The following is a 115,343-nucleotide window of genomic DNA, read 5'->3' on the forward strand; positions in this document are numbered from 1 at the left end:
CTGGTTGAAATCAGCCATGTGAGCTGATCGCCATGACCGAAAAGAACAATCTCTGTCACACCGCTTGCTCCCCTCCCAGCCCGGTCCATTGACCGGGCTTTGTTTTTTTATCTAGAGTGCCCAGCCTTACCGTCACAGAAGCCCACCCCATGCTGCCGCGCGCCGAACAGAAGCTACAGACCCGCCAGGCCCTGCTGGACGCCGCCTGCCAGCTCATGGAGAGCGGCCGTGGCTTTGGCAGCGTCAGCCTGCGCGAAGTGGCCAAGGTGGCAGGCATCGTACCCACCGGCTTCTATCGGCACTTTCCCGACATGGATGCCCTGGGCCTGGCACTGGTAGCCGAAGTCGACACCACGTTCCGCCAGACCATCCGCCTGGTGCGGCATAACGAATTCGAACTTGGTGGCATCACCGATGCTTCCGTGCGCATCTTCCTCGACGTGGTCTCCGCCCACCGCGCGCAGTTCCTGTTCCTCGCCCGCGAGCAGTACGGTGGTTCCCAACCCGTACGCCAGGCCATCGCCCGCCTGCGCCAGGACATCAGCGACGACCTGGCCACCGACCTTGCGCGGATGAAGCGCTGGCAGCACCTGGACAATGCCGCACTGGCGGTGATGGCCGACCTGGTGGTGAAGACCGTGTTCGCCACCCTGCCGGAATTGATCGACAGCCCGGAACCGGGTTATCCACAGGTGCTCAGCGCCCAGGAAAAGATCACCCAGCAGCTGCGCTTCATCTTCGTCGGCGCGCGCCACTGGCAAGGGCTGGGCAACCCGCAACCCTAGTTCTGCTACCATGGCGCCCTGCCCGAAAGCGACGAGCGCCGACATGCCCAACCCCCGCCCTACCCTGCCCGAACTGGCCCGCTTCAACCAGCACTTCGCCGAACGCATCGTGCCGCTGTGGCAAGGCCCGGGCTGGAATGCCGACATGGCCCTGCCCTACGAAGCCCTGGACGCCCAGCACCGTCCGTTGCCGGTGCAGCGCTACCGGGCCATGGCCTGTGCACGTCAGCTTTACCTGTTCAGCAGCCGTATCGAGCAACCGGGCGCAGCCGAGCGGGCGGCGGCACTGTTCCGTTCGTTGCAGAAGCACTTCCACGATGCCGAACACGGCGGCTGGTTCTACAGCATTGATGCCCAGGGCAAGCCACTGGACCGGCGCAAGGACCTCTACACCCATGCATTCATCGTCTTTGCTTGCGCGCACTACTGGGGCAAGGTCGGCGAAGGCTTGGTTGAAGCCACCCTCAATGCTGCCCTGGAAGTGCTCGACGAGCAGTTCGCTCGGGATGATGGCCTGTATGAGGCCAGCCTCGGCGAAGGCTGGACCGACCTCGGCAGTGGCCCATTGCAAAACCCGCAAATGCACCTGGCCGAGGCCTTCCTGCAGGTGCTGGCAGTGCGCGAAGACGAGCACGTGCAACAATCGCTGCTGCAGTTGTGCACAGCCCTGCAAGCGCATTTCATCGAACCCCAGCATGGGCTGATGCTGGAAAAACCACGGGGCGCTGTGGATAACTGGTTCGAGCCCGGCCACCAGTTCGAATGGTTCTACCTGCTGGAGACCTCGCCGCTGCTGCGAGGGACGCCACTGCACGCCTCCATCGAGCGGGCCTTCGGCTATGCCGAACTTTGCGGGGTCAACAATGCGGCAGTGCTGGCCATGCTCGACGTGGAAGGCAACGTGCTCGATGCGACCCAGCGGATCTGGGCGCAGGCGGAATACCTGCGGGCGCTAGTTTTGCGCCCGGGGAATGAGGCGAAGCTGCTGGTCCAGTTGAAGGCGATGGAACAGCAGTTTCTGCATACCGGTGGCTGGTATGAATGCCGGGATGGTGAAGGAGCCGTGAGCCGGCATGACATGCCGTCGACTACACCCTATCACCTGGCGACTTGCCTGGAAGGCTTGCAGCGCCTGACGTGACGCATTCGCGGGGCAAGCCCGCTCCTACATGAATTACGCGATCCTTGTAGGAGCGGGCTTGCCCCGCGAAAGGGCCCTCGGATCAGTCCCTGGTGGAGCGGTCGATCGACAGCCCCGCGAAGTCCTGGCGCACCGGCATCAGCTCAAGGCTGTTGATGTTGATATGCGCCGGCTGGTTGAGGATCCAGAAGATCGTCTCGGCAATGTCCTGTGGCTGGATCGGCTCGGCGCCTGCGTATGTTGCGTCGTACTTGGCCTGGTCACCGCTGTTGCGCACCAGCGAGAATTCGCTCTCGCACAGGCCCGGCTCGATGTTGCTCACCCGCACGCCGGTGCCGCGCAGGTCGCAGCGCAGGCTCAGCGAGAACTGGCCGACGAAGGCCTTGGTGCCGCCATACACGTTACTGCCCGGGTACGGGTAATTGCCCGCCACGGAACCGACGTTGAGGATCGACGCGCCGCGACCATGGGCGATCAGGCGTGGCAGCAACAGATGGGTGGTGTACATCAGGCCCTTGATGTTGGTGTCGACCATGGTGTCCCAGTCGTCCAGGCTGCAGTTCTGCGCCGCATCCACACCCAGCGCCAGGCCGGCGTTGTTGACCAGGCCGCGCAACTTGTCGAAACCGGCCGGCAGGCTCGCGATGGCCTGCTCCATGGCCTTGCGATCACGCACGTCGACAGCCAGGCCGTGCACTTCGGTCTTGGCCGACAGTTCGGCGCACAGGGCATCCAGACGTTCCTTGCGACGGCCGGTGAGCACCAGCTTCCAGCCGGCCTCTGCAAAACGGCGGGCAGTGGCCTCGCCAAAGCCGGAAGTGGCGCCAGTGATGAATACGGTGGACGTCATGCTCTGTTCCTCACGGTAGATGGTCATGGCAGGTTCGCAGCATGCCCGTGCCGAACGCCGTCAGCAAGCCAATCGGGCCGCTGTTCATTTTTTGTACATGTTCCGCAAACCCTTGCCACAGAGGGGCCGGCGCCAGCTATGCGCATGTTATCCACAAAGCTTTCCCCACGGATTGGGGGCAACTTGTCCACTGTGCGGAACCCTTTCAGCGTATCGCGGTCACTGGATATCTTTTCGGTGATGGCGCAACGCTTTCAAGCATGCCGTCTACAGCGGTCTGTCCAAGGCTTTCCCACAGACTTATCCACAGGCTTTGAAGCGTTCATTGCAAGGTATGGACTGTGCAGAAAAAGCCTGTGAAACCAGGCAGGAAGGGCAACTGATCAAATTATGATCAGAGCCTTGCAGGCCTTGCAAATAAAGGGATAGAGCGAGGTGCCACCATGTTTTCCACAGGCGGTTCCACATTAATCGTGGAAAAGATTCAACCTGTGGAAACAAGAGCTTGCGAGGGGATTGTCGAGTGGCTCGAGAAAGATATGCGACAAGTTGTCCACATTTTAGATGGGGCTGCATTGCAGCCCCGACTTGAACTCAATGCCCGCCGAGGTACGCGTTGCGCACCTCTTCATTGACCAAAAGCTCCTGCCCCGTCCCGCTCATGCGGATCTGCCCATTGACCATCACATACGCCCGGTCCGACAACTTCAGCGCATGGTTGGCGTTCTGCTCTACCAGGAAGATGGTCATCCCGGTCTTGGCCAGTTCACGCAGGGTCGCGAAGATCTGCTTGACCACGATCGGCGCCAGCCCAAGCGACGGCTCGTCCAGCAGCAACAGCTTTGGCCGGCTCATCAGCGCCCGGGCAATGGCCAGCATTTGCTGCTCGCCGCCGGACATGGTCATCGCCCGCTGGTTGCGCCGCTCCTTCAGGCGCGGGAACAGTTCGAACATGCGCTGCATGTCTTCAGCGGCGTACTTGTCGCCGATGGGGATGGTGCCCATCATCAGGTTCTCCTCGACGGTCATGTCGGGGAACACCCGGCGCCCTTCCGGCGACTGGGCGATGCCGTTGGAGGCGATGTAGTGCGACGACTTGCGGGTGATGTCGGTGCCCCGGTAAACGATATGCCCGGACGCCGCCCGCGGCTGGCCGAAGATCGACATCAGCAGGGTCGACTTGCCGGCGCCGTTGGCACCGATCAGGCTCACCGTCTCGCCTTCGTTGATGTGCATCGACACCTTCTTCAGGGCCTGGATCGGCCCGTAGAACACGTCCAGTTCCTTCAGTTCGAGAATGGGTGCACTCATACCAGTTCCTCTTCGTCGGCACCCAGGTAGGCGGCGATCACCGTCGGGTTGTGGCGGATTTCCTGCGGGGCGCCTTCGGCAATCACGTTGCCGTGGTCGAGCACAACGATATGGTCGGAAATGCTCATGACCATGCCCATGTCGTGTTCGATCAGCACCACGGTGATGTCGTGCTCGTCACGCAGCACACGGATCATGCGGCTCAAGGCTTCGGTCTCCTGCGGGTTGAGGCCGGCAGCCGGCTCGTCCAGGCAGATGATCTTCGGCCGTGTGCACATGGCCCGGGCGATTTCCAGGCGGCGCTGCTGGCCGTATGACAGCTCACCGGCCAGGCGGTTGGCGCAGTCGACCAGGTCGACCACTTCCAGCCAGTAGAACGCATGGTCCAGGGCGTCGCTCTCGGCCTTGCGGTAGGCCTTGGTGTTGAGTACCCCGGCCAGCAGGTTGCGGTTGACCCACATGTGCTGGGCCACCAGCAGGTTTTCCACCACCGACATTTCCTTGAACAGGCGAATGTTCTGGAAGGTCCGCGCCAGGCCGGCGCGGTTGACCAGGTGGGTACCGCCGAACATCTTGTAGTACAGGCGGTTGGCAAAGCGCGCAGGCGACACGAAATCCGCCGCCTGGAAGCGCTCGCCAAGCAGCTCGATGACATTGGTGTGGCTACCGCGCGCGTTCAGCTCGATGCGCCCGCCGCTGGCCTTGTAGAAGCCGGTCAGGCAGTTGAACACGGTGGTCTTGCCGGCACCGTTGGGGCCGATCAGGGCGAAGATCTGGTTGCGCTTGACCTTCAGGCTGACGTCGCTGAGCGCCTTGATGCCGCCGAACTGCATCATCAGGTTGTCGACCGAGAGAATGATTTCGTCGCTCATGGCGCTACTCCTTTACGCGGGGTCACACCGGTGCGGCTGATGCGGATCAGCCCACGCGGTCGCCAGATCATCATCAGCACCATCAGGACGCCAAACAGCAACACGCGGTACTCAGAGAAGCTGCGCAGCAGCTCCGGCGCGACGGTCAGCACGAACGCCGCGATCACCACGCCGACGGTCGACCCCATGCCACCGAGCACGACGATGGCGAGGATCAACGCGGACTCGAAGAAGGTGAACGACGACGGGTTGACGAAGCCCTGGTAAGTGGCGAAGAACACCCCGGCAAGGCCCGCAGTGGAAGCACCGAGGGTGAAAGCCGAGAGCTTCACCAGCACGTGGTTCAGGCCCATCGACCGGCAGGCGATTTCATCTTCGCGCAGCGCTTCCCAAGCGCGGCCGACCGGCATGCGGGTCAGCCGGTGCTTGATGTACAGCACCGCCAGCACGACCAGGAACAGCACGGTGTAGATGAATACGAACTTGAGGTTGGCGTTGTAGTCGATGCCGAGGAACTCGTGGATCGGCACACCCCCGTCCTTGGCCCTGCGGCCGAATTCCAGACCGAAGAAGGTCGGCGACGGCGCCGGCATACCGTTCGGGCCGCCGGTGAAGGACAGCCAGTTGTTCAGCACCAGGCGGATGATCTCGCCAAAGCCCAAGGTCACGATCGCCAGGTAGTCACCGTGCATTCGTAAAACCGGGAAGCCAAGGATGCACCCCGCCAGCGCTGCGGCGATGGCCGCCAGCGGCAGCACGCTCCAGAAGCCCAGGCCCAGATACTGGTAACCCAGCGCCAGGCCATAGGCACCAATGGCGTAGAACGCCACATAGCCCAGGTCGAGCAAGCCGGCCAGGCCGACCACGATGTTCAGGCCCAGGCCCAGCAGCACGTAGATCAGGCCAAGGATGACCACGGTCAGCAGGTACTTGTTGGCAAATACCGGGAAGATGATGGCGATCACCACCAGCGCCGGGATGATGTAGCGCAACCGCGACTTGTAGTCCGGCGAATTGACGTGCACACCCGAGCCGCCGCTGTCGAAGCCTTCGAGCATGCGCCGCCCGGCGGCGGTCTGCACAAACAGGCTGAGCAGGAAGCGCCCGAGCATCACTCCGCCAACCAGCCACGCCACCCGGCGTGGTTCGGCGTTGAAGGTGTAGCCGTCGAGCACCACGCCGACGATCGGGCCGAAGACAATGAGCGCCAGCAGGCCGGCGACGATGGTCTCCAGCAGGCTGCGTTTGATATCGAAACCTTTGGTTTCAGAGGCAGAGGCAATCTTGGCAATCGACATGTTCACACCTTAGCCACGAGCGGGCGACCCAGCAGGCCTTGTGGGCGGAAGATAAGGATCATCACCAGCAGCGAGAAGCTGAACACGTCCTTGTAGTCGGAGTTGATCAGGCCAGAGAACAGCGACTCGGAAATCCCCAGGATGATCCCGCCGAGCATGGCGCCTGGCAGCGAACCGATGCCGCCCAGTACCGCGGCGGTGAACGCCTTGATACCGATGATGAAGCCGGCGTAGAAGTCGAAGGTGCCGTAGTTCAGGGTGATCAACACGCCGGCCAGCGCGGCCATCACCGCACCGATGACGAATACGTAGGAAATTACCCGGTCGGTGTTGATACCGAGGATCGACGCCATCTTGCGGTCTTGCTGGGTGGCGCGGCACATGCGGCCGAGCTTGGTGTACTTGATCACGTAGGTGAGCAGGCCCATGCCGACGAACGCTGCCACCAGGATGAAGATCTTGGTGTAGGTCAGTTGTACGAAGCCGGTGCCGACGTCAATGCGCATGGCACCTTCGAGCAGGGTCGGCACGCCTTGCTGGCGGGCGCCCTGGCTGATCTGTGCGTAGTTCTGCAGGATCAGGGAGATGCCGATGGCACTGATCAGCGGTGCCAGGCGGGTGGAGTTGCGCAGAGGTTTGTAGGCGATGCGCTCGATGGTGAAGCCATACACGCCCGTGACGACGATGGTGAACAACAGTGTGCCCAGCATCAGCAGGGGGAACGACTCGATACCGAAGTAAGCCAGCAATGCCAGGCTGATCGCCGCCAGGTAAGCGGAAATCATGTACACCTCGCCGTGCGCGAAGTTGATCATGCCGATGATGCCATAGACCATTGTGTAGCCGATGGCGATCAGGCCATAGACCGACCCGAGGGTCAGGCCGTTGACCAGTTGCTGCAGGAAAATACCATCCATAACGCAATCTCACCTGAGCGAGACGACACCAGTGCTGACGACCACAAGCCACGGATGAAGCGGGCCTGGCGGCGCAGAACCGTGCACGTCTCCGAATAAGGACCGCAGGGGCAATGGCCCGGACGGGCGTCCGGGCCAGGTGCCGTTATTATTTTTGTTTTTCCAGCTGGTGGTACTTGCCGTCCTTGTCCCACTGGTAGACCACGTAGTCAGAGACGGTCAGGTCGCCCTTCTGGTCCCACTTCTTCTCGCCCATGACGGTCTTGACCGGGTTGGCTTTGAGCCACTTGGCAGCGTCTTCGCCCTTGTTCGACTTGGAACCGTTGAACGCGGCAGCCAGGGCCTGCAGCGAGGCATAGGCGTACAGGGTGTAGCCTTCCGGTTCGGTACCGGCCTTGCGGAACTCTTCCACCACCGCCTTGCTGTCTGGCAGCAGGCGCGGGTCGGCGCCGAAGGTCATGTAGACGCCATCGACGTACTGCGCGCCGCCGGCGGTGGCCACCAGTTCGTCGGTGACGATGCCGTCATCGGACATGAACTTGACGTCCTTCAGGCCCTGCTCGCGCAGCTGGCGTACCAGCGGGCCGGCTTCCGGGTGCAGGCCACCGAAGTAGACAACGTCGGCACCGGCGGCACGGATCTTGGTGACCACGGCGCTGAAGTCTTTCTCGCCACGGGTCAGGCCTTCATACAGCACCGGCTTGACGCCTCGCTTCTCCAGCTGTGCCTTGGTCGCATCGGCCAGGCCTTGGCCGTAGGTGTCCTTGTCGTGCAGCACCGCTACTTTCTTGCCTTTGAGCACGTCGACGATGTAGTCGCCGGCGACGATACCCTGCTGGTCATCACGGCCGCACATGCGGAACATGGCGGAAAGACCACGCTCGGTAACCTGTGGGTTTGTGGAGCCCGGGGTAATGGCGATCACACCGGCTTCGTCATACACCTCGGAGGCCGGGATGGTGTTGGAGGAGCAGAAGTGCCCGACCACGCCGATCACCTTGTCCTGGTCGACCAGGCGGTTGGCCACGGCCACGGCCTGCTTCGGCTCGCAGGCGTCATCACCTTTCACCAGGACGATTTTCTCGCCGTTCACGCCGCCAGCAGCGTTGATCTTGTCGGCCGCTGCCTGCGCACCTTTCATGTACTGCTCGCCAAACGCTGCGTTGGCCCCGGTCATGGGGCCAGCGACGCCGATCTTGACGTCGGCCTGAACATACGAAGAAACACCCAGTGCCGTAGCTACGGCCAGAGCCAGGAAACCTTTCTTGTAAAACGTCTGCGACATGAGGTGGTGCTCCTAGAGTTTTTTTTGGTTGGCACTACAACTTCTCAGCCCTGTGCTCAGAGCAAGGGCCGTGCCATCGGTTTTGTCTTCCGGGCAAACACACTGTAAAGGTCGACCCCAGGCGACCGACGGCCTTTTCTTTATTGAGCGTGCAACCGTCTGCCACGCGGCAGGCGCCACCACACGTACAGACAAGGAGCAACCGCTGAGTGCCATCATTGCAACCCTGGCAAGTGTTTACGTGCAACCACCCTGTAACAGTGGACGTCACCGAAGTGCACACCGCTGGTGCGCGACTGCTACAGGTGGCACTGTTTCAAGGCTAGCTGGTGCACGGAAAAAGCCACTTGTTTTGGCTGTTAAGTCCCCTTTCGCGGGCTCGCCCGCTCCCACAGAGGCCGGCGCAGACACAACAAGATCGAAAAGGCTGGCACAATGTCCACCATTCGCCGTTTCCGGAGCCCCCTTTGATGAGCGAGAGCGCATTCGCCGAGCGCATCGTGCACAACCTGCTCGACACCGACTTCTACAAGCTCACCATGATGCAGGGCGTGCTACACAACTACCCAGACGCCGATGTCGAATGGGAATTCCGCTGCCGCAACGGCGAGGACCTGCGCCCCTACCTTGGCGAGATTCGCCATCAGCTGGAACTGCTCAGCGACCTCACCCTGGATGATGGCCAGCCGGCCTTCCTTGAACGCATCAGCTTCCTCAAGCCCGACTTCCTGCGCTTTCTGCGCCTGTTCCGCTTCAACCTGCGTTATGTGCGCATCGGCATCGAGAACGACCAGCTGTTCCTGCGCCTGAAAGGCCCCTGGCTGCACGTGATCTTGTTCGAAGTGCCGCTGCTGGCCATCATCAGCGAAGTGCGCAACCGCCACCTGCACCCACGCATGCGCCTGGCCGATGCCCGGGATCAGCTGTACCGCAAGTTCGACTGGCTGCGCGCCCACGCCAGCGACGACGAACTGGCCGACCTGCAGGTCGCCGATTTCGGCACCCGCCGGCGTTTTTCCAGCCGCGTGCAGGAGGACGTGGTAAAGGTGCTGCGCGACGACTTCCCGGGCCGCTTCGTCGGCACCAGCAACGTCGACCTGGCATGGAAACTGGATATCAAGCCCCTGGGCACGATGGCCCACGAGTGGATCATGGCCCACCAGCAACTCGGCCCGCGCCTGATCGACAGCCAGATCGCCGCGCTGGACTGCTGGGTCCGCGAGTACCGCGGCCTGCTCGGCATTGCCCTGACCGACTGCATCACCATGGATGCCTTCCTCAACGATTTCGACTTGTACTTCGCCAAGCTGTTCGACGGCCTGCGCCATGACTCGGGCGAGCCGGTGACCTGGGCGGAGAAGGCCATCGCCCATTACCAGAAGCTGGGTATCGACCCGATGACCAAGACCCTGGTGTTCTCCGATGGTCTCAACTTGACCCGCTCGCTGGAAATCTTCCGTGCCCTGCGCGGTCGCATCAACGTCAGTTTCGGTATTGGCACCAACCTCACGTGTGACATCCCGGGTGTGGCGCCAATGAACATCGTGCTTAAAATGACCGACTGCAACGGCTCGCCAGTGGCGAAGATCTCGGACGAAGCCGCCAAGACCCAGTGCCGCGACGAGAACTTCGTCGCCTACATGCGTCACGTATTCAAAGTCCCCAGCAAGGAGTAACCCATGCAAGCGGTTCAGCAAGAGATTGCCCAGGCGCTGAAGGTCCAGCCGCCATTCGCCGACGCCGCTGCGCTCGAGGCCGAAGTGGCCCGGCGCGTGGCGTTCGTCAAGGACTGCCTGGCCAATGCCCGGCTCAAGACCCTGGTACTGGGCATCAGCGGCGGCGTCGATTCGCTGACCGCCGCCCTGCTCGCCCAGCGTGCCATCAACGAGCTGCGTGCCGAAACCGGCGACAAGGCCTACACCTTCATCGCCGTGCGCCTGCCGTACCAGGTTCAGCATGACGAGCACGACGCGCAGGCCTGCCTGGAAGTGATCAAGCCCGATGAAGTGCACACCGTCGACATCGCCCCGGCTGTGCGCGCATTGGCAGCGGAAGTGGCGGAGTTGAAGAACGGCTCGCCGACCCTGGTGGACTTTGTGGTCGGCAACGTCAAGGCGCGTACCCGCATGGTTGCCCAGTACACCATCGCCGGTGCTCGCGCGGGCCTGGTGATCGGCACCGACCACGCCGCCGAGGCAGTGATGGGCTTCTTTACCAAGTTCGGAGATGGCGCTTGCGACCTGGCGCCGCTGAGCGGGCTGGTGAAAAACCAGGTACGGGCGATTGCGCGCAGCTTTGGTGCACCGGAGTCACTGGTGGAGAAAGTGCCGACTGCGGACCTGGAAGACCTGGAACCCGGCAAGCCGGACGAGGCGTCCCATGGCGTGACTTACCAGCAGATCGATGCCTTCCTGCATGGGTTGCCGGTGGATCAGCAGGCGTTCGACATCATCGTCGCCACCTACCGCAAGACCCAGCACAAGCGCGAACTGCCGTTCGCCCCGTGAAAACGACCGGGGCCGCTAAGCGGCCCCGGTTTTCACTGCATGCTTACTTGAGCGTGACAGTGCCTTTCATCATCGAGATGTGGCCTGGGAACGAGCAGAAGAAGCCGTACTTCTGATCAGCTGCCAGCTTGGATACATCGAACGTCAGCTTGTCTGTCTCGCCGGCACCAATGATCTTGGTGTGGGCGATGACGCGCTCATCTCCGTCCTTCAGGTAGTTCTTCTCAATCCCTGCAGCCAGGCCGTCGGTTGCGATCGGCTGCATGTCAGCTTCTTTGCTGATGACCACGTTGTGGCCCATGACGTTCTTCGGCAGGCTGCCGGAGTGGGTCAGGTTGACGGTGAATTCCTTGCAGCTCTTGTCGACGACGATGTCCTTGGTGTTGAAGGACATCTGATCGGTCGAGTCGACAGTAACCGAACATTCGGCTGCGAAGACAGAGGCGCTGGCGAGGGTCAGCAGGGATACCGCTACAGCTTTCGCAAACATCATGAATCTCCTTGGCAGGGTTTTATCAATTGCGAGACTGCCTGAAACCGTTCAGCCCCCTGCTGATATGGGTCAAGGGGGTGTCAAGTGGCCAGCCAATAGAATTGTTCAATGGATTGTATACAACCAATCTAAGGGCACATCATGCCCTTTTACTAGACGATGGGACAACCCTCTCATTCAGGAGCAATCGAAATGTCCCTCGCAAGTTTCATGAACAGCCTGCTTGCCGCCTACGCCCACGGCGCCACGGGTGCCAGCTGCGAATTCGCCCGACCGGAGTGAAACCGACATTGGAGACGTCAGACTATTCGCTTTACCCTGTCAGCGATATGACTGGAGAAACGCGATGTCTGTACGTTCCGTTTGTGTGTTCTGTGGCGCCAGTATCGGCGCCAACCCTGCCTACCGTGAAGCGGCCATCGCGCTTGGCCAGGCCATTGCCCGCCGCGGCCTGACCCTGGTCTACGGCGGTGGCGCAGTCGGCCTGATGGGCACCGTCGCTGATGCGGCGATGGCTGCCGGTGGCGAAGTGATCGGGATCATCCCGCAAAGCCTGATGAACGCCGAGATTGGCCACAAGGGTCTGAGCCGACTGGAGGTGGTCGATGGCATGCACGCGCGCAAGGCGCGCATGGCCGAACTGAGCGACGCCTTCATCGCCCTGCCGGGTGGCCTGGGTACGCTGGAAGAGGTGTTCGAGGTGTGGACCTGGGGGCAATTGGGCTATCACGCCAAGCCGCTGGGGCTGCTCGATGTGAATGGTTTTTACGAGAAGCTGGGCGGGTTCCTCGACCATATCGTCGAAGAAGGCTTCGTGCGGCCGCAGCATCGGGCCATGTTGCTGCTGGCGCAGCAGGCGGATGAGTTGCTGGACGGGATGGAGCAGTTCGAGTCGCCGGTGTTGCCTAAGTGGGTCGACAAGCAGCCTGATTGAAGGCTGAAATCCTGGGACCGCTGGGCGGTCCTTTCGCGACACAAGGCCGCTCCTACAGGAGAATGCATTTCCCTGTAGGAGCGGCCTTGTGTCGCGAAAGGGCTGCAAAGCAGCCCCAAAATGGATCAATCAACGCGGGATGACTGGCTGGCGCGGCTTCTTGCCCTTGCCACCACCACCCTTGGCGGCTTCCTTGCGCTCCTTGGCCGCCTGCTGGTTGCGGGCGAACGCTTCGGCCTTGGCCTTCTCGCGCTTGTCCCACGGTTTGCTGCCATCGCTGGCACGCGGCGGCAGGCCGGTGTGCTGGGTGAGGATCTTCTGATCCTTGCCCACCTTGTGGCTGCCGGCCGGGGTCGAGTTCTTCCGGCGTGCGCTCTGGTAGCTGTCGCTCTGCGGCTGGTGCAGCGGGATCAGCTGATGCTTGCCCGGCCCGATCAGGTCGGCGCGGCCCATGCGCTCCAGTGCCTCGCGCAGCATCGGCCAGCCTTTCGGGTCGTGGTAGCGCAGGAACGCCTTGTGCAGGCGGCGCTGCTCCTCGCTCTTGACGATCTCCACCCCTTCGCTCTTGTACGTGACCTTGCGCAGCGGGTTCTTGCCCGAGTGGTACATGGCCGTGGCCGACGCCATCGGCGACGGGTAGAACGCCTGCACCTGGTCGGCGCGGAAGCCGTTGCCCTTGAGCCACAGGGCCAGGTTCATCATGTCTTCGTCGGTGGTGCCCGGGTGCGCGGCGATGAAGTACGGGATCAGGTACTGCTCCTTGCCCGCCTCTTTCGAGAACTTCTCGAACATGCGCTTGAAGCGGTCGTAGGTGCCGATACCCGGCTTCATCATCTTGTCCAGCGGGCCACGCTCGGTGTGCTCCGGGGCAATCTTCAGGTAGCCGCCAACGTGGTGGGTGACCAGTTCCTTGACGTACTCCGGCGATTCCACCGCCAGGTCGTAACGCAGGCCCGAGGCGATCAGAATCTTCTTCACACCTGGCAGGGCACGGGCCTTGCGGTACAACTCGATCAACGAGCTGTGGTCGGTGTTGAGGTTCTCGCAGATGCCGGGGAACACGCACGACGGCTTGCGGCAGTGCTTCTCGATGTCATGGCTCTTGCAGGCGATGCGGTACATGTTGGCGGTCGGGCCACCAAGGTCGGAGACCACGCCGGTGAAGCCCGGCACCTTGTCACGCATCTCTTCGATCTCGTGCAGGATCGATTCGTGGGAGCGGTTCTGGATGATGCGGCCTTCGTGCTCGGTGATCGAGCAGAAGGTGCAGCCGCCGAAGCAGCCACGCATGATGTTCACCGAGAAACGGATCATCTCGTAGGCCGGGATGCGTTCCTTGCCATAGGCCGGGTGTGGAATACGCGCGTAGGGCATGCCGAACACGTAGTCCATTTCCTCGGTGCTCATGGGAATGGGTGGCGGGTTGAACCACACATCCACTTCGCCATGCTTTTGCACCAGGGCGCGGGCGTTGCCCGGGTTGGTCTCCAGGTGCAGCACGCGGTTGGCGTGGGCGTAGAGAACCGGGTCATTGCGCACTTTCTCGAACGATGGCAGGCGGATCACCGATTTTTCCCGGGTCACGCTCGGGCTGTCGAGGATCTGCACCACTTTGGCTTCGTTCGGGTCTTCCTGGTCGCCCTTGGCCTGCTCGATGGCACAGGCCTGGGTGTCCTGGGTGTTCACGTACGGGTTGATGATCTTGTCGACGCGGCCCGGGCGGTCGATACGGGTGGAGTCGATCTCGTACCAGCCTTGCGGCGTGTCACGGCGCACGAACGCGGTGCCGCGTACGTCGGTGATCTGCTCGATGCTTTCGCCCTGCGACAGACGCTGGGCGACTTCGACGATGGCGCGCTCGGCGTTGCCGTACAGCAGGATATCGGCGCTGGCGTCGATCAGGATCGAATGGCGGACCTTGTCCTGCCAGTAGTCGTAATGCGCGATACGGCGCAGCGAAGCCTCGATGCCGCCGAGCACGATCGGCACATGCTTATAGGCTTCCTTGCAGCGCTGGCTGTACACCAGGCTGGCACGGTCCGGGCGCTTGCCCGCCAGGCCACCCGGGGTATAGGCATCGTCGGAACGGATCTTCTTGTCCGCCGTGTAGCGGTTGATCATCGAGTCCATGTTGCCGGCCGCGACGCCAAAGAACAGGTTCGGCTCGCCGAGCTTCATGAAGTCGTCTTTGGACTGCCAGTTCGGCTGAGCGATGATGCCCACGCGGAAGCCCTGGGCTTCCAGCAGGCGGCCGATGATGGCCATACCGAACGACGCGTGGTCGACGTAGGCATCCCCGGTCACGATGATGATGTCGCAGGAATCCCAGCCGAGCTGATCCATCTCCTCCCTGCTCATCGGCAGGAATGGTGCTGGCCCGAAGCATTCGGCCCAGTACTTGGGATAGTCGTAGAGTGGTTTGGCTGCTTGCATGTCAGTGACCGGTTCTGGTGTGCAGGGAAATCGCGGGCGCGGAATATAGCACAAATTTTGACCAAATCCGACGGTGGTTGTCGGATTCATGGGATGCCTGCTTGGCGATCAGGCCGGTGGCTTACTCATCGTCGTCGAAGTTGTACATGCCCGGTGCGAGGTTCTCGAAGCGGGTGTACTTGCCGATGAACGCCAGGCGCACGAAGCCGATGGGGCCGTTACGCTGCTTGCCGATGATGATTTCCGCCACGCCCTTGTGTTCGGTCTCCGGGTGGTACACCTCATCCCGGTATACGAACATGATCACGTCGGCGTCCTGCTCGATTGCACCGGATTCACGCAAGTCGGAGTTGACCGGGCGCTTGTTCGGCCGCTGCTCCAGGGACCGGTTCAGCTGCGACAGGGCGATGACCGGGCAGTTGAATTCCTTGGCCAGGGCCTTGAGGGAACGGGAGATCTCGGAAATCTCGTTGGTCCGGTTGTCACCGGCCGAGCCCGGAATCTGCATCAACTGCAGGTAGTCGACCATGATCATGCCGATCTCGCCGTGCTCACGGGCCAGGCGGCGGGTACGCGCGCGCATTTCCGACGGGCTGATGCCGGCGGTATCGTCAATGAACAGCTTGCGGTCGTTGAGCAGGTTGACTGCCGAGGTCAGGCGAGGCCAGTCGTCATCGTCCAGCTGGCCCGAACGGACCTTGGTCTGGTCGATGCGGCCCAGCGACGAGAGCATACGCATGATCAGCGATTCGCCTGGCATCTCGAGGGAGAACACGAGCACCGCCTTTTCGCTGCGCAGTACGGCGTTTTCCACCAGGTTCATGGCGAAGGTGGTCTTACCCATCGACGGACGGCCGGCGACGATGATCAGGTCGGCTGCCTGCAGGCCGCTGGTCTTCTCGTCGAGGTCGGTGTAACCGGTAGAGATACCGGTGATATCGCTGTCGGAGTTGAACAGCGTGTCGATACGGTCAATGGCCATGGTCAACAGGTCGTTGACACCCACCGGACCACCGGTTTTCGGACGCGCCTCGGCGATCTGGAAGATTTGCCGCTCAGCATCGTCGAGGATCTCGGCAGCGTTGCGCCCTTGCGGGTTGAAGGCGTTGTCGGCGATGTCGGTACTGATGCTGATGAGCTGGCGCAGCGTTGCCCGCTCGCGAATGATCGCGGCGTAGGCCTTGATGTTGGCCACCGACGGGGTGTTCTTGGCCAGTTCGGCCAGGTACGCCAGGCCGCCGATCTGCGACGACAGGCCTTCCTTGTCCAGCTGCTCGTGCAGGGTTACCACGTCGAATGGCTGGTTGGCGTCGGCCAACTTGTGCACGGCACGGAAGATCAAGCGGTGGTCATGCCGGTAGAAGTCGCCATCGGACACCTGGTCCAGCACCCGCTCCCAGGCATTGTTGTCCAGCATCAGGCCACCGAGCACAGCCTGTTCGGCCTCGATGGAATGCGGCGGCACCTTCAGGGCAGCGGTTTGCAGGTCGAGTTGTTCGGAGTTGGTGATCTCGTTCATGGCCACGAAAGAATTCTGGAGGATGAAAAAGACAAAGGGCACGGCCTGAATGAACAGGACCGTGCCCGATGTTAACCGGCTATCCCGAAAGGGACCACCGGTCAGCGCAGCTTAGGCAGCTACGACGACCACACGTACGGTGGCTTCAACGTCGCTGTGCAGGTGCACGGCTACGTCGTATTCGCCAACCTGACGGATGGTGCCGTTCGGCAGACGAACTTCAGCCTTGGCCACTTCAACGCCGGAGGCGGTCAGGGCGTCAGCGATGTCGTGGGTGCCGATCGAACCGAACAGCTTGCCTTCGTCGCCAGCGGTGGCAGTGATGGTCACTTCCAGCTCGGCCAGTTGGGCAGCGCGGCTTTCAGCCGACGATTTACGGTCAGCTGCTGCTTTTTCCAGCTCGGCGCGACGCTCTTCGAACGCAGCCAGGTTGGCGGCGTTGGCAACGGTGGCCTTGCCGAATGGCAGCAGGAAGTTACGGCCGTAACCAGCCTTAACTTTTACTTTGTCGCCCAGGTTGCCCAGGTTAGCGACTTTTTCCAGCAGGATCAGTTCCATTTGGTAAAACCTCTTAACTTTTAACCTTCACCGTTCGCGGAGTCTTTCCCCGGAGGGGACTTGCGACCGCGAAAATCAATCAGGCTGTCGACAATGGCCAGGACCATCAGCAACGGGTAGATCAGCTGCATGATCAGCGGCAACGTCACGTACATGCCCACCAGCCAGAAACCGGCCAGTCGCCCCTGTGCCACCAGCCCGTGCATCAAGGCGATGCCGGCCAGCACCAGAACCAGGCTCGACGCCGATGCCAGGATGATGAACTGCGACCCGATAAACGGAGCCACCACCATCACTGCCACCAAGACCGCCATGGTCTGTTTCGGCAACTTCAGCGCGCGAAATTCGCGGGCGAAGCCTCCAGGGTTGTACAACGCTGCCTGCCAATAACGCGCCAGCACCAAGGCCAACACGCTGAACAATTGCACCGTCACTGCTGTGGAAGCGACCAGCACAGGGCGGATCAGCTCACCGGAGAGCACCGGCTCGCCTTCGATTTTCGGCATGGCTTCGGCAAACGCCTTGGCCAGCACATCGAAGGTTTGCGCAAGCGCCATGTCGAGCACGAGGCTGAAAACCACGGCGAACACGGCACTGGCGACCAGCACACGGCTCCAGGGATGCTCGGCGCGCAACAGCGCAGCCAGGCCCAGGGCACCGGCAATCACCAGAAAGGTGATCGGATCGCCCATGAACCACACGGCCAGCCCGGCCAGCAGGCCGCCGGCGATGACCGTTGAAGCATCCTTGAACCCACGCCGCAGCAGCACAAGGCTGCCGGCAGCGGCACTCAACCAGAACAGCAGCGGCAGTACCGCGCTGATGACCACCACCAGGGTGGCCTGCACACGACCGCGCATGATGAAACTTGCTAACGCTCGCATGCTAATCCCTTACTGCTTGTCGACGACCCGGTCTCAGCGGCCGTGGCTGTCGGTGTAGGGCAGCAGGGCCAGGAAGCGGGCGCGCTTGATAGCGGTAGCCAGCTGACGCTGATAACGAGCTTTGGTACCGGTGATACGGCTTGGAACGATCTTGCCGGTTTCGGATACGTAAGCTTTCAGGGTGTTGAGATCTTTGAAGTCGATCTCTTTCACGTCTTCAGCAGTGAAGCGGCAGAATTTACGACGACGGAAGAAACGTGCCATTTAATAGGCTCCTCTAAAGGTCCGTGGATTACTCGTCAGCGTTATCGCTGGAGTCGCTGTCATTGCTGTCGTCGCCGTCGGCGGATTCAGCATGCTCAGGACGCTCACGACGCTCACGGCGCTCGCTGCGGTTTTCTTCAGCCTTCAGCATCTCGGACTGGCCAGTTACGGCTTCGTCGCGACGGATGACGAGGTTACGGATAACGGCATCGTTGTAGCGGAAGTTGTCTTCCAGCTCGGCCAGGGCCTTGCCGGTGCACTCAACGTTCAGCATCACGTAGTGAGCCTTGTGAACATTGTTGATTGCGTAGGCCAGTTGACGACGGCCCCAGTCTTCCAGGCGGTGGATCTTGCCGCCATCTTCTTCGATCAGCTTGGTGTAACGCTCAACCATGCCGCCGACTTGCTCGCTCTGGTCCGGGTGAACCAGGAAGATGATTTCGTAATGACGCATGAATGCTCCTTACGGGTTAGTAGTCTGCCAGCGAATCTGGTCAGACAAGGAGTGAATGACACTGTATGTCTTGCACGGAGGGGAGGCACATATGCGCCTGCCAGCTCGGCAAGGGGCGCAATTGTAGAGAAGGCGGGGCGCACAAGCAAGGTAATTGGTGATTATTTGAACAGCCTGAAACATATTCAGAAAGTGTCAGACTCCCTTCGCGGGCACGCCCGCTCCCACGGGAAACCTGCAAGGCCAAAGGCAGCAGTAAACCTGTGGGAGCGGGCGTGCCCGCGAAGGGGCCGGTACAGGCTGAAGGTCAGCGCTTGGCCTGGCGCTGACGCACGGCCTCGAACAGGCACACGCCCGTCGCCACCGACACGTTCAGACTGCTGACGCTACCGCTCATCGGCAGTTTCACCAGGAAATCGCAATGTTCGCGGGTCAGTCGGCGCATCCCCTTGCCTTCCGCGCCCATGATCATCACCAGCGGGCCGGTCAGGTCCTGCTGGTAGATCTCCTGCTCGGCCTCACCCGCGGTGCCCACCACCCACAGGCCCCGCTGCTGCAACTTCTCCAGCGTGCGCGCCAGGTTGGTCACGGCCACCAGCGGAATCACCTCCGCCGCGCCGCAGGCCACCTTGCGCACTACCGGCGTCAGGGTCGCCGACTTGTCCTTGGGCACGATCACCGCCGTGGCACCGGCCGCATCGGCGGTGCGCAGGCAGGCGCCAAGGTTGTGCGGGTCGGTCACGCCGTCCAGCACCAGGATCAGTGGCGGTGTTTCGCTGCGCTCAAGCAGTTCCTCGAGCATCAACTCGCCCCACACCTGGCTCGGGCTGACCTCGGCGACCACGCCTTGGTGCACGCCTTCGACCCAGGCATCCAGCTCACGGCGCTCGGCCTGGCCGACCGGCACGCGGTTTTCCGCAGCCAGTTCCAGCAACGCTTGAATGCGCGGCTCGCTGCGCCCTTCCGACAGCCAGATCTGCTTGACCCGCTTCGGATGGTGCTGCAGCAATGCCTGCACGGCGTGCACGCCGTAGATCTTTTCCAGCTGACTCATGACTTGCTCTTGCTCTTGCGTGGCGCACCGGACTTCGGCGGGCCTTTACGGTGCTTGGTCGGCTTGCCGGACGGCTTGCCGCCCTTCTCCGACTTGCTGCTGGCATGGCCGCCGGTACGCGCCTCGCTCATCAGCGCCTTTTTCATTTCGCGGCTTTTGCGCACTTCGGCGTTGCGCTGCACGGCGTCTTTCGGGAAGTACGCTTCGGCAGTTTCGCTCTTGCGGCTGCGCGGCTTCGGCGTGGCCTTGGCCTCGACCGCTGGCTCGGCCTTCTCTGCCTTACCGGCCGCTGGCGCGGCAGCACCACGGCCCTTGCGACCGATCGGCGCGCTGAGCTGCTGCTCGGAGACTTCGAAGTCGATCTTGCGCTCGTCGAGGTCGACGCGCATGACCTTGACCTCGATGGTGTCACCCAGGCGGAAGCTGCGCCCGGTACGCTCGCCCGACAGGCGGTGGTGCACCGGGTCGAAGTGGTAATAGTCGCCCGGCAGCGCACTGACGTGCACCAGGCCTTCCACGTAGATATCGGTCAGTTCGACGAACAGGCCGAAACCGGTGACCGCCGTGATTACGCCCGGGAAGGTCTCGCCCACGCGGTCCTTCATGAACTCGCACTTGAGCCAGTTGACTACGTCACGGGTGGCTTCGTCGGCGCGGCGCTCGGTCATCGAGCACTGCTCGCCGAGCTGGTCGAGGGCATTCACGTCATACGGGTAGATACGCGCCTTGGGGATGCTCATGGCGCCGGCACGCTTGACGTGCGGGGTATCGACCTTGGAACGGATGACGCTGCGGATGGCGCGGTGCACCAGCAGGTCCGGGTAACGGCGGATCGGCGAGGTGAAGTGGGTATACGCCTCGTAGTTCAAGCCGAAGTGGCCATTATTGTCAGTGCTGTACACCGCCTGGCTCAGCGAACGCAGCATCACGGTCTGGATCAGGTGGAAGTCCGGGCGCCCGGCGATGCTCGCCAGCAGGGCCTGGTAGTCCTTCGGCGAAGGGTCCTTGCCCTTGTGCAGGGTCAGGCCCAGCTCGCCGAGGAAGGCGCGCAGTTTTTCCAGGCGCTCCGGCGGCGGGCCGTCGTGCACGCGGTACAGGGCTGGCACTTCGTGCTTCTGCAGGAACGCTGCGGTGGCGACGTTGGCCGCCAGCATGCATTCTTCGATCAGCTTGTGGGCATCGTTGCGCACGGTCGGGCGAATTTCGGCGATCTTGCGCTCTTCACCGAAGATGATGCGGGTTTCCTGGGTCTCGAAATCGATGGCACCCCGGGCATGACGGGCGTCCAGCAGAACCTTGTACAGGTTATACAGGTTCTTCAGGTCCGGCACGACCGCCTTGTACTCCTCGCGTAGCGCCTTGCCCTCACGGGTGCGGGCATGTTCGAGCATGCTGCTGACCTTGTTGTAGGTCAGGCGGGCGTGGGAGTGAATGACGCCTTCGTAGAACTGGTAGTCGACCATCTGGCCGGCTTTGTTCATGGTCATTTCGCAGACCATGGCCAGGCGATCGACATGCGGGTTCAGCGAGCACAGGCCGTTGGACAGCTCCTCGGGGAGCATCGGCACCACGCGCTCGGGGAAGTACACCGAGTTGCCGCGCTGCTGGGCTTCGTTATCCAGGGCCGAGCCCAGGCGTACGTAACTGGAAACGTCGGCGATCGCCACATACAGGCGCCAGCCGCCGGAGAACATGCGCAGCTTGCCCAGTGGTTCGCAATAGACGGCGTCATCGAAGTCGCGGGCATCCTCGCCGTCGATGGTGACGAACGGCAGGTGGCGCAGGTCGATGCGCTTCTCTTTGTCCTTCTCTTCGACTTCGGAGCGGAACTTGCGCGCTTCCTTGACAACGTCATTGGGCCAGACATGTGGAATGTCGTAGCTGCGCAGGGCAACGTCGATTTCCATGCCCGGGGCCATGTAGTTGCCGATCACCTCGACCACATCACCTTGCGGCTGGAAGCGCGGGGTAGGCCAGTGGGTGATCTTGATCTCGACGAACTGGCCGATCTTGGCGCCACCGTTACGCCCTGCGGTCACCAGCACTTCCTGCTGGATCTTCGGGTTATCCGGGGTCACGTAGCCGATGCCGCCCTCTTCAAAGTAGCGGCCAACGACGCTTTCATGGGCGCGGGAGATGACCTCGACGATCACGCCCTCACGGCGGCCACGGCGGTCGGTGCCGGATACGCGCGCCAGCGCGCGGTCGCCATCGAAGGCCAGGCGCATCTGCGACGGGCCGAGGAACAGGTCATCGCTACCATCATCAGGGATGAGGAAGCCGAAGCCATCGCGATGACCGGAGATACGGCCACAGATCAGGTCGAGCTTGTCCACCGGGGCATAAGTGCCGCGCCGGGTATAGATAAGCTGACCATCGCGCTCCATGGCACGCAGGCGACGGCGCAGGGCTTCGATCTGGTCTTCTTCATACAGACCAAACTCTTTCGCCAGCTCCTCGCGCGCAGCGGGTTCGCCACGGTCGGCAAGGCGCTGCAGGATCAGCTCACGGCTGGGAATGGGGTTGTCGTATTTTTCCGCTTCGCGAGCGGCCTCGGGATCGAGGGATTGCCAATCGGCCATCAGAAGGGGTTCACCTTGGGGTATATAGATATGAATTCTGGCATGTGTGTATTGAAACCGGAAATGTCAGCCTTGGACAGCCCCCGCTGCTGTGTATAGAGAGGGGCAATAGGCCTTCGGAATCAACAAGTTGAATTTTTTGAATTTTTTTTTGCTTGGGGGGTTTACAGCCCCCCGGGCCGTCCGTATAGTGCGCACCACAACGACGGACAAGCCCGAAGTTGTAGTAGAGATGAGCGGCGCTGTAAAGCATCTTTTATCTCGAATGTGTGCCCAGGTGGCGGAATTGGTAGACGCGCTGGTTTCAGGTATCAGTGACCGCAAGGTCGTGGAAGTTCGAGTCTTCTCCTGGGCACCAAATATTTTCAAGTAACAGATGACCAAGGATCTGTTATTACTGTGTGAAAGCGAACGATAGTCGCCTTCTGCAGATGATGTAAAGCTTTGCCCAGGTGGCGGAATTGGTAGACGCGCTGGTTTCAGGTATCAGTGACCGCAAGGTCGTGGAAGTTCGAGTCTTCTCCTGGGCACCATACAAAAACCCACTAGCTTGCTAGTGGGTTTTTTCTTGCCTGCGATTTTTGCATCCCCCCTTCTCCCCTCGCAGCCCCGGCATTGCACGTTAGTCTGCCGATGAATTTCTCGTCACCCGGCCACTTGAGAAACGATTTCGTTTACCATTGTTTCCGAATATGTAGCCGTAAGCGAGGAAGTACCCGCATGACGATCCGCCCGCAACCGCTGATGCGTACACTGGCTGCCGCAGTTCTGAGCCTGGTGATCGGCGCTCCGGCCGCCCTGGCAGACGAACCGATCACGCTGACCATGTACAACGGCCAGCACAAGGAAATCGGCGAAGCCATCGCCAAGGCCTACGAGGCCAAGACCGGTATTCACATCAATATCCGCAAAGGCAGCAGCAACCAGCTGGCCAGCCAGATCATCGAGGAAGGCGACCGCTCGCCGGCCGACATCATCTATACCGAAGAATCGCCGCCGCTGAACAACCTGGGCGAGCTGGGCCTGCTGGCCAAGATCGACGACGCCACGCTGAATATGCTGCCCAAGGAATACGTCGGCGCCAACGGAACCTGGATGGGCGTGACCGCCCGTACCCGCGTGGTGGTGTACAACCCGAAGAAAATCGACGAGAAAGACCTGCCCACCACCGTGATGGATTTCTCCGGCCCTGAATGGGACGGCCGTGTCGGCTACGTGCCCACCAGCGGCGCCTTCCAGGAACAGGCCGTGGCCATCCTGAAGATGCACGGGCGTGAGGCCACCGAAGAATGGCTGACCGGCCTGAAAGCCTTCGGCAAGACCTACACCAACAACATGGTCGCCCTCAAGGCCGTGGAAAAAGGCGAAGTCGCCGCGGTGCTGGTCAACAACTACTACTGGTATGCCCTGGAGCGCGAGCGCGGCAAGCTCGACTCCAAGCTCTACTACCTGGCCGACGGCGACGCCGGCAACCTGGTGACCATCTCCGGCGCTGCCGCAGTCAAGGCCAGCAAGCATCCGAAGGAAGCCCAGGCCCTGCTCAACTGGATGGCCAGCGAAGAAGGCCAGCGCGTGATCACCCAGACCACCGCCGAGTACCCACTGCACAAAGGCATGGTCTCCGACCGCGGCCTGAAGCCGTTCGAAGAGCTGCGCCCGCCGAAGATCTCGCCAGCCGACCTGGGTAATGCCGAGGAAGCAATCGAGCTTGAACGCGAGGTCGGCCTGCTCTGATGACCGCCGCCCTGTCTACGCCTGCGCAGGTACGCTTCGTACCGCGCCGCAAGCGCCCCTCTATCTGGGTGCTGCTGCCTGTGCTGTTCCTGGTGGCGATGAGCTTGCTGCCGTTGCTGTACGTCGCGATGAAAGCCTGGGAAGCCGGCTGGCGCGAAGCCCTGCACCTACTCTGGCGCCCGTTCGTCTGGGGCCTGATGCGCAACACGCTGATGCTGATGGCCGGGGTGACGCTGGCGTGCATGGTGGTCGGCATGGCCCTGGCCTGGCTGCTCGAGCGCAGCAACCTGCCCGGCCGCCGGCTGTGGGGCGTGGTGCTGTGCTTGCCGTTCGCCGTACCGTCGTTCGTCAGCAGCTTCACCTGGGTATCACTGAGCTCGGACTTCGAAGGCCTGGGCGGGGCGATCCTGGTCATGGCACTGTCCAAGTACCCACTGGTGTTTCTGCCGGTGGCGGCGACGCTGCGCAACCTCGACACATCGCTTGAAGAGTCGGCACGCACCCTGGGCTACAGCCGCTGGGGCGTGTTCCGCAAGATCACTCTGCCGCTGCTGTGGCCATCGATGCTGGGCGGCGCACTGCTGATCGCCCTGCACATGCTGGTCGAGTTTGGCGCGCTGTCGATCCTCGGCCTGCAGACCTTCACCACGGCGATCTACCAGCAGTTTGAACTGGAATTCAGCAACGCCAACGCCGCCATGTTGTCAGCGGTGCTGTTGGCGATGTGCCTGATCATGCTCTGGCTGGAAATGCGCGTACGCGGCAAGGCCCGGCATGTGCGTATCGGCCAGGGCGTGGCACGTCGCGGGCAGCCGGTGCGACTGCGTGGCTGGATGCCGTTGGCGCAACTGTTCTGCCTGGGCCTGGCGATTCTCGGCAGCGGTATTCCGCTGGCGATGCTGGGTTACTGGTTGAGTGTGGGTTCGTCGGCCGCCTTCCCGGTGGCGGCGATCAGCAAAGCCCTGCTGACTTCGCTGTCGGTGTCGCTGGGTGGCGCAGGGTTCTGCGTATTGCTGGCATTGCCAGTCAGTTTCCTGGTGGTGCGCTACAAAGGCCGCCTGGCACTGTGGGCCGAACGCTTGCCGTACCTGCTGCACGCCCTGCCCGGCCTGGTGATCGCTCTGTCACTGGTAGTGTTCTCGCTGCACTACGTGCCGGCGCTGTACCAGACCACCGCACTGTTGCTGCTGGCTTATGCGCTGCTGTTCCTGCCCTTGGCCCAGGCGCCGGTACGCACTGCGTTGAACAAAGCTTCGCCGACCCTCGAAGAAGCGGCCCGCACCCTCGGTGCCAGCAGCTTCGCAGCGTTCTGTCGGGTGACCCTGCCGATCATCTTCCCGGCCATGGCGGCGGCCTTTGCCTTGGTGTTCCTTGATGCCATGAAGGAACTCACCGCCACCCTGCTGCTCAGCCCGACTGGCATGACAACCCTGGCCACCGAGGTCTGGGCGCACACGGCCAACGTCGAGTTTGCGGCGGCGGCGCCTTATGCGGCGTTGTTGATTGTGGTTTCGGGGCTGCCGGTTTATCTGTTGACTACGCGAATGTATTTGAACAAGGCTTGATCGCTTGCCCAGGCCGCCATGCGGCCTAGGCATTACGCCATTTGAACAAATCATTTCAACGCTTGAAACGATGGCCCTGCAGGTTGCCCAACATCCGCCGCACGATCACCCCATGAACCCTTCCGACCGGCACCATGTACAAACGGCCGAAGGTGTTGAAACATTTTACCGATGTGGTCACTTTCAACTGCGGGGCGCTGCACTCCCCTGTCGACACATCCATGCAGACCATCACGGCAAGGTGCGTATCACGCGACGTCAACACCAGTTGCTGGTCGCTGATGGCCTCGACGGTGAAAAAGTCCAAGCGCTCGCCAACAGCTGGCACATGCGCTGGATCGCGGCGAGTGAAGCCGTTGATATCGGCGACATTGAAACGGCGTGAGATGAAGTCGCGAACGCGGAAGGCCCTGGCCAGCCAGCCGGGGACGTCCGAGGTCATGGCGCAGTAAGCTTGCAGCGCGGTCATCGGGACAGTGAGCTGTACGCTGTCACTGTGCAGGAAATTCAGGTCGGCCTGGGCGGCGACCAGTTGGGCGGACATGAGCAACTCCGTTTGTCATGTGTCGCCGACAGCATAGCAACATGACTCGCTGTAGGAGCGGCCTTGTGTCGCGAAAGGGCTGCGCAGCAGCCCCGGGATTTCTGCTTTAACGCTGAACTTGCCGGGGCCGCTATGCGGCCCTTTCGCGACACAAGGCCGCTCCTACAAGGGACCGCGCAAGCTTCAGGCCCGGAACTGACCGAGACTGGCGCGCAGCTGGGCCGCCAAGTCATCCAGCACCTTGCTGCTGGCCGTGGTCTGCATCACTACCTCGGCCGAACGCTCGGCCTGGGCATGGATATTCTCCACCCGCCCCCTCACCGCCTGTGCGCCATGGGCCTGTTGCTCGGCAGCGCGAGTAGCCAGCCCGATAGCCGCATGTACCTGCTCCACAGCGGCCTGCACAGACTGCTGGCGACGCTCGTTGTCCCGCAACACCAGCAGCCCTTCATTGGCCTTGAGGCCGGCCTGGCCGATGGTCGCCACCGCTTCCTTGGCGCCTTTCTGCAGCGCGGCAATATGCGCCTGAATGTCACCGGTGGAACTTTGCGTCTTGCTCGCCAATGCCCGTACCTCGTCCGCCACCACAGCAAAGCCACGGCCGGTTTCGCCAGCGCGTGCAGCTTCGATTGCGGCGTTGAGGGCCAACAGGTTGGTCTGCTCGGCAATGCCGTGGATGACCGTCAGCACGACTTCGATTTGCTCGCTTTGCTTGGCCAGGCGCTCGATAACCTGTGAGCCGGTTTCGACCTGGCCCGCAAGGTTCTCGATCAGGCTCGCCAGTTGCGTCGAGGAGCGGCTGTTCTCATCGGTTGCCTGACGAATATCCACCACCTGCTGCAACGCCGCCTGCATGGCATTGCTTTCGGCCTGGGCCTCGTCAGCCATGCTTGACAGGTCGCGCAGGCTGGCGGCCACTTCGTCACGTTGCAACGCCGCTGCGGCATCGGCTCCGGCATTGCGCTGGGCCATGGTGCCGATCTCGACGCCGGTACGCTGAGCTACTTCACCGGCCTCTCGGACGATGGGCTGCAGCTTGTCGACGAAGCGGTTGACTGCCGAGGCCATGTCGCCAATCTCATCCCGGCTGTCGAGGGTCACGCGCTTGGTCAGGTCGCCTTCGCCAGCAGCCAGGTCGTTGAGCGCGGCGATCAGCAGGCGCAGCTTGCTCAGCACGCGCCGGCCCAGCACTACGGCCACTACCAGCAGCACACCCAGGCCAACCACAACCAGGCCCAGGCCGATCCGCCAGCGCAGCTCGCCAGCCGCATCACGCACGGTCTGTGCGGTATTGGCCTGCATGGCAGCAGCACTGGCCTGCGCGGTTTGCAGGCGCTCGCGCAGGGCCTTGCCACTGTCGGCGGCCGCCGCACCCAAGCTATCGCCGACCAGCTGCTCGCCACTGGCAATCAGGGCATTGAAGCGCTGATCAAGGGCCTTGAGCTGCTGATCCACACCGGCCGTGGAAACCCCCATCAGGACTTTGCCGATCTCGGCACCATTGGGGTTGATCGACGCTTCGACGAAATACACCGATGGATCGCGGCGCGCGGCGTCGAGCACCTTGTCCAGCGCCCGCTCGCCCTGCCCCTTCTCGATCAGCGCCTGGTTGATGGGGTTCTGCCGGTTCAAGTAACGGGTCAGGTGCTGGCCTTGGGCATCGTCATAAATCACGAACAGTACGTTGGGGTTGCGCTGGGCGCGGCGGGCGAAGTCGGAGAGCATCGGCACGTCGTTATCCCAGATCGCTCGCGGGGCGACCGAGGCCAGCAGCTCGGCCATGTCGTTGGCCGAATCCTTGAGGTTTTTCTCCAGGGTGGCGCGCAGTTGCTGCTGTTCATCCTGCAGCCGCGTGGAAAGGCCCGCACTCAGCCGCTGGCGGGTGCTGCTGGAAAGGCTCTCGAGGCCCCCGCGCACGTCCTGCCCGGCCTGCTCCAGCTCGCTGGCGAGCTGGCGGCTGTCTTTACCCAGGCGCTCACCCAGGTCAGCCTCCAAGGCCGTCACGGTGCTACGGGTCAGCGCAACAGCAACCAGCACCTGCACCAAAAGGGCGATACCAAGGGCAACAAATACAGGCCGCAAGAGGCGGCTTCGTAACAGTGAAAGGATGGCAGACACGGTGTAACCCTCGTGTTTACTGGCGCCACTATTTTGATGGCATCTACAGAAACTTCTTACAGCAAGGGTTATGCCGTACACAGCAGGGATAAGCGCCAAGGTCTAGCAATGCCACCCGGTCGCGCCACAAATGAAAACGCCGCGATCCTTTTCAGGACCGCGGCGTCAGATCAGCCTGGAGGGCAGATCAGGCGAACGGATGACGCAGGACGATGGTCTCGTTGCGGTCCGGGCCGGTCGAAATGATGTCGATCGGCGCGCCTACCAGCTCTTCGATGCGCTTGATGTAGTCACGCGCAGCTTGCGGCAGCTCTTCCAGGGTTTTCACGCCCAGGGTCGACTCGCTCCAGCCTGGCATCTCTTCGTACACCGGCTCCAGGCCGATGTAGCTGTCGGCATCGGAAGGGGCGTCGATGACGGCACCGTTCTCGTTCTTGTAGCCAACACAGATGTTGATGGTTTCCAGGCCGTCCAGCACGTCCAGCTTGGTCAGGCAGATGCCCGAGATGCTGTTGACGTCGATGGCGCGACGCAGGATGACGGCATCGAACCAACCGCAGCGACGGGCACGCCCGGTGGTCGAACCGAACTCGTGGCCACGCTTGGCCAGGGTGGCGCCGGTCTCGTCGAACAGTTCGGTCGGGAATGGACCGGAACCCACGCGAGTGGTGTAGGCCTTGGTGATGCCCAGGATGTAGTCCAGGTACATCGGGCCAACGCCGGAGCCGGTGGAAATGCCGCCAGCGGTGGTGTTGGAGCTGGTGACGTACGGGTAGGTACCGTGGTCGATGTCCAGCAGCGAACCCTGGGCACCCTCGAACATGATGTCCTTGCCGGCGCGGCGCAGGTTGTGCAGCTCGGCGGTGACGTCGAGCATCATCGGCTTGAGCTGCTCGGCGTAGGCCATGCACTCGTCCAGAGTCTGCTGGAAGTCGATGGCCGGCTCTTTGTAGTAGTTCACCAGCTGGAAGTTGTGGTAATCCAGCAGCTCACCCAGCTTGGCAGCGAAACGCTCGCGGTGGAACAGGTCGCCAACGCGCAGGCCGCGGCGCGCGACCTTGTCTTCGTAGGCTGGGCCGATGCCACGGCCGGTGGTGCCGATCTTGGCTTCACCACGGGCTTTTTCACGGGCCTGGTCGAGGGCCACGTGGTACGACAGGATCAGCGGCGCAGCCGGGGAGATGCGCAGGCGCTCGCGCACCGGTACGCCCTTCTCTTCCAGCTTGGTGATTTCACGCATCAGGGCGTCCGGCGCAACAACTACGCCGTTGCCGATCAGACACTGTACGCCTTCACGCAGGATGCCCGAGGGAATCAGGTGCAGAACGGTTTTTTCACCGTTGATCACCAGGGTGTGGCCCGCGTTGTGGCCACCTTGGTAGCGCACTACGGCGGCAGCATGTTCGGTCAGCAGATCGACGATCTTGCCTTTGCCCTCATCACCCCACTGGGTGCCCAGGACGACGACATTCTTACCCATTACATTGGTCCTCATTCACGCAAACTTGGTTGCCGGCCTTTGCCGACGCAGAAACTCACTGGGCCAGCGGCAGAACCTGCCAGCGCCCGTCTTGCTGAATCAATTGCCGATCACAATCCGCCTCGAGAGCAGCACTCAACGGCTGGCCAGGCAGAGCCTGGACCACACGCTGGCCCTCGTTGCGCAACTGGCAGACCTGCTGCCAGAGGGCCGCGTCGCCACTGTCCGGCATCCAGATGCCGCCAGCTGGCAATACGACCTCCGCTCGCCCCAGTGTGACCAGGGTCTTCAAATCCGTGGAGAAACCGGTGGCCGGGCGTGCCCGGCCAAAGTCGGCGCCGATGTCGTCATAGCGTCCGCCTTGGGCGATCGATTGACCTTCGCCCGGGACGAACACGGCGAACACCACGCCGGTGTGGTAGTTGTAGCCGCGTAATTCGCCGAGATCGAAGTACAGCGGCAGGCCCGGGAAGCGCGACGCCAGGCGATCGGCGATCGCCAGCAGGTCGTCGAGCGCTGCCAGTACGCTGGCCGGGGCACGGCCCAGTCGCACACGGGCTTCGGCCAGTACTTCACGGCCACCGCACAGTTCGACCAAGGCGCGCAGCATGTTGCCCAGGTCCTTCGGCAGGTCGGCGGTCAGTGCTTGCACTTCATCGACCGACTTGCGCTGCAGGGCGTCGAACAGCTGCTGCTCGACCGCACCCGACAGGCCGGCGGCACGGGCCAGGCCGCGGTAGATACCGACGTGGCCGAGGTCCATGTGCACATCCGGCACATCAGTCAGTTGCAGCGTGGCGAGCATCAGGCTGATGACCTCGACGTCGCTGCTCGGGCTGGCATCGCCGTACAGCTCGGCACCCAGCTGAATCGGGCTGCGCGAGGTGGACAGGGCTCGCGGCTGGGCGTGCAGCACGCTGCCGGCGTAGCACAGGCGGCTTGGACCTTCACGGCGCAAGGTATGGGCGTCGATGCGCGCCACTTGCGGGGTGAAGTCGGCGCGGAAGCCCATCAGGCGGCCCGACTGCGGGTCGACCACCTTGAAGGTGCGCTGATCCAGGTCCTGGCCGGCGCCGGTGAGCAGCGACTCCAGGTACTCGATATGCGGGGTGACGACCAGCTCGTAGCCCCAACTCTGGAACAGGTCCAACACCTGACGGCGCGCGATCTCGATACGCGCAGCCTCAGGTGGCAGTACTTCCTCGATGCCATCTGGCAGCAGCCAGCGGTCTACCGTTGCCATTACGCCTTTTCCCCTCTGGTCCGGGCGGCTTGCCAGCAGGCGAGCCGTCAGTAAAGCCGGTATCGCGCACAGCAGCGGGCAGCACTGATCCCAGCGCAGCCACCGTACCCGATACCCTCAAATTGCCTTGCGACCTGACCAAACCGTCAACTGGCGCTTTGCCAATCAACCTTGCAGACGCAAAAAAGCCGGGAAATTTCCCGGCTGCCTCATCATACACCCCTTTTCATTCAGGATGCACCCCGCCTGGTGTTTTAGCTGCCAGGCGGGGCGCCGCTGCATGAAAATCAGGGCCTGAGCATCACGGTTTGCTCTTGTCCAGGAAACGGAAGAATTCGTTCTTCGCGTCCAGGACCAGCACGTCGCTCTTGCTCGAGAAGCTGTCGCGGTACGCCTGGAGGCTACGGTAGAACGCGTAGAAATCGGCGTCCTGAGTGTAGGCCTTGGCGTAGATAGCGGCCGACTGGGCGTCGCCATCACCGCGGGTCTCTTCCGCTTCGCGGTAGGCTTCGGCCAGCAGTACACGGCGCTGACGGTCGGCATCGGCGCGAATACCTTCGGCCAATTCGTTACCTTTTGCGCGGTGCTCGCGGGCTTCACGCTCACGCTCGGTGCTCATGCGATCGAACACGCTGCGGTTGACTTCCTTCGGCAGGTCGATGGCCTTGACGCGCACGTCGATGACCTCGATACCCAGCTCCTTGCTGGCCATGCGGTTAAGCGATGCGGTGATGTCAGCCATCAGCGCGTCACGTTCACCGGAAACCACCTCGTGCAGGGTACGTTTACCGAACTGGTCACGCAGGCCGCTTTCCAAGCGACGCGACAGACGCTCGTCGGCGATCTGCTTCATGCCGGAAGTGGCGGTGTAGAAGCGCTCGGCATCCTTGACGCGCCACTTGGCGTAGGCGTCGACCATCACCGCTTTCTTCTCCAGGGTCAGGAACCGCTGGGTCGGGGCGTCGAGGGTCATCAGCCGTGCGTCGAACTTGCGTACCTGGTTCACGTACGGAATCTTCACGTGCAGGCCTGGCTGGACATCCGCCTGGACCACCTTACCGAAGCGCAGCAGTACTGCACGCTCGGTCTGGGACACGATGTAGAAGCTGTTCCAGGCCACAATGGCCAGGACCACGGCGGCGATCAGGGCGATCAGCGATCGGTTGCTCATCAGCGGCTCTCCCTAGTACGCAGTGGCGGCTGTTGCTGTTGCAGGTCCTGCGCCGCACGCGTGGCCGCATCGTTGACCGACGGGCTGACGCTGTTGCTTGGCGCGGCCGCGTTGCGGCTGCCTTCTACCATCTTGTCCAGCGGCAGGTAGAGCAGGTTGTTCTGCCCGTCCTTGGCCGTGACCAGGACTTTGCTGGTATTGCTGTAGACCTCTTGCATGGTTTCCAGGTACAGGCGCTGACGGGTCACGTCGGGAGCCTTGCGGTACTCGGCTACCAATTTGGTAAAGCGATCGGCCTCACCCTTGGCGCGGGCGATGACTTCGTCGCGGTAACCGTTGGCGTCCTCGATGATGCGCTGGGCCTGACCACGGGCTTCCGGCACCACGCCATTGGCGTAGGACTCGGCCTGGTTGCGGGCACGTTGCTCGTCTTCGCGGGCGCGGATCACGTCGTCGAAGGCTTCCTGCACTTCACGCGGGGCTGCCGCGCTCTGTACGTTGACCTGGGTGACGGTGATACCGGTGCGGTAGTTGTCGAGGAAGCGCTGCAGGCGTTCGCGGATATCCACGGCCATCTGCTCACGGCCCTCGGTCAGCACCTGGTCCATCGAGGTGGAACCCACCACGTGGCGCAGGGCGCTGTCGGTCGCATGCTGCAGGCTGACCTCAGGCTGGTCGACGTTGAGCACGAAATCCTGGAGGTTGCTGATCTTGTACTGGACGGTCAGCGGCACCTCGACGATGTTCTCGTCCTCGGTGAGCATCTGCCCCTGCTTGGTGTAGGCACGCTCGCGCGTGACGTTTTCCATGTACTTGCGATCGATTGGCGGGAAGTAGATGTTCAGGCCGGGACCGACCGTCTCATAGTACTTGCCGAAGCGCAGCACCACGGCCTGCTCCTGCTCGTCGACCACGTACACGGCGCTGTACAGCCAGATAGCCGCCAGCACTGCCAGGCCGATGCCCAGCAGACCGTAGCCGCCACCCTTGCCGACATTGCGGTCACCGCCGCCACGTTTCTTGCCACTGCCGAACATGCCGTTCAGGCTGTCCTGCAGCTTGCGGAAGGCCTCGTCCAGATCTGGCGGACCCTTCTTGTCGCCACCACCGCCGCCACCGCGACGGCCGCCCCAGGGATCCTGATTGTTCGAGTTGCCACCCGGCTCGTTCCAAGCCATAGCGCTCTCCATCTGATAAAGCAAAGACGCGCCCACGGCGCGCCGTCCAATGCTACAGAATGCCTGCCACTGCTGCCCGACGACCTCGCCGGGCATTTATTGCAAAGTGTGTTGCTCGACAAACACTTGCGGCTCCATGCCTTCACGACTGACCAGGCGATTCAACTCGACCCTGGGCAGGCGAACACTCAGCAGGCTGCGCCCTTCTTCGTCATGCTCTTCACTCCGCACGGCCCCCAAGGCAAAGAATTGCGCGCGCAAACGGGCAAAACGCTGCTCCAGACACAGGGTACCGACAAACAGATCATCCCCCAGCAACTCGGCAATCGCCTGGCCGACCAGCTCCAGGCCACGTCCATCTCGTGCCGATACCCAGACCCGCTGCGGTTTGCCATCGGCATCGCGCTGGATCTGCGGCTCGACATCTTCAAGCAGGTCGAGTTTGTTATAGACCTCAAGGATCGGCAAGCCTTCGGCACCGATCTCACCCAACACGGCCAGCACTTGTTCGATCTGTTCCATGCGCTCTGGCTCATGGGCGTCGATCACATGCAGCAGCAAGTCCGAGTTGCTCGACTCTTCGAGCGTAGCCCGAAATGCCTCGACCAGCTTGTGCGGCAGGTGGCGAATGAAGCCCACGGTATCGGCCAGCACGATCGGACCGAGGTCGGCCAGTTCGAGCCGGCGCAAAGTCGGGTCGAGCGTGGCGAACAGCTGATCGGCCGCGTACACCTCGGATTCGGTCAGGGCATTGAACAGTGTGGACTTGCCGGCGTTGGTATAACCCACCAGCGACACCGAAGGAATGTCCGCGCGCTTGCGGCCACGGCGGGCCTGCTCGCGCTGGCTGCGCACTTTTTCCAGGCGCCCCTTGATCTGGCGGATACGAACCCGCAACAGGCGGCGGTCGGTTTCCAGCTGGGTCTCACCCGGGCCACGCAGGCCGATACCACCCTTTTGCCGCTCAAGGTGGGTCCAGCCGCGCACCAGCCGCGTGCTCATGTGGTCGAGCTGGGCCAGTTCGACCTGCAGCTTGCCTTCATGGGTACGCGCCCGTTGGGCGAAGATGTCGAGGATCAGCCCGGTACGGTCAAGCACACGACACTCGAAGACACGCTCGAGGTTGCGTTCCTGACTGGGCGTGAGGGTGTGATTGAAAATCACCAGGTCTACCTGTTCGGCTTTGACCAGGTCGCGCAATTCCTCGACCTTGCCGCTGCCAATCAGGTATTTGGCCGTAGGCTGATGCCTGGCTACCGTGGCCAACGAGACGATGTCGGCACCTGCCGACAGTGCCAGTTCCTGAAACTCCTGCGGGTCTTCGCGCGCCTCAGGGTTCTGACCTTCCAAGTGAACGAGCAACGCCCGCTCACCACCACCGTGGCGCTCAAAGAACAATGCAGGCTCCTATCAGGCGTTGCCTGGCTCGCTGTCGCCGTGCTCGCCGTCGGTCGGGCTTGGCAGGCGCACCGGACGGGCCGGAACGACGGTCGAAATGGCGTGCTTGTAGACCATCTGGCTGACAGTGTTCTTCAGCAGCACCACGAACTGGTCGAAAGATTCGATCGAGCCCTGCAGCTTGATCCCGTTGACCAGATAGATCGATACCGGGACCTTTTCCTTTCTCAGTTGATTCAAGTAAGGGTCTTGTAGCGAATGCCCTTTTGACATATGCCGCACTCCTGTAAGGATAAATAAATAGAAAATCAGAAAAATTGATAAGTCAGGCCGCCCCTTCGCAAGAATAGACGGCAATCAGCAGGGACTCAGCTCAATATGGAGACGGCCCCAAGGTATTTCAAGGTGCGGGACAGATTGTCGCAGGCCAGGCTGTCAAGCCAGTGCACGTCAGGCCAACCACGCAACCAGGTGAACTGCCGCTTGGCCAGCTGTCGAGTGGCAATGATACCGCGTTCTCGCATCTCATTCTCAGTCAGCTTGCCGTCGAGGTAGTCCCAGACTTGTCGATACCCCACTGCCCGTATAGACGGCAGTCCGGCGTGCAAGTCACTTCTGGCTCGCAGCGATCGGACCTCGTCGACGAAGCCCTGTTCCAGCATCTGCGAAAATCGTAACGCAATTCGCTTATGCAAAATGTGACGATCCGCAGGTGCAATCGCCAAACTCGCGACAGTATAGGGCAAATGCCCGCCAGCGCCTGCGTCTGCGCCGCTACTTTCCGCGAATTGACGCTGACGGTGCACTGTCATGCTTTCACCACTCACCCGGTACACTTCCAGCGCACGGATCAGCCGCTGCGGGTCGTTGGGGTGAATACGCGCTGCCGACTCCGGGTCCACCTCCGCCAGTTGCCGGTGCAATTCGGCCAGGCCCAACGCCTCTGCCTGGGCCTCGAGCTCGGCGCGCACGGCGGGATCGGCCGCCGGCATGTCTGCCAGCCCCTCGATCAGCGCCTTGTAATAAAGCATGGTGCCGCCGACCAGCAGCGGAATCTTGCCACGCGCGGTGATATCGGCCATCGCCTCGAGGGCGTCGGCGCGAAACTGCGCGGCGGAGTAGCTCTCGGCCGGGTCGCGGATGTCGATCAACCGGTGCGGGTAGGCCGCCAGAATCGCTTTGGAAGGCTTGGCCGAGCCGATGTCCAGCCCGCGATAGACCAGCGCCGAATCGACGCTGATCAGCTCGCAAGGCAGAACCTTGGTCAGCTCGATGGCGAGGTCGGTCTTGCCGGCCGCCGTCGGGCCCATGAGGAATATCGCAGGGGGTTTGCCGCTCATGTCATCGACCGCGCAGGAATAGTTTGTCCAGGTCGTCCAGGCCCATCTGGGTCCAGGTCGGGCGACCATGGTTGCACTGGCCGCTGCGCTCGGTGTTTTCCATGTCGCGCAGCAGGGCGTTCATCTCGGGGATGGCCAGGCGCCGGTTGGCGCGCACGGCGCCGTGGCAGGCCATGGTGCCAAGCAGTTCATTCAGGTGCGCCTGGATGCGGTCGCTGGTGCCGTATTCCATCAGGTCGGCAAGCACATCCTGGACCAGGCGATTGGCCTCGGCCTGCTTGAGCAGCGCCGGAATCTGGCGAATCGCCAGGGTTTCAGGGCCCAGGCGCTGCAGCTCGAAGCCCAGGCGCTGAAACCACTGGCCGTGCTCTTCGGCGCAATCAGCCTCGCGCTGGCTCAGCGCCAAGGTTTCCGGCACCAGCAGCGGCTGGCCACTGAGGCCTTCACTGGCCATGGCCACCTTGAGCCGCTCGTACATGATGCGCTCGTGGGCCGCGTGCATGTCCACCAGCACCAGGCCAACGGCGTTCTCGGCGAGGATGTAGATACCCTTGAGCTGCGCCAGTGCATAACCCAGCGGCGGGATGTCGCCCTGGCTTTCCGGCAGCGCCGAAGGGGCTGGCGCACCTTCGGCCAGTGGTTTGTAGAACTCGCGATACACCGCTTGGGACTCGGCAGCCGGCAACGGCTGCGACGGGCGTGGGGTGTACTGATATTGGTAACCGGCGCCACTGCCGCCATTGGAAATGGCGCGCTGTGGCTGTTCGAGCACTGGCGAGGCCAGGCGCATTTCGCCCTGCGGGCCGAACTCACCGACCAGCTGGCCCGTCGGGCGAATCAGTTCAGGCACAGCGGCAGGCGCAGCCAGCTGGTCTTCCGGGCGCACGTCAGCCAGGGCACGGTGCAGCGTGCCATAGAGGAAGTCGTGCACCGAGCGGCCTTCACGGAAGCGCACTTCGTGCTTGGTCGGGTGAACGTTGACGTCGACACCGTTCGGCTCAAGTTCGAGGAACAGCACAAAGGTCGGGTGCCGGCCGTTGAACAGCACGTCGCGATAGGCCTGGCGCACGGCATGGGCGACCAGTTTGTCGCGCACCGCACGGCCATTGACGAAGAAGTACTGCAAGTCGGCCTGGCTACGCGAGAACGTCGGCAGGCCGACCCAGCCCCACAGCCTCAGGCCATTGCGCTCGACGTCGATCGGCAGCGCCTGCTCCATGAAGCCCGGCCCGCAGATGGCACCGACCCGCCGAGCACGAGCAGTTTCGTCATGTGCCTCATGCAGGCTGAGGATGCTCTTGCCGTTGTGGCGCAGATGGAAGCCGACATCGAAGCGGGCCAGGGCCAGGCGCCGGATGACTTCCTGAAGGTGATCGAATTCGGTCTTTTCAGCCTTGAGGAACTTGCGCCGGGCCGGGGTGTTGAAGAACAGGTCGCGCACCTCCACCGAGGTGCCAACCGGATGCGCGGCGGGTTGCACGCGCGGGGTCATGTCACGGCCTTCGGTCTCGACCTGCCAGGCTTCGCCGGCACTGGCCGTACGCGAAGTCAGGGTCAGGCGCGCCACCGAGCTGATCGATGCCAGGGCCTCGCCACGGAAGCCCAGGCTCAGAACGCCTTCAAGGTCTTCAAGCTCGCGAATCTTGCTGGTGGCGTGACGGGCCAGGGCCAGCGGCAGGTCATCGGCGGAAATGCCACTGCCATCGTCACGCACCCGCAGCAGCTTCACGCCGCCCTGCTCGACCTCCACGTCGATGCGCCGAGCACCGGAGTCCAGGCTATTTTCCAACAGCTCCTTGGCCACCGACGCAGGGCGCTCGACCACCTCACCCGCGGCGATCTGGTTGGCCAGCCGCGGGCTGAGCAGCTGGATGCGTGAACCGCCACTCATTGCGAAGCCAGTGTGGTAGCAGGGATATCGAGGTGCTGGCCGACCTTCAGCTCGTCGGTCTTGAGGCTGTTGGTGCTGCGCAGGCTGGCCACGCTGACTTGATAGCGCACGGCAAGCATCGCCAGGGTTTCGCCCGGGCGCACCGTGTGTTCACGTGGCCCTTGGGCGATCTTGCCACTGTCACGTAACCAGGCAACGTAGGTGCCCGGCGGCGGGTTCTGCTGGAAGTACTGGCGCACGCCGGTATGAATCGAACGCGCCAACGCTTGCTGATGGCTGGCACTGGCCAGCTTGGTCGCTTCGTTGTTGTTCGAGATGAACCCGGTTTCAACGAGGATCGATGGAATATCTGGCGACTTCAGCACCATAAAGCCTGCCTGCTCCACCCGCTGCTTGTGCAGCGACGTCACGCGCCCCATGTTGCCGAGCACCTTCTGCCCGACGTTCAGGCTGGAGCTCAGCGTTGCAGTCATCGACAGGTCGAGCAGCACGCCCGCGAGCATGCGGTCCTTGTCGTCGAGGCTGACGTTGCCGGCACCACCGATCAGGTCGGAGCGGTTTTCCGTGTCGGCCAGCCAGCGTGCCGTCTCGGATGTGGCACCCCGGTCGGACAGGGCGAACACCGAGGCGCCGAAAGCGGCGCGCGACGGTGCAGCATCGGCGTGGATGGAAATGAACAGGTCGGCACCCTTCTTGCGGGCGATCTCGGTGCGCTTGCGCAGCGGGATGAAGTAATCACCGGTGCGGGTCAGCTCGGCACGGTAGCCCTTCTCGGTGTTGATCTGGCGCTGCAGCTCCTTGGCGATCTGCAGCACGATGTCTTTCTCGTGCTGGCCGCGGGAGCCGGAAGCGCCCGGGTCTTCGCCGCCATGGCCGGCATCGATGGCGACCACGATGTCGCGCTTGCCACTTGGCACCGGTGGCAGCTTGATCGCTGGCTGAGCCGGGCTTACCGGCACAGCGGGCGTGGTCGCTGGGGTTTGCACCGGCGTTGGCGGCGGGGTCGGCGCGGTGGCGGCGATGGCGTCGGCTTCCTGGTCGTACAGGTCGACCACCAGGCGATTGCCATACTGGGCATTGGGCGCCAGGGTAAAGCTCTTGGGCGTGACCGACTTTTTCAGATCGACTACCACCCGCAGGTCGGTGGGGGTCCTCTGGGCCGAGCGCACGCTGCTGATCGGCGTATTGGAGGTCGACACGTTCAAAGGCGCGGCCAAGGTCGCGCCGTTGATGTCGATCACCAGGCGATCGGGTGCGCTGAGGGTGAAGACACTATGCTGCACGGGGCCAGACAGGTCGAAGACCAACCGCGTGTTGTCCGGCGCACGCCACAGGCGCACGCTCTTGACTTGAGTGACGGCCAGAGCGTCAACGGTCACCGCTGTCAGCAGCAATCCAACGACAGCGACCAGTGCGCGTATGCGCATACCTACCCCACTTACTGTTTATAGTGTGCGGCCAGTGCAGTGCACCAGGCCTCGCCGCGAGCCCCCTGCGGCGTAAGGTCAAGCGAGCGGCCGCCCGCTTGGGGGCTTATGGTAATGGTCAGGTCGGGCTTTGGCAAAACGCCCGCACCCTTTTGTGGCCATTCGAACAGGCACAGCGGATCGCCCTCGAAATAGTCACGAATCCCCATGAACTCCAGCTCCTCCGGGTCGACCAGGCGATACAGGTCGAAATGGAAGGCGCGCACCTCACCGATTTCGTAGGGTTCAACCACAGTGAAAGTCGGACTTTTCACTGCACCAGTATGGCCCAAGCCACGGATCAGGCCACGCGAGAGCGTGGTCTTGCCGGCCCCAAGGTCGCCTTCCAGAAAAATCACGCCACGACCGCCGGTCACTTCGGCCAGCTTTGCGCCGAAATCGACCGTGGCCGTTTCATCGGCCAGAAACAGGGTTAAGCCAGACACGCAGAATGCTCCTCCAACAACTCACGAATGATCGGCGCCAGATCGCTGGCTGCCAGGCCTCTACCTTTGACACCGAGACGTTCGCCAGCGCAGGCGTGCAGCCATACCCCCAGGCCCGCCGCGCTCCAGGCATCCAGCCCTTGGGCCAACAGCGCTGCCAGCACACCGGTCAGCACGTCACCCAAGCCGGCGCCGGCCATCGCCGGGTGGCCTCGCTCGCACAGCGCCAGCTGCCCGGTGGGGTCCGCCACCAGGGTTCCGGCGCCCTTGAGCACGCAGACACTGGCATAGCGCCGGGCCAGCTTGCGCGCGGCGCCTGGGCGGTCAGCCTGCACGGCTTCGGTGGATATACCCAGTAGCCGCGCCGCTTCCCCCGGGTGCGGGGTGAGGATGCTACCACTGGGCAGTGCCAGTGGCGTGCGGGCCAGCAGGTTCAGGGCATCGGCGTCCCACACCTGCGGCCGCTCGGCGTTGGCCACTGCAGACAGCAGGCTGCGGCCCCAGGCTGCCTGACCCAGGCCGGGGCCCACCACCAGCACCGATGCACGCTCCAGCACGCCGATCAACTGGTTGGCCGACTCGACCCCAAGGCACATGCTCTCCGGCAGGCGCGCCAGCCCGGCCACGACATGCTCCGGGCGTGTCGCCACGCTGACCAACCCGGCGCCGCAGCGCAGCGCAGCCTCGGCACTGAGCAGCACGGCGCCGCCGGTGCCCAGGTCGCCACCGACGACCAGCACATGGCCGAAGTCGCCTTTATGGGCAGGCGCATGGCGAGCCGGCAGGCGTGCGACAGTCACGCTGCTGAGTCGTTGCGGGGCATTGCTGGGGTGTTTGGTCTGCGGCATGGGGTCAAAGGCTCTAATGTCTGGCAGAATTATACGCACCTGAGCCCGTATTGCCTGCCCATCCATGTCTGCCTGTACACCTGACCTCGCCCAACTGGCCCAATCCATCAAGATCTGGGGCCAAGAACTCGGTTTTGCCCATGTCGGCATCGCCGGTGTCGACCTTGGCGAACACGAACAGCACCTGCAACGCTGGCTCGACGCCGGCTACCAGGGCGAAATGGAATACCTCGGTGCCCACGGCAGCAAACGCGCCCACCCCGACCAGCTGATACCCGGCACGGTACGGGTGGTGTCGCTGCGCATGGACTACCTGCCCGGTGACACGCAAATGGCGCAACGCTTGGCCCAGCCGGAAAAGGCCTACGTGTCGCGCTACGCACTCGGCCGGGACTACCACAAGCTGGTACGCAAGCGTGTGCAGTTCCTGGCAGACCGTATTCAGGAAGCGATCGGCCCATTCGGCTATCGCGCCTTCGTCGACAGCGCACCGGTGCTGGAAAAGGCCCTGGCCGAACAGGCCGGGCTTGGCTGGATCGGCAAGAACACCCTGCTGCTCAACCGCAAGGCCGGCAGCTACTTCTTCCTCGCCGAACTATTCGTCGACCTGCCGCTGCCGGTGGACGAGGCACATACCAGTGAACACTGCGGGCGCTGCCAGGCCTGCCTGGACATCTGCCCCACCCAGGCGTTCGTCGGGCCTTACGTGCTGGATGCGCGACGTTGCATTTCCTACCTGACCATCGAGTTGCGCGGGCCTATTCCGGTCGAGTTGCGCTCGATGATGGGCAATCGCGTATTTGGCTGCGACGACTGCCAGATAGTCTGCCCGTGGAACCGCTTTGCCAATCACAGCAAGGAGCAGGACTTCCAGCCGAGACACGGGCTGGAAAATGCCGAGCTGGCTGAAATGTTCCTGTGGGACGAGCGCACCTTCCTGCGCAAGACCGAGGGCGGGCCTTTGCGGCGCGCGGGGTATGAGCGATTTTTGCGCAACCTGGCGGTGGGGTTGGGTAATGCTCCATCGACGATTCCGGTGATCGAGGCATTGAAGGCCAGGCGCGCAGATGAGTCGGAGCTGGTGCGCGAGCATGTGGAGTGGGCGCTAGGGCGGCACGGAATCCGCTAGTCAAGCGCCCCACAGGGGCCTCATCAAGACTACTGCTGATCGTTATAGTGAAACTTGGGCATTTCCCAATGGAAACGGATCGCCAGCAAGCGCACCAGGAAGCCACCAAACAAGGTCAGCAGCATCGCCTGCTCCGCCGGTACCTTGAAGTACACGCAACCCAGATAGAACCACGCCGCTGCGAATGACACGCTGGCATACAGCTCGCGCCTGAACACCAGCGGGATGTCGTTGCAGAAAATATCCCGCAAAATCCCGCCAAACACTCCTGTGATCACCCCGCTGATCGAGGCCACCAGCATGCCCTGCCCCATCTCCAGCGCAGTCATGCAGCCGATCAGGGTAAAGGCCACCAGGCCCAGGGCATCCAGCACCAGAAACAGCGAGCGCAAACGGCGCATCATCGGCGCGATGAAAATCGTCAGCAGGGCGGCGAAGCTGGTCAACACCAGGTATTCCGGGTGCTTCACCCAAGTCAGCGGGTAATGCCCGAGCAGCACGTCGCGCACCGAGCCGCCACCCAGGGCGGTCACGCAGGCGATCAGCACCACGCCAAACCAGTCCATGCCGCGGCGACCGGCAGACAGGGCGCCGGTCATGGCTTCGGCGGTGATCGCAATAAGGTAGAGCATCAACAACATGGCGCGGGTCCGTGCGGGAAAGGCGCGCAGTCTAACCAGTTGCCGTAGGCACCAAAAGAGGGCGTGAGCACAATAACTGCGCCCTTTCGGTTCATACCTTGATGAAATGCTCGCGGTAGTGACGCAGCTCGGCGATCGACTCGCGGATATCGTCCAGGGCCAGGTGGGTGCTGCCTTTCTTGAAGCTGTCACGCACGTCCGGCGCCCAGCGCGCGGCCAGCTCTTTCAGGGTGGAGACATCGAGGTTGCGATAGTGGAAGTAATTTTCCAGGCCACGCATGTGCCGGTAAAGGAAACGGCGGTCCTGGCAGATGCTGTTGCCGCAGATCGGCGACTTGCCTTTCGGCACCCACTGCTCGAGAAAGGCGATGGTCTGCGCTTCGGCTTCAGCCATGCTGATCTTGCTGTCGCGCACGCGCTGGGTCAGGCCCGAGCCGCCATGGGTGCGGGTGTTCCACTCGTCCATGCGCGCCAGCACTTCGTCACTGTGGTGGATGGCGATCACCGGGCCTTCGGCCAAGGTGTTCAGCTCGCTGTCGGTGACGATGGTGGCCATCTCGATGATGACGTCGTGGTCCGGATCCAGACCGGTCATTTCCAGATCGATCCAGATCAGGTTCTGTGGGTTCTGCATGTAGGGGGCTCCTCGTATAGGCCGTCATAGTAGCCTAGCGACACTGGCCTGCGCATGCGCGGCGCAAAGGTAACCAGAATGGTCCATGAGCTGGCGTGCTAAACTGCCTGCCGTTTTCAACTTGCCCCACCTTGGAAGGTCCATGGCCAAACGCCAGCTCAATCGTCGCCAGAACTGGCGTATCGAAAAAATCCAGAACGAACGCGCCGCTCGCGCCGCCAAACGCGAGCAGCACGTGCTGCTAGAGCTGGAGGGCGGCGACCTGGGGCCGGAACAGTTGGGCCTGGTGATCGCCCACTTCGGTGTGCAGGTCGAGGTCGAAGCCCAGGACGGCGAAGTCGCCGGGCAGGTATTCCGCTGCCACCTGCGGGCCAACCTGCCGGCACTGGTCACTGGCGACCGCGTGGTCTGGCGTGCCGGCAACCAGGGCATCGGCGTGATCGTCGCGCAGATGCCGCGCAGCACCGAGCTGTGCCGGCCGAACAACCATGGCCAGCTCAAGCCGGTCGCGGCCAACGTCGACCTGATCGTGATTGTCTTCGCCCCGGCACCAGAGCCGCATCCGAACCTGATCGACCGTTACCTGGTCGCTGCCGAGCACGCTGGCATTCGCCCGCTGCTGTTGCTGAACAAGGCCGACCTGATCGACGACGAGAACGGCCCTGGCCTGCATGCACTGCTCGAGGTCTATCGCGAGCTGGGCTACCCGCTGCTGGAAGTCTCCGCGCACCACGGCGACGGCATGCAGCGCCTGCAACAGATGCTCGACGGGCACATCAGCGTGTTCGTCGGTCAGTCCGGCGTGGGCAAGTCGTCGCTGGTGAACAGCCTGCTGCCGGATGCCGGCACCCGCGTCGGTGACCTGTCCGAATGGTCCGGCCAGGGTCAGCACACCACCACCACGGCGCGCCTGTATCACTTCCCCAACGGCGGCGACCTGATCGACTCGCCAGGCATCCGCGAGTTCGGCCTCGGCCACGTCAGCCGTGACGATGTGGAAGATGGCTTCATCGAGTTCCGCGACCTGTTCGGCACCTGCCGCTTCCGCGATTGCAAGCATGATCGCGAACCAGGGTGCGCGCTGCTCAAGGCCCTCGAAGAGGGTCGAATCAAGCCGCAGCGAATGAACAGCTACCGCTCGATCATTGCCAGCCTGCCCGAAGATGCCTACTAATTTGTAGGAGATGTTACCGGGGCGCGTAGGACGCCTCCGGTTTTCCTGCCATCTATTGCCCTACTCCTCGCTTTCCCTGAAGGTCATGACTTCTATCAGGGAGGGCAACCGCGATGCCGGTTTTTATCAGTTACCGCCACGAAGAGCGGCTCGACGCCTTTATTCTCAACGAACGCCTGCTGCTCGAAGGTATTACCGCGCAGTTGGTAGCGTTCGGCGGCGACGGCCAGCCCTACGACGACCTCTATGGCAACGCCTGCCAGCAGATAAGCGATGCAACTCACTGGATTGGCCTGCTGCCCGCAGAACCCGACCAGGACTGGTGGACCGCCTGGCTGCTGGGGGCTGCCGTGATGGCTAACCGACGGGTCAGTTTTTATTGCAAAGCGGACGGCGAACTACCGGCACACCTAGGCAAGTGGCCAGTCATGCGCGAGCGCGTGCATATCGACCTGTTTGTGAGGGCGTATCACGACGAGCGCACGTTCCAACGGGCAATGGTGTTACCGAAAGGGGGCATAGCGAGTGCCGACCGGCACAACGCAGACTTTTTTCATGCTGATCTCAAGGCCAAGATCAGGCGGGGGTTTTGAGCCATAGGGCCGCTTCGCGGCCCCTGACAGCATTTACTGACCCTTTTGCTCATCCATCTTCAGGGTGCCATCCTCGAAGATGTTCAACTTCTGGCGCAGTTCGCGCGGTTGCATTGGCGCCTCGGCAGCGGCATTCCCTGCCGCCGACGCTGCAGGAGCCGCCGCCCCAGGCGCTGCACCCGCTGGCGAAGCTGGCTGGGCGGGTGCCTCGGGCGCGCCCTGCTCACCCTCGATGTTGCGCTGCGCTTTCTTGGTCAGGACGATGATATCGATACGACGGTTGACCGGATTGAACGGGTCCTTACGGTCGAACAGCGACGACGAGGCATACCCCACCACCCGTGCCACCTGCCCATCCGGGTAGCCACCGGCAACCAAGGCACGACGCGCGGCGTTGGCGCGGTTGGCCGACAGCTCCCAGTTGCCGAAGTCGCCAGTACCAGCGTACGGTTTGGCATCGGTATGGCCACTGATGCTGATCTTGTTCGGCACCGCCTTGATGGTGTCGGCCATGGCCAGCAGGATGTCTTCGAAATACGGCTGCAGGCGCGCGCTGCCGATATCGAACATCGGCCGGTTCTCGGCATCCATGATCTGGATCCGCAGGCCGTCCTGGGTGATCTCGAACAGGATCTGATCCTTGAACTTCTGCAGCTGCGGGTTTTCTTCGACCTTGTTCTGCAGTTCCTGCAGCAGCAGCTCGAGGCGCTCACGCTCGACCTGTTCGGCCATGGTCTCGACCTGGTCCTTGTCCAGCTGGATGCTGGTGTCAGGCGTAGGTTCGGACTTCTGCTCCGGGTTGATGGTTTTTTCCGGCGCCAGCTGCGGCGAGCCACCCAAGTCGATGATGTACGGCGTGCCGCTCTCGGAAAACCCGATCGGGTCCTTGAAATAACCGGCAATGGCGATCTTCTGCTCTGGCGTAGCCGTGGATAGCAGCCACAGCACCAGGAAGAACGCCATCATCGCCGTGGCGAAGTCGGCGAAGGCGATCTTCCAGGCGCCGCCATGGTGCCCGCCACCGAAGCGCTTGACGCGCTTGATGATTATCGGCTGATTGTTTTCCATGACTCAGCGACCGCGAACCGCTTGTTCCAGCTCGGCAAAGCTTGGGCGATGCTTCGGATACAGCACCTTGCGCCCGAACTCGACGGCCAGCGAAGGCGGCATGCCGGAAGCCGAGGCCACCAGCGATGCTTTAATCGACTCATAGAGGTTGAGCTCTTCCTTGGCGTCATGCTCCAGGCACTTGGCCAAAGGACCGAAGAAGCCATAGGCGGCGAGAATACCGAAGAAGGTACCCACCAGCGCCGCACCCACGTGCATGCCGATGGCCTTCTGGTCGCCATCACCGAGCGATGCCATGGTCACCACGATACCCAGTACCGCCGCGACGATACCGAAGCCAGGCATGCCGTCGGCGATACCGGTGACCGCGTGCGACGGGTGCTCGAGCTCTTCCTTCATGCTCAACAGCTCCATGTCGAACAGGCCTTCGAGCTCGTGGGGGGCCATGTTGCCCGTAGACATGATACGCAGGTAGTCGCAGATGAACGCGGTCATGCGCTCGTCGCCCAGCACCGCCGGGTACTTGGCGAAGATCGGGCTGGAGGCGGCGTCTTCGATATCGCTCTCGATCGCCATCATGCCTTCGCGACGGCTCTTGTTGAGGATTTCGTACACCAGGCCCAGCACTTCCAGATAGAAAGCATGGGAGAAGCGCGAGCCGAACATCTTCATCGACTTTTTGATTACATGCATGGTCATGTAACCAGGGTTGGCCTGCATGAAGGCGCCAAAGGCTGCACCGCCGATGATCAGCACTTCGAACGGCTGGATCAGCGCCGCGATCTTGCCGTGGGAGAGTACATATCCGCCGAGCACGCTCGCGAATACGACGATGATGCCGATAATTTTAGCCATAGGATCAAAGCACTTGCTGTCGTGGTCAGGGAGTGGGACGGGAGCTTTAAAACTCTTCTTCTACTTATCGGCAGAACTGCGCCAGACTATAGCCACCAAATGCGAAAAGCCAGATCGGACTGATGTCAAAATGCCAATGGAATCCAAGGTGCCCACTCAGAATCCGCGTACGGTAGAAGCCTGGGTCAAGCTGCTCGACGGTGTTCGTGTACCGGTCCCGAAGCAGAGTTACGACCGGGTCATGAGCGCGATCAATGACAATCGCCGCTCGTTGCGCGATATCGCCGAACTGATGCAGGACAGCCCCGCCTTGGTGCTGTCGGTGATGCGCGAGGCCAACCACCCCGCCAACGCCAGCCAGGCCGAACCCGCCGAAAGCCTGGAAATTGCCCTCAACCGACTGGGCCTGGCACGCAGCAGGGAACTGCTGATGCGCCTGCCTTCCCTGCCGGAAGATGAGATTCCACCCGTGCTGCGCCAGTTCCTGCTGATCAGCCAGCATGCCGCGCAACAGGCCAGCGGCCTGTTTGCCAGCCGCCTGGCGCGCCTATGGCAGGAGATCCACTGGGGCAGCCTGCTGTTCCTCTCCCCCCTGTGGCCGCTGGCCGTGGTCCAGCCCAAGCTACTGGACGCCTGGGAGTTGCGGGTTATCCACAAGGGTGAAACTGCGGCCGACGTGGAGCAGGAGCTGTTCGGCGTGCGCATCTTCGCCCTGTGCCAGGCCATGGCCGAACACTGGCGGCTGCCCAAGTGGGTGACCCAAGGCTATCGCCTGCTTCTTGAGGAGCGCGACCAACTGGCCATGGTAATGAGCATCGCCCGCGAGGAAGACCTGCTTACCCAGCAGCATCGCCTGGATGAAGCACCCGGCCTGCGCCGCTGGTTCAACGAACCGGCCAATACTGTGCTGCTGGCCAACAACCTGGCCCTGGCGGCGCAGGTAGGCTGGGACAACCCTCACCTGCTGCGCTGGCAGTTGCTGACCGCGCTGTACCTGCAGACCTCGCTGGAAGATGTGCAGCAGCAGGTGCACCAACAAGCTGCGGCCAGCGCCCGACGCCACGCCCGCCATGCCCTGTTCCACCCTGCCGAGGCGCTGATCTGGCCCTGGGACCAGCGTCGCCCGCACCCGGACATGCTCACCCCGCCGCCGCCTTCCAGCGAGGCGCTTGGACGCTGGCGCAAGCTCTGCCAGGAACTGCTGGCCCAACCCAGCCCGTTCGCCAATGCCGTGCACCTGGCCACCAATGCGCGAGAAGCCTTGGAAGCCTGCGGGATGCAACGCATCATGCTGTTTAGCCTGGACAAGGCCAGCGATTACCTGCGCGTGCAGCAAATCGCCGGCCTGCCCAAGGAGGCAGGCGGCATCGCTCTGGACATCGAGCAGAACAAGCTGCTGCAAAAGCTGATGAGCAAGGTCGGCCAGCTGCGGCTGACCCCAGACAATCATGCCCAGTTCTGGGCGCTGCTGCCGGCCCCGCTGCGCGCACTGTTCCACAGCGAACACCTGTTGCTGCGCTCACTGGCCGTCGGCGAACAGGTGCTGATGCTGGTGGTGGCCGACCAGGGCGGAAAACCACTGGCCGATGTCAGCGTCCAGGCCTTCGGCAAGACTTCGCAATGTATTGAGCGTGCGCTGGCGGTGTTCGCCAACCGCAGCGCCTGAGCCTTGCGCTACAATCGCCCCTCTTTCCACACTGGAGAACGTGGATGACTGACTTTTCCGGCCTGCCTTTGGTGATCGAAGCCGCAGACCTGTTGCCGCGCCTGGACTCACCCCAGCTGATCCTGGTCGACCTGAGCAGCGCCAACCGCTATGTCAGCGGGCATATCCCTGGCGCCCGCTTCGTCGAGGGCAAGCGCACCCAACTGGGTCAGCCTCCGGCACCCGGCCTGCTGCCCGCCCTGGCCGACCTGGAAAAGCTGTTCAGCGAACTGGGCCACCGCGACGACGCCGTCTACGTGGTGTACGACGATGAAGGCGGCGGCTGGGCCGGCCGCTTCATCTGGCTGCTCGATGTCATCGGCCACGAGCGCTACCACTACCTCAATGGCGGCATCCAGGCCTGGCCGGCGGACAAACTCTCCACCGACGTGCCAGTACCCGGCGGCACGCCCGTGCACCTGCAACTGCACGGCGAACCGACCGCCACCCGCGAATACTTGCAAAGCCGCCTGGGCGCCGATGACCTGGTTATCTGGGACGCGCGTGCTCCGCAGGAATTCAACGGTGAAAAAGTCCTGGCAGCCAAGGCCGGACACATTCCCGGCGCGGTCAATTTCGAATGGACTGCTGGCATGGACCTCAACGATCACCTGCGCATCCGTGCAGATATCGCTGAAGTGCTCCAGCAACTGGGCATCACCCCGGACAAGGAAGTGATCACCCACTGCCAGACCCACCGCCGCTCCGGTTTCACCTACCTGGTGGCCAAGGCCCTCGGTTACCCACGTATCAAGGCTTACGCCGGTTCGTGGAGCGAATGGGGCAACCACCCGGACACGCCTGTCGAAGTTCAAGGACAATCAACTCAATGAAATCCCGTCTGTTCATCATCAGTCAGTACCTGCTGCCGCACCACTTGCTGTCGCGCCTGGCTGGCTGTGTGGCCGAATGCCGTGCACGCTGGTTCAAGAACGCCTTCACCGCCTGGTTCGCCAAGCGTTACCAGGTGAACATGAGCGAAGCGCTGGTCGAAGACCTCACCGCCTACGAGCACTTCAACGCCTTCTTCACCCGCGCCCTCAAACCTGGCGCTCGCCCGTTGGACGAAACCCCGGGCGCAATCCTCTGCCCGGCCGACGGTGCCGTCAGCCAACTGGGCCCGATCGAACACGGTCGTATCTTCCAGGCCAAGGGCCACAGCTTCAGCGCACTTGAATTGCTTGGCGGTGATCCGGCACTGGCTGCGCCATTCATGGGGGGCGAGTTCGCCACCATCTACCTGTCGCCGAAGGATTACCACCGCGTGCACATGCCGCTCGCCGGTACCCTGCGCGAGATGGTCTACGTGCCGGGCCGCCTGTTCTCGGTCAACCAGACCACCGCCGAGAACGTTCCGGAGCTGTTTGCCCGCAACGAGCGCGTGGTGTGCCTGTTCGATACCGAGCGCGGGCCGATGGCCGTAGTGCTGGTCGGCGCCATGATCGTCGCCTCGATCGAGACCGTGTGGGCCGGCCTGGTCACCCCACCGAAGCGTGAGCTGAAGACCTTCCGCTATGACGAAAGCAGCCGTGCGCCGATTCACCTGGAGAAAGGCGCCGAGCTGGGCCGCTTCAAGCTGGGTTCGACCGCCATCGTCCTGTTCGGGCCAGAGCAGGTGAAATGGGCCGAGACCCTGGGTGCAGCTTCGGCGGTGCGCATGGGTGAACTGCTGGCAACCCCTGCCCAGGCTTGACCCTGGACGCAAAAAAAAGGCCCTGCATGTGCAGGGCCTTTTTTGTCTGGCGATTAGCCGCGGGCGTCGCGGTCGCGCAGGCCCAGCAGGTACAGCACGCCATCCAGCCCCAGGGTGGAAATCGCCTGCTTGGCCGATTGGCGCACCAGCGGCTTGGCGCGGAACGCGACGCCCAGGCCGGCCAGCGACAGCATCGGCAGGTCGTTGGCGCCATCACCCACGGCGATGGTCTGTTCCAGCTGCAAGCCTTCTTCGCTGGCCAGCTGCTGCAGCAGTTCCGCCTTGCGCTGGGCGTCGACGATCGGCTCCACGGCCACGCCGGTCACCTTGCCATCGACCACTTCCAGTTCGTTGGCGAATACGTAATCGATACCCAGGCGCGCCTGCACCTGCTTGGCGAAGTATGAGAAGCCGCCGGACAGGATCGCCGTCTTGTAGCCCAGGCGCTTGAGTTCGGCGAACAGGTTCTCGGCACCTTCGGTCAGGCGCAGGGAAGCGCCGATCTCGTCGAGTACGCCGACATCCAGGCCCTTGAGCAGCGCCATGCGCTCCTTGAAGCTTGCGCGGAAGTCCAGCTCGCCACGCATGGCCCGCTCAGTGATCGCGGCAACCTGTTCACCCACACCGGCCGCCTTGGCCAGTTCGTCGATGACTTCAGCCTCGATCAGCGTCGAGTCCATGTCGAATACCGCCAGGCGGCGGTTGCGGCGGAACAGGTCATCTTTCTGGAACGCGATGTCGATGCTCAGCTCTTCGGCCAGCGCGAAGAAGTCGGCACGCAATGCCTGGGCGTCACTCGGCACACCACGCACGGAAATTTCCAGCGCCGCCTTGCCCTTCTCGCTCGGAGCACCAAGGGAAACCCGCGCCGACAGGCGCTCGATACGTTCGATGGTCAGGCCATACTGGCTGATGATCGCACTGACGCGTTGCAGTTGCTCCGGGGTGATCTTGCGGCTGAGCAGGGTCGCGATATGCCGCGCTTCGCCCTGGGCATCGGCCCAGTGCTGGTAGTCGGCCTCGGAAATCGGCGTGTAGCGCGCCTGCAGGTTCAGCTCGTGGGCCTTGGACTGCACGCTCTGCAGCAGGCTGGTGGCCACTTCGTTGTCGGGGATGTCGACCAGAATGCCGAACGACAGAGTGCCGTGCATCACCGCCAGGCCGATGTCGAGGATGTTCACACCGCCCTGGAGCAGGACGCCGGTAATGGCGGCGGTGAGACCGGGGCGGTCCTCACCGGTGATGTTGATCAGAACGATTTCGCGCACAACCTGGCTCCGACTTCGATGAAAAATGCGCATTCTACCGATTTTCCATGACGATCGGGCGCCAACTCTACTTTGCCGACAAAACACTGCTCGCTATACTGCCCAACACTTTTATGCCATTAAGAGCCGAGCTCTGTGAACCGGCCCACGCCCGTCAAAACCGATAACTTCTTCATCATGATCTTCCGAGCCCTGCGCCAACGTCGCGTGCCCTTGGCACTGCGCATCGCCACCACCAACATTTTCCTGGTGGCGCTGGCGTTGGTGATCTATGCCTGTGTGATGGGCCTGCAGTTCAAGCAGGCCATGCACGAACAGGCTGACGCCCTCGGCCAGAGCCTGACCACCCAGACCGCCACCTCGGCCACCGAGCTGCTGGTGTCCAACGACATCCTCAGCCTCAATGTGCTGCTGGGCAACCTGGTGAAGAACCCGCTGGTGGCCCATGCGGCCATCTACAGCGTCGACAACCGCATCCTCGCCGAGGCCGGTCAGCGCCCGCGCAACAGCCTGCTGGGCGAAGCCGAAGGCCTGTACCAGACCAAGATCACGTTCCAGGACGTGACCGCCGGTCAGCTGCGCATCAGCCTGGACATGAACCAGTTCCAGCAGCCGATGCTCATCAGCCTGCAGAGCATGGGCATCCTCGCCGCCATCCTGCTGGCCCTGGCGCTGAGCCTTAGCCTGCGCCAAGGTCGCCACATCACCCTGCCGCTGCTGCAGCTGCGGGTATGGCTGCGCGACCCGCACCCTTACACCCCCGCCATCGACCGCCAGGACGAGATCGGCGACATCGCCCGCCAACTGCACGCCCGCCTGGCACCACCACCTCCGCCTGAGCCGGAGCCGGAGGAAGAGGCGTACGAAGACGAGTTCGACGAGCTGCACGACGAAGTCCCGGTCAAGCCTGCACAGCGCGCCAAGGCAGTGGTCCAGGCAGACGAGGACGACGACGCGGCTTTCGCCGGGCTGCTGGACGACGTGGAGCACCCCGCGGCCAAACCTGCCGCGGTCGAATCCGACGAGCCACAGAACACCGCCGTGCTGGCCGTTCAGCTGGGCTCCCAGGAGCAACTGCGCCGCCTGCCGCGCACGCGCCTGACCGAGCTGCTGGAACGTTACCGTGGCTGCCTGGAGCAGGCTGCGTCGCTGTATGAAGGTGAGATTCACACGCTCAACGATGGCAGCACCCTGGTGCTGTTCCACAGCCGTGACTGCGGCGAGGATTACCTGACCAACGCCATCTGCTGCGGCGAGTTGCTGCGGGCGCTGGGCCATGCCCTGCAGATCGAAGTAGCCGACAGCGGCATCACCCTGCAACTGCAGCTGGGCCTGGCACTGGGCGATGATCTGCAAGGGCTGGAGCAGGTAGACCTGCTGATGGCCGAGAAGGCCCAGGACGCGCTGGCCCTGTCGCAGCACAGCCGCAACCTGCTGCTGGTAGAGCGCCAGATCACTGATGACGAGCTGATCCGCAAGCGCGCCCGCATCCGGCCGATTGCCAGCCCTGAAGGGGCTTGCTGTGTGGAGCGGTTGCTGGAGCCCTACCCGTCGATGCTGGAGCGCCAGTTGGCGCGCATGCACGAACGCCGGGCCTGACTTCAGATCCTAAGGGCCGCTTTGCGGCCCCAGCCATTTCAGCGACCCACAAAAAAGCCCGCGAGCATGCGGGCTTTTTTGTGGCTGTCGGATCAGAACCGATAGACTTCCATATCGGTGCGAATCGGCGAAGCCATTGGAATCTTCGACTTCTCCGGTTCTTTCTTGACCTGCACCGGTGCGGCTTGTTTCTTCGGTGCTTCTTCAGCAACCGCCGGCTGATTGGCCAGCGGTTTGACCGCCGAGCTCAACTGTTCGGCCAGCTTCTGCAGCAACTGCCCCTGGGCCTGAACCTGGGACGACTCGCTACCCGCGTGCTGCTGCTCTAGGTGAACGATACGGTTGTCACGCACACGGCCACGGCGGTCGAGCAGGCGCCATTGCGCATCGAGAATCGCCGGCTGGTTCTTGCCCGAGTCCAGGCGAGTGATCGACAGCAGTACCTGCACATCCGGGGTAAAGCCTGTGCTGGCCGGAGCCAGCACCACGCGCTGGCTGTCCAGGCGCCAGGCCAGCTGGCGCACCAGCAGCTGATCGATGTCCGCCGACAGGCTACCGGCCCAACGACCGTCGGTCGCCGAACTCAGGCTGCCGTCGGCCTGGCGTTGCAAGAAGGTTTCGCGCTGCAGGTAATCGGCTACCGACACCGGGCCAAGCACCACGGCCATGCCCGCGCTCTGCGAAGGCTGGCCAGGATCACCGCTGTCGAGTTGGTACAAGGCAACCGGCTGGTGCATGCTGCACCCGCTCAGCCCCAGCAAACCCGTCATCAACAGCGCAAATGGAAGGCGCAGGAATTTCATTCAACCCATCCAGGCGGTCGCCACCAGGCAAACCGCAGTGATACTCATAGAGATTCAATCGGGCACTCGGCCACGCCGGCACCGCAGGGGCACTATCATCCGCGAAATATCGGTTCGACTCCAGCATTTCTGCCTGGAACGGCGCTGAAATTGCCGTTCCAGACATTTCGTCGGATTATACCGGCACTTCCACCTGCAGGCTGTCGACCCGCTGGAAGCCGCGAGGCAGCTTGCTGCCGCGTCGGCCACGTTCACCCTTGTAGTGCTCCAAGTCGTCTGGCTTAAGAGACAGGGTACGCTTGCCGGCTTGCAATACAAGGGTTGCACCCTCGGCAATCACGGCCAGATCGGTGACAAATTCTTCACGACTGGCCACCCGATCACCGGGCACACCGATGATCTTGTTGCCCTTGCCTTTGCCCAGCTGTGGCAGGTCGGAAACCTTGAACACCAGCAGGCGACCTTCAGTGGTCACCGCCGCCAGCCAATCCTGTTCACGGTCGGCTACCGGGCGTGGCGTCATGACCTTGGCACCGTTAGGCAAACTGAGCAGGCCTTTGCCAGCCTTGTTCTTCGCCTGCAGGTCCTCCCCCTTGACCACGAAGCCGTAACCGGCGTCGGAGGCCACCACGTACAACGCGTCATCGTCTGGCAGCAGCACGCATTCGAAGGTCGCCCCGGGCGGAGGCGTCAGGCGGCCGGTCAGCGGCTCGCCCTGGCCACGTGCCGATGGCAGGGTATGCGCGGCCACCGAATAACTGCGCCCGGTGGAGTCGATCAACACAGCGAACTGGTTGGAGCGCCCGGCAGCGGCGGCCTTGAAGCCGTCGCCGGCCTTGTAGGACAGCCCGGTGGCATCGATGTCGTGGCCCTTGGCGCAACGCACCCAGCCCTTCTCCGACAGCACCACGGTGACCGGCTCGGTCGGCATCAGCTCATTTTCCGACAGGGCCTTGGCTTCGGTGCGCTCGACGATTGGCGAGCGGCGCTCGTCGCCATAGGTCTCGGCGTCCTTGATCAGCTCGCTGCGCACCAGCTTGCGTAGCTTGGCATCGCTGCCCAACAAGGCCTGGAGCTTGGCCTGCTCCTTGAGCAGTTCGTCCTGTTCGCCGCGGATCTTCATCTCTTCCAGGCGCGCCAACTGGCGCAAGCGCGTCTCGAGGATGTAGTCGGCCTGGATTTCGGTCAGCTGGAAGCGCTCGATCAGGGCCTGCTTGGGGTGCTCCTCGGTACGGATGATATGGATCACTTCATCCAGGTTGAGGAACGCAGTGAGCAAGCCTTCCAACAGGTGCAGGCGCTTCTCGACCTTGTCCAGGCGGTGCTGCAGGCGGCGGCGAACGGTGTGGGTGCGGAACTCCAGCCACTCCAGCAACAGTGCGCGCAGGTTTTTCAGCTGCGGGCGGCCGTCGAGGCCGATGATGTTGACGTTGACCCGGTAGCTGCTCTCCAGGTCGGTGGTGGCGAACAAGTGCTGCATCAGCTCGTCGGCATCGACGCGGTTGGAACGCGGGATGATGACGATGCGGCATGGGTTCTCGTGATCGGACTCGTCGCGCAGGTCGGCGACCATCGGCAGCTTCTTGGCCTGCATCTGTGCGGCGATCTGTTCCAGCACCTTGGCCCCGGAGACCTGGTGCGGCAAGGCAGTGACGACGATGTCGCCCTCCTCGACGCGGTACACGGCGCGCATGCGGATCGAACCGCGGCCGCTCTCGTAGATCTTCTGGATTTCCGCACGCGGGGTGATGATTTCGGCTTCGGTCGGGTAGTCCGGGCCCTGGATGTGTTCGCACAGCTGCTCGATGGTGGCCTTGGGCTCGTCGAGCAGGCGCACGCAGGCACTCGCCACTTCGCGCAGGTTGTGTGGCGGCACGTCGGTGGCCATGCCCACGGCGATACCGGTGGTGCCGTTGAGCAAGATGTTCGGCAGGCGCGCCGGCAGTACCGCAGGCTCCTCCAGCGTGCCGTCGAAGTTCGGTACCCAGTCGACGGTGCCCTGTCCTACTTCGCTGAGCAGAACTTCCGAGTAACGCGACAGGCGCGCCTCGGTGTAACGCATGGCGGCGAACGACTTAGGATCGTCCGGCGCACCCCAGTTGCCCTGGCCGTCGACCAGCGTGTAGCGGTAGCTGAACGGCTGCGCCATCAGCACCATGGCCTCGTAGCAGGCCGAATCGCCGTGGGGGTGGAACTTGCCGAGCACGTCACCTACGGTACGGGCGGACTTCTTGTGCTTGGCGTCGGCATTGAGCCCCAACTCGCTCATGGCATAGACGATGCGTCGCTGCACCGGCTTGAGGCCGTCGCCGATGTGCGGCAAGGCCCGGTCCATGATCACGTACATGGAGTAGTTGAGGTAGGCCTGTTCGGTGAAGTCAGCCAGCGAGCGGCGTTCGACGCCGTCCAGGCTGAGTTCCAGTGAGTCGCTCATGCGGGCCTCGTCATTTCAGGTTCTGGCGCAGCAGCATGGTGCCGCCGCGCTGGGTAAATTCAAGTTGTTTCAGGGCACTCATGCCCAGCAGCACGGCTTCCCCGTCAAGGCCGGGCACCACCAGGGCGCGCACGTTCTGCAGGTGGATATCGCCCAGTTGCAGGGCATCCAGCCGGGTGCGGTAGCCTTCGGTGCGGCCGTTGGCGGTGCTCAGCACCACCGGGCTGCCGCGCTGCAGGTTCAGGTCCTTGGCCAGCGACTCGGGGATCGCCACGTCGGTGGCACCGGTGTCGAGCATGAAATGCACCCCCTGGCCATTGATCGTGCCGTCCAGCACGAAGTGGCCCTGGCCATTGCCCAGCAGGCGCACTTCGACGAAACCGTCGCCGTGGGTCGACTGCACCTGTGTGTTGGGGTTGCGCTCGTGGTCTTCCCATTGACCGAAGAAACGCGTGGCAAGGAACAGCCCCGCCGCCCAGGCGACGATCATCAGTACCTTGCCGGCGCGTTTGCCCGGTGGCTGGCTCATGGCTTGGCGCTCCAGCCGCCCTGCGGCGCTTCGAAGCGCCAGACGATCGGCCGGCTTTCACCATCGGCGCGAGCACCGTTGTTGTTGTCCAGGCCAATCCAGGCGCCCTTGGCGTCGATCACCAGGGCCTCGGCCAGACCGTAGGGCTGGTCGTAGCGCCGCTCCGGCAGCAGTGCCTCGGCGGCGAACGACCAGCACTGTTCGACCTTGCCATTGTCGGCATCACGTCGGCACACGCGGTAGGCGTTGCGCTCGAGGGTGAACAGCTTGCCCTCGAACCAGGCGAGGTCGGCGAAATCGCGCGACAGCGCCCGTGGGTTGGGCATTTGTGGTGGCTGCATCTCGACCCCGGCTTCGCTCAGCAACACGCAGCTGCGCCCGCAGGTCCACACCGACTGCTGGCGCTCGATGGCCATCAGGCCACGGCGCTCGCGCTCGGCCGCCAGCCACAGGCGGTCACCTGCCGGGTTGATCGCCAGGCCCTCGAACAGGGCATTGAAATTGAGCAGCATGCCGCTGGCACGGGCCTGACGTACCATCGCCGGGTCGATCTTCAGCCAGTCCGGTTCACCCTCGGCTGGCAACTGCAGCACCGCCGCATGGGCCTCGCTGACCAAGTACAGATTACCCGCCTGGTCACAGGTGATGCCTTCGTAATCCAGCTCGCCACCGCGCACGTAGGACGCCGCCCAGTTACGCGACTTCAAGCCCCACGGCAAGCCGCTCTCGGGCACCGGCGGCGGCGTGAATGTAAGCGGCTGCGCGCGCCAGACGGTGCTCTGCTGATCAAAACGGTAGATGCGGTCATCATCACGATCGGAAACACCCCACAACCCGCCCCGGCATTCGACCAGGCCAGACAGGTTGCCGCCGCGCATGCCCTCGACCGGGTGCTCGGATGCCAGTTTCAGCTCCGGCCAGTTGCCCGCCAGGCTCGGCAGGGCAACTAACGTGAGCAATGCTGCAAGCAACAGACGAATCAAACCATGACCTCAGCCAGGTTCCCTTTGGTTTCCAACCAGCTCTTGCGATCACTGGCGCGCTTCTTGGCCAACAGCTTGTCCATCAGCTCGCAGGTCGCTTCGACATCTTCCAGGGTCAACTGCACCAGGCGCCGGGTGTTCGGGTCCATGGTGGTTTCACGCAGTTGCGGTGGGTTCATCTCACCCAGGCCCTTGAATCGGGTGACCTGCGGCTTGCCGCGCTTCTTCTCGGCCACCAGGCGGTCGAGGATGCCGTCACGCTCGGCTTCGTCGAGGGCGTAGTAGATTTCCTTGCCCAGGTCGATGCGGTACAGCGGCGGCATGGCGACGTACACATGGCCGGCCTCGACCAGCGGACGGAAGTGCTGGACGAACAGTGCACAGAGCAAGGTGGCGATGTGCAGACCGTCCGAGTCGGCGTCGGCGAGAATGCAGATCTTGCCGTAGCGCAGCTGCGTCAGGTCGGCTGCGCCTGGATCGACACCAATGGCCACGGCGATGTTGTGCACTTCCTGGCTGGCCAGCACTTCGCCGCCGTCCACTTCCCAGGTGTTGAGGATCTTTCCGCGCAGCGGCAGGATGGCCTGGAACTCTTTGTCGCGGGCCTGCTTGGCCGAACCACCGGCGGAGTCACCCTCGACCAGGAACAGTTCGGCACGCATCGGGTCCTGCCCGGCGCAATCGGCCAGCTTGCCTGGCAACGCCGGGCCCTGAGTGATGCGCTTGCGTTCAACTTTCTTGCTGGCCTTGAGCCGCCGGCCGGCATTGCTGATGGCCAGTTCGGCCAGCTGCATGCCCAGTTCGGGATGGGCGTTGAGCCATAGGCTGAAGGCATCCTTGACCACACCGGAAACGAACGCCGCCGCCTCGCGGGACGACAGGCGCTCCTTGGTCTGGCCGGAGAACTGCGGCTCCTGCATTTTCATCGAGAGCACGAAAGTAATGCGCTCCCAGACGTCTTCCGGCGCCAACTTGACGCCACGCGGCAGCAGGTTGCGGAACTCGCAGAACTCACGCATGGCATCGAGCAGGCCTTGGCGCAGGCCGTTGACGTGGGTACCGCCCTGGGCGGTGGGGATCAGGTTGACGTAGCTTTCCTGGACGCTGTCACCCCCTTCGGGCAGCCACAGCAGCGCCCAGTCGACGGCCTCCTTGTTACCCGCCAGGCTGCCGCAGAAGGGCTCGTCGGGCAGGCGCTGGAACTCGCTGACCGAGTCGACCAGATAGGAACGCAGGCCGTCCTCGTAGTGCCACTCGACCTTTTCGCCGCTGGCCTTGTCCTCGAAGCTGACCAGCAAGCCCGGGCACAGTACGGCCTTGGCCTTGAGCACGTGCTTGAGACGGCTGATGGAAAACTTGGGCGAATCGAAATACTTCGGGTCCGGGCTGAAGTACACGCTGGTACCGGTGTTGCGTTTGCCGACCGTGCCGACCACTTCCAGCTCGCTGGCCTTGAAGCCATCGGCGAAGGTCATCTGGTACTCGTTGCCGTCGCGTTTGACGCGCACGCGCACCTGGGTCGACAGGGCGTTGACCACCGAAATACCCACGCCGTGCAGGCCGCCGGAGAACTGGTAGTTCTTGTTGGAGAACTTGCCGCCAGCATGCAGCTTGGTGAGGATCAGCTCGACGCCCGACACGCCCTCTTCAGGGTGGATATCCACCGGCATGCCACGGCCATCGTCGCTGACTTCCAGCGAATGGTCGGCGTGGAGGATGACCTGCACCGAACGGGCGTGGCCGGCCAAGGCTTCGTCGACACTGTTGTCGATGACTTCCTGGGCCAAGTGGTTAGGCCGGCTGGTATCGGTGTACATGCCCGGGCGTTTACGCACCGGGTCGAGGCCGGAGAGGACTTCGATGGCGTCTGCGTTATAGGCGCTAGCGCTGGGATTGGCCATGGATTCTCGTCGTCAGTCTGGTGAATGCAAAAAAGATCAAAATACAGAAAAATCGAGCGCCGCATACTGCTGCCGGGCAATGCCGGCAAAGGCCAGCAGGCCTGGCAGTTGCTGGGCGAAGCCCTGGTAGCTGTGGTCGCCACCGGCCTGGATACGCAAGGCGCAAGCCCGGTAATACTGCTCGGCGTGGCGATAGTCCAGGGTTTCATCGGCGGTCTGCAGCCACACTTGATAGCGGCCTGGGTCGGTCGGTGCCGGCACTTCCAGCTCGGCCAGGGCCTGCACATGGTCCAGGGTCAAGTCCCACGCCTCGCCAGTGTAGTGGTTGCGCTGGGTACCCAGATAACCGTCGAAGCGCTTGTGCGGGGTGACTGCCGGGTTGACCAGCAGGGCTTTGAGCCCATGCCGCTCGGCCAGATGGGTGGCATAGTAGCCGCCGAGCGAACTGCCGACCAGCAGGGGCGCGCCGAGCTCGGCAATGGCAGCCTCGAGCTGGGCCATGGCCTGGCGTGGGTGATGGTGCAAGTCCGGGACGCGCAGCTGCTGCGAAAGGCCCAGCTGCTGCATCACCGCCGCGAGCTGGCGCGCCTTGGTGGAAAGCGGCGAGCTGTTGAAGCCATGGATATAGAGGATGGAACCCGACATGCTGCCCCCGGAATCTGTGGCTTCGCACCCGATCGAGCGGGCACAGGGACGCGCAGTGTAGCGCGTTCGCCGGGTTTTGGCGCCGCGGCAGGGATTTAGCAACAAATTCTTCTATAGCCGGGACTGCACGCAGCCCCAAGCGCTTCAGTACCCTGGGCTATTGAAGTCGAGCATCACTTCAAAATCAGCAGCCCGCTCAACGCCAGTCTCCAGCCGCCCATCGGCATGCAAGCGCATCCAGCGATAGCCAGGCTGCTCTTCGCTGACCTTGAAGTCCTCGCTGCCTGCCGCGAACTGAATGCAGGTTGACGGCGTGGCCAGCAGGCGCAAGCCATCGCGCTGCTCATCCCATTCCTGATGAATATGCCCCCAGAGCAACGCCTTCACCTGTGGATAACTGCGCAGGCGCTGCAACAGATCATCGGCATTGCGCAATCCGATCGGGGCGATCCAGGCGCAACCGATATCCACCGGCTGATGGTGGCAGCACACCAAACAATGCCGTTCGCCAGCCGAGGCCAAGGCTTCATCGAGAATCGACAACTGGTCCTGCTCGAGCAACCCATGGGTCGCGCCCGGTACCGCCGTATTAAGCATGACCACGCGCCAGCTGCCGATGTCGGTCACCGACTGCACCAGCTCTGGCGCAACGTCGGCCATGACCTTGGCTTCATCATGGTTACCTGGCAACCAACGGCTCGGTGCGGTGAATACGCGGGTCAGCTCACGAAAGGCGTCATAGGAGGCGACACTGGCATCCTGGGACAGGTCGCCGGTACATAGCAGCAAGTCGACACGTGGCTGTTCGCGCTGCACCTGGGCCACCACGTGGCGCAGGCTGTCGCGGGTTTTGACGCCCAGCAAGGTGCCCGCCGGGTCGGCGAACAGGTGGGCGTCGGTCAGTTGCACCACATGCACGGGCGCAGGGGAAGGGTCTGGGTTCGGCAACGGCCGTCTCCTCGAACGGATTCTGCACGAATTATGGCGCCGGAACGGTTACGAGCAAACACTCGAAACCGACCCAGGTCACATTTCAGCGCACACTTGCCAGTTCGTGGCCGCAGGCCAGGCAATGGCTGAGCCATTCACCGAGGAACAGATTGAGCTGCGCCTTCTCGTCCGGCTGGTGCATGGCCTGATTGGGGTACGGGTAGATGCTGCGTAGGCGACGGGTATGCTCGGCGCTGATCACTTCGGCCATGCGCGCATCGTGATACACCTGCACCTCCAGGTGCGGCACCGGCAGCCAGGGCAGGCTGTGCTCCTGGCGCACGCGCAAGGTGGTGGTGTACGGGCAGGCCAGCAGCACATCGAGCACCAGTACGCCAAGCATCTGGTCGCCCTGGGTCATGCCGATGCGCCGCGAGCTCTGGGTGGTACGCATATCGGGCAGCAGACGCATGAGCCGGGCATAGTTGGCCTCGCAGGCTGCTTGCAGCCCGGCCAGGTCGACCCGATAACGCTCACGCAAAAGGTTCACTTCCACATACCTCGGACTTCATCTTTGTTCAGCGCCAGCCACTGCAGGCTGATGATGGTCGCTGCGTTGCAGATTTGACCATCGCGCACTGCTTGCATTGCATCATCGAACGACCATACGCGTACACGGATGTCCTCGCTCTCTTCTTCCAGGCCATGCAGCCCACCCGCGCCTTCACTGGTGCAGCGGCCCAGGTACAGGTGCACGTACTCGTCGCTGCCGCCTGGCGAGGGGAAGTAGCGGGTGATCGGCCACAGGGCGCCTATCGCCAGCCCGGCTTCTTCCTCGGCTTCGCGATGGGCAACGTTCTCCAGCTCTTCTTCCCGGTCGATCAGCCCGGCGACCATCTCGATCAGCCAAGGGTTTTCGACCTTGCCCAAGGCGCCGACGCGGAACTGCTCGATCAACACTACCTCATCGCGCAGCGGGTCATACGGCAGCACACAGACCGCATCGTGACGCACGAACAGCTCACGGCTGATCTCACGGCTCATGCCACCTGCGAACAGTTCATGGCGCAGCTGCACCTTGTCGAGCTTGTAGAAGCCCTTGAAGCAGTTGTCCCGCTTGACGATCTCGACCGCCCTGGGCGCTGAATTCAACGTGTCTGACATGGGAATCCTCATGACCTCAATTACCGCATCGCGCCATCCTACTCTGCACGGTTGCCCGTTTCACCCCTTTCCGGCAACCGTTCGCCCACTCGGGACAGCACGTCTTCACTCTGTTAGCTTAGTGGCGAACTGAAGGCCGCGCAGACGGTCAAAGGCCGACTTTTCCCTGTTCTGCAAGGATCACCATGACACTTGTCAAACTGACATCCGTGGCCGTGCTGGCACTCGCTCTGGGCGCGTGCCAGAGCCTGTTCGCACCCAATTACCGGGCCCCGCTCGAGGTCAAGCGTGATGCCTGGGAGCACGTCAAACCCGGCTGCAGCGCAAGCGACTGCCCGCTGGTGAACATCGATACCGTGCACTTCCCGGCCCAGCCCAAGCTCGATGCCATCGTCGAAAAGCGCCTGCTGCAGCTGACTGAAGACAATCAGCATGGCACCGCGCCAAGCACCCTGCAGGCCTACGAGCAGCAATACCTGGCCAATGCCGACAAACGCAACAGCAGCTACCTGCAAGCCAAGGTACGCGAGCAGCATGACGGGCTGGTGATCATCGAGCTGTCCAGCTACCTCGACAGCGGCGGCGCCCACGGCATGCCAGGGCGCGGTTTCATCAACTATTCGCGCAAGCTGGACAAGGTGCTGACCCTGCAGGACATGCTGGTGCCAGGCCAGGAAGAAACCTTCTGGAAGACCGTGGAAGAGTCGCACCGTGCCTGGCTGATCAGCGTGGGCATGGACAAGGATGCCGAGTTCGTCAAGACCTGGCCCTTCAAGCGCTCGCCGCACATCGCCCTGACGTACGGCGCGCTGGTGGTGAAGTACGAGGTCTATGCCATCGCGCCCTACTCCATGGGCCACGTGGAACTGAAAATCCCTTATCCACGCCTGAACGGCGTGCTCAAGCCTGAGCTGTTTCCCGGCCGCGGCTGAAGCTCAGTAACCCGTGCAGCCCACCTGCCAGCAGCAATGCTGGCAGGGTAGCCCCCAGCTCCGGCGCCTCGGCGGCGATCACGTGATAGGCCGCCACACCCACCACCCAGGCCACCAGCGCCTGCCAGTGCAAACCATCGACCTGAGCCGGCAGGCCGCGACGACGGATCACGTAGTGGTCCATCAGCACCACGCCGAACAGCGGTGCGAACACCGAACCGATCAGCAGCAGGAAGTTCTCGTACTGGGCAAGTGGTGCCAGCAGGGCAATCAGGGTGCACAGCACACCAATGGCCAACGCCAGGTGCTCGATCTTCAGCGGCAACAGCACACCCGTGGAAACGGCCGCCGAGTGGATATCGGCGAAGGCTTTTTCCGACTCGTCCAGCAGGATCAGCAGCAGCGGGATCCCCATGCCTGCACCTGCCAGGGTGAGCAGCAGCGCATTGGCGTCGCCACTGGCGGCAAAGGCCAAGGTATAGGCCACGCCTAGGCTCATCAGCCAGGTGTTGCCGATGAAATAGCCCAGCACCGTACCGCCAAACACATGCTTGCCATTGCGGGCGAAGCGCGAATAGTCGGCAATCAGCGGCAACCAGGACAGCGGCATGGCGATGACGATGTCAAAGCCCACCGCCAGCGACATCGAACCGTCCCCGGCGCGGCTCCACAGTTCAACCAGGTCGGCCTTGGCGAACAGGTTCCAGGTCAGCCACAGGCAGGCGCCCAGCAATACCCAGATGCCCCAGGCGCGCAGCACCTTGCGCACGAACGCCAGTGGGCCGCTGACTGCGAGCAGGGTAGCCAGAGCGCCGAAGCACAGGGTCCAGAGCATCGGGCTGTTCCAGGCGCTGCCTTCACCAAACGCCCGAGCCCCCAGCAGGCTGGCAGCATCACGCATGACGATGATCTCGAAGGCACCCCAACCCACCAGTTGCAGCAGGTTGAGCAGTGCCGGCAAGCGCGCGCCATGACGGCCCAGGCTCAGCTTCAGGGTGCCCATGGCCGACAGGCCCGTGTCACTGCCGATGACCCCGGCGGCGCCGAGCAGCAGCACACCGACCCCGGTGCCAAGGGCAATGGCCAGGACCGCGCCGGCCAGGCCAAGGCCAGGGGCCAGCATGGCGCCGACCTGCAGGACCATCAGGCCGATGCCGAGGGAAAACCATAGCGAGAACAGGTCACGGGCGCCGAAGACGCGCTGGTGGGTGGGGACCGGGTGGTCGGGGGAGAATTGGCTGGGTGATGTCATTGTTGTATTCGCAGGAAGAATGGATGTGGCACTGGCTACTCTCCTCGTGTAGGAGCGGGCTTGCCCCGCGAAGGCGTCAGACCTGCTATGCGTGAATGGCAGGTCTGACGCCTTCGCGGGGCAAGCCCGCTCCTACACAAAGGAAACGTGGCGCTTTTTAGACTTTGTGGTACAGCTGGCTGCCTTCCTGGCGGAACCGCTCGGCCTGCTCGCGCATGCCTTGCTCGACGGTCACGTCCACGGCCTCGATCTTGGCTGCGTACTCACGCACTTCCTGAGTGATCTTCATCGAGCAGAACTTCGGCCCGCACATCGAGCAGAAGTGCGCGACCTTGGCCGACTCCTTGGGCAGGGTCTCGTCGTGGAAGGCACGCGCGGTGTCCGGGTCCAGGCCCAGGTTGAACTGGTCTTCCCAGCGGAATTCGAAACGCGCCTTGGACAAGGCGTTGTCACGAATCTGCGCGCCCGGGTGGCCCTTGGCAAGGTCGGCAGCATGGGCGGCGATCTTGTACGTGATGATGCCGGTCTTGACGTCATCCTTGTTCGGCAGGCCCAAGTGCTCCTTGGGCGTGACGTAGCAGAGCATCGCGCAACCGAACCAGCCGATCATTGCCGCACCAATGCCCGAGGTGATGTGGTCGTAACCCGGGGCGATGTCGGTGGTCAGCGGACCGAGGGTGTAGAACGGCGCCTCGTCGCAGCATTCGAGCTGCTTGTCCATGTTCTCCTTGATCAACTGCATCGGCACGTGGCCTGGACCTTCGATCATGCACTGCACATCGTGCTTCCAGGCGATCTTGGTCAGCTCGCCAAGGGTTTCCAGCTCACCGAACTGGGCCGCATCGTTGGCGTCGGCGATCGAACCCGGGCGCAGGCCGTCACCGAGCGAGAAGCTCACGTCGTAAGCCTTCATGATTTCGCAGATCTCGTCGAAGTGCGTGTACAGGAAGTTTTCTTTGTGGTGCGCCAGGCACCACTTGGCCATGATCGAGCCACCGCGGCTGACGATACCGGTGACCCGCTTGGCGGTCAGCGGCACGTAGCGCAACAGCACACCCGCATGGATGGTGAAGTAGTCCACGCCCTGCTCGGCCTGCTCGATCAGGGTGTCGCGGAACAGCTCCCAGGTCAGATCCTCGGCCACGCCGTTGACCTTCTCCAGGGCCTGATAGATCGGCACGGTACCGATCGGCACGGGTGAGTTGCGGATGATCCACTCGCGGGTTTCGTGAATGTGCTTGCCGGTGGACAGGTCCATGACGGTGTCCGAGCCCCAGCGGATGCCCCAGGTCAGCTTGGCCACTTCTTCCTCGATCGAGGAGCCCAGGGCGCTGTTGCCGATGTTGCCGTTGATCTTCACTAGGAAGTTGCGGCCGATGATCATCGGCTCCACTTCCGGATGGTTGATGTTGGCCGGGATGATCGCACGGCCACGGGCGATTTCCTGGCGGACGAATTCCGGGGTGATCTCTTTCGGGATGTTGGCACCGAAGCTGTGGCCGGCGTGCTGCTCGTTCAGCAGGCCAGCAGCGCGGGCCTCTTGCAGCTTCATGTTCTCGCGGATTGCCACGTATTCCATCTCGGCTGTGATGATGCCCTGGCGGGCGTAATGCATCTGCGAGACGTTGGCGCCAGCCTTGGCCCGGCGCGGGTTGCGCACGTGGGCGAAGCGCAGCTTGGCAAGTTCGGCATCGTTCAGGCGCTGCTGGCCGAAGTCGGAGCTCAGGCCCTCCAGGCGCTCGGTGTCACCGCGTGCATCGATCCAGGCCGAACGTACATCGGCCAAGCCCTTGCGCACATCGATGATGACGTTGGGGTCGGTGTACGGGCCAGAGGTGTCGTAGACCAGTACCGGCGCATTGCTTTCGCCGCCGAAGTCGGTCGGGGTGTCGTCCAGGCTGATTTCGCGCATGGGTACGCGGATGTCCGGGCGCGAGCCTTCGACGTAGACCTTGCGCGAACGCGGGAAAGGTTGCACGGACTGCTGGTCGACTTGCGCCGATTCGCTGAGGTTGATCGTTTTTTCTTGTTTGGTCATCACAGGCTCTCCAGACGGCTTCCTAGCAGGGGAATGTCGGGGTGAACCTGAAAGACGTGGGCGCACCCTTGGACGGGTGCAGTGCCGGATACGGGGGTGCCTGAAGCTGCATGCAGCTGCGACATTCCCGGACCTGGCACAAGAGGCTCCCCGGGAAGGCGAGCAATCTTGTTCCCTACGCAGGCGCTAACCTGATCAGGTTCAACGGGATCCGCACCTCTGCGATCTCAGCCTTTGCTTCAAGGCACCCCGACAAGAACATGCGCAGTCTAGACTGGAGTGGTCGGCAAAGCCAAGCGGGTAAAACGCAGGGGAGATGAAAGGCGCAACCTATGATTGTTGGCGGATGCGCATGGCACTACACTGGCCCGTCGCTCGATACTCAACAGTTCAGTAATTAAATTTCGTACAAGGATTGCCTCTATGCTGCGCAAACTTTCACTGGCGATAGCCGTGTCTTGTGCGTCCAACGGAGTGGTCTGGGCAGCGGACATGCCCACGACGGTAAAGACCGATTTGGTCAGTGTTTACCAGGAAGCGGTCGACAACAACGCCGATCTTGCTGCCGCTCGTGCCGATTATGGCGCCCAGAAAGAAGTGGTGCCGCAGGCTCGCGCCGGCCTGCTGCCGAACCTCTCGGCCGGTGCCGAGATGCTCAATACCCGCACCAAGATCGACCAGCCGTCGACCACCGCCAACCGCAGCGGCAACACCTGGAGCGCGACCTTGGCGCAACCGATCTTCCGTGCTGATCGCTGGTTCCAGCTGCAGGCTGCCGAAGCGGTCAACGAGCAGGCGGCGCTGCAACTGTCGGCTACCGAGCAGAACCTGATCCTGCAAACTGCGCAGGACTACTTCTCCGTGCTGCGTGCCCAGGACAACCTGGCGGCGACCAAAGCAGAAGAAGCCGCCTTCAAGCGCCAGCTGGACCAGTCCAACGAACGTTTCGACGTCGGCCTGTCCGACAAGACCGACGTGCTGCAATCCCAGGCCAGCTACGATACCGCTCGGGCCAACCGGATTGTCGCCGAGCGCCAGGTGCAGGATGCCTTCGAGGCCCTCATCGCCCTGACCAACCGCGAGTACAGTTCGATCCAGGGTGTGGTCCACACGCTACCGGTGAAGGTGCCGACCCCCAACGACGCCAAGGCCTGGGTGGAAACCGCCGGCCGCCAGAACCTCAACCTGCTGGCTACCAACCACGCCGTTGCCGCCGCCGAAGAAACCCTGCGCCAGCGCAAGGCTGGCCACGCACCGACCCTCGATGCGGTGGCCAAGTACGAAAAAGGCGACAACGACAGCCTGGGCTTCACCAACCCGTCACCACTCGGCCAGCGCTACAGCGGTGACGTGGAGCAGACCAGCGTCGGCCTGCAGTTGAACATCCCGATCTACAGTGGTGGCCTGACCAGCTCGCAGGTTCGCGAGGCCTATCAGCGCCTGACCCAGAGCGAACAGCAGCGTGAAAGCCTGCGCCGCCAGGTGGTGGAGAACACCCGTAACCTGCATCGCGCGGTGAACACCGATGTGGAACAGGTGCAGGCGCGCAAGCAGTCGATCATCTCCAACCAGAGTGCGCTGGAAGCCACCGAGATCGGCTACCAGGTCGGTACCCGCAACATCGTCGACGTGCTCGACGCCCAGCGCCAGCTGTACACCTCGGTGCGTGACTACAACAACAGCCGCTACGACTACATTCTCGACAACCTGAGCTTGAAACAGGCCGCTGGGACCCTGAGCCCGCAGGATCTGCAGGACCTCAGGCAGTACCTGAAACCGGACTACAACCCGGACAAGGACTTCCTGCCGCCGGACTTGGCCGCAGCAGCTGCCAAGAACTTCGAGCGCAGGCCTTGAGACCGGTGTTGGCTTCTTCGCGGGTTTACCCGCGAAGAAACCAACACAAAACTCAGCTGAGAAGTTTGTCCAGCCCATCCAGCAAGCGCTGCAAGGCGCCCTGGTTGGCCTGCATCACAGCCCTGCCCGCCTCACCCATGCGCTGCGCATCCTGCGGCAGCTCGATCAATCGCCGCACCGCCTCGGCCAGCCCGTCGACATCATCGACCTGCTGCAACGCCCCCGCCTCGCGCAGCATGGCGCTGATTTCGAGGAAATTGAACACATGCGGCCCCATGAGTACCGGCAATGCCAATGCCGCCGGCTCCAATGGGTTATGGCCGCCGGTGGCCACCAGGCTACCGCCGACAAAGGCGATATCGGCCAGGGCATAGAGGAACAGCAACTCACCCATGGTGTCGCCGAGCATCACTTGCGTGCGCGCATCCACTGGCGTGCCGGCAGAACGGCGGACCGTAGCGAACTGCTCGGCGCACAAGGCATGCACGGCATCGAACCGCTCAGGATGACGCGGTACCAGGATCAGCAGTGCATCGGCGTGCACCTGCAGTAACCGCTGGTGCGCCTGCAGGATCAGGGCATCCTCACCCTCGTGAGTACTGGCAGCGATCCACACCGGGCGCAGTTGGGCGCCCCACTGTTCGCGCAATGCCTGGGCACGGGGCTGCAGGTGCTCATCGACCTTCAAGTCGAACTTGATCGAACCGGTGACCTGCACGCATTCGGAGCGAGCCCCCAAGTCACGGAAGCGCTGGGCTTCGGTTTCGGTCTGCACGGCGATCAGGCTCATTTCTGCAAGCATCGGCCGTGTCAGCTTGGCAAAGCGCCCATAACCACGGGCTGAGCGCTCGGACAACCGGGCGTTGGCCAAAGCCACCGGAATGCCGCGCTTGGCGCACTGGTGGATGTGGTTGGGCCACAGTTCGGTTTCCATGATGATGCCCAACTGTGGGCGCACATGGTCGAGAAAGCGCCCGGCCGCCCACGGCAAGTCGTAGGGCAGGTAGCAATGCTGGATGCGCGGCTCATCGGCGAACATCGCGCGAATGCGCTCGGAACCGGTCGGGGTCATGCAGGTGAGCGTGATCGGCAGGTTCGGGTAGGCCTTGAGCAACGCCCGCACCATTGGCGCGGCGGCAATGCTTTCACCGACCGATACCGCATGCACCCAGATCCCGCCTTGGCGCATGGCCGGCAGGTTGCAGGCAAAGCGCTCACCGATGCGCTGGCCGTAGGCCGGCGCCTTGCGCGCGCGCAGGTACAGGCGTAGCGCAACCAGCGGCAGGCCCAGGTGAAACAGCAAGGTGTAAAGTGTTCTGTTCATGGCGGCGGAGTTTACCCGATCGCGCGCAGGTGCACCGCAAAGCGCTCGGCCAACCATTGCGCGGCCGGGCCCAGCGGTTCATCGCGGCGCCAGGCCAGCTCCGCCACCAGCGCGGGCGGGCGCCATTCGCTGTCGAGTTCGACCATGTGCGCCTGGTAGGTCGGGTACTGCACCACATGCCGTGGCAGCCAGGCCCAGCCCAGCCCGCGCATCAGCAGTTCAGCCATGGCATAGAAGCTGTCGGCACGCCACACGTGCGGGCTGATCGCCTCGCCGCCGGGGTAGCCACTCTGCTGCGGGGTGATCAGCAGTTGCCGGTGCCGGGCCAGTTGCTGGCGGGTTACCCGGCCCTCATCCGCCAGCGGGTGGCCGGCCGCGCATACCGTGACCATTTCCACGCTGCCCAGCGCTCGCCGCTCCAGCGCCGCCGGGATGCGTTCGTGGTTGAAGAACAACCCCAGGTCGGCACGCCGCTCGGTCAACTTGCGCGCCACATCGCCCTGTGCGCCACTGGCCAGTTGCACCTCCAGGTAGGGATAACGGCTGGCCAGTTCATCGAGGCTGTCGATCACCGGCTGATAAGGCATGGCCTCATCCTGGGCGACCCTGAGCAGCGCTTCCTGGCCACGCATCAGCGCCAGCGCGCGGCCATCCAGCCGCTCGCACTGGCGCAACAGTTCACGGGCATCCTCCAGCAATGCGGTCCCATTTTCGGTTAGTTTCGGCTGCCGTCCGCTGCTGCGCTCGAACAGCATCACGCCCAGGTCGGTTTCCAGCAGGGCGATGGCATTGCTGATGGCCGATTGCGCCTTGCGCTGTTCGCGGGCAACCGCCGAAAACGAGCGCAATTCGGCGACACGCAGGAAGGTGCGCAGTTGTTCCAGGTTCCATTGCTCAGCCATCAACCTATCTCCCATGCGGATAGGTAATGACTTTACCGCATCTGGGCAACCGCTAGAATGCCGAGCCAGTTACCGGAGAATCCTGCCATGAATGCCTATACCTATCTCGCCATCGCCATCTGCGCCGAAGTCATCGCCACCGCCTCCATGAAGGCGGTCAAGGGGCTGAGCACGCCGCTGCCGTTGCTGCTGATGGTGGTCGGTTACGGCATCGCGTTCTGGATGCTGACCCTGGTGGTACGCAGCATACCGGTGGGCATCGCCTATGCCATCTGGTCAGGCCTTGGCATTGTGCTGATCAGCGTGGCAGCGCTGGTGGTCTACGGGCAGAAGCTGGATGTACCGGCCATGCTGGGCATGGCGATGATCGTGGGTGGTGTGGTTGTGATACAGCTGTTTTCCAAAACTGCCGGGCACTGAGGCAGCCTGTATACTTGCCAGCTGTCCCAGTCTTCGAGGTACCGCCATGCCAACCGCCATTTCCACTGACGTGCTGATCGTCGGCGCCGGGGTCGCAGGCCTTTGGCTCAATGCCCGCCTGCGTCGCCAGGGTTACTCGACTGTGCTGGTGGAACGTGCCAGCCTCGGTGGCGAGCAGACCATCAAGTCCCAGGGCATCATTCACGGTGGTACCAAGTACGCCTTGCACGGCGCCCTGACCGGCGCCTCCGAGGCCATCGCCGATATGCCACGGCGCTGGCGTGAAGCGATCGAAGGCAACGGCGAACTGGACCTCACGCGCACCCGGCTGCTTTCCGATGCCCACTACCTGTGGTCGCCCGGCACCCTGGCCGGCAACCTGACCAGCTTTTTCGCCAGCAAGGCCGTGCGTGGCCGGGTCGATCAGGTAAAGGGCGAGCAATTGCCTCCCGCTCTGCAAGACCGTGCCTTCAAGGGCAAGGTCTACCGCCTGGCCGAGCTGGTAATCGATGTGCCCAGCCTGCTTGCCAACCTCGCCGAACTGGCCGGTGACAGCCTGCTCGCTGGCGAACAGGTCGAACCGCTGCGCGAAGGCGACGAACTGGTCGGCCTGCGCGTCGACGGCCGCGAAATCCGCGCCCAACGCATTGTCCTCAGCGCTGGCGCGGGCACAGAAGACCTGCTGCATGCCCTGGGCCTGAAGCAACCGGCCATGCAGACCCGGCCGCTGCACATGGTTCTGGCCAAGGGGCCAAACCTCAAGCCGCTGTATGCGCACTGCCTGGGCGGCGGGCCGAAGCCGCGCGTGACCATCACCACCCACCCGGCCGCTGATGGCCAGTGGGTCTGGTACCTCGGCGGCGACATCGCCGAAGCCGATGGCGTGGCCCGGGAGCCCGCAGCACAAATTGCTGCAGCGCAGAAGGAAATTGCCAACCTGCTCCCTTGGGTCGATCAAGGCCAGGTGCGCTGGGCCACCCTGCGCGTCGATCGCGCCGAACCCGCGCAGTCCGGCCTGGTCCGTCCCGACAACGCCTTCCTCGCCGAACAACAGCGCCTGCTGGTGGGCTGGCCGACCAAACTGGCACTGGCACCGGACTTCAGTGACCGTGTACTGGCCAGCCTCGAACGCGATGGCGTACGCCCCGCAGCCCAGCCCGATCTTGCCGGTTTGCCGCGCCCGGCCTTGGGTGTACCGGCCTGGGAGCAACTGCTGCCATGACCTTGCCAACCTTGCACGGCTTGCACCGCCCCTTGGGCAGCACCGGTTTCAAGGTGTCGCCACTGGGCCTGGGCACGGTCAAGCTGGGCCGCGACCAGGGCGTCAAATACCCCAATGGCTTCACCATCCCCGGCGATGACGAGGCTCGAATGCTGCTGGCCCAGGCCCGCGAGCTGGGTATCAACCTGATTGATACCGCTCCGGCCTATGGCCGCAGTGAAGAGCGCCTGGGGCCGCTGCTGCGCGGCCAGCGTGATGAGTGGGTGATTGTCAGCAAGGTGGGTGAAGAATTCGAAGACGGCCAGTCCAGCTTCGACTTCAGCGCCGCTCACACCCGCCGCTCGGTGGAGCGCAGCCTGCGCCGCCTGGAAACCGACCGCATCGAACTGGTGCTGGTGCACTCCGATGGCAACGACTTGGCAATCCTCGAGCAGCAGGAGGTCTACCAAACCCTCGCCGCACTCAAGCAGGAGGGCAAGATTCTCGGCTATGGGCTTTCCGGCAAGACCGTCGCCGGCGGCCTGAAGGCGCTGGAACAGGGTGATTGCGCCATGGTCACCTACAACCTCAACGAGCAGGCAGAACGCCCGGTGCTGGACTACGCTGCCGAACACGGCAAGGCCATACTGGTGAAGAAAGCGTTGGCCAGCGGGCACATCTGCCTCGCGCCCGGGGTCGACCCAGTGCAGGCCAGCTTCGAGCTGCTGTTCGCCCACCCGGGCGTGAGCAGTGCTATCGTCGGCACCATCAATCCGTTGCACCTGGCCCACAATGTGGCCACCGTCGCCCGCATCCTGGGCCAGCATTGAGTTGCCACCCAGCCGAGACGGGCCTGGAGACTGACCCGACGCAAGGAGGAGCCTCGTGGCGCGTACGCTGATCCGCAAGAACCCGAGCAACTTCAAGACACTGCCGCTGCATGTCGAAGCCACCCCCGAAAGCCTGGTCTACCAGAGCATCGGCATGCCCTTGAACTTCGCCCAGACCCAGCAGCGGCGGCGGGCCATCCAGCTCGCCGACAAACAGCGCTTCGTAGTCGAACTGGCCAACCTGGGCGTTTCCGTGCGCCTGACCCTGCATTGGCAACACCGTGATTACTGGGTGCTGGTAAGGCAACGCCGCCAGGACCGCGGTGACGTAGTGCTGAAACTGATTTCCGGCTATGTCCCCGCCCAGGAGCTCAACTTGCCGCTGCACACCGCCGTCCAGGAGGTGGCTGAAGAATGTCTGCTGGAAACCCCGGAAGGCTGGCTGAGCGGGCGCTTCAACGACACCTGGCTGCCAGCCCCCTATGCCGCCGCACTGCATTACCGCGATGCCTTGCCCTTCGTGCTGACGCCAGAGTCGGGCGCTGCCCGCCCGGTGCATTGCGGCAATCTGATGTTGCTGGAACGACCAAGGGCCTATGTGCACTTGCCGACGGCTTCACTGCAGTTGATTTACGACATGCGCCTCCAGGTGCCCAAGGAAGCCAAGAAGCTGAGCCTGTTCCATGTCGATGAGCGGCTGGAAGGCGACCAGCTGGTAGCGCGGCTCAACCGCAAGCGGCCGGATCTGTACCTGATGCCGGTGCAGGATGGGCAGCCCTTGGCCGAGCTGTACACGTTGAAAAAGGATGAGCTGGTACCGGCGAGCACCCGTGGGCTGTACCTGGCAGAGAGCTTTGCCCGGCAGGATGGCTGGGTGGTGGCCGATGAACGGATTCGCTGGAAGGATTGGGTGAAGCAGCAGGGGCTGGTGGAGCGCAAGGGGGTGCCAGCTTCGCATTTGCAGCGCTTTGGCGACAAGGCACGGGCACTGCTGGAGCGGGCCCGGACTTCACTTCATAAATAGCAGTTGGGGCTGCATGGCAGCCCCAACGATCGATCAGTTCTTGCGGATCTTCTCGACGATGGCTGTAGTCGAGCTGTTTTCGACCAGCCCAAGTACCTTCACGGTACCGCCATAACCCTTGACGATATCGGCACCCACCACCTGGTCGATACCATAGTCCCCACCCTTGACCAGTACATCCGGCTTGACCTGGCTCAGCAGGTTTTCCGGCGTACCTTCGGGGAAGCTGATCACCCAGTCCACCGCGCCCAGGCCGGCCAGCACCGCCATGCGCCGGTCAACGCTGTTGATCGGACGGCCCGGCCCTTTCAGGCGGCTGACCGAGGCATCGTCGTTGACCGCAACGATCAGGCGATCACCCTGTGCCCGCGCCTGCTCCAGGTAGGTGACATGCCCGGCGTGCAGGATATCGAAGCAGCCATTGGTGAAGACAATTTTCTCTTTGTGCGCCCGTGCATCGTCGATAGCCAGCAGCAGTTGCTCCAGGCCCAGCACACCACGCTCTGAGCCCTCCTCACGCTGAATCGCCCGACGTAGCTCCGGCGCACTGATTGCGGCGGTACCCAGCTTGCCGACCACGATGCCCGCAGCCAGATTGGCCAGCGCCACGGCATGTGGCAAGTCTTCGCCTGCAGCGATGGCAGCTGCCAGGGTAGAGATGACGGTATCGCCGGCACCGGTCACATCGAACACTTCGCGAGCCCGGGCTGGCAGGTGCAGCGCTGGCTGACCGCTGCGCAGGAGGGTCATGCCGTGTTCGCCGCGGGTCACCAGCAGCGCGCCGAGGTCCAGGTCCTGCAGCAACTGCAGGCCTTTGGCGACCAGTTCGGCCTCATCGGCGCAGCGGCCGACGATGGTCTCGAACTCGCTGAGGTTCGGGGTGATCAGGCTCGCGCCACGGTAGATGGAAAAATCCTTGCCCTTGGGGTCGGCCAGCACGGGAATGCCCTTGGCACGTGCAGCCTGGATCAGGCTCTGGTGGTTCTTCAGTGCGCCCTTGCCGTAGTCGGACAGCACCAACACCTTGACGCCCTCGAGCAGCGTATCGACTTCCTCACCCAGCGTCAGCGGGTCGGTGGCGAACGGTTCTTCGAAATCGATGCGCAGCAATTGCTGGTGACGGCTCATGACCCGCAACTTGACGATGGTCGGCTGGTGCGCGATGCGCTGAAACACCGAGCGCACGCCTGCGGCCTGTAGGCTGTTGGCGAGGCTGTCGGCAGCCTCGTCCTGGCCGGTGACACCGATCAGCGAAGCTGGCGCGCCAAGGGCGGCGATGTTCAACGCAACGTTGGCCGCGCCGCCGGGGCGATCCTCGATCTGATCGACCTTGACCACCGGCACTGGCGCTTCAGGCGAGATACGCGAAGTACCGCCATGCCAGTAGCGGTCGAGCATGACATCGCCGACCACCAGTACCGGGGCTTGATCGAAACGCGGCATGGACAACTTCATGGGCAACCCATATGAAAATAATGAACAGGGGCAGGATATTAGCACAGGGTAGGCGACGGCTTTACGGCCAGATACACCCTGGTAAATTCCCGTGACAATCGGGGCCGATGCGGCCCCGATCAAGGCGGGTCAGGTGATATCGGCCTTGGCCGGCTCATCCAGGCCCATGGCATGCAGGCGGGCATAATGGCCATTGGCCGCGAGCAATTCGGCATGGGTGCCGCGTTCGACCAGACGGCCTTGGTCCATCACCAGGATCAGGTCGGCCTTCTCGATGGTCGACAGACGGTGAGCGATCACCAGCGTGGTGCGGCCCTCCATGACATGATCCAGGGCCGCCTGGATATGCCGCTCGGACTCGGTATCCAGCGCCGAAGTCGCTTCGTCGAGGATCAGCAGCGGCGCGTTCTTAAGCAGTGCCCGGGCAATCGCCAGGCGCTGGCGCTGGCCACCGGAGAGCAGCACGCCGTTCTCACCGACTTCGGTATCGAAGCCTTTCGGCAGGCGGTCGACAAACTCCTTGGCGTAGGCGTCTGCAGCGGCTGCCTCGATATCGGCCCGCGGAGCGCCCGCCAGGTCGCCATAGGCGATGTTGTTGGCCACGGTATCGTTGAACAGCGTAACGTGCTGAGTCACCTGGGAAACATGGCGGCGCAGGTTACGCAGGCGGTAATTCTCGATCTCCACGCCATCGAGCAGGATCTCCCCCTGGTCGTGGTGGTAGAAGCGCGGAATCAAGGCCGCCAGGGTCGACTTGCCGCTGCCCGAGCGCCCGACCAGTGCAATCATCTGCCCAGGCTCGGCGACAAAGCTGATTTCACTCAACACTTCGCGCTCGGTACCGGGGTAGGTGAAGCTCAGGTTGCGCACTTCGAGGCGACCTTGCACACGGTCCTTCTCGACGGTGCCGGTATCGACCTCCGGCTCTTCGTCCAGCTGCTCGAAAATGCTCTCGGCACCTGCCAGGCCCTTCTGGATGGTCGAACTGACTTCCGAAAGCTGGCGGATCGGCTTGGGCAGCAGGCCTGCCGCCGTGATGTAAGCCACCAGGTCACCGGCAGTGGATTCACCACGCAGGAACAGCACCAGGAACATCAACGCCGCCATGGCGCTGTAGATCACCAACTGCAGCAGCGGCGTGTACAGCGAGCCAGTCTTGGTCATGTGCAGCTGCTTGTCGGTGTTGCTCTGACTGGCGTTGCCGAAGCGCTGTTGTTCGTAGGCCTCACCGCCAAAGCTGCGCACCACCCGGTAACCCTGGATGGTCTCAGACGCGACGTGCGTCACGTCGCCCATTGCGGACTGTATCTTCTTGCTCTGCTTGCGGAATTTCTTGCTGGCAATGCTGACCATCACCGCGATCACCGGCAGGATGGCCACCATCACCAGGGTCAGGTGCCAGTTCATCCACAGCAGGTAACCGAACAGGAACACCACCGTCAGGCCTTCACGGATAACGACCTTGATCGCATCGGTGGCAGCACCGGTGACCATGGTCACGTTGAAGGTGATCCGCGAAATCAGGTGGCCCGAGTTGTGGTTGTCGAAATAGCGATTGGGCAGCACCAGCAGTTTGTTGAACAGTTCTACGCGCAGGTCATGCACCAGGCACAGGGAGACCTTGGCCAAGAAATAGTTGCCCAGGAACGAGCCCAGGCCTTGCCACGCCGCGATGAGGATGATCAGCAGCGGCACAGCCTGCAGCAACTGCAGGTCGCGCAGATAGGGGACATTGGGGAACAGGACCGCTTGCGGGTTGCTCAGCCCGTCAACGAAATATTTGAGAATCCCGGCCAGCATGGGCTGGGTCGAAGCAAAGATCACAAAACCGACAATGCTCAGCAGGAAAATGCCGACATAGGGTTTCACGTAACTCAGCAGCCGGAAGTAGATCTTCAGGCTGGAGCTGTGCTCCGCCGGTAGCGGTGTTTCGGCCATCATCGAGCTCGCTGTTCAGGTTGAACCGGAAATTTTACCACAGGCGTCATTTTCGGCACGTACCCATGGCAACAACATGACCAGAGCCACCGGCAACCAGCTGACGAACCACTCGGCGCGCGGTGTGGCCGTCAGGCTGGCAGCATCGAACTGCATTGCCATGGTCGAGAAGACCCACAGGCCGAGCAGGATCTTGCCCATCGGGGTATGCCGCGCACGCACGATCTCCCCCAGGGCAAACAGCCAGACTGCAGCCCACAGCACCATACCGGGCAGCCCCAGTTCCAGGGCAACGTGGGTGAACATGTTGTGGGAATGATCGAACTCGAGACCTGCGGCGTTCACCCTGTAGGCGGAACCAAGACCCAGCCCGCCCCACGGGTGCGCATGGATCATGTTCAACACGGCCTCAAAGATCTCCGGGCGATAGGACGCACCACGGACGGTGAGCAAGTCATACATGACGTAGATGGCCAGACCGATGGTAACAACTGCAATGATCGCAATCATGCGACTGAGCCGGTCACGGCACCAAAGCGGCGCAAGTATCAGAGTAAACAGCAGAGACAACACTGCACCGCGGCTCTGACTGAGCACGACGAAGGCTCCCAGGCAGGCGAGGGCCAGCAGCCAGCCGACCTGGGCAAGCCGTTGCCGAGGCATCTGGTACAACAACAGCATTGCTGCGGCAGCCACGACATAGGCACCGAGGATGGGGTGCGAAATTCCGCCGATTCCGGCCAGCCGGCCTGTCAACGGCGCGCCCTGCTGGCCATAGAAATGGACGATGGACAGGAAGGCGGCGAACGCCATCACAGCGCTCCCCGCCTGCAGCAAGTGCCGAATACGGGCGACGCCAGCCTGGGCCAACACGGGGAAGGCCAGCAGGAACACGAGGATGTACAGCAGGCGCTTGGCCTCGCGCCCGGCATCTTCGGCAGAGGTCCAGGCCAGGCTGATCAGCCCCCACACCATCAGCAACAGTATGCTGCCCCACAGCGCCGGCTGGCGTCGCCAGGCTTCGACCAATACACGCCGAGCCGGCCATGCCAGCAACAGCACGGGCACCCACAGGAACACGACCAAACCTTGTTGGTATAACTTGTTGCTTGGCGCCAGGGCAATCGCCCCGAAGAACCACACCACACCAAACCCCAACCAGGCCTTAACCCAGCTTTTCTCGTAAACCATAGGTCCCCTCGGCCAATCAACGACACCATGCATTGGTGCTTCAGCATTATTTTCGGCATTATTGCCGGCCAATCTGTTCGCCAGACGACAAGGCTCAACTCATGCAATGCTCCCGGCTCTCCCAGGTCGACTTCGATCAGCTGATACTTGGCGCCCAGGTACTGGAGGCTGACAGTCATGGTGCCAAAGTCTACCTGCTTGGCGATGGTAATTTCCTTAAGGTCTTTCGCCGCAAGCGTCTGATTTCATCTGCACTGCTGCGCCCTTACTCGCAACGCTTCGTCGACAACGCCGCCCGCCTTGCACAACTGGGCATCCCTACCCTCGAGGTGATCAGCCAGCACAAGCTCGATGTGCCGGGCAGAACCGCAGTGCTATATCGCCCCTTGCCAGGACGCACCTTGTTGCAAATGTCTCGCGACGCCGGCTTCAGCTGGGACAACTACTTGCCCCGCCTGATCGAGCTGATCCGCCACCTGCACCGCAGCGGCATCTACTTCCGTTCCCTGCACCTCGGGAATGTAGTCGTCACACCCGACCAACGCCTCGGCCTGATCGACGTGGCGGACATGCGCTTTCTGCGCCCGCCACTGTCCGCCCGCATGATTCGCCGTAACGTGCAGCACATGGTGCGTTACATCGAGCGAGAGAACCTGGGTGACCGATTCCCCCTCGCCGACTTCGAAGCTGCCTTGCTGCCGCGCTGACCTCAACCGCGCAGCAGGCTGTGCGCCCCATTGCAGAACGCCTGCCATGCCGCCTCCGGCGCCAGCGTCTGCCGCTGCCGGGCGGCCACCGCCAGTGCGCGGGGCACATCACAGCGCGCGATCTCGCACCCCCAGGCCTCCACGTCGCCAACCGGCAAGTAACAGCCCGATTCCTGCAGTTGCTCCCTGAATACCGGCAAATCGCTGCAGACTACTGGCACATCTGCCATGACGGCTTCCTGCACCACAAGCCCCAGGCCTTCGGCACGCGAAGGCACCAAGAGCCAATCAAACGCTCGATACAGTTGCTGCAATTCATCATGATGTCCACATAGATGTACGCTATCTGTCAGGCCCAACTCATCGATCCGCGCCTGCAGGCTCGTGCGTAGCGGGCCATCACCAACCATTGCCAGCTGCATGCCTGGCTGGTGCTCCATAGCCTTGGCAAATGCCTCGATGAGCATCTCGAAACCTTTGCTTTCGACCAGCCGGCCCACCGCGCCGAGTATCGGGCCACCGGTTTGCGGCAGTGCCAGCGCCTCGCGCGCGCGCTCACGAGAGAGCAGTGGCCTGGTAAAGGCCTGCGGGTCGAACGCCATGCGCAGCGTCTGCACCGGCCGGCCAATGTCCTGCTCCAGGGACCGCGCGAGGGTATGAGAGACGGCCGCAATACTCAGACGCTCGGCGGGCAGCCGGTTCAACAGGCTCACATCGCGGGGGGTCAAGCGTGTCATACCATGGAACAGCACCTTGGCACGCACCTCGGGGAGGTGCTGCAGCACCGGCAACACCAACCGTGCGACACCCAGGCCGTCGAGCAGGATCACATCGGCCTCGGCGCCCTTCAACGCCCTGTGCAGACGCAGGCGTAGCCAGGGACGCAACAAGCGCCAAAGGTGTTTGCCTTTCAACGCTCGCTGAGGCATGTGCCATACACGAGTGGGACCTCGCCCATGGCACAGCTCACCGCCCAGCAGCAGCCAGTTACTGATGCGGGCGTCGGCCCCCGCTTGCGACAGCACTTGTTGATGGACTTTATGGATGGACATGTACGGAGAACCGCCTGCCCACATCATGTTGACGATATTCATGGGGATAGCGCCGCTCTCCCGTGCAAGCCAGGTGGGACTGCAACGTCATTGACAGAAAAAGATGATCCCATGCCGACAATAGCGCCCAAGAACCGCGTCAATGCCCGTCTTGCCCCGGCGAAGCGCCGGGGAAGCGCCCTTGCTCCAGCATAGGCTGCAATATTCAGATCAGAAGCCCAGTTTCAGGCGCAAGCGTTGCCACACGGACAAAGGCGGATGGGGCCTCAGCGCCGGGCGCATGTGCTCCACGATGCTTTGCCCGACGGCAGCGAAACTGAAACGTGACACTGCCAGTTCGCGCCCGTTTCTAGCGATGTGCTGTGCGAGCGCAGGATCGCCCCGCAAGGTGCGCAACTTGGCCTGTAACGTCGGAATGTTGTCATAGAACACGACGTTGACCATGTCTTGCAGGCCCAACGCGCGATTCTCCGCTTCGCCCTGGTCGTATGCCAGCAGCACGCAGCCACAGGCCATGGCTTCGAAGTTCTTGATCATGTACTCGCCCATGCCAACGTCGGCACTGACGAAGAACTGGATACGGTTGAGCGTGTTGCAATAGTCCTCGCCCGACTTGGTGCGGGTCACCACCAGGTTCTCGACCTGCCCCAGCTCATCCAGCAGCGCCTTGCGCCCGCTGTAGGCAACACTGTTGGTGCTGCCGACGAACGCCAGTTCGATATCGCGCTCGCGGCCCTGGTCGGCCAGCAGTTGCTCATCGTAGCCCTTGGGCACGAACACCGCGTCAAAGCCCTCCTGGCGCAGGCGCTCGCTGACCATGTAGCCCGAGCTGATCACCCGCGCCCACGGCAGCTTGCGGTAATGCGCGCTGAACTTGCCGGTGTACTTGCAAGGGATGTAGTTCTGGTAGGCATCGTGCTCGAGAATGACCAGGTTCGGCACCGTGCGAATGAAGGCTGCCTGACGGATCTCTTGCTTGAAACGCAAGAAAAAGACAATGCGGTCATAGCGTTCGACCTGCACTTCACGCTTGAAATAACGGCGAAGGTTGCGCTGATCATCGCTGGTCAGCCAGCGCAGGTCGCACTCACAGTTGGCCGCGACGCCGTCGTACAGGCGATCGAGGATCGCACGCTGTTCCTTCTGTACCAGAAATAGGACTTTCATTGCTTTCCTTGGGCGCTCTGCGCCATCGCGGTCGGGTTTACAGCTCACGCCGCCAGAACAGTTCGTGCCGGCGCACGGCCTTGCGGAAGAACTCGTTCTCCCCATAAGGCGACGCGCGGCGCCCGGCCAGCCAACGCTGCAGCAAACGGCGCAGACGGCGCTTGAAGGGGGGCTGGGGCTGCAGGTCGTGCATCATGCCCAAGGCCATGGCCTTGTCTTGCTGAGTAGCTGAATCCAGTGACAGCGTGCACGGCGCCCAGGCTTGTTCGGCGCTCAGTTGCGGAGGCAGGGCCACACCATCGCCGCTGTCGCCCATTGGCCAGCGGTCATTGTCGTGCAGGTGGTTGGCGTAGCACAGCAGCGTCTGCGGCTGCCAGGCCAGCCCTTGCAAAGCCTCCATGACAGCCGCCTGGGCACAGACATGATCAGGGTGCGGGTCGAGCTGCGGGTGCGGCATGACCAGCACTTCAGGCCTGGCCATTTCCAGCAGGGCGCGCAGGTCGGCCAGCAGGTTGTGCCAGGTGGGCGCACCATCGTGGTCGGCCGGCAGCGGGAATGGGTTGAACCGTCGGAACAGGCGGATATCGGCCATGTCCGCTTCGCGGGACGCGACAGGCTGATCAGGGGCCGCCTGCATGGCGGGCAGCTGCAGGCAGAAATACCCCAGTTGCACGCAACGCGACTCCGGCACACCTGCCCAGCGTGGCACGGCGATACTGTCCCAGGCGCGCAGGCGGCCCTTCAAGCGGGCGGCCTCCGACTTGCCCAGCCCCATCTGCTGATAGTGCTCGGCCTCGATCTCCCCCGCCGTCACGGTCACCACCCAGGTTTCATCCGCCTGGCTGTACAAGCCATAGGCTGCCAGCTCGGCATCATCGGCATGCGGAGCGATCACCATCACGCGGCGGCGCTGCAGCTCGACACAAGGGGTTACCCACAACCGCGGCTCACCCAGCAGTCGGCAATGGCGCCCGCGCAGGCGCAACGTGCCGGCCTGTAAAGGAGCGGCCAGCCCGGTGAGGTTGAGGAAGCGCAGCCCATCGACACCCCGCTCGAAGGTTTGCTGGTCAGCGAGTTCGCCGCCAAGCAGCTCGACTCGCGGATCGAGGAAACGCCCCAGCCAACCGCTTTTTACCCGCACTTCAAGCACCAGGGTTTCGTCTCCCCGCAACGCCGTCTCCACCGTGAGCAGCCCGTCACGCAGCACGACCGGCGCTTCTTGGCTCAACTCGCCGAAGTCATAGGCGTAATCTTCACCAGGCGCATAGAACAGGTGATCGGCGAACCAGGCTTCGTGAGCAGCCCAAAGCAGCGGTAGCAGCAACAGCGGCAGCCACCACCAGGTGAAGACACCCAGCGCCACCAGCACGACGAGACTCACCAGCAAGCCGAGGCGCTTGTTGCGCCGATGGCGCTTGAGCAACTGCTGCTTGCGGCTCACGCCTGGAATACCGGCACAGGGTTGCACCAACGGTCCTTGTACTCACGGTCGGCACGGCCGAACGAGAAACGCAGGGGCTTGTTGCGCGCGCGGGCATCTTCCCAGGCGGCCTGGGTATTGAGGAAGCTCAACACGCTACCCGGGCTGAAGGCCTTGGTTTCAGGGTCGACGCCGCCGTTGATGTATTCCACGCTGATCCACTCCGGCGCTTCGACGCGGTATACCAGCTGAATGGCGATCGGCTTGTCGTCGAGCATCAGCACCGAGCCGATCAGCAGTTCACGCAGGCGCTGCAGCACGTCGGCCATGCGCTCGGCACCGGTGGCCGGGAAGCCCCAGCGGCGCTGGAACAGGTCGCAGTACATGGCGGCGATCTGCTGCGCGCTGAAATCGCTGATCGGACGCACAACGCCACCCGCTTCTTCCAGCAGGCGCAATTCGCGGCGCTGGTTGTAGCGGAACTTCTTGGAAAGGTCTTCGGGGGCGCGGGCCATGGCCAGCTGTTCCTTCTGCACCTTGAGGCCGCTGAAGCGGCCCTGGCTCAGCTCGGACAGGTAGCGCGCGGCATGGCGCAACGGCGCGCTGGCATCGGCCGCTGCCGGCAGAATGATCTCGGCATTGCCAAGGTCGAACAGGGCTTTCTTGCCGGCACGCTTGAGCACATCCTTGGACAGCGCCAGATGACGCCCCCAGGTCGGAATCGCGGCTTTGAGCTCACCGGCCTGGAACCAACCCAGATAACGCACGGGTATCTGCGCCAGGTCAGCCAGTTGCTCGACCACCAACGGGTGCGTCGCGACGCTGCCACCGAAACGCGCCCACGCCTCGGCGTAGGCTGACGCATCGATGACCTGCCAACCGCGCTCGCGGATGGCCTGGATATGATTGAGCATCAAGCCTTCCCCACCCATGCACGAACGTGTGGCAACTGCCAGAACGCTTCGCGTACGGCCTGGTCGGAGAAGCGCTCTTGCAAGCGTTGCAGCATATGCGCGGCGCAGGCTTCACGCTGCTGCGCATCCAGCGCGGCCATGTGGCGAAGGGCCTGCGCCAGTTGCGCGGCATCGGCCAACGGGAACAGCACGCCAACACCCTCGACCACTTCACGTGCACCACCGCAAGCCGTGGCCAGCACCGGTACGCCGGCGACCATGGCTTCGAGCAGGACCATGCCGAACGGCTCATGGTCGGAGCTCAGGGCAAACACATCGAAGGCCTGGAAATAGCGACGGGCATCCGGCACCTGGCCAAGGAAGTCCACCTGCCCGGATATTCCCAGCTCGGCAGCCAGTGCCTTGAGCTTGGCTTCCAGGCGGCCCTTGCCGAGGATGGCCAAGCGTGCGCCAGCCGGCAAATCCGGAAGCGCCTGGGCAAAGCCACGCAGCAAGGTCGCCTGATCCTTGTCAGGATGCAGGCGACCGACATTGCCGACCACCCACGCCTGTGCATCCAGGCCCAACGCCTCACGGGCCTCGGCACGGGGCACCAGGGCAGCTTGCAGGGCGTCGATGTCGATACGGTTGTACAGCGTCTGAATGCGCTCGGCCGGCCACTGCGGCAGGCAACGGCGCATGTCGTCACGCACCGCATCCGATACGCCCAGCAGACTCAGGCGCTTGCTGAACAGGTTGGCGAACAGGCGCCGCCCCTTGCGCTCATAGTCGCCAAACGCATGGTGCACGCCGATCACCGGCAAACCGGTGCCCAGCAGCGCGACATAGATCGGCTTGAAACGGTGAGCGATGCAGAAACTGAAATTGCGCTCGGCGGCGATGCGCCGCAGGGCACGAATCGCACCGAGCTTCAGGCCACGCACGGCCTTGGAGCTGAATTCGAGAAACAGCACCTCGTCAGACGCGCAACCTGCCGCAACCTGCGGGTCGGCGGCGCCAGTGAGGAACACAGTGGTGACCTTGTAGCCGCTGCCCTGGAACAGGCTGGCGTACTGACGGGCACAATCGAGGAACGGCCCGTCATAGCCATGGCAGAACTGCAGGACCCGCGCTTCAGAGCGGCTGGTCATAGGCGGCTGCGCCGTCCTTCACGACCAGGATGTCTTCCATGATCAGGTACTGCAGGTCCGAACCGAAGAACATGTTCAGCGCATCGGTCGGCGAGCAGATCATCGGCTCGCCGCGGCGGTTCAGCGAGGTGTTCAGCGACACGCCGTTGCCAGTCAGGTCTTCCAGCGCCTTCATCATGTCGTAGTAGCGCGGGTTGTATTCACGCTTGAGCACCTGGGCACGCGATGTACCGTCCTCGTGGACCACTTCCGGTACGCGGGTCTTCCACTCTTCAGCCACTTCGAAGGTGAAGGTCATGAACGGCGCGGGGTGATCGACCTTGATCATCTGCGGGGCGACGGTGTCGAGCATCGACGGGCAGAAAGGTCTCCAGCGCTCGCGGAACTTGATCTGGTGGTTGATACGGTCTGCCACGCCAGCCACGCTCGGGCAACCGATGATCGAACGGCCACCCAGCGCGCGAGGGCCGAACTCCATGCGCCCTTGGAACCAGGCCACCGGGTTGCCGTCGACCATGATCTGGGCGATCTGCTGGGGCATGTTGTCGAGCTTGCGCCACTTCGGCTGGCTCGGATGACGAGCGCAGGCGGCGATCACGTCTTCATTGGAATACGAAGGGCCGAGATAGACATGCTCCATCTTCTCGACCGGCACGCCACGGGCGTGGGAAACATAGGCCGCAGCACCAACGGCGGTACCGGCGTCGCCGGAAGCCGGCTGGACGAACAGCTCCTTGACGTCGGAACGGGCGATGATCTTCTGGTTGAGCTTGACGTTCAACGCACAGCCGCCAGCGAAGGCCAGCTTGCCGGTTTCACGCAAGGTGTCGCCCAGGTAATGGTCGATCATCTGCAGGGCGATTTTCTCGAACAGCGCCTGCATGCTGGCAGCGTAGTGGATGTACGGCTCGTCGGCGATGTCGCCTTCGCGTTTGGGACCCAGCCATTCGATCAGCTTCGGCGAGAAGTAGAAGCCTTTGCCCTTCTCTTTATGGCGACGCAGGCCGATGACGTTGGCGTATTCGGTGTTGATCACCAGTTCGCCGTTCTCGAAGCTGGCCAAGCGGGAGAAGTCATATTTGCTGGCGTCGCCGTACGGCGCCATGCCCATGACCTTGAACTCGCCGTCGAGCATTTCGAAACCGAGGAATTCGGTGATCGCGCCGTACAGGCCACCCAGCGAGTCCGGATCGAAGAATTCCTTGATCTTGTGGATCTTGCCGTTTTCGCCGTAGCCGAAGAAGGTGGTGGCGTACTCACCCTTGCCGTCGATGCCAAGGATCGCGGTCTTTTCCTTGAAGCCCGAGCAGTGGTAGGCGCTGGACGCGTGAGCCAGGTGGTGCTCGACCGGTTCGATCTTGATCTTCTTCGGGTCGAAGCCCAGTTGCTCCAGGCACCAGACGATCTTCTTGCGGTAACGCTTGTAGCGACGGTTGCCCATCAGGATCGCGTCGAGGGCGCGGTCAGGCGCGTACCAGTAGCGCTTGGCATAGTGCCAGCGGGCCTTGCCGAACAGGCTGATCGGGGCGAACGGAATGGCCACCACGTCGACGTCGGAGGGCTTGATGCCCGCTTGTTCCAGGCAGAATTTCGCCGACTCGTAGGGCATGCGGTTCTTCGCATGCTTGTCACGCACGAAGCGCTCTTCTTCGGCGGCGGCAATCAGCTTGCCGTCAATGTACAGGGCCGCGGAAGGGTCATGGCTAAGGGCGCCGGACAGGCCAAGAATCGTCAATGCCAAGGGATTAGCCTCTTCATTCGGTAGAGATGCGCCAGCGGCCTCATGGGCGGGTGGCGGCTAAAGGGCGAGATTATAACGCAAACGTCAGCGGCTGCGCGGTCGTTGTAGGAGCGGCCTTGTGTCGCGAAAGGGGCGCAAGGCCGCTCCTGCAGGAGATTTGTAACGCCTGATTATTCGGCGATCAGCCAGTCCATACGGAAGCTGCCGGCAGTCTGCGCCAGCTCCTTGGCCAGCCACGGCAGCAGCTCGCGCAACTCTTCTTCCAGCCCCCAAGGCGGGTTGGCGATGGCCAGACCAGAACCGTTCAGGCCCTGCGGACTGTCCTGGTGATGCACATACAACTCCACCCGCAGCAGCTTCGGCGCGCCGGTGCTGGTCAGGTCCTGATAGAAGCGGGTCAGCGAGCGCTGGTCCTTGATCGGGTACCAGATGGCCGCGACGGTCTGGCGCATGCGGCTGATCGCCTCTTTCATCGAGGTGGTGCAGCGCTTGAGCTCGTCAGCTTGCTCGAACGGCGGATCGATCAGCATGATGGCGCGCTTTTCCTGCACCGGCAGCAATGCCCGCGGCACATGCCAGCCTTCGCCCAGATGCACGACCACACGCGGGTCTTTCTTCATATTTTCTTTGAGCAGCGGCCCGTCTTCAGGGTGCTTCTCGTTGAGCAGTGCACGGTCCTGCTCGCGCATCAGGCGACGGGCCAGCTCGGGCGAACCCGGGTAGTAGCGCAGCTCACCATTGGCATTCAGGCGCTTGATGATGCGCAGATAGTCCGCGGCCTGGGCCGGCAGGTCGTCGCGGTTCCACAGGCGGGCGACGCCTTCCAGGTACTCGCCGGTACGGGTCGCCTGGTCGCCCTGCAGGTCGTAAAGACCGAGGCCGGCGTGGGTGTCGATGTAGGCGAACGGCTGCTCCTTGCGCGACATCAGGGCGATGAGGCGGGTCAGCACGATATGTTTGAGGACGTCGGCATGGTTGCCGGCGTGGAAGGCGTGACGATAGTTCATGGCAACTCCTGCGAAGGCGGCAAGTTTACCTTGCCTTGCAGGCGGAGTCAGGCCTGACTGCTGATCGGCGGGCCCGCGAAGCAGGCACCGCCGACTCAACGGGTATTACTTGTCGGCGTGATAAGCCGCATCAGCGGTTTCGAAGCGCTGCACCATTGCCTGAGACGGGCTGCCCAGCTTGCTTACCAGGATGATGGCGATGCTCGCCAGCAGGAAGCCAGGGATGATTTCGTACAGCCCCCAGGTATCGATCTGCTTCCACAGGATCACCGTCAGCGCACCGACCACGATACCGGCCAGCGCGCCATTACGGGTCATGCCCTTCCACAGCACCGAAATCAGCACCACCGGACCGAAGGCTGCACCGAAGCCAGCCCAGGCGTAGGCCACCAGGCCCAGTACGCGGTTTTCCGGGTTGGCGGCCATGGCAATGGCGATAAGGGCAACGGCCAGCACCATCAGGCGACCCACCCAGACCAGCTCACCCTGCGAAGCATTCTTGCGCAGGAAGGCCTTGTAGAAGTCTTCAGTCAGGGCACTGGAGCAAACCAGCAGCTGGCAGCTCAGGGTGCTCATCACCGCCGCCAGGATGGCCGACAGCAGCACACCGGCGATCCACGGGTTGAACAGGATCTTGGCCAGCTCAATGAACACCCGCTCATGGTTCTCGGTGACCGGGCCTGCCAGCTCAGGGTGCGCCGAGAAGTAGGCGATACCGAAGAAGCCCACGGCGCAAGTACCGGCCAGGCACAGGATCATCCAGGTCATGGAGATGCGACGGGCGTTGGCGATCGACTTCACCGAGTCGGCGGCCATGAAGCGCGCCAGGATGTGCGGTTGGCCGAAGTAACCCAGCCCCCAGCCCATCAGCGAGATGATACCGACAAAGGTCGCGCCCTTGAGCATGTCGAAGTTGGCCGGGTTCTGCGCTTCGATGGCCAGGAAGGTGGTGTCGAAACCACCGGTGGAGATCAGCACGATCACCGGCGTGAGGATCAGCGCGAAGATCATCAGCGAGGCCTGCACAGTATCGGTCCAGCTCACCGCCAGGAAACCACCGACGAAGGTGTAGGCGATGGTCGCTGCAGCACCGGCCCACAGGGCCGTCTCGTACGGCATGCCGAAGGTGCTTTCGAACAGGCGGGCACCGGCAACGATGCCGGAGGCGCAGTAGATGGTGAAGAACACCAGGATGACGATCGCCGAGATGATCCGCAGCAAGCCACTGTGGTCTTCGAAGCGGCTGGAGAAGTAGTCCGGCAGGGTCAGCGCGTCACCGTTGTGCTCGGTCTGCACACGCAGACGGCCAGCGACGAACAGCCAGTTCAGGTAGGCACCGACAGTCAGGCCGATGGCGATCCAGGCTTCGGAAAGGCCGGAGAAGTAGATGGCGCCCGGCAGGCCCATCAGCAGCCAGCCGCTCATGTCGGAGGCTCCGGCCGAGAGCGCGGTGACCACGCTACCCAGGCTGCGACCGCCAAGAATGTAGTCGGAAAGGTTGTTGGTGGAGCGATAGGCCGCGAAACCGATCAGCACCATTGCCGCGATATAGATCACGAAGGTGATCGTTAGTGGATTGCCCATGCGTGTGCCCTGGCGTTTGTTTTTATCTCATGCGCAACCCTCCTCGCAGACGGTTGCACCCAGGCGGCGAATCCTATGCAACAACGCAAAGTGGGTGCAACCATTTTTCATTTGCAAGTTGCACCCACCCGTGCGCATTACGGGAAATTCCATTTTTTGCTCCGTTTTGGAGCAAGAACACGTTTTATTCATAAGAAACCGCACCGTTATGAACTCTTTTTAATCTGTAGGAAGGTTCGTCAGACGAGTTGCACCTTTTCTTCAAAAAATTCGGGTTGCACCTGGTTGCACCCAAAAACGCCTACCGCTAATCTTGGCGCAGCTTAAGCCACAACCGTGGCAATAATGAGGATAAGAAAATTGGCGACGACCACCCTGGGGGTCAAACTTGACGACCCGACCCGTGAGCGACTCAAAGCAGCTGCGCAGTCCATCGACCGCACGCCGCACTGGTTGATCAAGCAAGCGATCTTCAATTACCTGGAGAAGCTCGAGGGTGGCGCTACCCTGACCGAACTCAACGGTCATGCCAACAACCTGGCCGACGACGCTGGCGAAGTACAGCCAGACCACGCCCACCAGTGCTTCCTAGAATTCGCCGAGAGCATCCTGCCGCAGTCGGTTCTGCGCTCGGCGATTACCGCCGCCTACCGCCGCCCCGAGCAGGAAGTGGTACCGATGCTGCTGGAGCAGGCGCGCCTGAGCGCTCCGCTGGCCGAAGCCACCAACAAGCTCGCCGCCGGCATCGCCGAAAAACTGCGCAACCAGAAGAGTGCTGGTGGCCGTGCTGGCATCGTTCAGGGCCTGCTGCAGGAGTTTTCCCTGTCGTCCCAGGAAGGTGTTGCCCTGATGTGCCTGGCTGAAGCCCTGCTGCGCATCCCTGACAAAGGCACCCGCGACGCCCTGATCCGCGACAAGATCAGCAACGGCAACTGGCAGCCGCACCTGGGCAACAGCCCGTCACTGTTCGTCAACGCCGCCACCTGGGGCCTGCTACTGACCGGCAAGCTGGTCTCCACGCACAACGAAGCCGGCCTCACCTCCTCGCTGACCCGCATCATCGGCAAGAGCGGCGAACCGATGATCCGCAAGGGCGTCGACATGGCCATGCGCCTGATGGGCGAGCAGTTCGTGACCGGCGAAACCATCGCCGAAGCCCTGGCCAACGCCAGCCGCTTCGAAGCCAAGGGCTTCCGCTACTCCTACGACATGCTTGGCGAAGCCGCACTGACCGAGCATGACGCACAGAAGTACCTGGCGTCCTACGAGCAGGCGATCCACTCGATCGGCAAAGCCTCCCATGGCCGTGGCATCTATGAAGGCCCGGGCATCTCGATCAAGCTCTCGGCACTGCACCCGCGCTACAGCCGCGCCCAGTACGAGCGCGTGATGGAAGAGCTGTACCCGCGCCTGCTGTCGCTGACCCTGCTGGCCAAGCAGTACGACATCGGCCTGAACATCGATGCCGAGGAAGCCGACCGTTTGGAGTTGTCCCTCGACCTGCTCGAGCGCCTGTGCTTCGAGCCGGCCCTGGCTGGCTGGAACGGTATCGGCTTCGTGATCCAGGCCTACCAGAAACGCTGCCCATACGTGATCGACTACGTCATCGACCTGGCCAAGCGCAGCCGCCACCGCCTGATGATCCGCCTGGTAAAAGGCGCCTACTGGGACAGTGAGATCAAGCGCGCCCAGGTTGAGGGTCTGGAAGGCTACCCGGTCTACACCCGCAAGGTGTACACCGACGTGTCCTACGTCGCCTGTGCCCGCAAGCTGCTGGCCGTGCCGGAAGCCATCTACCCGCAGTTCGCTACCCACAACGCCCACACCTTGTCGGCCATCTACCATATCGCCGGCCAGAACTATTACCCGGGCCAATACGAGTTCCAGTGCCTGCATGGCATGGGTGAGCCGCTGTACGAACAGGTTGTAGGCAAGGTCGCCGACGGCAAGCTGAACCGCCCGTGCCGCGTGTATGCCCCGGTCGGTACCCACGAAACCCTGCTGGCCTACCTGGTCCGCCGCCTGCTGGAGAACGGCGCCAACACCTCGTTCGTCAACCGCATCGCCGACCACTCCATTTCCATCCAGGAATTGGTCGCGGACCCGGTGAGCAGCATCGAACGCATGGGCACCCAGGAAGGCAGCATCGGCCTGCCGCACCCACGCATCCCGCTGCCGCGTGAACTGTATGGCAGTGAGCGTGCGAACTCGGCCGGCATCGACATGGCCAACGAACACCGCCTGGCATCGCTGTCCTGCGCCATGCTGGCCACTGCCAACAACGACTGGAAGGCCACCCCGCTGCTGGCCTGCGCCGCCAGCGAGGCTGCAGCTGTACCGGTACTGAACCCGGCGGACCACCGTGACGTGGTCGGCCATGTGCAGGAAGCCACCGTCGCCGACGTCGACAATGCCATCCAGTGCGCCCTGAACGCTGCCCCCATCTGGCAGGCCACTCCGCCCGCTGAACGTGCCGCGATCCTCGAGCGCACCGCTGATCTGATGGAAGCCGAAATCCAGCCGCTGATGGGCCTGCTCATCCGTGAAGCTGGCAAGACCTTCGCCAACGCCATCGCCGAAGTGCGCGAAGCCGTGGACTTCCTGCGCTACTACGCGGTGCAGGCACGCAACGACTTCAGCAACGACGCCCACCGCCCACTGGGCCCGGTGGTGTGCATCAGCCCGTGGAACTTCCCGCTGGCGATCTTCACCGGCCAGGTAGCCGCCGCCTTGGCTGCCGGCAACCCGGTGCTGGCCAAGCCGGCCGAACAGACCCCGCTGATCGCCGCCCAGGCCGTGCGGCTGCTGCTGGAAGCCGGCATTCCGGAAGGTGTTCTGCAACTCCTGCCGGGCCGTGGCGAAACCGTCGGTGCCGGCCTGGTCGGTGACGAGCGCGTCAAAGGCGTGATGTTCACCGGCTCCACCGAGGTTGCCCGCCTGCTGCAGCGCAACGTCGCTGGCCGCCTGGACAACCAGGGCCGGCCGATCCCGCTGATTGCCGAAACCGGCGGCCAGAACGCCATGATCGTCGACTCCTCGGCGCTGACCGAGCAAGTAGTGATCGACGTGGTGTCCTCGGCCTTCGACAGCGCCGGCCAGCGTTGCTCGGCCCTGCGAGTGCTGTGCCTGCAGGAAGACTCCGCAGACCGCGTGATCGAAATGCTCAAGGGCGCCATGGCCGAAAGCCGCCTGGGCTGCCCGGACCGCCTGGCCGTGGACATCGGCCCGGTGATCGACGCCGAAGCCAAGGCCGGTATCGAGAAGCACATCCAGGGCATGCGCGAGAAAGGCCGCTCGGTCTATCAAGTGGCAATCGCCGATGCAGCCGAGATCAAACGCGGCACCTTCGTGATGCCGACCCTGATCGAACTGGACAGCTTCGACGAACTGAAACGTGAAATCTTCGGCCCGGTACTGCACGTGGTGCGCTACAACCGCCGCAACCTCGACCAGTTGATCGAGCAGATCAACGCGTCCGGCTACGGCCTGACCCTCGGCGTGCACACCCGCATCGACGAGACCATCGCCAAGGTGGTGGAAACCGCCAACGCCGGCAACATGTACGTCAACCGCAACATCGTTGGCGCCGTGGTCGGCGTGCAGCCATTCGGCGGTGAAGGCCTGTCGGGCACCGGCCCGAAAGCGGGTGGTCCGCTGTACCTGTACCGCCTGCTGTCGACCCGCCCGGCCGACGCCATTGGCCGCCACTTCCAGCAGCAAGATGGCGCAGGCCAGCCGGACCGTGCCCTGCACGACCAGCTGATCAAGCCGCTGCATACGCTCAAGGCCTGGGCCGAGAGCAACCAGCAGGCCGACCTGGCCGCCCTGTGCAGCCAGTTCGCCGGCCAGTCGCAGAGCGGCATCGCCCGCCTGCTGCCCGGCCCGACCGGCGAGCGCAACACCTACACCATCCTGCCGCGCGAGCACGTGCTGTGCCTGGCGGACAACGAAGCCGACCTGCTGGCGCAGTTCGCGGCCGTGCTGGCGGTGGGTAGCTCGGCGGTGTGGGCTGACAGCGAGCCAGGCAAGGCCCTGCGTGGCCGCCTGCCGCGTGAGCTGCAGGCCAAGGTCAAGCTGGTGGCGGACTGGAACAAGGATGAAGTGGCATTCGACGCCGTGATCCACCATGGCGACTCCGACCAGCTGCGCGGCGTGTGCCAACAAGTGGCCAAGCGTGCCGGGGCGATCGTCGGTGTGCACGGGCTGTCCAGCGGTGATCACCAGATTGCGCTGGAGCGCCTGGTGATCGAGCGGGCGGTGAGTGTGAATACTGCGGCGGCGGGCGGTAATGCCAGCCTGATGACCATTGGCTGACGCCTGGGGTTGTTGATGAAAAAGGAGAGCTTTGGCTCTCCTTTTTTTTGGGCGTGTCTTGGGGATTATTACGGCACCACCCTCCCACACCCCCACTAACACTTCAACGGTTTAACCTGACGACGCAACCACCATAGACTCCAACCTTTGATGACCTCTGAAGAAAAGAGCAATCCCCCCCATAGCCAATTATTGACTTCAGCAGTGATCATCGGCAGAACCAAGACCACCGAAATTGACGGAACAATAAATAAATATCTAAATGGCAACTGCATCATCGCCAGATAAACAACCCACTTTTTCCTTGCATAAAAACCGATACACGAGACGGCTACCGAGCCCTGCAAAACCAGACCGGCCCATATCAGTGCCTCCGGACCGTCCCAACTACGCATAACATCGAGCCCACTTTTAAAATCCGACCAGAACGGCACCCCTCCACGGGCGGCGCTACGCAGAGAATATAAACAAAGGTAAAACGCATCCATGCCAGCCCAAACCAGGAACAAAGATTGCTGCAGCCTAACCTTTAACTCAGTCAATATGCACCTTCCCGAAACTCATATACCTCGTTAGCCACCACAGGGCGCCAATGCCAAGACTGGCCACTTATCGCCCATTCATCACTGGCCTCGACAAAATATTGCGTTGTTCTCCGCACAGCCCCACAGCGGTGCACTGCTGACAACCTGACGAAATCACGCTCACTGGCTTTTAACGGCACCCACCTCTGACTCACAACGCGCCTGGTATTGGCATAGTCTTTACCCTCGCTTGCAAAAAGACGCCCTTCGTCACCTCGCGAAGTTATGAAGTTTGCCGCGAAGGCTACACTGGACCAGAGCCGATCTGTATCAATACTAAAAGTGCTCCACTTACCAGGCCCCGCAGCCTCCTCATATCGACTTTCATGCTGTTGACAATCCGTTTTTGATGGCGCCCACTTCAACGCGGGATAACACGTCACGTCAATGGGATAGCGTACCTCCTCGCGAAGAAGAAACCATCTCCCCTCACCCATCAATTTTGAAGCTCGCTCTATTTCATCGCCGAGCAATGCTCGCCCCACAGGCAAACCACAATCTTCAAGAAATTCGCTCAGCCCGCGCAGCTGAGTATTTCTTTGCAGTAGATCTCGGACTACGGACTGGGCAAAGAAAGGATCTTCAATCCTGCTGATTTCTTCTTTCCAAACATCGCGCCAATGACAAATTCTAGCCACAAGACTTCCTCCCTAGCAAAGAACAACATCTACCTCTTTTTTCATTGCTATGGTTGTAGGAATTGTCCACGATGGATGTAGGTATGTTCCTATCCTGCGAATGGCTAGCGGGCGCTCCTGCCACCTAGATGACTGCCTCATCATCACTCACGCTTATTAACCTGCCCTTTACTTCATGGTTCCGCCAGACTCGCAGCATCCCGCCCAAGGACCCCTACCATGCCCGAGACCCTGCTCAGCCCGCGCAACCTCGCCTTCGAACTCTACGAAGTCCTCGACGCCGAAGCCCTGACCCAGCGCCCGCGCTTTGCCGAACACAGCCGCGAAACCTTCGATGCGGCCCTGACCACCGCGCGCACCATCGCCGAAAAGTTCTTCGCCCCGCATAACCGCAAAGCCGACGAAAACGAGCCGCGTTATGTAAACGGCCGCGCCGAACTGATCCCGGAGGTGAAGCCCGCTGTCGATGCATTCCTCGAAGCCGGCTTCCTCAACGCCAACCGCGACTTCGAAGTCGGCGGCATGCAGTTGCCCAGCCTGGTCTCGCAAGCCTGCTTCGCCCACTTCCAGGCGGCCAACGCCGGTACCACGGCCTACCCGTTCCTGACCATGGGCGCGGCCAACCTGATCGAGAGTTTCGGTACCGAGGAACAGAAGCGCCTGTACCTGCAACCCATGATCGATGGCCGCTACTTCGGCACCATGGCGCTGACCGAACCCCACGCCGGCTCGTCGCTGGCCGATATCCGCACCCGCGCCGAACCTGCTGGCGATGGCACCTACCGGCTCAAGGGCAACAAGATCTTCATCTCCGGTGGCGACCATGAGCTGTCGGAAAACATCGTGCACATGGTGCTGGCCAAGCTGCCGGACGCACCGCCGGGCGTTAAAGGTATTTCGCTGTTTATCGTGCCTAAATACCTGATCAACGACGACGGCAGCCGCGGGTCGCGCAACGACGTGCTGCTGGCCGGGCTGTTCCACAAGATGGGCTGGCGCGGCACCACCTCCACTGCATTGAATTTCGGCGACAACGGCCAGTGCGTCGGCTACCTGGTCGGCCAGCCGCACCAGGGCCTGGCCTGCATGTTCCAGATGATGAACGAGGCACGCATCGGCGTCGGCATGGGCGCGGTAATGCTCGGTTACGCCGGCTACCTCTACTCGCTGGAATACGCTCGCCAGCGGCCCCAAGGCCGGCTGCCGGACAGCAAGGACCCGCACAGCCCAGCCGTGCCGATCATCGAACACACCGACGTGAAGCGCATGCTGCTGGCGCAGAAGGCTTATGTGGAAGGCGCCTTTGACCTGGGCCTGTACGCTGCGCGCCTGTTCGACGATACCCACACCGCCAGCGACGAAAGCGCACGCAAACAGGCCCAGGAGCTGCTCGACCTGCTGACCCCGATCGTCAAGTCCTGGCCCTCGACCTTCTGCCTAAAGGCCAACGAACTGGCGATCCAGATTCTCGGCGGCCACGGCTACACCCGTGAGTACCCGGTGGAGCAGTACTACCGCGACAACCGCCTGAACCCGATCCATGAAGGCACCGAGGGCATCCAGTCGCTCGACCTGCTGGGCCGCAAGCTGGCGCAGAACAACGGTGCCGGTCTCAAGCAACTGATTCGCCTGATCGCCGCAACGGCCGAGCGCGCCAGCCATCATCCGGGCCTGGACAACCTGCGCCAACCGTTGGAGCAACTGGTCAATCGCCTGCAAACGGTAACCCTGGCCCTGCTCGGCGACCTGGCACAGGGCAAGGTTGCCGGCGCCCTGGCCAACTCAGCCCTGTACCTCAAGGCCTTCGGCCACTGTGTAGTCGGCTGGCGCTGGCTGGAACAGGCCATCCACGCCGAACTCGGCCTGCTCAAGGGCAACCCCGCCGATCGCGACTTCTACCTCGGTAAACTGCAGGCCGCGCGTTATTTCCTGACCTGGGAAATTCCTGCCTGCCATAATGAGCTGGCATTGCTCGAGGCACGCGATGATACGTGCCTGGCCATGCAAGACGGGTGGTTCTAGGGGGAGCCACCGTGAAAACGGAGGCTTCCAGATGTTCGATTCCAGCGCCTTGCTGCGCCAGCGCTTCGCCGCGCTGCGCAGTACGGCCGAGCTGTTTTCCCTGCGCCATGTGAAACAGTCGCACCAGGCGCTTTCGGTTCGTCGCAATGTTGCAGAGCCACCGCACTTCAGCCAGGACGAGGGCGCCATGCTTACCGTACGGGTTAACGGCGTAGAGGCCTATGCGGCCACCGCCGACCTGTCGCAGGCTGGCCTGCAACGGGCGCTGGAGCAGGCCGAGGCGCTGGCTCGTCAGGTCGCCCGGCACAGCCTGCTTGACCTGCGTGAGCAGCCGGTGACCAGCGCCCGTCACGATCACATTTCGCCCAACTTTGACCAACCTGTGCCAAGCCTGGCCGACTGCCTTGGCCTGCTCGCCGCCGAATCCGCCAGCGTGCCCAAGGACAGCCGCCTGGTGGACTGGCAGGCCAGCCTGGGCCTGAGCCTGGTCGAGCAGACCTACCTGAACTCGGCCGGCGCCGAACTGCGCCATGCCCAGCGCTTCCTGTTCCCCGGCCTGAGCGTCACCGCCAGCGACGGCCAGGACAGCCAGAGCCGCAGCCTGGGCCGCGACAACTTTGGCCAGCAAGGCGGCTTCGAGATCATCGAGCGCTGTGGCCTGGTCGGCGCCGCCCGCCTGGTCGCCGACCAGGCGCTGCAGCTGCTGTTGGCGCCGAACACCCCTAGCGGCCTGCGTGACCTGCTGCTGATGCCCGACCAGATGATGCTGCAGATCCACGAATCCATCGGCCACCCGCTGGAGATGGACCGTATCCTCGGCGACGAGCGCAATTACGCCGGCACCAGCTTCGTCAAGGCCAGCGACTTCGGCCACCTGCAATACGGCTCCAACCTGCTCAACGTGACCTTCGACCCGACCATCGGCGAAGAGCTGGCCAGCTACAGTTTCGATGACGACGGCACAGAGGCCAGCAAGCAGTTCCTGATCCGCGATGGCCTGCTGCTGCGCCCGCTTGGCGGCGCGCTGTCACAATTGCGCTCAGGCCTGGATGGCGTAGCCAACAGCCGCGCCTGCAGCTGGAACCGTGCGCCCATCGACCGCATGGCCAACCTCAATATCGAACCGGGCGACCAGCCTCTGGATCAGCTGATCCAGGGCATCGAGCACGGCATCCTGATGCGCACCAACCGCTCCTGGTCCATTGACGATGCGCGCAACAAGTTCCAGTTCGGCTGCGAATGGGGCCAGCTAATCCAGAACGGTGAGCTCAAGGGCATCGTCAAGAACCCCAATTACCGCGGCATCTCCGCGCAGTTCTGGCGCAACCTCGCGGCGGTCGGCGACCGCAGCACCTTCCAGGTCCTGGGCACGCCCAACTGCGGCAAGGGCGAACCCAACCAGGTGGTGCGGGTCGGGCACGCTTCGCCCGCCTGCGTGTTCCGCCAGATCGACGTATTCGGAGGAGACGCCTGATGAAACACGTTTTCGAAGCCCTGGTCGGGGATGTGCGCGCTGCACTGCAAGCGGGTGAGCAGTTCACCCTAGGCTACAGCGCTGAACAGTCGCAATTTGTGCGATTCAACCACGCCAAGGTGCGCCAGGCCGGCGAAGTGAGCCAGGCCAGTGCGCAACTGCGGTTGATCCATGATGGCCGCCAGGCAGAACAGCAGGTGACCCTGAGCGGCGACGCGCAAGTTGACCAGCAACGCTTGGTCGCAGCGCTGGAGCAGTTGCGCCAGACCCTGCCACTGCTGGCTGTCGACCCGTATCTGCGCCTGGACGACAGCGCCTGGCACAGCCTGAACCAACAGCAACAAGCGCTGCCCGAGCTTGACCAGGTGTTGGCCTTGCTCGACCGTGAAGCCGGTGACCTGGACCTGGTCGGCATCTACGCTGCGGGCCCGATCTGCCGGGGCTTTGCCAGCTCGTTCGGGGCGTTCGGCTGGCACCAGGCCAACAGCTTCAATTTCGACTGGAGCCTGTTCCACAGCAATGGCCAGGCCGTCAAGGCCAACTATGCCGGCCAGCAGTGGAGCGCCGCCGACTTGACCGCCCGTCTGCGCCAGGCAAGGGAGCAGCTGAGCTTCCTCGGCCGCCCGGCTGTGACACTCAAACCTGGCAGCTACCGCGCCTACCTGGCGCCCGCCGCCATGGACGAAATCGCCGGCATGCTGTGCTGGGGTGGCTTCTCAGCCCAAGCCCTGGCCACCGGCAACAGCGCCCTGCAGCGCCTGTACAGCGGCGATGCGCAGCTGCATCCGATGGTGAGCTTCAGCGAACAGGTCAGCGGTTCGCTGAGCCCGGCATTCTCCGACGAGGGCTCGCCGCGCCTGGATGTGACGTTGATCCAGCAGGGTAACGCGCTGCAGCGGCTGGTCAGTGCCCGCAGCGCAGCCGAGTTCAAATTGATGGCCAATGGCGCCGACAGCTACGAGTCACCGTGCGCGTTGAGCCTGGCGCCGGGTGGCTTGCCCAGCGCGCAGATTCTTGAGCGGCTCGGCACCGGGCTGTACATCAGCAACCTGTGGTACCTGAACTACTCCGACCTGCCAGCGGCGCGCATGACCGGGCTGACCCGTTTCGCCACGTTCTGGGTGGTGAACGGCGAGATCCAGGGGCCGGTGAGCACCATGCGCTTCGATGACAGCCTGTACAGTTTGCTTGGCAGCCAGCTGGAGGAGCTGACTCAAGAGCGCGAGATGATCCTGTCGACCAGCACCTATGGGCAGCGCAGTACCGGGTCGAGTCATCTGCCGGGGGCGCTGGTCAAAGGGCTGACCCTGACATTGTAATTGGCAGTACCGGCCTCTTCGCGGCTAAAGCCGCTCCTACAGGGATCGCACTCCTCTGTGGGAGCGGCTTTAGCCGCGAAGAGGCCGGAACAGGACAGAAGAGGACGTCATGCCCGATCGAGCACCGCTGGACCCGACCACCGCCCGCTGGCTGCCCTGGGTGGTGGCCATCGCCTTCTTCATGCAGTCCCTGGACGGCACCATCCTCAACACCGCCCTGCCGGCCATGGCTCGTTCGCTGGCCGAAGACCCGCTGCGCATGCAGGGCGTGATCATCGCCTACATGCTCACCGTCGCCCTGCTGATTCCCGCCTCGGGCTGGATCGCCGACCGCTTCGGTACCAAGCGCATCTTCTTCGGCGCCATCCTGCTGTTCAGCTTCGGCTCGCTGCTGTGCGCCACGGCCAACAGCCTCGGTTTCCTCATCTTCGCCCGCATCGTGCAGGGCCTGGGCGGCGCGCTGATGCTGCCGGTCGGGCGCCTGGTGGTGCTGCGCGCCTATCCGCGTACGGAGCTTGTGAGGATCATGAGCTTCATCACCATCCCCGGCCTGCTCGGCCCGCTGCTGGGCCCGACCCTGGGCGGCTGGCTGGTGGAGATCCTCAGCTGGCACTGGATCTTCCTGCTCAACCTGCCCGTCGGTGCACTGGGCTGCTATGCAGTGTGGAAGTTCATCCCAGACCTGCGCGGGGCCGAGCGCACCCGCTTCGATGGTCCCGGCTTCATCCTGTTCGGCACAGCGATGGTACTGATCACCATCGCCATGGAAGGCCTGGGCGAGCTGCACCTGCCGCACCTGCGGGTGATGTTGCTGCTGTTCGCCGGTATGGCTTGCCTGGCCGCGTACTGGCTGCGCGCCGGGCGCGACCCGGAGCCGCTGTTCTCACCCAGCCTGTTCCGTGTGCGCACCTTCGCCATCGGCATCCTCGGCAATCTGTTCTCACGCCTGGGCAGCGGTGCCCTGCCGTTCCTGGTGCCGTTGTTGCTGCAGGTGGCGCTGGGCTATTCGCCGGCCCAGGCCGGCATGAGCATGATCCCGCTGGCCGCCTCGGCGATGCTGGCCAAGTCCGTTGCCCGGTCACTGATAGAGCGGCTGGGTTATCGCATCGTGCTGACCGGCAACACCTTGCTGCTGGGCATCCTGCTGGCCAGCCTGGGCCTGGTCGACGAGCAGACTCCGTATGCACTGCTCTTGGTACAGCTGGCCCTGCTCGGTGCCGTCAACTCGATGCAGTTCACGGCCATGAACACAGTGACCCTGATCGACCTCGACGACGCCAGTGCCAGCAGTGGCAACAGCCTGCTGTCGGTGGTCGCGCAGTTGTCGCTAAGCCTCGGCGTGGCCTGCGCCGGTGCCCTGCTCGGCGGTTTCACTGCGGCGGGCAGCGCCGAGGGCGTGGAGACCACCCTGGGCGCGTTCCAGCTGACCTTTGTCACCATCGGCGTAATGGCCATGCTGGCGGCGGCCATCTTCCTGCAACTGTCGCCGACGGACGGAAGGCGTGCCCGTCGTCCGGAACAACACATGGAGTCGTAGGGCGAATGGCCACGAGGCTGGTAGACTGTGCGACATTTTTCGCTTTGCACCACAGGCCCGCCTCGTGACCACCGAATCCACCGCCTTTGCCACCCTGCCGCTGTCCACCGCCATGTTGGCCAACCTGGACGCCCTCGGCTATGCCTCGATGACACCGATCCAGGCCCAGAGCCTGCCCGTCATCCTGCGCGGCCAAGACCTGATCGCCCAGGCCAAGACCGGCAGCGGCAAAACCGCCGCCTTCGGCATCGGCCTGCTCAACCCGATCAACCCGCGCTACTTCGGCTGCCAGGCGTTGGTGCTGTGCCCGACCCGCGAGCTCGCCGACCAGGTGGCCAAAGAACTGCGCCGCCTGGCCCGCGCCGAGGACAACATCAAGATCCTCACGCTCTGCGGCGGCGTGTCGCTGGGCCCGCAGATTGCCTCGCTGGAACACGGCGCGCACATCATCGTCGGCACCCCAGGGCGCATCCAGCAGCACCTGGACAAAGGCACCCTGGTGCTCGACGGCCTGAACACGCTGGTGCTGGACGAAGCCGACCGCATGCTCGACATGGGCTTCTTCGACGCCATCGCCAGCATCATCGGCAAGACCCCGTCGCGTCGCCAGACCCTGCTGTTCTCGGCCACCTACCCGGCCGGCATCGAGCAGCTGGCCGCTGACTTCATGCGCAAGCCGCAGCAGGTCAAGGTCGAAAGCCTGCATGCCGACAACCAGATCGAGCAGCGCTTCATCGAGATCGATCCTCAGCAGCGCCTGGAAGCCGTCACCCGTGTGCTCGGCCACTATCGCCCGCAATCGTGCGTGGCGTTCTGCTTCACCAAGCAGCAGTGCGAGGACGTGGTTGCCCACCTGACCGCCAAGGGCATCGTCGCCCAAGCCCTGCATGGCGACCTGGAACAGCGCGACCGCGACCAGGTGCTGACCATGTTCGCCAACCGCAGCAGCTCGGTGCTGGTGGCCACTGACGTGGCGGCCCGTGGCCTGGATATCGATGGCCTGGACATGGTCATCAACGTCGAACTGGCGCGTGATGCCGAGATCCATGTGCACCGCGTCGGCCGTACCGGCCGCGCTGGCGAGAAAGGCGTCGCGGTCAGCCTGGTAGCGCCAGCCGAAGGCCACCGCGCCCAGGCCATCGAAGACCTGCAGAAGAGCCCGCTGCGCTGGGACCAGCTGGACAGCCTGAAGAACCAGGGCGGCGCGCCGATGCTGCCGCTGATGAGCACGCTGTGCATCGCAGCCGGGCGCAAGGACAAGCTGCGCCCGGGTGACATTCTGGGTGCACTGACCGGCGATGCCGGGATCCCGGGCAAGCAGGTAGGCAAGATCGCCATCTTCGACTTCCAGGCCTTTGTGGCCGTTGAGCGAGCGCTCGCCAAACAGGCCATGCAGCGCTTGAACAGCGGCAAGATCAAGGGCCGGGCCCTGAAAGTCCGTATCGTCTGACCTATTTTGGGGCTGCTTTGCAGCCCTTCGCGACACAAGGCCGCTCGTACAGGAACATGCGATTCCCTGTAGGAGCGGCCTTGTGTCGCGAAAGGGCCGCGCAGCGGCCCCGGCTATCTACGAGGTAACACCGTGCACTCCACCGACGTGATCATCCTCGGCGCCGGCGCCGCCGGCCTGATGTGCGCCCAGCTCAGCGCCCGCCGTGGCCGCCGGGTACTGCTGCTCGACCACGCCAACAAGCCCGGCAAGAAGATCCTCATGTCCGGCGGCGGGCGCTGCAATTTCACCAACCTGTACACCGAGCCAGCCAACTTCCTTTCGCAGAACGCACACTTCTGCAAGTCGGCCCTGGCCCGCTACACCCAGTGGGACTTCATCGAACTGGTGAGCAAGCACGGCGTGCCGTACCACGAGAAGAAGCTCGGCCAGCTGTTCTGCGACAACAAGGCCAGCGACATCCTCGACATGCTGCTGGCCGAATGCGACGCAGCCGGCGCCGAGATCCGCATGCACACCAGCATCGAACAGATCGAGAAGACCGAAACCGGCTATCTGCTGCAGACCAGTGGCGGCCAGTTCACCTGCCAATCGCTGGTGATCGCCACCGGCGGCCTGTCGATCCCGACCCTCGGCGCCACCGGCTTCGGTTACCAGGTGGCCCGACAGTTCGGCCACACCCTGCTGCCGACCCGCGCCGGGTTGGTGCCGTTCACCATCACCGAGCCCCAACTCAAGGCACTGTGCACCGAGTTGTCGGGCACCTCGCTGGACTGCACCGCCAGCTGCAACGGCACCAGCTTCCGCGAGAACCTGCTGTTCACCCACCGTGGGCTCAGTGGCCCGGCGATTCTGCAGATCTCGTCGTTCTGGGAAGCTGGCGACACGGTGGAGATCAACCTGCTGCCCGATCGCGATGCACTGACCTGGCTGCAGCAGGTGCAGGCCGAACGCGCCAACGCCGAACTGAAGACCGTGCTGGGCGAAGTGTTTACCCGCAAGCTGGCCAACCTGCTGGCCGAGCAGTGGTTCGAGTCGCGGCCGATGAAGCAGTACACCCCGGCGGAACTTGCGCAGATCGCCGAGAAACTGGCGAACTGGCAGGTGGTGCCGGCCGGTACCGAAGGCTACCGCACTGCTGAAGTGACCCTCGGTGGCGTGGACACCCGTGAAGTGTCGTCCAAGACCATGGAATCGCTGAAAAGCCCCGGCCTGTACTTCATCGGCGAAGTACTCGACGTCACCGGCCACCTGGGCGGTTTCAATTTCCAGTGGGCCTGGGCATCGGCCAACGCCGCTGCGCAGTTCGTGTAGAGTAGAATCCATTCAGCAGCACGGAACGCTTCTTGCTGGCCGTGCTGCAATGCATTCATTCGATCACTGCCTAGCGGGCCATCATGTCATCGAGTTCGTTCCGTCAGTCACTGCGTCGCCTGTGGGGCCAAGACAAGTTCAGTTATAGCATCCGGGTTACCATCGCCCTCACCGGCAGCCTGGCCCTGTGCTGGTACCAGAACGAGATGGCCCTGCTGATTCCGCTGTTCCTCGGCATCATCGCCAGCGCCCTGGCCGAGACCGATGACAGCTGGCAGGGCCGCCTCAGCGCCCTGGCCGTTACCCTCCCCTGTTTTGCCATCGCAGCACTGGCAGTCGAGCTGCTGTTCCCCTACCCATGGATCTTCGTCGGCGCCTTGGCGCTGGCCGCGTTCGGCCTGACCATGCTCGGTGCCCTTGGCGAGCGCTATGGCGCGATTGCTTCGGCAACGCTGATCACCTCGGTGTACACCATGATCGGCGTGGACCAGCGTGGCGGGCAGGTCACCGACTTCTGGCACGAGCCGATGCTGCTGGTCGCGGGTGCAGCTTGGTACGGCCTGCTCTCGGTGCTGTGGCAGGCGCTGTTTTCCAACCAGCCGGTGCAGCAGAGCCTGGCCAGGCTGTTCTTCGAACTCGGCAGCTACCTCAAGCTCAAGGCCAGCCTGTTCGAGCCGATCCGCAACCTCGATGTCGAGGCCCAGCGCCTGGAGCTGGCGCGGCAGAATGGCAAGGTGGTGGCGGCACTCAACGCGGCCAAGGAAATCATCCTGCACCGGGTCGGCAACAGCCAGCCGAACTCCAAGGTCAGCCGCTACCTCAAGCTGTACTTCCTGGCCCAGGACATCCACGAACGCGTCAGCGCTTCGCACTACCCTTACAACGCCCTGAACGAGGCGTTCTTCCACAGCGATGTGATGTTCCGCTGCCAACGCCTGCTGCGCAAACAGGGTGCCTCCTGCCAGGAGCTGGCCCGCTCGATCCGCTTGCGCCAGCCTTTCGTGCTGGCTAGCGGTTTCGCCGAAGCACTGGAAGACCTCAACGCCTCGCTTGAACACCTGCGCATCCAGAGCAACCCGGCCTGGCGTGGCCTGCTGCGTTCATTGCGGGCCCTGGCCGCCAACCTGGCGACCCTCGACCGCCTGCTCAGCGCCGCCAGCAACCCCGACAGCCTGGCCGATGCCAGCGACAGCAGCCTGCTCGACCGCTCGCCACGCACCCTGAAAGACGTGTGGACGCGCCTGCGCACCCAGCTGACGCCGACCTCGCTGCTGTTCCGCCACGCCTTGCGCCTGCCGCTGGCGCTGTCGATCGGTTATGGCATGGTGCACCTGATCCACCCGACCCAGGGTTACTGGATCATCCTCACCACACTGTTCGTCTGCCAGCCCAACTATGGCGCCACCCGACGCAAGCTGGTGCAGCGGATCTTCGGCACCGCGATCGGCCTGACCGTCGGCTGGGCGCTGTTCGACCTGTTCCCCAACCCGGTCATCCAGTCGCTGTTCGCGGTGGCTGCGGGGGTGGTGTTCTTCGTCAACCGCACCACCCGCTACACCCTGGCCACCGCAGCGATCACCCTGATGGTGCTGTTCTGCTTCAACCAGATCGGCGATGGCTACGGCCTGTTCCTGCCGCGCCTGTTCGATACTTTGGTCGGCAGCCTGATCGCCATCCTCGCGGTGTTCCTGTTCCTGCCCGACTGGCAGGGCCGGCGTCTGAACAAGGCATTGGCCAACACCCTGAGCTGTGCCAGCGAGTACCTGCGCCAGATCATGCAGCAATACGCCCACGGCAAGCGCGACGACCTCGCCTACCGACTGGCCCGACGCAATGCCCACAACGCCGACGCGGCGCTGTCGACCACCCTGGCCAACATGCTCATGGAGCCGGGGCATTTCCGTAAGGAGGCCGATGTCGGCTTCCGCTTCCTGGTGCTGTCACACACCTTGCTCAGTTACCTGTCAGGGTTGGGCGCGCATCGCGATACCGCCTTGCCGGCAGAGGTGCAGGAACAGCTGATCGATGGCGCCGGGAAGAGCCTGGCCAATAGCCTGGACGAGATTGCCAATGGCCTGGCGGCACGGCTGCCGGTGGCGATTCACAGTGATGCCGAAGAGGCACTGGCCGATGCCCTGGAGCAGATGCCGGAAGAGCTGGATGAGCACCAGCGTTTGGTACAGACGCAGTTGGCGTTGATCTGCCGTCAGCTGGGGCCGTTGCGCACCCTGGCGGCCCACCTCATCAAAGAGGCACCGGCAGCCTGAACCGCCTGAGGTCAGAAGCCATGCTGGTGCATCAGCCTTGCATAGCTGCCATCGGCCTTCATCGCGGCGATGGCCTGCTCGAAGCGTTCGACGATCTGCTGGTGATCAGGGTGTTTCAGGCTCACCAGAATATGCAGGGAATTCTCCCCCAGCAGCGGCTCCATCAGCGCCACGCTATCGCGCACGGCCTGCGGCTCGCGCTGCAGGTTGTAGCGCGCCACATATTCATCCTCCACCGCCAGGTTCACTCTGCCGGCCGCCAGCATGCGCACAGCGGTCGAGAAATCGCGCACCGCCACCTTATGCAAGCGGGTATCGCCATCGAAGGCCGGTGAATAGGCGTAGTCGCGCACGACCGCGATGCTGAACGGGTAAAGGTCAGCCTGATTTTTGTAGCGGAATGTGTCGCCCTTGCGCTTGAGCAGGCGAATGCGGTTACTCAGGTAGCCCTTGGAAAACTGCCCGATCTGTTTGCGCGCGTCATTGAACCAGGCATTGATCAGCACGTCATAGCGCCCTTCGCCAATGCCCATCAACGCTCGCGCCCAAGGCACTTCTTCGTAGCCGCTGGCATATCCGGCGCGGGCCAGCGCCGTGGTTACCAGGCTGGTGGCCAGGCCACCACCGGGCATGGTGCTGTCGGTGAACGGAGGCCAGCTGTCGGCAACCAGCCGCAGCCTCTCCTGGCCGAGTGCAGGCGTTGCCAGCATGACACTCAGCAAACCCAACGTGCAAAGCAGCGGCCGCATGCAGAAGTCCTTTTGCAGTGGAAGGCACACGCTGTAGAAGGCGATTCGCAGATGAGAGTACACAAAGCCGTTGCCTGGGGCAGCGGCCAATAATGTCATTTAGCCTCTATTTTGGCCGAGCTGCGAAAATTTGCGATGATCGGCCATCACTTTCAGGAGTTCTCATCATGTCCATCCAGTGGCTCTGCAAGCATCACTCCGACCTCGACAAGCATGAACTCTACGCCATCCTGCAATTGCGTACCGCTGTGTTCGTGGTCGAGCAACGCTGCGCTTACCAGGAAGTCGATGGCCAGGACCTGGCGGGCGACACCCTGCATCTCATGGGCTGGCAGGATGACAAGCTGGTGGCCTACCTGCGCCTGCTTGATCCGCAGTCCCAGGGCGGCGATGTGGTCATCGGGCGGGTGGTGACCTCACCCGAAGCACGCGGGCTGAAACTCGGACATCCGCTGCTGCTGAAAGGGTTGGAGGCGGCCGGCCACTGCTGGCACGGCACGCCGGTTTACCTGTCAGCCCAGGCACATCTGCAGGGCTTCTATGCCCGGCACGGGTTCGAGGTGGTGGGGGAAGAGTACCTGGAGGACGATATCCCGCATATCGGCATGCGCAAGGTCATGGATAGCCCAGTACTTCCCTGATCTGCCGCAGGTGCCGGATGATCCACTGCTTGTCGATCGCACCCCAGTCATGGATGCGGTAATGCCCGGCATGGTTGCGCGCACCTTCCTGCTGCTCGAACTCGCAGACGATGTCCAGGTCGGCGAGTGCGGCAATGGTGTCCTGCGCCGTACGCCGTGGCATGCCGGTGGCCTCCATCAGCGCCGGCACGCTGGTGGCGGTCTGGCTGTCGATCAGCCAGGCTACGTACAGGCGACGGTAAAAACTGCTCTTGGTCTTGCTCACATCCATGCTGCGTGATCCTTACAGGTTGCCTGGCAACTCCCGGTAGGTCAGGTAGACGCGCAGGTCGAATTCCAATTGGTGGTAAGCCGGCTCCATGTGCTGGCAGAGCTGGTAGAACGCCTTGTTGTGATCGCGCTCGCGCAAGTGCGCCAACTCGTGCACGACGATCATGCGCAGGAATTCCGGCGCCGCTTCCTTGAACAGCGAGGCAATGCGGATTTCCTTCTTTGCCTTGAGCTTGCCGCCCTGCACCCGCGACACCGCCGTATTGAGCCCCAAAGCCCGATGGGTCAGGTCCAGGCGGTTGTCGAACAGCACCTTGTCCAGGTTCGGCGCGCTGCGCAGATATTGCTGGCGCAGGTCCTGGGCATAGCCGTACAGCGCCTTGTCGCTCTGCACGTCATGGCGGCCGGGGTAGCGGCGCTGCAGGTACTCGCCCAGGCGGTCGCTGTCGATCATCTGCCGCACCTGCTCCTGCAGGTGCGGTGGGTAGGCTTGCAAATAGCGTAATACGGTCATGGCACGGCATTCGGCGTAACGAATGCCGATTCTAGCCAATCACGACCGCAGCCAGGGAAAAATCGCCGGGAAGGCGGTAGCATCCGCCGCCGTCATCGGGCGAGCGACCAGAAAGCCCTGTACATAAGCGCAACCGTTTGCCTTCAACCACGCAGCCTGGGCCTCTGTTTCAACACCCTCCGCGATCACGGTAATGCGGTAATCCGCGCACAGGCTGATGACACTGCGCACCAATGCAGCATCCACTGCTGAATCCGGCAGGCGCGCCACCAGATGGCGGTCCAGCTTCAACGTGTCGATAGGCAGGTCGCGCAACATGCGCAGCGAGCAGTCGCCCGCGCCGAAATCGTCCAGCGCCACGCGCACGCCCAGCTCACGTAGGCGGTGAATCTGCTTGATCGCCGTGTCGATGTTGTACATCAGCGAGGTCTCGGCCACCTCGACCTCCAGCTGCGCCGGATCGAGCTGATAGTCCTGGATCACCCGCTGCAGTTCATCGACCAAGCTGGGCATGGTGAACTGCGCGCGGCTCAGGCTGATACCCAATACCAGTTCCGGGGCGAAACGCTGGCACCAGGCCTGACGCTGGGCGGCGCCCTGGCGGTAGATCCAGCTGGCCAGGCGATTGATCAGCCGAGCTTCTTCCAGCAAGGGTATGAACAGCCCTGGCGGCACATCGCCTACGCTGGGGTGCTGCCAGCGCAGCAACGCCTCGAAGCCCCGCAGCTGGCCGTCGGCAAAGGCCACCTGGGGTTGGTACACGAGGGTGAAATCCTGGACCTCGATGGCATTGCGCACGCTGTCTTCGAGCATCAGCCGCGAGCGGGCGCGACCGTTGAGTTCCTGATCATAGAAGCGATACTGCTGGCGACCGGCCTGCTTGGCCGCATACATCGCCGTATCCGCGGCGCGCAGCAACCCCTCGACATTGCCACCACAGTCGGGGTAGGTGGCGATGCCGATGCTGACACCCAGGCACACATCCAGCCCATCCACCTGCTGCTGGATCGACACGCGCTCGAGCAGCTTCTCGGCATGGCGCCCGGCCTGTTCCGGGTAAGGCAGCCGGTCGAATAGCGCGGTGAACTCGTCGCCGCCCATGCGCGCCAGCAACGCTTCGCTGCCAAGGCAGTCCTTGATCTGCTCGGCCACCCAGCGCAGCACTCGGTCTCCGGCCTCATGGCCCAGCGAGTCGTTGATCCGCTTGAAGCCATCCAGGTCCATGTACATCAGGGCCTGGGCCTTGTTCGAGCGCTCGCCGCGCAGCAAGGCGCCCTCGGCGGCCTGGTAGAAACCGCGGCGGTTGAGCAGCCCGGTCAAGGGGTCGGTCACCGCCTGGTATTCGAGCTGCTGGTGCAGGTTGCGCTCCACCGACATGTCCAGCACCGTGACCACCATGGCCTGCTGCTCCGCCGGTAGCGGCGCGCATGACAGGGCCACGGGTAGCAGCTGACCATCCGGGGCGCGCAGGTGGGCATCATGGACCCGCACGATCTGCCGCGCGAGATAAGCGTTGTGAAACGCCGATTCGCTCCACAGGGTGGCGTTGGCCGCCTGCAGCAAATCGAGCAGATGGATGCCCTGCAGTTGCTCGACCGGGGTATGCATCAGGCGCGAGATCGCCGGGTTGGCAAAGCTGATGACGCCCTCGGCGTCGACCACCAGGATGCCTTCGGCGGCGTTCTCCAGGATCGAAGCGTTGAACGCCCGGGCCGCTTCCAGCTCGCGGGTCAAGCGCTGCAGCATGCGCCGGTTGCGCTGCTGGTCCAGCTGCGCCTGCACCTTGGGCTTGAGAATCTGTGGATCGAACGGCTTGAACAGGTAGTCCACCGCACCACTGGCGTAGCCCTTGAGCACGGCGGCATCGGACTGCTCGTTGGCGGTAAGAAAGATGATCGGGGTCAGCCGGGTTCGTTGGCTGCCGCGCATCAGGCGGGCGACCTCGAAGCCGTCCATTTCGGGCATCTGCACATCGAGCAGCACCAGATCGACCTCGTGTTCGAGCAACGTACCCAGGGCTTCCATCCCTGAGCTTGCCGTCAACACGTGCCAATCGTTGCGTGCCAGCAAAGCGCGCATGCTAATGAGGTTTTCCGGGTAATCGTCCACCACCAGAAGAACCGATTGGCCATCCAGTGGTTGAGGGTAAGCGCCATCCATGCTGCTTCTCTTGTTTGACCGACTTCGACTAGCTATTGGATCCGATTCTTACTCTAGACCCGCCTATGCGACAAGCAATGGAATCAGATCGCTATCAGTGATTAAGTTTCACGGTAGCCGACTAACGGTTGCCTTGCAGCATTTTCGACGCATAAAAAAACCCGCAACGCTGCGGGTTTTTCGCTATTGCACCTGAATCAGTTGACCTTGGCGGCCAGCTCACCCTTCAGGTAGCGCTGGAACATGCCTTCCAGGGAGATCGGCTTGATCTTCGAGGCATTGCCGGCAGTACCGAACGCTTCGTAACGGGCGATGCACACGTCGCGCATGGCCTTCACGGTTTCACCGAAGAACTTGCGTGGGTCGAACTCGCTCGGGTTCTGTGCCATCAGACGGCGCATGGCACCGGTGGAGGCCAGGCGCAGGTCGGTGTCGATGTTGACCTTGCGCACGCCGTGCTTGATACCCTCGACGATCTCTTCGACCGGTACGCCGTAGGTCTCTTTGATGTCGCCGCCGTACTGGTTGATGATCGCCAGCCACTCTTGCGGTACCGAGGAAGAACCGTGCATCACCAGGTGGGTGTTAGGGATGCGCTTGTGGATTTCCTTGATGCGGTCGATGGCCAGCACGTCACCGGTAGGCGGCTTGGTGAACTTGTAGGCGCCGTGGCTGGTGCCGATGGCGATAGCCAGGGCGTCGACCTGGGTCTTCTTGACGAAGTCGGCGGCTTCTTCCGGGTCGGTCAGCATCTGGCTGTGATCCAGCACGCCTTCGGCACCAATGCCGTCTTCTTCACCGGCCATGCCGGTTTCCAGCGAACCCAGGCAGCCCAGCTCGCCTTCCACCGAAACGCCGCAGGCGTGGGCCATGGCCACGGTCTGCTGGGTAACGCGCACGTTGTACTCGTAGTCGGTCGGAGTCTTGCCGTCTTCACCCAGCGAGCCGTCCATCATCACCGAGCTGAAGCCCAGCTGAATGGAGCGCTGGCACACGTCAGGGCTGGTGCCGTGGTCCTGGTGCATGCACACCGGGATGTGCGGGAATTCTTCGATGGCGGCCAGGATCAGGTGACGCAGGAAGGGGGCACCGGCGTATTTGCGGGCGCCGGCCGAAGCCTGGACGATCACTGGGGAGTCGGTCTTGTCGGCCGCTTCCATGATGGCGCGCATCTGCTCGAGGTTGTTGACGTTGAAAGCCGGAACGCCGTAACCGAACTCGGCGGCGTGGTCCAGCATCTGGCGCATGCTAATGAGTGCCATTGTGTATCTCTCTCCCGACAAGCGTCGTTTGTTTCGTGCAAGCCTGCCGCAGGGGCGGTTGCTGTTCAAGTAGTGTGGGCCGCCAGTGCGGCCCGGCCAGTCACGGTGCCTTGCAGCCCCGCCCAATCAGATCGTTGGTTGCCACCCAGTACACCAAGCCTTCTTCGCCCTTGGTGTGGAAGGCCAGCACGCCATCGCTGTACAGCGCGCCAGAGGCGCCCGGCTCGGATTTCAGCCGATAGACCTGGTCACCGCCACCGAGGCGTACGTCAACCTGATCCCGTTGTGCATCCGCGAAGCGCCACAGCACTTCGGCCTGGGTGTCGCAGACCCAGCGGGTCCAGTTGTCCGCCGGGGCGGAAGGTGCAGGCTGTATCAGCGAGCATCCCGCCAGTGTCGCCAGGGCCATGGAGGCCAGCAGCGCTTTCATTACATATCCTCTAGATGACCACACAGCGGTCGCTTGGTTGCCTGCCCCGACGAAACGCACCGTCTCAGGGGCAACCCGGCGCTTGGCGCTGGTGTTCTTCGTCGTACTTTTCCATGCCTTCCGGGCCTACGCGCTTGCTGATCACCGGCACGGTCTCGGCCTGCCACTCAGACTGGTAGCAGCCCCCCTTGGGCGGCTGCGCCGGGTCGGTGTCCGGCGACGAACTGCTGGAGCAGGCGCCCAGCAGACCGGCCAGGATCATCACAGGCAATTGCTTGACCATCAGGTCGCTCCCTTTGCCAGGCGCCGCCATTGTCAGGCTTTTGCCCGCTCTTCCAGGATCGCCACGGCTGGCAGCACCTTGCCTTCGACGAACTCGAGGAAGGCACCGCCACCGGTAGAAATGTAGGAGATATCCTTGCTGACGCCATATTTGTCGATGGCAGCCAGGGTATCGCCACCACCGGCGATGGAGAACGCGGCGCTGTCAGCGATGGCCTTGGCCAGCACTTTGGTGCCGTTGCCGAACTGATCGAACTCGAACACGCCAACCGGGCCGTTCCACAGGATGGTCTTCGACGACTTCAGCAACTCGGCGAAATTGGCAGCGGTCTGCGGGCCGATGTCGAGGATCATGTCGTCGGCGGCTACGTCGGCGATGGCCTTGACGGTGGCTTCGGCGTCCTCGGCGAACGCCTTGGCAACCACGACGTCGACCGGCAGCGGTACGCTGACCTTGGCGGCGATGGCCTTGGCCGTTTCGACCAGGTCAGGCTCGTACAGCGACTTGCCAACCGGGTGGCCGGCAGCGGCCAGGAAGGTGTTGGCGATACCGCCACCGACGATCAGCTGGTCACAGACGCTGCTCAGGCTGTTCAGCACGTCCAGTTTGGTCGATACCTTGGAGCCGGCAACGATGGCCGCCATTGGCCTGGCCGGGGCCTTCAAGGCCTTGCCGAGGGCGTCCAGCTCGGCCGCCAGCAGCGGGCCGGCAGCCGCGACCTTGGCAAACTTGGCGACGCCATGGGTAGAGCCTTCGGCGCGGTGAGCGGTGCCGAAAGCGTCCATCACGAACACGTCGCACAGGGCGGCGTACTGCTGCGCCAGCTCGTCAGCGTTCTTCTTCTCGCCCTTGTTGAAGCGTACGTTCTCGAACAGCACCAGGTCACCGGCATTGACCTGAACACCGCCCAGGTAATCGGCAACCAGCGGCACTTCGCGGCCCAGGGCCTTGCTCAGGTAATCGGCAACCGGCTTGAGGCTGTTCTCGGCAGAGAACTCGCCTTCGGTCGGGCGGCCCAGGTGCGAGCAGACCATTACCGCCGCACCCTTTTCCAGGGCCAGCTTGATGGTCGGCAACGCTGCGAGGATACGCGCATCGCTGGTTACCACACCGTCCTTCACAGGTACGTTGAGGTCCTCGCGGATCAGTACGCGCTTACCTTGCAGGTCGAGGTCGGTCATCTTCAACACGGTCATGAATGCAGTCCTTCAGGGCTGTTTGCTGCGGGTTGGGTGTACGACGTGCAGATAGTGTTCGGCAACGTCGAGCATACGGTTGGCGAACCCCCATTCGTTGTCGAACCAAGCCAGCAGGTTCACCAGGCGAGGGCCTGAAACGCGGGTCTGGCTGGCATCGACGATGGCCGAATGCGGGTCATGGTTGAAATCACAACTGGCGTGAGGCAGCTCGGTGTAGGCCAGCAGGCCTTTGAGCGGGCCGCTTTGTGCCGCCTCGCGCAGCACCCGGTTGACCTCGGCCGCGCTGGTATCGCGGGCGGTCTGCAGGGTGATGTCCAGGCACGAGACGTTGACGGTCGGCACGCGTACCGCTTTGGCCTGAATTCGCCCGGCAAGTTCCGGAAGCAGGCGTTCGATGCCGCGCGCCAGGCCCGTGGACACCGGGATTACCGACTGGAAGGCCGAGCGCGTGCGGCGCAGGTCTTCATGGTGATAGGCGTCGATCACCGGTTGATCGTTCATCGCCGAGTGAATGGTGGTGATCTGCACGTACTCGATGCCGAATGCCTGGTCCAGCACACGCAGCAGCGGGACGCCGCAGTTGGTGGTGCAGGAGGCGTTGGACACCAAACGTTCGTTGCCCGTCAGGCAATCCTGGTTGATGCCGTATACCACGGTGGCGTCGACATCCGCCTCACTGGCCATGGGCTGCGAGAACAAGACGCGCGGCGCGCCGGCGTCGAGAAAACGCTGGCCATCGGCGCGGGTGTGGTAGACGCCGGAGCACTCCAGCACCAGGTCGACGCCCAGGGCGGCCCAGTCGACGCCTTCGGGGGTGGCGCTGCGCAATACTTTCACGCAGTCGCCATTGATGTGCAGACAGTCGCCATCGACCTTCACCTCACCGGGAAAACGCCCATGGGTGGAGTCGAAGCGTGTCAGGTATTCGATGCTGGCCTGATCGGCCAGGTCGTTCAGTGCAACGACCTCGAAACCGGCCTTTGCCCCACGCTCGAACAGTGCGCGCAGGACACATCGGCCGATGCGGCCGTAACCGTTGAGTGCAACTTTGTAGGGACGCGGGTGGGGCATAGGTGGCTCGTTAACTCCGGCTATTGAACGGGACCGCTGTGCGGCCCTTTCGCGGCACAAGGCCGCTCCTACAAGGGACGGCATGCGCAATACCCTGTAGGAGCGGCCTTGTGCCGCGAACGAGGGCCAAAGGCCCTCGCCTTGCCTGTATCAGTCTTCCAGCAGCTCTTCGGCGGTGCCCAGGATGTTTTCCAGGGTGAAGCCGAATTCCTCGAACAGCGCAGCGGCCGGAGCCGACTCACCGTAGGTGGTCATGCCGATGACACGGCCTTCCAGGCCGACGTACTTGTACCAGAAGTCCGCGTGGGCAGCTTCGATGGCGATACGCGCAGCGACTTCGACCGGCAGTACCGACTGCTTGTAGGCAGCGTCCTGGGCGTCGAACACGCTGGTGCAAGGCATGGAAACCACACGCACATTGCGGCCCTGCTCGGTCAGCTTGACGTGT

At 63.0% G+C, this 115,343-nt stretch carries 99 protein-coding genes, 2 tRNA genes, 1 pseudogene and 1 riboswitch (1 of these 103 running past the window's edge); of the genes and pseudogenes, 32 read left to right on the top strand and 70 right to left on the bottom strand.

Going from position 1 to position 115,343, the window contains the following annotated elements; genetic code table 11:
* Positions 1-149: 149 nt before the first annotated feature.
* Complete coding sequence (locus APH28_RS15135) at positions 150-785, top strand: TetR family transcriptional regulator (RefSeq protein WP_060510611.1); 636 nt, start codon at positions 150-152, stop codon at positions 783-785.
* 43 nt (positions 786-828) lie between these two features.
* The gene (locus APH28_RS15140; RefSeq protein WP_060510612.1) at positions 829-1,926 is read left to right on the top strand and encodes an AGE family epimerase/isomerase; all 1,098 of its coding nucleotides are present in this window, start codon (positions 829-831) and stop codon (positions 1,924-1,926) included.
* Positions 1,927-2,008: 82 nt separating this feature from the next.
* Here APH28_RS15140 and APH28_RS15145 read toward each other — a convergent pair whose 3' ends face one another.
* From APH28_RS15145 to APH28_RS15170, 6 genes are all read right to left on the bottom strand, one after another.
* Complete coding sequence (locus APH28_RS15145; RefSeq protein WP_060510788.1) at positions 2,009-2,776, bottom strand: SDR family oxidoreductase; 768 nt, start codon at positions 2,774-2,776, stop codon at positions 2,009-2,011.
* A gap of 594 nt (positions 2,777-3,370) precedes the next feature.
* Positions 3,371-4,087, bottom strand: coding sequence for an ABC transporter ATP-binding protein (locus APH28_RS15150; RefSeq protein WP_060510614.1), 717 nt, complete (start codon positions 4,085-4,087; stop codon positions 3,371-3,373).
* Complete coding sequence (locus APH28_RS15155; protein ID WP_060510616.1) at positions 4,084-4,959, bottom strand: ATP-binding cassette domain-containing protein; 876 nt, start codon at positions 4,957-4,959, stop codon at positions 4,084-4,086. Before APH28_RS15155 ends, APH28_RS15150 begins: the two co-directional genes overlap by 4 nt.
* Positions 4,956-6,257, bottom strand: coding sequence for a high-affinity branched-chain amino acid ABC transporter permease LivM (gene livM, locus APH28_RS15160; RefSeq protein ID WP_060510619.1), 1,302 nt, complete (start codon positions 6,255-6,257; stop codon positions 4,956-4,958). Before livM ends, APH28_RS15155 begins: the two co-directional genes overlap by 4 nt.
* Before the next feature lie 2 nt (positions 6,258-6,259).
* Positions 6,260-7,174 (bottom strand): branched-chain amino acid ABC transporter permease, encoded by a 915-nt coding sequence (locus tag APH28_RS15165; RefSeq protein WP_060510621.1) that lies wholly within the window; start codon positions 7,172-7,174, stop codon positions 6,260-6,262.
* 148 nt (positions 7,175-7,322) lie between these two features.
* Complete coding sequence (locus APH28_RS15170; protein WP_060510623.1) at positions 7,323-8,459, bottom strand: branched-chain amino acid ABC transporter substrate-binding protein; 1,137 nt, start codon at positions 8,457-8,459, stop codon at positions 7,323-7,325.
* 470 nt (positions 8,460-8,929) lie between these two features.
* Here APH28_RS15170 and pncB point away from each other — a divergent pair, with 470 nt between their 5' ends.
* Positions 8,930-10,135 (top strand): nicotinate phosphoribosyltransferase, encoded by a 1,206-nt coding sequence (gene pncB / locus APH28_RS15175; RefSeq protein WP_060510625.1) that lies wholly within the window; start codon positions 8,930-8,932, stop codon positions 10,133-10,135.
* A gap of 3 nt (positions 10,136-10,138) precedes the next feature.
* A complete protein-coding gene (gene nadE, locus APH28_RS15180; RefSeq protein WP_060510627.1) occupies positions 10,139-10,966 on the top strand; it encodes an ammonia-dependent NAD(+) synthetase in 828 nt (275 codons plus the stop codon).
* A 43-nt stretch (positions 10,967-11,009) separates the two neighbouring features.
* Here the strand turns inward: nadE and azu are convergent, their stop codons facing one another.
* Positions 11,010-11,456, bottom strand: a complete 447-nt coding sequence (azu, locus tag APH28_RS15185; protein ID WP_060485670.1) for an azurin — start codon at positions 11,454-11,456, stop codon at positions 11,010-11,012.
* Positions 11,457-11,805: 349 nt separating this feature from the next.
* Here azu and APH28_RS15190 point away from each other — a divergent pair, with 349 nt between their 5' ends.
* On the top strand, positions 11,806-12,393 hold the full coding sequence (locus tag APH28_RS15190) for a TIGR00730 family Rossman fold protein (protein ID WP_060510629.1): 588 nt from the start codon (positions 11,806-11,808) through the stop codon (positions 12,391-12,393).
* Positions 12,394-12,522: 129 nt separating this feature from the next.
* Here the strand turns inward: APH28_RS15190 and APH28_RS15195 are convergent, their stop codons facing one another.
* From APH28_RS15195 to rnr, 8 genes are all read right to left on the bottom strand, one after another.
* Positions 12,523-14,826, bottom strand: a complete 2,304-nt coding sequence (locus tag APH28_RS15195; protein ID WP_060510631.1) for a YgiQ family radical SAM protein — start codon at positions 14,824-14,826, stop codon at positions 12,523-12,525.
* Positions 14,827-14,947: 121 nt separating this feature from the next.
* Positions 14,948-16,345, bottom strand: a complete 1,398-nt coding sequence (gene dnaB / locus APH28_RS15200; RefSeq protein WP_060510791.1) for a replicative DNA helicase — start codon at positions 16,343-16,345, stop codon at positions 14,948-14,950.
* A gap of 111 nt (positions 16,346-16,456) precedes the next feature.
* Complete coding sequence (gene rplI, locus APH28_RS15205; RefSeq protein WP_012316464.1) at positions 16,457-16,903, bottom strand: 50S ribosomal protein L9; 447 nt, start codon at positions 16,901-16,903, stop codon at positions 16,457-16,459.
* 20 nt (positions 16,904-16,923) lie between these two features.
* The gene (locus APH28_RS15210; RefSeq protein WP_060510633.1) at positions 16,924-17,787 is read right to left on the bottom strand and encodes a hypothetical protein; all 864 of its coding nucleotides are present in this window, start codon (positions 17,785-17,787) and stop codon (positions 16,924-16,926) included.
* A gap of 33 nt (positions 17,788-17,820) precedes the next feature.
* Positions 17,821-18,051: a 30S ribosomal protein S18 gene (gene rpsR / locus APH28_RS15215; RefSeq protein WP_003249563.1), complete on the bottom strand. Its 231-nt coding sequence runs from the start codon at positions 18,049-18,051 to the stop codon at positions 17,821-17,823.
* 28 nt (positions 18,052-18,079) lie between these two features.
* A complete protein-coding gene (rpsF, locus tag APH28_RS15220; protein ID WP_013974420.1) occupies positions 18,080-18,505 on the bottom strand; it encodes a 30S ribosomal protein S6 in 426 nt (141 codons plus the stop codon).
* Positions 18,506-18,812: 307 nt separating this feature from the next.
* Positions 18,813-19,559, bottom strand: a complete 747-nt coding sequence (rlmB, locus tag APH28_RS15225) for a 23S rRNA (guanosine(2251)-2'-O)-methyltransferase RlmB (protein ID WP_027920757.1) — start codon at positions 19,557-19,559, stop codon at positions 18,813-18,815.
* Positions 19,556-22,141 carry a ribonuclease R gene (gene rnr / locus APH28_RS15230; protein ID WP_060510635.1) on the bottom strand — a complete coding sequence of 862 codons (2,586 nt, stop codon included), beginning with the start codon at positions 22,139-22,141 and terminating at the stop codon, positions 19,556-19,558. The genes rlmB and rnr overlap by 4 nt, the downstream gene beginning before the upstream one ends.
* Positions 22,142-22,412: 271 nt before the next feature.
* Between rnr and APH28_RS15235 the strand changes: the two genes are divergently transcribed.
* The 4 genes from APH28_RS15235 (at position 22,413) to APH28_RS15250 (ending at position 25,440) form a co-directional block, all read left to right on the top strand.
* Positions 22,413-22,499, top strand: a tRNA-Leu gene (locus APH28_RS15235).
* An 88-nt stretch (positions 22,500-22,587) separates the two neighbouring features.
* Positions 22,588-22,674, top strand: a tRNA-Leu gene (locus tag APH28_RS15240).
* A 187-nt stretch (positions 22,675-22,861) separates the two neighbouring features.
* Positions 22,862-23,875: an extracellular solute-binding protein gene (locus tag APH28_RS15245; RefSeq protein ID WP_060510637.1), complete on the top strand. Its 1,014-nt coding sequence runs from the start codon at positions 22,862-22,864 to the stop codon at positions 23,873-23,875.
* On the top strand, positions 23,875-25,440 hold the full coding sequence (locus tag APH28_RS15250) for an iron ABC transporter permease (RefSeq protein ID WP_060510639.1): 1,566 nt from the start codon (positions 23,875-23,877) through the stop codon (positions 25,438-25,440). Before APH28_RS15245 ends, APH28_RS15250 begins: the two co-directional genes overlap by 1 nt.
* A gap of 55 nt (positions 25,441-25,495) precedes the next feature.
* Here the strand turns inward: APH28_RS15250 and APH28_RS15255 are convergent, their stop codons facing one another.
* The 14 genes and pseudogenes from APH28_RS15255 to APH28_RS15315 form a co-directional block, all read right to left on the bottom strand.
* Entirely contained in the window at positions 25,496-25,984 is a 489-nt protein-coding gene (locus APH28_RS15255) for a DUF2867 domain-containing protein (RefSeq protein WP_060510641.1), read from the bottom strand.
* Between the two features lie 183 nt (positions 25,985-26,167).
* Entirely contained in the window at positions 26,168-27,052 is an 885-nt protein-coding gene (locus tag APH28_RS29520) for a methyl-accepting chemotaxis protein (RefSeq protein ID WP_371263090.1), read from the bottom strand.
* A pseudogene (locus APH28_RS29525) lies at positions 27,026-27,766 on the bottom strand (HAMP domain-containing protein); the annotation flags it as partial. The gene APH28_RS29520 and the pseudogene APH28_RS29525, both read right to left, overlap by 27 nt.
* A gap of 523 nt (positions 27,767-28,289) precedes the next feature.
* Complete coding sequence (locus APH28_RS15265; protein ID WP_003249542.1) at positions 28,290-29,582, bottom strand: adenylosuccinate synthase; 1,293 nt, start codon at positions 29,580-29,582, stop codon at positions 28,290-28,292.
* A 55-nt stretch (positions 29,583-29,637) separates the two neighbouring features.
* Complete coding sequence (locus APH28_RS15270) at positions 29,638-30,825, bottom strand: ATP phosphoribosyltransferase regulatory subunit (RefSeq protein ID WP_060510645.1); 1,188 nt, start codon at positions 30,823-30,825, stop codon at positions 29,638-29,640.
* A gap of 301 nt (positions 30,826-31,126) precedes the next feature.
* Complete coding sequence (gene hflC, locus APH28_RS15275; RefSeq protein WP_060510648.1) at positions 31,127-31,996, bottom strand: protease modulator HflC; 870 nt, start codon at positions 31,994-31,996, stop codon at positions 31,127-31,129.
* Entirely contained in the window at positions 31,996-33,174 is a 1,179-nt protein-coding gene (hflK, locus tag APH28_RS15280; RefSeq protein WP_060510650.1) for an FtsH protease activity modulator HflK, read from the bottom strand. The genes hflC and hflK overlap by 1 nt, the downstream gene beginning before the upstream one ends.
* 96 nt (positions 33,175-33,270) lie before the next feature.
* Positions 33,271-34,572: a ribosome rescue GTPase HflX gene (gene hflX / locus APH28_RS15285; RefSeq protein WP_060510652.1), complete on the bottom strand. Its 1,302-nt coding sequence runs from the start codon at positions 34,570-34,572 to the stop codon at positions 33,271-33,273.
* Between the two features lie 12 nt (positions 34,573-34,584).
* Positions 34,585-34,845: an RNA chaperone Hfq gene (gene hfq / locus APH28_RS15290; protein WP_060510654.1), complete on the bottom strand. Its 261-nt coding sequence runs from the start codon at positions 34,843-34,845 to the stop codon at positions 34,585-34,587.
* 95 nt (positions 34,846-34,940) lie between these two features.
* Positions 34,941-35,912: a tRNA (adenosine(37)-N6)-dimethylallyltransferase MiaA gene (gene miaA, locus APH28_RS15295; RefSeq protein WP_060510656.1), complete on the bottom strand. Its 972-nt coding sequence runs from the start codon at positions 35,910-35,912 to the stop codon at positions 34,941-34,943.
* A gap of 1 nt (position 35,913) precedes the next feature.
* Positions 35,914-37,803: a DNA mismatch repair endonuclease MutL gene (gene mutL, locus APH28_RS15300; protein WP_060510658.1), complete on the bottom strand. Its 1,890-nt coding sequence runs from the start codon at positions 37,801-37,803 to the stop codon at positions 35,914-35,916.
* The gene (locus APH28_RS15305; protein ID WP_060510660.1) at positions 37,800-39,230 is read right to left on the bottom strand and encodes an N-acetylmuramoyl-L-alanine amidase; all 1,431 of its coding nucleotides are present in this window, start codon (positions 39,228-39,230) and stop codon (positions 37,800-37,802) included. Before APH28_RS15305 ends, mutL begins: the two co-directional genes overlap by 4 nt.
* A gap of 11 nt (positions 39,231-39,241) precedes the next feature.
* Entirely contained in the window at positions 39,242-39,700 is a 459-nt protein-coding gene (gene tsaE / locus APH28_RS15310; RefSeq protein ID WP_371263091.1) for a tRNA (adenosine(37)-N6)-threonylcarbamoyltransferase complex ATPase subunit type 1 TsaE, read from the bottom strand.
* Positions 39,701-39,702: 2 nt separating this feature from the next.
* Positions 39,703-40,563, bottom strand: coding sequence for an NAD(P)H-hydrate dehydratase (locus tag APH28_RS15315; RefSeq protein WP_060510664.1), 861 nt, complete (start codon positions 40,561-40,563; stop codon positions 39,703-39,705).
* Between the two features lie 64 nt (positions 40,564-40,627).
* On the opposite strand from APH28_RS15315, the gene queG reads away from it, so the two are divergent.
* Complete coding sequence (gene queG / locus APH28_RS15320; protein ID WP_060510666.1) at positions 40,628-41,692, top strand: tRNA epoxyqueuosine(34) reductase QueG; 1,065 nt, start codon at positions 40,628-40,630, stop codon at positions 41,690-41,692.
* 29 nt (positions 41,693-41,721) lie between these two features.
* On the opposite strand, the gene APH28_RS15325 is transcribed toward queG, so the two are convergent.
* Entirely contained in the window at positions 41,722-42,333 is a 612-nt protein-coding gene (locus tag APH28_RS15325) for a trimeric intracellular cation channel family protein (protein ID WP_003249516.1), read from the bottom strand.
* Positions 42,334-42,424: 91 nt separating this feature from the next.
* Complete coding sequence (gene orn / locus APH28_RS15330; protein WP_060510668.1) at positions 42,425-42,967, bottom strand: oligoribonuclease; 543 nt, start codon at positions 42,965-42,967, stop codon at positions 42,425-42,427.
* A 142-nt stretch (positions 42,968-43,109) separates the two neighbouring features.
* Between orn and rsgA the strand changes: the two genes are divergently transcribed.
* Both rsgA and APH28_RS15340 read left to right on the top strand, forming a co-directional pair.
* Positions 43,110-44,141, top strand: a complete 1,032-nt coding sequence (rsgA, locus tag APH28_RS15335; protein WP_060510670.1) for a small ribosomal subunit biogenesis GTPase RsgA — start codon at positions 43,110-43,112, stop codon at positions 44,139-44,141.
* A 113-nt stretch (positions 44,142-44,254) separates the two neighbouring features.
* Positions 44,255-44,734, top strand: coding sequence for a hypothetical protein (locus tag APH28_RS15340; RefSeq protein ID WP_060510671.1), 480 nt, complete (start codon positions 44,255-44,257; stop codon positions 44,732-44,734).
* Positions 44,735-44,767: 33 nt separating this feature from the next.
* Here the strand turns inward: APH28_RS15340 and motB are convergent, their stop codons facing one another.
* The gene (motB, locus tag APH28_RS15345; RefSeq protein ID WP_060510673.1) at positions 44,768-45,802 is read right to left on the bottom strand and encodes a flagellar motor protein MotB; all 1,035 of its coding nucleotides are present in this window, start codon (positions 45,800-45,802) and stop codon (positions 44,768-44,770) included.
* Positions 45,803-45,805: 3 nt separating this feature from the next.
* Positions 45,806-46,657, bottom strand: coding sequence for a flagellar motor stator protein MotA (gene motA, locus APH28_RS15350; RefSeq protein ID WP_060510675.1), 852 nt, complete (start codon positions 46,655-46,657; stop codon positions 45,806-45,808).
* Positions 46,658-46,787: 130 nt separating this feature from the next.
* Here motA and APH28_RS15355 point away from each other — a divergent pair, with 130 nt between their 5' ends.
* Genes APH28_RS15355 through asd form a run of 3 tightly spaced genes read left to right on the top strand, consistent with a single transcriptional unit; the run spans position 46,788 to position 50,055 of the window.
* Positions 46,788-48,323 (top strand): HDOD domain-containing protein, encoded by a 1,536-nt coding sequence (locus APH28_RS15355; RefSeq protein ID WP_060510677.1) that lies wholly within the window; start codon positions 46,788-46,790, stop codon positions 48,321-48,323.
* Between the two features lie 44 nt (positions 48,324-48,367).
* Positions 48,368-49,195 carry a rhodanese-like domain-containing protein gene (locus APH28_RS15360; RefSeq protein WP_060510679.1) on the top strand — a complete coding sequence of 276 codons (828 nt, stop codon included), beginning with the start codon at positions 48,368-48,370 and terminating at the stop codon, positions 49,193-49,195.
* Positions 49,192-50,055, top strand: a complete 864-nt coding sequence (asd, locus tag APH28_RS15365; RefSeq protein ID WP_060510682.1) for an archaetidylserine decarboxylase — start codon at positions 49,192-49,194, stop codon at positions 50,053-50,055. Before APH28_RS15360 ends, asd begins: the two co-directional genes overlap by 4 nt.
* Positions 50,056-50,108: 53 nt before the next feature.
* Here the strand turns inward: asd and serB are convergent, their stop codons facing one another.
* Positions 50,109-51,323 (bottom strand): phosphoserine phosphatase SerB, encoded by a 1,215-nt coding sequence (gene serB / locus APH28_RS15370; RefSeq protein WP_060510684.1) that lies wholly within the window; start codon positions 51,321-51,323, stop codon positions 50,109-50,111.
* A gap of 135 nt (positions 51,324-51,458) precedes the next feature.
* Between serB and APH28_RS15375 the strand changes: the two genes are divergently transcribed.
* Positions 51,459-52,922, top strand: a complete 1,464-nt coding sequence (locus APH28_RS15375; protein ID WP_060510686.1) for an AhpA/YtjB family protein — start codon at positions 51,459-51,461, stop codon at positions 52,920-52,922.
* A gap of 92 nt (positions 52,923-53,014) precedes the next feature.
* Here the strand turns inward: APH28_RS15375 and APH28_RS15380 are convergent, their stop codons facing one another.
* The 9 genes from APH28_RS15380 to APH28_RS15420 all read right to left on the bottom strand — a co-directional run bounded on the left by APH28_RS15380 (position 53,015) and on the right by APH28_RS15420 (position 62,311).
* Complete coding sequence (locus APH28_RS15380) at positions 53,015-53,725, bottom strand: membrane integrity-associated transporter subunit PqiC (protein ID WP_060510688.1); 711 nt, start codon at positions 53,723-53,725, stop codon at positions 53,015-53,017.
* Between the two features lie 175 nt (positions 53,726-53,900).
* Complete coding sequence (parC, locus tag APH28_RS15385; protein WP_060510690.1) at positions 53,901-56,159, bottom strand: DNA topoisomerase IV subunit A; 2,259 nt, start codon at positions 56,157-56,159, stop codon at positions 53,901-53,903.
* A gap of 10 nt (positions 56,160-56,169) precedes the next feature.
* Complete coding sequence (locus APH28_RS15390) at positions 56,170-56,688, bottom strand: TIGR02281 family clan AA aspartic protease (RefSeq protein WP_060510693.1); 519 nt, start codon at positions 56,686-56,688, stop codon at positions 56,170-56,172.
* Positions 56,685-57,671, bottom strand: coding sequence for an esterase-like activity of phytase family protein (locus APH28_RS15395; RefSeq protein ID WP_060510695.1), 987 nt, complete (start codon positions 57,669-57,671; stop codon positions 56,685-56,687). Before APH28_RS15395 ends, APH28_RS15390 begins: the two co-directional genes overlap by 4 nt.
* Positions 57,668-59,572 carry a DNA topoisomerase IV subunit B gene (gene parE, locus APH28_RS15400; RefSeq protein ID WP_060510697.1) on the bottom strand — a complete coding sequence of 635 codons (1,905 nt, stop codon included), beginning with the start codon at positions 59,570-59,572 and terminating at the stop codon, positions 57,668-57,670. The genes APH28_RS15395 and parE overlap by 4 nt, the downstream gene beginning before the upstream one ends.
* Before the next feature lie 36 nt (positions 59,573-59,608).
* Entirely contained in the window at positions 59,609-60,217 is a 609-nt protein-coding gene (locus APH28_RS15405) for a YqiA/YcfP family alpha/beta fold hydrolase (RefSeq protein WP_060510699.1), read from the bottom strand.
* A gap of 144 nt (positions 60,218-60,361) precedes the next feature.
* Positions 60,362-61,165, bottom strand: coding sequence for a 3',5'-cyclic-AMP phosphodiesterase (cpdA, locus tag APH28_RS15410; protein ID WP_060510701.1), 804 nt, complete (start codon positions 61,163-61,165; stop codon positions 60,362-60,364).
* 85 nt (positions 61,166-61,250) lie between these two features.
* Positions 61,251-61,703: a DUF1249 domain-containing protein gene (locus tag APH28_RS15415; protein WP_060510703.1), complete on the bottom strand. Its 453-nt coding sequence runs from the start codon at positions 61,701-61,703 to the stop codon at positions 61,251-61,253.
* A complete protein-coding gene (locus tag APH28_RS15420; RefSeq protein WP_060510705.1) occupies positions 61,694-62,311 on the bottom strand; it encodes an NUDIX domain-containing protein in 618 nt (205 codons plus the stop codon). The genes APH28_RS15415 and APH28_RS15420 overlap by 10 nt, the downstream gene beginning before the upstream one ends.
* 185 nt (positions 62,312-62,496) lie before the next feature.
* Between APH28_RS15420 and APH28_RS15425 the strand changes: the two genes are divergently transcribed.
* Positions 62,497-63,243 (top strand): RsiV family protein, encoded by a 747-nt coding sequence (locus tag APH28_RS15425; protein ID WP_060510707.1) that lies wholly within the window; start codon positions 62,497-62,499, stop codon positions 63,241-63,243.
* Here the strand turns inward: APH28_RS15425 and cytX are convergent.
* A complete protein-coding gene (gene cytX, locus APH28_RS15430; RefSeq protein ID WP_060510709.1) occupies positions 63,212-64,495 on the bottom strand; it encodes a putative hydroxymethylpyrimidine transporter CytX in 1,284 nt (427 codons plus the stop codon). The two genes, APH28_RS15425 and cytX, sit on opposite strands and share 32 nt — an antisense overlap.
* A 157-nt stretch (positions 64,496-64,652) precedes the next feature.
* A complete protein-coding gene (thiC, locus tag APH28_RS15435) occupies positions 64,653-66,533 on the bottom strand; it encodes a phosphomethylpyrimidine synthase ThiC (protein ID WP_060510711.1) in 1,881 nt (626 codons plus the stop codon).
* 155 nt (positions 66,534-66,688) lie between these two features.
* A riboswitch (TPP riboswitch) is annotated at positions 66,689-66,795 on the bottom strand.
* Between the two features lie 161 nt (positions 66,796-66,956).
* Between thiC and APH28_RS15440 the strand changes: the two genes are divergently transcribed.
* Complete coding sequence (locus tag APH28_RS15440; protein WP_060510713.1) at positions 66,957-68,390, top strand: TolC family outer membrane protein; 1,434 nt, start codon at positions 66,957-66,959, stop codon at positions 68,388-68,390.
* Between the two features lie 52 nt (positions 68,391-68,442).
* Here the strand turns inward: APH28_RS15440 and waaA are convergent, their stop codons facing one another.
* Positions 68,443-69,714 carry a lipid IV(A) 3-deoxy-D-manno-octulosonic acid transferase gene (gene waaA, locus APH28_RS15445; protein ID WP_060510715.1) on the bottom strand — a complete coding sequence of 424 codons (1,272 nt, stop codon included), beginning with the start codon at positions 69,712-69,714 and terminating at the stop codon, positions 68,443-68,445.
* Between the two features lie 11 nt (positions 69,715-69,725).
* The gene (locus APH28_RS15450; RefSeq protein ID WP_060510717.1) at positions 69,726-70,616 is read right to left on the bottom strand and encodes a LysR family transcriptional regulator; all 891 of its coding nucleotides are present in this window, start codon (positions 70,614-70,616) and stop codon (positions 69,726-69,728) included.
* Positions 70,617-70,703: 87 nt separating this feature from the next.
* Here APH28_RS15450 and APH28_RS15455 point away from each other — a divergent pair, with 87 nt between their 5' ends.
* Genes APH28_RS15455 through APH28_RS15470 form a run of 4 tightly spaced genes read left to right on the top strand, consistent with a single transcriptional unit; the run spans position 70,704 to position 74,091 of the window.
* Positions 70,704-71,036 carry a multidrug efflux SMR transporter gene (locus APH28_RS15455; RefSeq protein ID WP_054887895.1) on the top strand — a complete coding sequence of 111 codons (333 nt, stop codon included), beginning with the start codon at positions 70,704-70,706 and terminating at the stop codon, positions 71,034-71,036.
* A gap of 46 nt (positions 71,037-71,082) precedes the next feature.
* On the top strand, positions 71,083-72,258 hold the full coding sequence (locus APH28_RS15460; RefSeq protein WP_060510719.1) for an FAD-binding oxidoreductase: 1,176 nt from the start codon (positions 71,083-71,085) through the stop codon (positions 72,256-72,258).
* Positions 72,255-73,067 carry an aldo/keto reductase gene (locus tag APH28_RS15465; RefSeq protein ID WP_060510721.1) on the top strand — a complete coding sequence of 271 codons (813 nt, stop codon included), beginning with the start codon at positions 72,255-72,257 and terminating at the stop codon, positions 73,065-73,067. Before APH28_RS15460 ends, APH28_RS15465 begins: the two co-directional genes overlap by 4 nt.
* 55 nt (positions 73,068-73,122) lie before the next feature.
* A complete protein-coding gene (locus APH28_RS15470; RefSeq protein ID WP_060510724.1) occupies positions 73,123-74,091 on the top strand; it encodes a hypothetical protein in 969 nt (322 codons plus the stop codon).
* A 33-nt stretch (positions 74,092-74,124) separates the two neighbouring features.
* Here APH28_RS15470 and hldE read toward each other — a convergent pair whose 3' ends face one another.
* From hldE to APH28_RS15485, 3 genes are all read right to left on the bottom strand, one after another.
* The gene (gene hldE, locus APH28_RS15475; protein ID WP_060510726.1) at positions 74,125-75,546 is read right to left on the bottom strand and encodes a bifunctional D-glycero-beta-D-manno-heptose-7-phosphate kinase/D-glycero-beta-D-manno-heptose 1-phosphate adenylyltransferase HldE; all 1,422 of its coding nucleotides are present in this window, start codon (positions 75,544-75,546) and stop codon (positions 74,125-74,127) included.
* Between the two features lie 129 nt (positions 75,547-75,675).
* Positions 75,676-77,484, bottom strand: a complete 1,809-nt coding sequence (gene msbA / locus APH28_RS15480; RefSeq protein ID WP_060510792.1) for a lipid A export permease/ATP-binding protein MsbA — start codon at positions 77,482-77,484, stop codon at positions 75,676-75,678.
* Between the two features lie 15 nt (positions 77,485-77,499).
* Entirely contained in the window at positions 77,500-78,675 is a 1,176-nt protein-coding gene (locus APH28_RS15485) for an O-antigen ligase (RefSeq protein ID WP_060510728.1), read from the bottom strand.
* A gap of 101 nt (positions 78,676-78,776) precedes the next feature.
* Here APH28_RS15485 and APH28_RS15490 point away from each other — a divergent pair, with 101 nt between their 5' ends.
* Positions 78,777-79,382: a hypothetical protein gene (locus APH28_RS15490; protein ID WP_060510730.1), complete on the top strand. Its 606-nt coding sequence runs from the start codon at positions 78,777-78,779 to the stop codon at positions 79,380-79,382.
* Between the two features lie 2 nt (positions 79,383-79,384).
* Here the strand turns inward: APH28_RS15490 and APH28_RS15495 are convergent, their stop codons facing one another.
* The 8 genes from APH28_RS15495 to putP form a co-directional block, all read right to left on the bottom strand.
* On the bottom strand, positions 79,385-80,476 hold the full coding sequence (locus APH28_RS15495; protein WP_060510732.1) for a glycosyltransferase: 1,092 nt from the start codon (positions 80,474-80,476) through the stop codon (positions 79,385-79,387).
* A 168-nt stretch (positions 80,477-80,644) separates the two neighbouring features.
* A complete protein-coding gene (locus tag APH28_RS15500) occupies positions 80,645-81,601 on the bottom strand; it encodes a glycosyltransferase (RefSeq protein ID WP_060510734.1) in 957 nt (318 codons plus the stop codon).
* A gap of 37 nt (positions 81,602-81,638) precedes the next feature.
* On the bottom strand, positions 81,639-83,042 hold the full coding sequence (locus APH28_RS15505) for a PIG-L deacetylase family protein (RefSeq protein ID WP_060510735.1): 1,404 nt from the start codon (positions 83,040-83,042) through the stop codon (positions 81,639-81,641).
* A complete protein-coding gene (locus tag APH28_RS15510; RefSeq protein WP_060510737.1) occupies positions 83,039-83,935 on the bottom strand; it encodes an antimicrobial resistance protein Mig-14 in 897 nt (298 codons plus the stop codon). The genes APH28_RS15505 and APH28_RS15510 overlap by 4 nt, the downstream gene beginning before the upstream one ends.
* Positions 83,935-85,065 (bottom strand): glycosyltransferase, encoded by a 1,131-nt coding sequence (locus tag APH28_RS15515; RefSeq protein ID WP_060510739.1) that lies wholly within the window; start codon positions 85,063-85,065, stop codon positions 83,935-83,937. Before APH28_RS15515 ends, APH28_RS15510 begins: the two co-directional genes overlap by 1 nt.
* On the bottom strand, positions 85,049-86,806 hold the full coding sequence (locus tag APH28_RS15520) for a carbamoyltransferase (protein WP_060510741.1): 1,758 nt from the start codon (positions 86,804-86,806) through the stop codon (positions 85,049-85,051). Before APH28_RS15520 ends, APH28_RS15515 begins: the two co-directional genes overlap by 17 nt.
* 170 nt (positions 86,807-86,976) lie before the next feature.
* Positions 86,977-87,813, bottom strand: coding sequence for a 23S rRNA (adenine(2030)-N(6))-methyltransferase RlmJ (locus tag APH28_RS15525; RefSeq protein ID WP_060510744.1), 837 nt, complete (start codon positions 87,811-87,813; stop codon positions 86,977-86,979).
* Between the two features lie 105 nt (positions 87,814-87,918).
* Complete coding sequence (gene putP, locus APH28_RS15530) at positions 87,919-89,397, bottom strand: sodium/proline symporter PutP (protein WP_060510745.1); 1,479 nt, start codon at positions 89,395-89,397, stop codon at positions 87,919-87,921.
* A 360-nt stretch (positions 89,398-89,757) separates the two neighbouring features.
* On the opposite strand from putP, the gene putA reads away from it, so the two are divergent.
* The gene (gene putA, locus APH28_RS15535) at positions 89,758-93,711 is read left to right on the top strand and encodes a trifunctional transcriptional regulator/proline dehydrogenase/L-glutamate gamma-semialdehyde dehydrogenase (RefSeq protein WP_060510747.1); all 3,954 of its coding nucleotides are present in this window, start codon (positions 89,758-89,760) and stop codon (positions 93,709-93,711) included.
* Positions 93,712-93,806: 95 nt separating this feature from the next.
* Here putA and APH28_RS28130 read toward each other — a convergent pair whose 3' ends face one another.
* On the bottom strand, positions 93,807-94,199 hold the full coding sequence (locus APH28_RS28130) for a hypothetical protein (protein ID WP_082432307.1): 393 nt from the start codon (positions 94,197-94,199) through the stop codon (positions 93,807-93,809).
* 50 nt (positions 94,200-94,249) lie between these two features.
* On the bottom strand, positions 94,250-94,933 hold the full coding sequence (locus APH28_RS28645) for a hypothetical protein (RefSeq protein ID WP_156340893.1): 684 nt from the start codon (positions 94,931-94,933) through the stop codon (positions 94,250-94,252).
* Between the two features lie 219 nt (positions 94,934-95,152).
* Between APH28_RS28645 and APH28_RS15540 the strand changes: the two genes are divergently transcribed.
* The 7 genes from APH28_RS15540 to yccS all read left to right on the top strand — a co-directional run bounded on the left by APH28_RS15540 (position 95,153) and on the right by yccS (position 106,316).
* On the top strand, positions 95,153-96,955 hold the full coding sequence (locus APH28_RS15540) for an acyl-CoA dehydrogenase (protein ID WP_060510749.1): 1,803 nt from the start codon (positions 95,153-95,155) through the stop codon (positions 96,953-96,955).
* A gap of 31 nt (positions 96,956-96,986) precedes the next feature.
* The gene (locus tag APH28_RS15545; protein WP_060510751.1) at positions 96,987-98,429 is read left to right on the top strand and encodes a TldD/PmbA family protein; all 1,443 of its coding nucleotides are present in this window, start codon (positions 96,987-96,989) and stop codon (positions 98,427-98,429) included.
* Entirely contained in the window at positions 98,429-99,748 is a 1,320-nt protein-coding gene (locus APH28_RS15550) for a TldD/PmbA family protein (protein ID WP_060510754.1), read from the top strand. The genes APH28_RS15545 and APH28_RS15550 overlap by 1 nt, the downstream gene beginning before the upstream one ends.
* A 109-nt stretch (positions 99,749-99,857) precedes the next feature.
* Positions 99,858-101,285: a multidrug transporter subunit MdtD gene (gene mdtD, locus APH28_RS15555; protein ID WP_060510756.1), complete on the top strand. Its 1,428-nt coding sequence runs from the start codon at positions 99,858-99,860 to the stop codon at positions 101,283-101,285.
* 112 nt (positions 101,286-101,397) lie between these two features.
* Positions 101,398-102,735, top strand: coding sequence for an ATP-dependent RNA helicase DbpA (gene dbpA / locus APH28_RS15560; protein WP_256249570.1), 1,338 nt, complete (start codon positions 101,398-101,400; stop codon positions 102,733-102,735).
* A gap of 132 nt (positions 102,736-102,867) precedes the next feature.
* A complete protein-coding gene (locus APH28_RS15565; protein ID WP_060510759.1) occupies positions 102,868-104,049 on the top strand; it encodes an NAD(P)/FAD-dependent oxidoreductase in 1,182 nt (393 codons plus the stop codon).
* 83 nt (positions 104,050-104,132) lie between these two features.
* Entirely contained in the window at positions 104,133-106,316 is a 2,184-nt protein-coding gene (gene yccS / locus APH28_RS15570; RefSeq protein WP_060510762.1) for a YccS family putative transporter, read from the top strand.
* 11 nt (positions 106,317-106,327) lie between these two features.
* On the opposite strand, the gene APH28_RS15575 is transcribed toward yccS, so the two are convergent.
* Positions 106,328-107,065 carry an ABC transporter substrate-binding protein gene (locus tag APH28_RS15575; RefSeq protein WP_060510764.1) on the bottom strand — a complete coding sequence of 246 codons (738 nt, stop codon included), beginning with the start codon at positions 107,063-107,065 and terminating at the stop codon, positions 106,328-106,330.
* Between the two features lie 167 nt (positions 107,066-107,232).
* Between APH28_RS15575 and APH28_RS15580 the strand changes: the two genes are divergently transcribed.
* Positions 107,233-107,706 carry a GNAT family N-acetyltransferase gene (locus APH28_RS15580; RefSeq protein WP_060510766.1) on the top strand — a complete coding sequence of 158 codons (474 nt, stop codon included), beginning with the start codon at positions 107,233-107,235 and terminating at the stop codon, positions 107,704-107,706.
* On the opposite strand, the gene APH28_RS15585 is transcribed toward APH28_RS15580, so the two are convergent.
* The 9 genes from APH28_RS15585 to tkt form a co-directional block, all read right to left on the bottom strand.
* Positions 107,681-107,977 carry a helix-turn-helix domain-containing protein gene (locus tag APH28_RS15585; RefSeq protein WP_012312450.1) on the bottom strand — a complete coding sequence of 99 codons (297 nt, stop codon included), beginning with the start codon at positions 107,975-107,977 and terminating at the stop codon, positions 107,681-107,683. The two genes, APH28_RS15580 and APH28_RS15585, sit on opposite strands and share 26 nt — an antisense overlap.
* 12 nt (positions 107,978-107,989) lie before the next feature.
* On the bottom strand, positions 107,990-108,490 hold the full coding sequence (locus APH28_RS15590) for a M48 family metallopeptidase (RefSeq protein WP_027920691.1): 501 nt from the start codon (positions 108,488-108,490) through the stop codon (positions 107,990-107,992).
* 39 nt (positions 108,491-108,529) lie between these two features.
* Positions 108,530-110,650, bottom strand: a complete 2,121-nt coding sequence (locus tag APH28_RS15595; protein ID WP_060510768.1) for a bifunctional diguanylate cyclase/phosphodiesterase — start codon at positions 110,648-110,650, stop codon at positions 108,530-108,532.
* Between the two features lie 197 nt (positions 110,651-110,847).
* Positions 110,848-111,912: a class II fructose-bisphosphate aldolase gene (gene fba, locus APH28_RS15600; protein WP_008093958.1), complete on the bottom strand. Its 1,065-nt coding sequence runs from the start codon at positions 111,910-111,912 to the stop codon at positions 110,848-110,850.
* A gap of 100 nt (positions 111,913-112,012) precedes the next feature.
* Positions 112,013-112,342, bottom strand: coding sequence for an MliC family protein (locus tag APH28_RS15605; RefSeq protein WP_060510770.1), 330 nt, complete (start codon positions 112,340-112,342; stop codon positions 112,013-112,015).
* Between the two features lie 64 nt (positions 112,343-112,406).
* Entirely contained in the window at positions 112,407-112,625 is a 219-nt protein-coding gene (locus APH28_RS15610; RefSeq protein WP_060510794.1) for a hypothetical protein, read from the bottom strand.
* Positions 112,626-112,657: 32 nt separating this feature from the next.
* Positions 112,658-113,821, bottom strand: a complete 1,164-nt coding sequence (locus APH28_RS15615; RefSeq protein WP_060510772.1) for a phosphoglycerate kinase — start codon at positions 113,819-113,821, stop codon at positions 112,658-112,660.
* A 12-nt stretch (positions 113,822-113,833) separates the two neighbouring features.
* Positions 113,834-114,895, bottom strand: a complete 1,062-nt coding sequence (epd, locus tag APH28_RS15620) for an erythrose-4-phosphate dehydrogenase (RefSeq protein WP_060510774.1) — start codon at positions 114,893-114,895, stop codon at positions 113,834-113,836.
* A gap of 150 nt (positions 114,896-115,045) precedes the next feature.
* Positions 115,046-115,343, bottom strand: the 3' portion of a protein-coding gene (gene tkt, locus APH28_RS15625) for a transketolase (protein WP_060510777.1). Its footprint extends 1,700 nt past the window's final position; 298 of the gene's 1,998 nt are visible here — the last part of the coding sequence; the start codon falls outside the window, past its right edge; its stop codon occupies positions 115,046-115,048.

Origin of the sequence: Pseudomonas sp. NBRC 111124 (assembly GCF_001320245.1) — a bacterium.
Classification (GTDB): domain Bacteria; phylum Pseudomonadota; class Gammaproteobacteria; order Pseudomonadales; family Pseudomonadaceae; genus Aquipseudomonas.

Bases quoted from the DNA above. Each gene is read 5' to 3' on its own strand.
- asd (WP_060510682.1), top strand. From the start codon at position 49,192: ATGAAATCCCGTCTGTTCATCATCAGTCAGTACCTGCTGCCGCACCAC.
- dbpA (WP_256249570.1), top strand. From the start codon at position 101,398: ATGTTGGCCAACCTGGACGCCCTCGGCTATGCCTCGATGACACCGATC.
- nadE (WP_060510627.1), top strand. From the start codon at position 10,139: ATGCAAGCGGTTCAGCAAGAGATTGCCCAGGCGCTGAAGGTCCAGCCG.
- APH28_RS15265 (WP_003249542.1), bottom strand. From the start codon at position 29,582: ATGGGTAAGAATGTCGTCGTCCTGGGCACCCAGTGGGGTGATGAGGGC.
- motA (WP_060510675.1), bottom strand. From the start codon at position 46,657: ATGGCTAAAATTATCGGCATCATCGTCGTATTCGCGAGCGTGCTCGGC.
- APH28_RS15540 (WP_060510749.1), top strand. From the start codon at position 95,153: ATGCCCGAGACCCTGCTCAGCCCGCGCAACCTCGCCTTCGAACTCTAC.
- APH28_RS15165 (WP_060510621.1), bottom strand. From the start codon at position 7,174: ATGGATGGTATTTTCCTGCAGCAACTGGTCAACGGCCTGACCCTCGGG.
- mutL (WP_060510658.1), bottom strand. From the start codon at position 37,803: ATGAGTGGCGGTTCACGCATCCAGCTGCTCAGCCCGCGGCTGGCCAAC.
- APH28_RS15420 (WP_060510705.1), bottom strand. From the start codon at position 62,311: ATGTCAGACACGTTGAATTCAGCGCCCAGGGCGGTCGAGATCGTCAAG.
- motB (WP_060510673.1), bottom strand. From the start codon at position 45,802: ATGGAAAACAATCAGCCGATAATCATCAAGCGCGTCAAGCGCTTCGGT.
- waaA (WP_060510715.1), bottom strand. From the start codon at position 69,714: ATGAACAGAACACTTTACACCTTGCTGTTTCACCTGGGCCTGCCGCTG.
- APH28_RS15455 (WP_054887895.1), top strand. From the start codon at position 70,704: ATGAATGCCTATACCTATCTCGCCATCGCCATCTGCGCCGAAGTCATC.
- hflK (WP_060510650.1), bottom strand. From the start codon at position 33,174: ATGGCTTGGAACGAGCCGGGTGGCAACTCGAACAATCAGGATCCCTGG.
- APH28_RS15140 (WP_060510612.1), top strand. From the start codon at position 829: ATGCCCAACCCCCGCCCTACCCTGCCCGAACTGGCCCGCTTCAACCAG.
- APH28_RS15580 (WP_060510766.1), top strand. From the start codon at position 107,233: ATGTCCATCCAGTGGCTCTGCAAGCATCACTCCGACCTCGACAAGCAT.
- thiC (WP_060510711.1), bottom strand. From the start codon at position 66,533: ATGACCAAACAAGAAAAAACGATCAACCTCAGCGAATCGGCGCAAGTC.
- APH28_RS15340 (WP_060510671.1), top strand. From the start codon at position 44,255: ATGCCGGTTTTTATCAGTTACCGCCACGAAGAGCGGCTCGACGCCTTT.
- APH28_RS15500 (WP_060510734.1), bottom strand. From the start codon at position 81,601: ATGAAAGTCCTATTTCTGGTACAGAAGGAACAGCGTGCGATCCTCGAT.
- rpsR (WP_003249563.1), bottom strand. From the start codon at position 18,051: ATGGCACGTTTCTTCCGTCGTCGTAAATTCTGCCGCTTCACTGCTGAA.
- putP (WP_060510745.1), bottom strand. From the start codon at position 89,397: ATGGGCAATCCACTAACGATCACCTTCGTGATCTATATCGCGGCAATG.
- orn (WP_060510668.1), bottom strand. From the start codon at position 42,967: ATGCAGAACCCACAGAACCTGATCTGGATCGATCTGGAAATGACCGGT.
- APH28_RS15255 (WP_060510641.1), bottom strand. From the start codon at position 25,984: ATGTCCGCCCAACTGGTCGCCGCCCAGGCCGACCTGAATTTCCTGCAC.
- APH28_RS15170 (WP_060510623.1), bottom strand. From the start codon at position 8,459: ATGTCGCAGACGTTTTACAAGAAAGGTTTCCTGGCTCTGGCCGTAGCT.
- APH28_RS15450 (WP_060510717.1), bottom strand. From the start codon at position 70,616: ATGGCTGAGCAATGGAACCTGGAACAACTGCGCACCTTCCTGCGTGTC.
- APH28_RS15325 (WP_003249516.1), bottom strand. From the start codon at position 42,333: ATGTTGTTGATGCTCTACCTTATTGCGATCACCGCCGAAGCCATGACC.
- APH28_RS15440 (WP_060510713.1), top strand. From the start codon at position 66,957: ATGCTGCGCAAACTTTCACTGGCGATAGCCGTGTCTTGTGCGTCCAAC.
- APH28_RS15495 (WP_060510732.1), bottom strand. From the start codon at position 80,476: ATGAATATCGTCAACATGATGTGGGCAGGCGGTTCTCCGTACATGTCC.
- livM (WP_060510619.1), bottom strand. From the start codon at position 6,257: ATGTCGATTGCCAAGATTGCCTCTGCCTCTGAAACCAAAGGTTTCGAT.
- APH28_RS15460 (WP_060510719.1), top strand. From the start codon at position 71,083: ATGCCAACCGCCATTTCCACTGACGTGCTGATCGTCGGCGCCGGGGTC.
- mdtD (WP_060510756.1), top strand. From the start codon at position 99,858: ATGCCCGATCGAGCACCGCTGGACCCGACCACCGCCCGCTGGCTGCCC.
- APH28_RS15405 (WP_060510699.1), bottom strand. From the start codon at position 60,217: ATGTCGGGTTCCATCCTCTATATCCATGGCTTCAACAGCTCGCCGCTT.
- APH28_RS15595 (WP_060510768.1), bottom strand. From the start codon at position 110,650: ATGGATGGCGCTTACCCTCAACCACTGGATGGCCAATCGGTTCTTCTG.
- APH28_RS15515 (WP_060510739.1), bottom strand. From the start codon at position 85,065: ATGACCAGCCGCTCTGAAGCGCGGGTCCTGCAGTTCTGCCATGGCTAT.
- APH28_RS15210 (WP_060510633.1), bottom strand. From the start codon at position 17,787: ATGCGAGCGTTAGCAAGTTTCATCATGCGCGGTCGTGTGCAGGCCACC.
- APH28_RS15315 (WP_060510664.1), bottom strand. From the start codon at position 40,563: ATGCCGCAGACCAAACACCCCAGCAATGCCCCGCAACGACTCAGCAGC.
- APH28_RS15615 (WP_060510772.1), bottom strand. From the start codon at position 113,821: ATGACCGTGTTGAAGATGACCGACCTCGACCTGCAAGGTAAGCGCGTA.
- rlmB (WP_027920757.1), bottom strand. From the start codon at position 19,559: ATGAGTCAGCTGGAAAAGATCTACGGCGTGCACGCCGTGCAGGCATTG.
- APH28_RS15465 (WP_060510721.1), top strand. From the start codon at position 72,255: ATGACCTTGCCAACCTTGCACGGCTTGCACCGCCCCTTGGGCAGCACC.
- msbA (WP_060510792.1), bottom strand. From the start codon at position 77,484: ATGGCCGAAACACCGCTACCGGCGGAGCACAGCTCCAGCCTGAAGATC.
- APH28_RS15250 (WP_060510639.1), top strand. From the start codon at position 23,875: ATGACCGCCGCCCTGTCTACGCCTGCGCAGGTACGCTTCGTACCGCGC.
- APH28_RS15270 (WP_060510645.1), bottom strand. From the start codon at position 30,825: ATGGCAACGGTAGACCGCTGGCTGCTGCCAGATGGCATCGAGGAAGTA.
- rsgA (WP_060510670.1), top strand. From the start codon at position 43,110: ATGGCCAAACGCCAGCTCAATCGTCGCCAGAACTGGCGTATCGAAAAA.
- fba (WP_008093958.1), bottom strand. From the start codon at position 111,912: ATGGCACTCATTAGCATGCGCCAGATGCTGGACCACGCCGCCGAGTTC.
- azu (WP_060485670.1), bottom strand. From the start codon at position 11,456: ATGTTTGCGAAAGCTGTAGCGGTATCCCTGCTGACCCTCGCCAGCGCC.
- epd (WP_060510774.1), bottom strand. From the start codon at position 114,895: ATGCCCCACCCGCGTCCCTACAAAGTTGCACTCAACGGTTACGGCCGC.
- APH28_RS15425 (WP_060510707.1), top strand. From the start codon at position 62,497: ATGACACTTGTCAAACTGACATCCGTGGCCGTGCTGGCACTCGCTCTG.
- queG (WP_060510666.1), top strand. From the start codon at position 40,628: ATGTCTGCCTGTACACCTGACCTCGCCCAACTGGCCCAATCCATCAAG.
- parC (WP_060510690.1), bottom strand. From the start codon at position 56,159: ATGAGCGACTCACTGGAACTCAGCCTGGACGGCGTCGAACGCCGCTCG.
- APH28_RS15590 (WP_027920691.1), bottom strand. From the start codon at position 108,490: ATGACCGTATTACGCTATTTGCAAGCCTACCCACCGCACCTGCAGGAG.
- APH28_RS15610 (WP_060510794.1), bottom strand. From the start codon at position 112,625: ATGGTCAAGCAATTGCCTGTGATGATCCTGGCCGGTCTGCTGGGCGCC.
- APH28_RS15575 (WP_060510764.1), bottom strand. From the start codon at position 107,065: ATGCGGCCGCTGCTTTGCACGTTGGGTTTGCTGAGTGTCATGCTGGCA.
- APH28_RS15390 (WP_060510693.1), bottom strand. From the start codon at position 56,688: ATGAGCCAGCCACCGGGCAAACGCGCCGGCAAGGTACTGATGATCGTC.
- yccS (WP_060510762.1), top strand. From the start codon at position 104,133: ATGTCATCGAGTTCGTTCCGTCAGTCACTGCGTCGCCTGTGGGGCCAA.
- APH28_RS15245 (WP_060510637.1), top strand. From the start codon at position 22,862: ATGACGATCCGCCCGCAACCGCTGATGCGTACACTGGCTGCCGCAGTT.
- cytX (WP_060510709.1), bottom strand. From the start codon at position 64,495: ATGACATCACCCAGCCAATTCTCCCCCGACCACCCGGTCCCCACCCAC.
- APH28_RS15135 (WP_060510611.1), top strand. From the start codon at position 150: ATGCTGCCGCGCGCCGAACAGAAGCTACAGACCCGCCAGGCCCTGCTG.
- APH28_RS15510 (WP_060510737.1), bottom strand. From the start codon at position 83,935: ATGCTCAATCATATCCAGGCCATCCGCGAGCGCGGTTGGCAGGTCATC.
- pncB (WP_060510625.1), top strand. From the start codon at position 8,930: ATGAGCGAGAGCGCATTCGCCGAGCGCATCGTGCACAACCTGCTCGAC.
- APH28_RS15155 (WP_060510616.1), bottom strand. From the start codon at position 4,959: ATGAGCGACGAAATCATTCTCTCGGTCGACAACCTGATGATGCAGTTC.
- hflC (WP_060510648.1), bottom strand. From the start codon at position 31,996: ATGAGCAACCGATCGCTGATCGCCCTGATCGCCGCCGTGGTCCTGGCC.
- rpsF (WP_013974420.1), bottom strand. From the start codon at position 18,505: ATGCGTCATTACGAAATCATCTTCCTGGTTCACCCGGACCAGAGCGAG.
- hldE (WP_060510726.1), bottom strand. From the start codon at position 75,546: ATGAAGTTGTCCATGCCGCGTTTCGATCAAGCCCCGGTACTGGTGGTC.
- parE (WP_060510697.1), bottom strand. From the start codon at position 59,572: ATGGCCAATCCCAGCGCTAGCGCCTATAACGCAGACGCCATCGAAGTC.
- APH28_RS15145 (WP_060510788.1), bottom strand. From the start codon at position 2,776: ATGACGTCCACCGTATTCATCACTGGCGCCACTTCCGGCTTTGGCGAG.
- rplI (WP_012316464.1), bottom strand. From the start codon at position 16,903: ATGGAACTGATCCTGCTGGAAAAAGTCGCTAACCTGGGCAACCTGGGC.
- APH28_RS15190 (WP_060510629.1), top strand. From the start codon at position 11,806: ATGTCTGTACGTTCCGTTTGTGTGTTCTGTGGCGCCAGTATCGGCGCC.
- APH28_RS15485 (WP_060510728.1), bottom strand. From the start codon at position 78,675: ATGGTTTACGAGAAAAGCTGGGTTAAGGCCTGGTTGGGGTTTGGTGTG.
- APH28_RS15380 (WP_060510688.1), bottom strand. From the start codon at position 53,725: ATGAAATTCCTGCGCCTTCCATTTGCGCTGTTGATGACGGGTTTGCTG.
- rnr (WP_060510635.1), bottom strand. From the start codon at position 22,141: ATGGCCGATTGGCAATCCCTCGATCCCGAGGCCGCTCGCGAAGCGGAA.
- dnaB (WP_060510791.1), bottom strand. From the start codon at position 16,345: ATGAACGAGATCACCAACTCCGAACAACTCGACCTGCAAACCGCTGCC.
- APH28_RS15305 (WP_060510660.1), bottom strand. From the start codon at position 39,230: ATGCGCATACGCGCACTGGTCGCTGTCGTTGGATTGCTGCTGACAGCG.
- APH28_RS15355 (WP_060510677.1), top strand. From the start codon at position 46,788: ATGCCAATGGAATCCAAGGTGCCCACTCAGAATCCGCGTACGGTAGAA.
- APH28_RS15585 (WP_012312450.1), bottom strand. From the start codon at position 107,977: ATGGATGTGAGCAAGACCAAGAGCAGTTTTTACCGTCGCCTGTACGTA.
- APH28_RS29520 (WP_371263090.1), bottom strand. From the start codon at position 27,052: ATGGCCTCGGCAGTCAACCGCTTCGTCGACAAGCTGCAGCCCATCGTC.
- APH28_RS15545 (WP_060510751.1), top strand. From the start codon at position 96,987: ATGTTCGATTCCAGCGCCTTGCTGCGCCAGCGCTTCGCCGCGCTGCGC.
- APH28_RS15605 (WP_060510770.1), bottom strand. From the start codon at position 112,342: ATGAAAGCGCTGCTGGCCTCCATGGCCCTGGCGACACTGGCGGGATGC.
- APH28_RS15195 (WP_060510631.1), bottom strand. From the start codon at position 14,826: ATGCAAGCAGCCAAACCACTCTACGACTATCCCAAGTACTGGGCCGAA.
- APH28_RS15150 (WP_060510614.1), bottom strand. From the start codon at position 4,087: ATGAGTGCACCCATTCTCGAACTGAAGGAACTGGACGTGTTCTACGGG.
- APH28_RS15360 (WP_060510679.1), top strand. From the start codon at position 48,368: ATGACTGACTTTTCCGGCCTGCCTTTGGTGATCGAAGCCGCAGACCTG.
- APH28_RS15525 (WP_060510744.1), bottom strand. From the start codon at position 87,813: ATGAACTATCGTCACGCCTTCCACGCCGGCAACCATGCCGACGTCCTC.
- APH28_RS15490 (WP_060510730.1), top strand. From the start codon at position 78,777: ATGCAATGCTCCCGGCTCTCCCAGGTCGACTTCGATCAGCTGATACTT.
- hfq (WP_060510654.1), bottom strand. From the start codon at position 34,845: ATGTCAAAAGGGCATTCGCTACAAGACCCTTACTTGAATCAACTGAGA.
- APH28_RS28130 (WP_082432307.1), bottom strand. From the start codon at position 94,199: ATGGATGCGTTTTACCTTTGTTTATATTCTCTGCGTAGCGCCGCCCGT.
- miaA (WP_060510656.1), bottom strand. From the start codon at position 35,912: ATGAGCGGCAAACCCCCTGCGATATTCCTCATGGGCCCGACGGCGGCC.
- APH28_RS15550 (WP_060510754.1), top strand. From the start codon at position 98,429: ATGAAACACGTTTTCGAAGCCCTGGTCGGGGATGTGCGCGCTGCACTG.